This is a genomic window from Colwellia sp. RE-S-Sl-9 (genome assembly GCF_048296855.1).
In the GTDB taxonomy this organism is placed as follows: domain Bacteria; phylum Pseudomonadota; class Gammaproteobacteria; order Enterobacterales; family Alteromonadaceae; genus Pseudocolwellia.
On record NZ_CP182631.1, the window covers coordinates 57,672 to 173,014 of the forward strand.

General features: G+C 35.8%; 90 protein-coding genes (2 of these 90 cut by a window edge). 51 read left to right on the forward strand and 39 right to left on the reverse strand.

Features of this window, described 5'->3' with window-relative positions; genetic code table 11:
* The 8 genes from ACM9HF_RS00245 to ACM9HF_RS00280 all read left to right on the forward strand — a co-directional run.
* Window positions 1-2,482, forward strand: the 3' portion of a protein-coding gene (locus ACM9HF_RS00245) for a TonB-dependent receptor (protein ID WP_473613509.1). 545 nt of this gene lie to the left of the window's left edge; only the last 2,482 of its 3,027 coding nucleotides appear in the window; its start codon lies beyond the left edge, outside the window; its stop codon occupies window positions 2,480-2,482.
* Between the two features lie 244 nt (window positions 2,483-2,726).
* Window positions 2,727-4,313: a tryptophan halogenase family protein gene (locus ACM9HF_RS00250; protein ID WP_473613510.1), complete on the forward strand. Its 1,587-nt coding sequence runs from the start codon at window positions 2,727-2,729 to the stop codon at window positions 4,311-4,313.
* A 47-nt stretch (window positions 4,314-4,360) separates the two neighbouring features.
* Window positions 4,361-5,089 (forward strand): SapC family protein, encoded by a 729-nt coding sequence (locus ACM9HF_RS00255; protein ID WP_473613511.1) that lies wholly within the window; start codon window positions 4,361-4,363, stop codon window positions 5,087-5,089.
* Between the two features lie 9 nt (window positions 5,090-5,098).
* Complete coding sequence (locus tag ACM9HF_RS00260; protein ID WP_473613512.1) at window positions 5,099-6,115, forward strand: cupin-like domain-containing protein; 1,017 nt, start codon at window positions 5,099-5,101, stop codon at window positions 6,113-6,115.
* Between the two features lie 57 nt (window positions 6,116-6,172).
* Entirely contained in the window at window positions 6,173-7,663 is a 1,491-nt protein-coding gene (locus tag ACM9HF_RS00265; protein ID WP_473613513.1) for a tryptophan halogenase family protein, read from the forward strand.
* A gap of 5 nt (window positions 7,664-7,668) precedes the next feature.
* Window positions 7,669-8,370, forward strand: coding sequence for a DUF6445 family protein (locus ACM9HF_RS00270; protein ID WP_473613514.1), 702 nt, complete (start codon window positions 7,669-7,671; stop codon window positions 8,368-8,370).
* A gap of 188 nt (window positions 8,371-8,558) precedes the next feature.
* Entirely contained in the window at window positions 8,559-9,065 is a 507-nt protein-coding gene (locus ACM9HF_RS00275; RefSeq protein WP_473613515.1) for a cytochrome P460 family protein, read from the forward strand.
* 52 nt (window positions 9,066-9,117) lie between these two features.
* Window positions 9,118-10,320: a bifunctional alpha/beta hydrolase/OsmC family protein gene (locus tag ACM9HF_RS00280; protein WP_473613516.1), complete on the forward strand. Its 1,203-nt coding sequence runs from the start codon at window positions 9,118-9,120 to the stop codon at window positions 10,318-10,320.
* 294 nt (window positions 10,321-10,614) lie between these two features.
* On the opposite strand, the gene ACM9HF_RS00285 is transcribed toward ACM9HF_RS00280, so the two are convergent.
* The gene (locus tag ACM9HF_RS00285; protein ID WP_473613517.1) at window positions 10,615-11,301 is read right to left on the reverse strand and encodes a TetR/AcrR family transcriptional regulator; all 687 of its coding nucleotides are present in this window, start codon (window positions 11,299-11,301) and stop codon (window positions 10,615-10,617) included.
* 376 nt (window positions 11,302-11,677) lie between these two features.
* On the opposite strand from ACM9HF_RS00285, the gene ACM9HF_RS00290 reads away from it, so the two are divergent.
* Both ACM9HF_RS00290 and ACM9HF_RS00295 read left to right on the forward strand, forming a co-directional pair.
* Complete coding sequence (locus tag ACM9HF_RS00290) at window positions 11,678-14,044, forward strand: TonB-dependent receptor (protein ID WP_473613518.1); 2,367 nt, start codon at window positions 11,678-11,680, stop codon at window positions 14,042-14,044.
* A 103-nt stretch (window positions 14,045-14,147) separates the two neighbouring features.
* A complete protein-coding gene (locus ACM9HF_RS00295) occupies window positions 14,148-15,554 on the forward strand; it encodes an aldehyde dehydrogenase family protein (RefSeq protein WP_473613519.1) in 1,407 nt (468 codons plus the stop codon).
* A 116-nt stretch (window positions 15,555-15,670) separates the two neighbouring features.
* Here ACM9HF_RS00295 and qhpG read toward each other — a convergent pair whose 3' ends face one another.
* From qhpG to ACM9HF_RS00355, 12 genes are all read right to left on the reverse strand, one after another.
* A complete protein-coding gene (gene qhpG / locus ACM9HF_RS00300; RefSeq protein ID WP_473613520.1) occupies window positions 15,671-16,918 on the reverse strand; it encodes a flavin-dependent monooxygenase QhpG in 1,248 nt (415 codons plus the stop codon).
* Complete coding sequence (gene qhpE, locus ACM9HF_RS00305; RefSeq protein ID WP_473613521.1) at window positions 16,908-17,579, reverse strand: subtilisin-like serine protease QhpE; 672 nt, start codon at window positions 17,577-17,579, stop codon at window positions 16,908-16,910. The genes qhpG and qhpE overlap by 11 nt, the downstream gene beginning before the upstream one ends.
* Window positions 17,572-19,314 (reverse strand): ABC transporter ATP-binding protein, encoded by a 1,743-nt coding sequence (locus ACM9HF_RS00310; RefSeq protein WP_473613522.1) that lies wholly within the window; start codon window positions 19,312-19,314, stop codon window positions 17,572-17,574. The genes qhpE and ACM9HF_RS00310 overlap by 8 nt, the downstream gene beginning before the upstream one ends.
* A gap of 9 nt (window positions 19,315-19,323) precedes the next feature.
* Complete coding sequence (gene peaD, locus ACM9HF_RS00315) at window positions 19,324-20,451, reverse strand: quinohemoprotein amine dehydrogenase subunit beta (protein WP_473613523.1); 1,128 nt, start codon at window positions 20,449-20,451, stop codon at window positions 19,324-19,326.
* Window positions 20,452-20,455: 4 nt separating this feature from the next.
* Entirely contained in the window at window positions 20,456-20,782 is a 327-nt protein-coding gene (gene qhpC, locus ACM9HF_RS00320) for a quinohemoprotein amine dehydrogenase subunit gamma (RefSeq protein ID WP_473613524.1), read from the reverse strand.
* Window positions 20,779-22,221, reverse strand: a complete 1,443-nt coding sequence (gene peaB / locus ACM9HF_RS00325) for a quinohemoprotein amine dehydrogenase maturation protein (protein ID WP_473613525.1) — start codon at window positions 22,219-22,221, stop codon at window positions 20,779-20,781. The genes qhpC and peaB overlap by 4 nt, the downstream gene beginning before the upstream one ends.
* A gap of 11 nt (window positions 22,222-22,232) precedes the next feature.
* Window positions 22,233-23,849, reverse strand: coding sequence for a quinohemoprotein amine dehydrogenase subunit alpha (gene peaA, locus ACM9HF_RS00330; RefSeq protein ID WP_473613526.1), 1,617 nt, complete (start codon window positions 23,847-23,849; stop codon window positions 22,233-22,235).
* Between the two features lie 182 nt (window positions 23,850-24,031).
* On the reverse strand, window positions 24,032-25,720 hold the full coding sequence (locus ACM9HF_RS00335) for an AMP-binding protein (protein ID WP_473613527.1): 1,689 nt from the start codon (window positions 25,718-25,720) through the stop codon (window positions 24,032-24,034).
* 420 nt (window positions 25,721-26,140) lie between these two features.
* Window positions 26,141-26,425 carry a hypothetical protein gene (locus ACM9HF_RS00340; RefSeq protein ID WP_473613528.1) on the reverse strand — a complete coding sequence of 95 codons (285 nt, stop codon included), beginning with the start codon at window positions 26,423-26,425 and terminating at the stop codon, window positions 26,141-26,143.
* A 180-nt stretch (window positions 26,426-26,605) separates the two neighbouring features.
* Window positions 26,606-27,493 (reverse strand): LysR substrate-binding domain-containing protein, encoded by an 888-nt coding sequence (locus ACM9HF_RS00345; RefSeq protein ID WP_473613529.1) that lies wholly within the window; start codon window positions 27,491-27,493, stop codon window positions 26,606-26,608.
* A gap of 106 nt (window positions 27,494-27,599) precedes the next feature.
* The gene (locus ACM9HF_RS00350; RefSeq protein ID WP_473613530.1) at window positions 27,600-27,965 is read right to left on the reverse strand and encodes a ribosome recycling factor family protein; all 366 of its coding nucleotides are present in this window, start codon (window positions 27,963-27,965) and stop codon (window positions 27,600-27,602) included.
* Window positions 27,966-28,055: 90 nt separating this feature from the next.
* On the reverse strand, window positions 28,056-28,826 hold the full coding sequence (locus ACM9HF_RS00355; protein WP_473613531.1) for a hypothetical protein: 771 nt from the start codon (window positions 28,824-28,826) through the stop codon (window positions 28,056-28,058).
* A gap of 318 nt (window positions 28,827-29,144) precedes the next feature.
* On the opposite strand from ACM9HF_RS00355, the gene cysB reads away from it, so the two are divergent.
* Complete coding sequence (gene cysB, locus ACM9HF_RS00360; RefSeq protein WP_473613532.1) at window positions 29,145-30,119, forward strand: HTH-type transcriptional regulator CysB; 975 nt, start codon at window positions 29,145-29,147, stop codon at window positions 30,117-30,119.
* Between the two features lie 57 nt (window positions 30,120-30,176).
* Here cysB and ACM9HF_RS00365 read toward each other — a convergent pair whose 3' ends face one another.
* The 3 genes from ACM9HF_RS00365 to pabB form a co-directional block, all read right to left on the reverse strand.
* Window positions 30,177-31,556 (reverse strand): L-serine ammonia-lyase, encoded by a 1,380-nt coding sequence (locus tag ACM9HF_RS00365; RefSeq protein ID WP_473613533.1) that lies wholly within the window; start codon window positions 31,554-31,556, stop codon window positions 30,177-30,179.
* 182 nt (window positions 31,557-31,738) lie between these two features.
* Window positions 31,739-32,308, reverse strand: coding sequence for a CoA pyrophosphatase (locus tag ACM9HF_RS00370; protein ID WP_473613534.1), 570 nt, complete (start codon window positions 32,306-32,308; stop codon window positions 31,739-31,741).
* 92 nt (window positions 32,309-32,400) lie between these two features.
* Complete coding sequence (pabB, locus tag ACM9HF_RS00375; protein WP_473613535.1) at window positions 32,401-33,849, reverse strand: aminodeoxychorismate synthase component I; 1,449 nt, start codon at window positions 33,847-33,849, stop codon at window positions 32,401-32,403.
* Window positions 33,850-34,061: 212 nt separating this feature from the next.
* Here pabB and ACM9HF_RS00380 point away from each other — a divergent pair, with 212 nt between their 5' ends.
* Window positions 34,062-35,585, forward strand: coding sequence for a fumarate hydratase (locus ACM9HF_RS00380; protein WP_473613536.1), 1,524 nt, complete (start codon window positions 34,062-34,064; stop codon window positions 35,583-35,585).
* Between the two features lie 166 nt (window positions 35,586-35,751).
* Here the strand turns inward: ACM9HF_RS00380 and ACM9HF_RS00385 are convergent, their stop codons facing one another.
* The 4 genes from ACM9HF_RS00385 to ACM9HF_RS00400 form a co-directional block, all read right to left on the reverse strand.
* Window positions 35,752-38,658, reverse strand: coding sequence for a TonB-dependent receptor plug domain-containing protein (locus tag ACM9HF_RS00385; RefSeq protein ID WP_473613537.1), 2,907 nt, complete (start codon window positions 38,656-38,658; stop codon window positions 35,752-35,754).
* Between the two features lie 988 nt (window positions 38,659-39,646).
* On the reverse strand, window positions 39,647-42,271 hold the full coding sequence (locus ACM9HF_RS00390; RefSeq protein WP_473618346.1) for a TonB-dependent receptor plug domain-containing protein: 2,625 nt from the start codon (window positions 42,269-42,271) through the stop codon (window positions 39,647-39,649).
* Window positions 42,272-42,711: 440 nt separating this feature from the next.
* Window positions 42,712-43,755: a FecR family protein gene (locus tag ACM9HF_RS00395; protein WP_473613538.1), complete on the reverse strand. Its 1,044-nt coding sequence runs from the start codon at window positions 43,753-43,755 to the stop codon at window positions 42,712-42,714.
* The gene (locus tag ACM9HF_RS00400) at window positions 43,752-44,327 is read right to left on the reverse strand and encodes an RNA polymerase sigma factor (RefSeq protein WP_473613539.1); all 576 of its coding nucleotides are present in this window, start codon (window positions 44,325-44,327) and stop codon (window positions 43,752-43,754) included. Before ACM9HF_RS00400 ends, ACM9HF_RS00395 begins: the two co-directional genes overlap by 4 nt.
* A 364-nt stretch (window positions 44,328-44,691) precedes the next feature.
* Here ACM9HF_RS00400 and putP point away from each other — a divergent pair, with 364 nt between their 5' ends.
* From putP to ACM9HF_RS00415, 3 genes are all read left to right on the forward strand, one after another.
* A complete protein-coding gene (gene putP / locus ACM9HF_RS00405) occupies window positions 44,692-46,179 on the forward strand; it encodes a sodium/proline symporter PutP (protein WP_473613540.1) in 1,488 nt (495 codons plus the stop codon).
* Between the two features lie 353 nt (window positions 46,180-46,532).
* Entirely contained in the window at window positions 46,533-47,915 is a 1,383-nt protein-coding gene (locus ACM9HF_RS00410; protein WP_473613541.1) for a DNA recombination protein RmuC, read from the forward strand.
* Between the two features lie 55 nt (window positions 47,916-47,970).
* The gene (locus tag ACM9HF_RS00415; protein ID WP_473613542.1) at window positions 47,971-48,822 is read left to right on the forward strand and encodes a hypothetical protein; all 852 of its coding nucleotides are present in this window, start codon (window positions 47,971-47,973) and stop codon (window positions 48,820-48,822) included.
* A gap of 63 nt (window positions 48,823-48,885) precedes the next feature.
* Here the strand turns inward: ACM9HF_RS00415 and ACM9HF_RS00420 are convergent, their stop codons facing one another.
* Window positions 48,886-49,434, reverse strand: coding sequence for a DUF2141 domain-containing protein (locus tag ACM9HF_RS00420; protein ID WP_473613543.1), 549 nt, complete (start codon window positions 49,432-49,434; stop codon window positions 48,886-48,888).
* A 15-nt stretch (window positions 49,435-49,449) separates the two neighbouring features.
* On the opposite strand from ACM9HF_RS00420, the gene ACM9HF_RS00425 reads away from it, so the two are divergent.
* The 9 genes from ACM9HF_RS00425 (at window position 49,450) to ACM9HF_RS00465 (ending at window position 56,635) form a co-directional block, all read left to right on the forward strand.
* Entirely contained in the window at window positions 49,450-50,373 is a 924-nt protein-coding gene (locus ACM9HF_RS00425) for a dialkylrecorsinol condensing enzyme (protein ID WP_473613544.1), read from the forward strand.
* 7 nt (window positions 50,374-50,380) lie between these two features.
* Window positions 50,381-51,526, forward strand: coding sequence for a beta-ketoacyl-ACP synthase III (locus tag ACM9HF_RS00430; RefSeq protein WP_473613545.1), 1,146 nt, complete (start codon window positions 50,381-50,383; stop codon window positions 51,524-51,526).
* Window position 51,527: 1 nt separating this feature from the next.
* Entirely contained in the window at window positions 51,528-51,932 is a 405-nt protein-coding gene (locus tag ACM9HF_RS00435) for a DarG family dialkylresorcinol biosynthesis protein (RefSeq protein ID WP_473613546.1), read from the forward strand.
* On the forward strand, window positions 51,929-52,933 hold the full coding sequence (gene darH, locus ACM9HF_RS00440; protein WP_473613547.1) for a BtrH-related acyltransferase DarH: 1,005 nt from the start codon (window positions 51,929-51,931) through the stop codon (window positions 52,931-52,933). Before ACM9HF_RS00435 ends, darH begins: the two co-directional genes overlap by 4 nt.
* A gap of 3 nt (window positions 52,934-52,936) precedes the next feature.
* Window positions 52,937-53,662: a 3-oxoacyl-ACP reductase FabG gene (gene fabG, locus ACM9HF_RS00445; RefSeq protein WP_473613548.1), complete on the forward strand. Its 726-nt coding sequence runs from the start codon at window positions 52,937-52,939 to the stop codon at window positions 53,660-53,662.
* Between the two features lie 5 nt (window positions 53,663-53,667).
* Complete coding sequence (locus ACM9HF_RS00450) at window positions 53,668-54,507, forward strand: MipA/OmpV family protein (RefSeq protein ID WP_473613549.1); 840 nt, start codon at window positions 53,668-53,670, stop codon at window positions 54,505-54,507.
* A gap of 13 nt (window positions 54,508-54,520) precedes the next feature.
* Window positions 54,521-54,961 carry an excinuclease ABC subunit A gene (locus ACM9HF_RS00455; RefSeq protein ID WP_473613550.1) on the forward strand — a complete coding sequence of 147 codons (441 nt, stop codon included), beginning with the start codon at window positions 54,521-54,523 and terminating at the stop codon, window positions 54,959-54,961.
* Window positions 54,962-55,148: 187 nt separating this feature from the next.
* Window positions 55,149-55,592 carry a GYF domain-containing protein gene (locus ACM9HF_RS00460; RefSeq protein ID WP_473613551.1) on the forward strand — a complete coding sequence of 148 codons (444 nt, stop codon included), beginning with the start codon at window positions 55,149-55,151 and terminating at the stop codon, window positions 55,590-55,592.
* Between the two features lie 50 nt (window positions 55,593-55,642).
* A complete protein-coding gene (locus ACM9HF_RS00465; protein WP_473613552.1) occupies window positions 55,643-56,635 on the forward strand; it encodes a DUF4339 domain-containing protein in 993 nt (330 codons plus the stop codon).
* A gap of 77 nt (window positions 56,636-56,712) precedes the next feature.
* On the opposite strand, the gene ACM9HF_RS00470 is transcribed toward ACM9HF_RS00465, so the two are convergent.
* Both ACM9HF_RS00470 and ACM9HF_RS00475 read right to left on the reverse strand, forming a co-directional pair.
* On the reverse strand, window positions 56,713-57,348 hold the full coding sequence (locus ACM9HF_RS00470) for an alpha-ketoglutarate-dependent dioxygenase AlkB family protein (protein WP_473613553.1): 636 nt from the start codon (window positions 57,346-57,348) through the stop codon (window positions 56,713-56,715).
* Between the two features lie 48 nt (window positions 57,349-57,396).
* Window positions 57,397-58,290, reverse strand: a complete 894-nt coding sequence (locus ACM9HF_RS00475; RefSeq protein ID WP_473613554.1) for a LysR family transcriptional regulator ArgP — start codon at window positions 58,288-58,290, stop codon at window positions 57,397-57,399.
* 128 nt (window positions 58,291-58,418) lie between these two features.
* On the opposite strand from ACM9HF_RS00475, the gene ACM9HF_RS00480 reads away from it, so the two are divergent.
* Together ACM9HF_RS00480 and ACM9HF_RS00485 are read left to right on the forward strand one after the other, a co-directional pair.
* Window positions 58,419-59,036: a LysE/ArgO family amino acid transporter gene (locus ACM9HF_RS00480; RefSeq protein ID WP_473613555.1), complete on the forward strand. Its 618-nt coding sequence runs from the start codon at window positions 58,419-58,421 to the stop codon at window positions 59,034-59,036.
* Between the two features lie 86 nt (window positions 59,037-59,122).
* Window positions 59,123-59,716, forward strand: a complete 594-nt coding sequence (locus ACM9HF_RS00485; protein ID WP_473613556.1) for a DJ-1/PfpI family protein — start codon at window positions 59,123-59,125, stop codon at window positions 59,714-59,716.
* Here ACM9HF_RS00485 and ACM9HF_RS00490 read toward each other — a convergent pair.
* A complete protein-coding gene (locus tag ACM9HF_RS00490) occupies window positions 59,713-60,549 on the reverse strand; it encodes an AraC family transcriptional regulator (protein WP_473613557.1) in 837 nt (278 codons plus the stop codon). The genes ACM9HF_RS00485 and ACM9HF_RS00490 overlap by 4 nt on opposite strands.
* Before the next feature lie 129 nt (window positions 60,550-60,678).
* Here ACM9HF_RS00490 and ACM9HF_RS00495 point away from each other — a divergent pair, with 129 nt between their 5' ends.
* The 5 genes from ACM9HF_RS00495 to ACM9HF_RS00515 all read left to right on the forward strand — a co-directional run bounded on the left by ACM9HF_RS00495 (window position 60,679) and on the right by ACM9HF_RS00515 (window position 63,826).
* The gene (locus tag ACM9HF_RS00495; protein ID WP_473613558.1) at window positions 60,679-61,146 is read left to right on the forward strand and encodes a YHS domain-containing (seleno)protein; all 468 of its coding nucleotides are present in this window, start codon (window positions 60,679-60,681) and stop codon (window positions 61,144-61,146) included.
* A gap of 93 nt (window positions 61,147-61,239) precedes the next feature.
* Window positions 61,240-61,527 (forward strand): BufA1 family periplasmic bufferin-type metallophore, encoded by a 288-nt coding sequence (locus ACM9HF_RS00500; protein ID WP_473613559.1) that lies wholly within the window; start codon window positions 61,240-61,242, stop codon window positions 61,525-61,527.
* A gap of 29 nt (window positions 61,528-61,556) precedes the next feature.
* Window positions 61,557-62,528 carry an MbnB/TglH/ChrH family RiPP precursor modification enzyme gene (locus ACM9HF_RS00505; protein WP_473613560.1) on the forward strand — a complete coding sequence of 324 codons (972 nt, stop codon included), beginning with the start codon at window positions 61,557-61,559 and terminating at the stop codon, window positions 62,526-62,528.
* The gene (locus ACM9HF_RS00510) at window positions 62,521-63,342 is read left to right on the forward strand and encodes an HvfC/BufC N-terminal domain-containing protein (protein WP_473613561.1); all 822 of its coding nucleotides are present in this window, start codon (window positions 62,521-62,523) and stop codon (window positions 63,340-63,342) included. Before ACM9HF_RS00505 ends, ACM9HF_RS00510 begins: the two co-directional genes overlap by 8 nt.
* A 46-nt stretch (window positions 63,343-63,388) precedes the next feature.
* A complete protein-coding gene (locus tag ACM9HF_RS00515) occupies window positions 63,389-63,826 on the forward strand; it encodes a DoxX family protein (RefSeq protein WP_473613562.1) in 438 nt (145 codons plus the stop codon).
* Between the two features lie 159 nt (window positions 63,827-63,985).
* On the opposite strand, the gene ACM9HF_RS00520 is transcribed toward ACM9HF_RS00515, so the two are convergent.
* Together ACM9HF_RS00520 and ACM9HF_RS00525 are read right to left on the reverse strand one after the other, a co-directional pair.
* The gene (locus ACM9HF_RS00520; protein WP_473613563.1) at window positions 63,986-64,582 is read right to left on the reverse strand and encodes a class GN sortase; all 597 of its coding nucleotides are present in this window, start codon (window positions 64,580-64,582) and stop codon (window positions 63,986-63,988) included.
* Entirely contained in the window at window positions 64,569-66,845 is a 2,277-nt protein-coding gene (locus ACM9HF_RS00525) for a marine proteobacterial sortase target protein (RefSeq protein WP_473613564.1), read from the reverse strand. The genes ACM9HF_RS00520 and ACM9HF_RS00525 overlap by 14 nt, the downstream gene beginning before the upstream one ends.
* A gap of 463 nt (window positions 66,846-67,308) precedes the next feature.
* Between ACM9HF_RS00525 and ACM9HF_RS00530 the strand changes: the two genes are divergently transcribed.
* From ACM9HF_RS00530 to ACM9HF_RS00545, 4 genes are all read left to right on the forward strand, one after another.
* Entirely contained in the window at window positions 67,309-69,618 is a 2,310-nt protein-coding gene (locus tag ACM9HF_RS00530) for a beta-galactosidase (protein ID WP_473613565.1), read from the forward strand.
* Between the two features lie 133 nt (window positions 69,619-69,751).
* On the forward strand, window positions 69,752-72,160 hold the full coding sequence (locus ACM9HF_RS00535) for an agarase (protein ID WP_473613566.1): 2,409 nt from the start codon (window positions 69,752-69,754) through the stop codon (window positions 72,158-72,160).
* A 563-nt stretch (window positions 72,161-72,723) separates the two neighbouring features.
* Complete coding sequence (locus tag ACM9HF_RS00540) at window positions 72,724-73,806, forward strand: 2Fe-2S iron-sulfur cluster-binding protein (protein WP_473613567.1); 1,083 nt, start codon at window positions 72,724-72,726, stop codon at window positions 73,804-73,806.
* Between the two features lie 55 nt (window positions 73,807-73,861).
* A complete protein-coding gene (locus tag ACM9HF_RS00545; RefSeq protein ID WP_473613568.1) occupies window positions 73,862-75,277 on the forward strand; it encodes a fatty acid desaturase in 1,416 nt (471 codons plus the stop codon).
* A 217-nt stretch (window positions 75,278-75,494) separates the two neighbouring features.
* Here ACM9HF_RS00545 and ACM9HF_RS00550 read toward each other — a convergent pair whose 3' ends face one another.
* From ACM9HF_RS00550 to ACM9HF_RS00560, 3 genes are all read right to left on the reverse strand, one after another.
* A complete protein-coding gene (locus ACM9HF_RS00550) occupies window positions 75,495-77,963 on the reverse strand; it encodes a hypothetical protein (protein WP_473613569.1) in 2,469 nt (822 codons plus the stop codon).
* Window positions 77,964-78,053: 90 nt separating this feature from the next.
* On the reverse strand, window positions 78,054-78,854 hold the full coding sequence (locus tag ACM9HF_RS00555; RefSeq protein ID WP_473613570.1) for an alpha/beta hydrolase: 801 nt from the start codon (window positions 78,852-78,854) through the stop codon (window positions 78,054-78,056).
* Between the two features lie 59 nt (window positions 78,855-78,913).
* The gene (locus ACM9HF_RS00560) at window positions 78,914-80,026 is read right to left on the reverse strand and encodes a Zn-dependent alcohol dehydrogenase (protein ID WP_077338432.1); all 1,113 of its coding nucleotides are present in this window, start codon (window positions 80,024-80,026) and stop codon (window positions 78,914-78,916) included.
* Window positions 80,027-80,183: 157 nt separating this feature from the next.
* Here ACM9HF_RS00560 and ACM9HF_RS00565 point away from each other — a divergent pair, with 157 nt between their 5' ends.
* On the forward strand, window positions 80,184-81,044 hold the full coding sequence (locus tag ACM9HF_RS00565) for a helix-turn-helix domain-containing protein (RefSeq protein ID WP_077338431.1): 861 nt from the start codon (window positions 80,184-80,186) through the stop codon (window positions 81,042-81,044).
* A gap of 13 nt (window positions 81,045-81,057) precedes the next feature.
* Here the strand turns inward: ACM9HF_RS00565 and ACM9HF_RS00570 are convergent, their stop codons facing one another.
* The 3 genes from ACM9HF_RS00570 to ACM9HF_RS00580 all read right to left on the reverse strand — a co-directional run bounded on the left by ACM9HF_RS00570 (window position 81,058) and on the right by ACM9HF_RS00580 (window position 84,935).
* The gene (locus tag ACM9HF_RS00570) at window positions 81,058-81,429 is read right to left on the reverse strand and encodes a cupin domain-containing protein (RefSeq protein ID WP_473613571.1); all 372 of its coding nucleotides are present in this window, start codon (window positions 81,427-81,429) and stop codon (window positions 81,058-81,060) included.
* 129 nt (window positions 81,430-81,558) lie between these two features.
* Complete coding sequence (locus tag ACM9HF_RS00575; protein WP_473613572.1) at window positions 81,559-83,958, reverse strand: glycoside hydrolase family 2 protein; 2,400 nt, start codon at window positions 83,956-83,958, stop codon at window positions 81,559-81,561.
* Window positions 83,959-84,164: 206 nt separating this feature from the next.
* On the reverse strand, window positions 84,165-84,935 hold the full coding sequence (locus ACM9HF_RS00580; RefSeq protein WP_473613573.1) for an IclR family transcriptional regulator: 771 nt from the start codon (window positions 84,933-84,935) through the stop codon (window positions 84,165-84,167).
* 726 nt (window positions 84,936-85,661) lie between these two features.
* On the opposite strand from ACM9HF_RS00580, the gene ACM9HF_RS00585 reads away from it, so the two are divergent.
* Complete coding sequence (locus tag ACM9HF_RS00585) at window positions 85,662-88,526, forward strand: TonB-dependent receptor (protein ID WP_473613574.1); 2,865 nt, start codon at window positions 85,662-85,664, stop codon at window positions 88,524-88,526.
* A gap of 126 nt (window positions 88,527-88,652) precedes the next feature.
* Entirely contained in the window at window positions 88,653-90,197 is a 1,545-nt protein-coding gene (locus tag ACM9HF_RS00590; protein ID WP_473613575.1) for a tryptophan halogenase family protein, read from the forward strand.
* 67 nt (window positions 90,198-90,264) lie between these two features.
* Here the strand turns inward: ACM9HF_RS00590 and ACM9HF_RS00595 are convergent, their stop codons facing one another.
* The 4 genes from ACM9HF_RS00595 to ACM9HF_RS00610 are packed head-to-tail and all read right to left on the reverse strand — an operon-like array spanning window position 90,265 to window position 94,502.
* Window positions 90,265-91,296: an SMP-30/gluconolactonase/LRE family protein gene (locus ACM9HF_RS00595; protein ID WP_473613576.1), complete on the reverse strand. Its 1,032-nt coding sequence runs from the start codon at window positions 91,294-91,296 to the stop codon at window positions 90,265-90,267.
* Window positions 91,289-91,957, reverse strand: a complete 669-nt coding sequence (locus ACM9HF_RS00600) for a bifunctional 4-hydroxy-2-oxoglutarate aldolase/2-dehydro-3-deoxy-phosphogluconate aldolase (protein WP_473613577.1) — start codon at window positions 91,955-91,957, stop codon at window positions 91,289-91,291. The genes ACM9HF_RS00595 and ACM9HF_RS00600 overlap by 8 nt, the downstream gene beginning before the upstream one ends.
* Before the next feature lie 27 nt (window positions 91,958-91,984).
* Window positions 91,985-93,295: an MFS transporter gene (locus tag ACM9HF_RS00605; protein WP_473613578.1), complete on the reverse strand. Its 1,311-nt coding sequence runs from the start codon at window positions 93,293-93,295 to the stop codon at window positions 91,985-91,987.
* Between the two features lie 52 nt (window positions 93,296-93,347).
* Entirely contained in the window at window positions 93,348-94,502 is a 1,155-nt protein-coding gene (locus tag ACM9HF_RS00610; RefSeq protein ID WP_473613579.1) for a mandelate racemase/muconate lactonizing enzyme family protein, read from the reverse strand.
* Between the two features lie 450 nt (window positions 94,503-94,952).
* Between ACM9HF_RS00610 and ACM9HF_RS00615 the strand changes: the two genes are divergently transcribed.
* The 13 genes from ACM9HF_RS00615 (at window position 94,953) to ACM9HF_RS00675 (ending at window position 112,047) form a co-directional block, all read left to right on the forward strand.
* Entirely contained in the window at window positions 94,953-96,116 is a 1,164-nt protein-coding gene (locus ACM9HF_RS00615; RefSeq protein WP_473613580.1) for an extracellular solute-binding protein, read from the forward strand.
* Window positions 96,113-97,291, forward strand: a complete 1,179-nt coding sequence (locus tag ACM9HF_RS00620) for a CaiB/BaiF CoA transferase family protein (protein WP_473613581.1) — start codon at window positions 96,113-96,115, stop codon at window positions 97,289-97,291. The genes ACM9HF_RS00615 and ACM9HF_RS00620 overlap by 4 nt, the downstream gene beginning before the upstream one ends.
* Window positions 97,288-98,424: a CaiB/BaiF CoA transferase family protein gene (locus ACM9HF_RS00625; RefSeq protein ID WP_473613582.1), complete on the forward strand. Its 1,137-nt coding sequence runs from the start codon at window positions 97,288-97,290 to the stop codon at window positions 98,422-98,424. Before ACM9HF_RS00620 ends, ACM9HF_RS00625 begins: the two co-directional genes overlap by 4 nt.
* Before the next feature lie 10 nt (window positions 98,425-98,434).
* Window positions 98,435-99,214 (forward strand): enoyl-CoA hydratase/isomerase family protein, encoded by a 780-nt coding sequence (locus ACM9HF_RS00630; RefSeq protein ID WP_473613583.1) that lies wholly within the window; start codon window positions 98,435-98,437, stop codon window positions 99,212-99,214.
* 191 nt (window positions 99,215-99,405) lie between these two features.
* A complete protein-coding gene (locus tag ACM9HF_RS00635; protein ID WP_473613584.1) occupies window positions 99,406-100,857 on the forward strand; it encodes an aldehyde dehydrogenase family protein in 1,452 nt (483 codons plus the stop codon).
* A gap of 87 nt (window positions 100,858-100,944) precedes the next feature.
* Window positions 100,945-101,706, forward strand: a complete 762-nt coding sequence (locus tag ACM9HF_RS00640) for a phytanoyl-CoA dioxygenase family protein (protein ID WP_473613585.1) — start codon at window positions 100,945-100,947, stop codon at window positions 101,704-101,706.
* A gap of 305 nt (window positions 101,707-102,011) precedes the next feature.
* Window positions 102,012-103,124 carry a mandelate racemase/muconate lactonizing enzyme family protein gene (locus ACM9HF_RS00645; protein WP_473613586.1) on the forward strand — a complete coding sequence of 371 codons (1,113 nt, stop codon included), beginning with the start codon at window positions 102,012-102,014 and terminating at the stop codon, window positions 103,122-103,124.
* Between the two features lie 11 nt (window positions 103,125-103,135).
* Entirely contained in the window at window positions 103,136-104,158 is a 1,023-nt protein-coding gene (locus ACM9HF_RS00650; RefSeq protein ID WP_473613587.1) for a zinc-dependent alcohol dehydrogenase, read from the forward strand.
* Window positions 104,159-104,194: 36 nt separating this feature from the next.
* Complete coding sequence (locus ACM9HF_RS00655) at window positions 104,195-104,959, forward strand: 2,5-didehydro-3-deoxy-L-galactonate 5-reductase (protein ID WP_473618347.1); 765 nt, start codon at window positions 104,195-104,197, stop codon at window positions 104,957-104,959.
* Window positions 104,960-104,963: 4 nt separating this feature from the next.
* Entirely contained in the window at window positions 104,964-106,427 is a 1,464-nt protein-coding gene (aldA, locus tag ACM9HF_RS00660; RefSeq protein ID WP_473613588.1) for an aldehyde dehydrogenase, read from the forward strand.
* Window positions 106,428-106,803: 376 nt separating this feature from the next.
* A complete protein-coding gene (locus ACM9HF_RS00665) occupies window positions 106,804-109,584 on the forward strand; it encodes a TonB-dependent receptor (RefSeq protein WP_473613589.1) in 2,781 nt (926 codons plus the stop codon).
* A gap of 159 nt (window positions 109,585-109,743) precedes the next feature.
* Complete coding sequence (locus tag ACM9HF_RS00670) at window positions 109,744-111,297, forward strand: tryptophan halogenase family protein (protein ID WP_473613590.1); 1,554 nt, start codon at window positions 109,744-109,746, stop codon at window positions 111,295-111,297.
* Between the two features lie 15 nt (window positions 111,298-111,312).
* Window positions 111,313-112,047: a SapC family protein gene (locus tag ACM9HF_RS00675; RefSeq protein WP_473613591.1), complete on the forward strand. Its 735-nt coding sequence runs from the start codon at window positions 111,313-111,315 to the stop codon at window positions 112,045-112,047.
* A 66-nt stretch (window positions 112,048-112,113) separates the two neighbouring features.
* On the opposite strand, the gene ACM9HF_RS00680 is transcribed toward ACM9HF_RS00675, so the two are convergent.
* The 3 genes from ACM9HF_RS00680 to ACM9HF_RS00690 form a co-directional block, all read right to left on the reverse strand.
* Window positions 112,114-113,142: an NHL repeat-containing protein gene (locus tag ACM9HF_RS00680; protein WP_473618348.1), complete on the reverse strand. Its 1,029-nt coding sequence runs from the start codon at window positions 113,140-113,142 to the stop codon at window positions 112,114-112,116.
* Between the two features lie 400 nt (window positions 113,143-113,542).
* Window positions 113,543-114,157 carry a GntR family transcriptional regulator gene (locus ACM9HF_RS00685; RefSeq protein ID WP_473613592.1) on the reverse strand — a complete coding sequence of 205 codons (615 nt, stop codon included), beginning with the start codon at window positions 114,155-114,157 and terminating at the stop codon, window positions 113,543-113,545.
* Between the two features lie 200 nt (window positions 114,158-114,357).
* A protein-coding gene (locus ACM9HF_RS00690) for a beta-galactosidase (protein WP_473613593.1) crosses the window boundary here: on the reverse strand, window positions 114,358-115,343 show its 3' end. The gene runs 1,348 nt beyond the window's last position; 986 of the gene's 2,334 nt are visible here — the last part of the coding sequence; the start codon falls outside the window, past its right edge; it ends in the stop codon at window positions 114,358-114,360.

Genomic DNA, 115,343 nt, shown 5'->3' on the forward strand with positions numbered 1-115,343 from the left:
TTCTTCAACTGACCAAGGTAGTACAACACCAGAAATTAGCGGTTTATACTCACAAACGTTTGCCGATGAAATGTTTGGTATTTCAATTTCAGGTAGTTACCAAGAACGTGAAAGTGGCATGCAACAGTTTTTACAAGACCAAGGCTACAGAGCAAGTGATTACACTAACACAGGTTGGGGTGGTGTACCTGCTGGTGCTGACGGCGGTACAAACAGACCAACAAGTGGTAATTATTCAAACCCACAACAACCTCGTTATGTGTTTGAAGAGCGTCAACGTAAACGTTTAAATGGCCAATTAGTATTGCAATATAAGCCTATTGAAACTTTAACAATTACTGTAGATCAGACAATAATTCGTAATGAAATTGAAGAGCAACATACTGATGCTTCTGTATGGTTTAACTATGCCGGCGATCGTAGCGAAACAGTATGGGACGGTTCTCCAAATGCAGTGCCACTAATTTATTCTGAAATTTATGAAATTAATAGTGATGCTGATCTTGCCGATACTTCTTTAACTGTTGGTGCTTGGGGTAATGAACAAAAAACTGACTCAACGGGTTTAAACATCGATTGGCAAGTTAGCGATAAATTAAACATTACTGTTGATCATCATAGTTCTAAAGCGAGTATGCAAGCGACAGATCCGCGCCATGGTACACGTAATAATATGCAATTACCTTCTTACACTCGTACTCGTACAGGTTTAGATTTAACGGGGGATTTACCAGGTATAGCAACAGGTAATATTGAAGCATTTACTCCACAAACTATGCGTTTATCCGGTAGTTGGTTCTCAAATGATAAATACTCTTCAGAAGTCGATCAAACTCAAGTAAAAGGTGAGTACATCTTAAACGACGAAATAAGTATCGATTTTGGTGTATCAGTTAATACGGTTAATAACCATTACCGTCATACACAAGTTCAACGTGCCGATTGGGGAGGAGTTGGTGAAGTAGGTGATTTTGCTGACGTTGATTGGCGTGAAGATACTATTTTAGATAAGTTTGATGCTAAAGCAGGTAACTTTGAAGGCACAGCAACACAAGGTGATTACGATTTATTTAACAAAATTTTCTTTGCTGATTTTGATGAAATTGTTCGCGCTGCAGAGTTTGCAGATCCAGTAGCTAATGTTGATAGTTTATGGGGTGACTGTAAAGCGCCTGCGGGTGCATCAGCAGGACCTAACGGTGAAGGCCATTTCTGTGCATCAACTAACTGGGATGCAGATACCAACCGTTTTACTGAAGAAAAAACCACAGCGTATTTCGTACAACTGAGTTACGAAGGTGAATTAGGAAGTATGCCGTTTAGTGCCTATTTAGGTGTTCGTCATGAATCAACTGATGTTGACTCAATAGCTTCAGCTCCGGGATATAGCAGTGTTGAATGGAACGAAGATACGTCTACATCAGTAACAGGTGTAACAGGCATTGAAACATTAAGTCAATCGGCTGACTACAGTAAAGTGCTACCAAGTTTAAATGTTAATTTAGAACTTACTGACGATATAACCTTAAGAGCAGCAGCGGGTAAAACAATTTCTCGTGCTTCTTATGGCCAATTGCAAGGTGGTACAACGGTTAATACAGGTGGTAGTTTAAGTGGTTACTCAGGTAACTCAGGTAATCCAGGGTTAAAACCATTAGAGTCAGTAAACTTTGACATTTCTGCTGAGTGGTATTACGACGAAGGTAGTTATGTTTCATTAGGTTACTTTAGAAAAGATGTAACTAATTGGATAACTACAGGTACTGTTGATTCAGATATTTTCAGTCTACCTAATCCACTTGATGGCGCTAAATTTAACGCTGCTGTTGCTGCATTAGGTGCAAATGCTTCAAATCAAGATATTAGAAACTATATCTTTGAAAACTACGTTGATGATCCAAATGTTCAACCAAAATTTGACGAAAATGGTGACTTAGACGGCGGAAAAATTATTGGTGACCCGGCAACAGATAACATTGTTAACTTTAGATTAAATGTGCCTGTAAACGGCGATAATGAAGAAACAATTGATGGGTTAGAATTTAATATTCAGCACATTTTTGGTGATTCAGGATTTGGTGGTGTATTCAACTATACTATGGTTGATTCAGGTCTTGCTTATGATAATAACTCTTTACAAGATACTGCTGCATTAACAGGGTTAAGTGATACAGCTAACGTGGTTGCTTTTTATGATAAAAATGGATTGCAAGTACGTATAGCCTACAATTGGCGTGATGAGTTCTTAAATGAACGCCGTGTAAATGGTGATTTAACAGCACCAATTTATACTGAAGCATACGACCAAATAGATTTTAACGTAAGTTATGAAGTGCCAGCCCTAGAAGGTTTAACGGTATTTTTTGAAGGTATTAACATTACCAACGAATATACCAATGAGTATGGTCGTGATGATCGCCTTACTTATAAATTAACCCAAACGGGTGCACGTTATGCTTTAGGTGCAAGGTATAGCTTTTAAAACGTTGTTTTAATTGTTTAAAAAGCTACTTTTTAGTAGCTTTTTTTATGCCTATTATTCGTTAATCTAAGTTAGATTAACCTTATTACGTTTTACATGAGGCTTTAGTTACCTTAGCTAGTAATTCGATTACTTGTTTGTTATAGTCAAATAAACCTTAAGTTGTCTAGTAGTAGATTAAGGTACTAAAGTTATTGATTACAGGGACAGAAACTTAAATTTATTGAATGGTTAAGTGGTGCATATGCAATCAGAAATAAAAAATATTGTTATTGTAGGTGGTGGTACTGCGGGTTGGATCACTGCGGGATTAATTGCAGCTAAACACACTAAACATCAATCTTCTTGCTCTACAGTTTCAGTTACCGTTATCGAGTCTCCAAATGTTCCTACTATTGGAGTGGGTGAGGGAACGTGGCCCTCAATGCGCGAAACCCTAAAAAAAATAGGTATTAACGAAGCTGATTTATTTACTTGTTGTGATGCGAGTTTTAAACAAGCCTCAAAATTTATTGATTGGCAAAAATCACCTTTAAATCATAACAACACTAGCCATTCTTATTTTCATCCCTTTTCTTTACCCCAAGGCACTTCTCAGTTTAATTTAGGTACAGTGATGGGATCTTTAACTGTTGCCGAAACTAGTACATTGTCTTTTGCTCAGCAAGTTTGTTATCAGTCTGTATTATGTGAAGAAAATTTAGCGCCTAAACAAATAACACTAAAAGCATACGACTATATTGCTAATTATGGCTATCACCTTGATGCGACAAAGTTTTCATTATTACTTAAAGATCATTGTATAAAAAAGCTGAACGTAAAACATATTTCAGCCCATATTGTTGCGGTAAATAATGATGACAGCGGTGATATTTCTTCAGTATCAACTCAATGCGCTGGTGATATTCAAGGTGATTTATTTATAGATTGTTCTGGTGCGCAGTCTTTATTGTTAGGTAAACATTTCGGTATTCCTTTTTGTTCAAAAAAATCAATATTGTTTAACGACTCTGCATTAGCGGTTCAAGTACCTTACGTTAATGAAAACTCTCCTATTGCGTCATGTACCTTGTCTACCGCACAAGCATCTGGCTGGATTTGGAACATAGGCCTACAATCTCGTTGTGGTGTTGGTTATGTTTATTCAAGTCAACACACGAGCGATACACTGGCTGAAAGTACACTTGAACAATACCTTAACTCATTAAGTACAAGCCATAAAAAGTCAGAACCTTCAGTAAGAAAATTGTCGTTTAACCCTGGTTATTATGAAAAATTTTGGCACAAAAACTGTGTTGCGGTAGGTATGTCTGCTGGTTTTATTGAACCACTCGAAGCTTCAGCATTAGCAATGGTCGAGCAAGCGGCTCAAATGATCAGTGATCAACTTCCTGTAACTAAACGTAGTATGGCGATAACCGCTAAACGTTTTAATGAAAAATTTATTAAGCATTGGCAACAAATTATCGAGTTTTTAAAACTACATTACGTGTTATCTAAACGAGATGATTCAAACTATTGGTTAGATAATAGAGATCCATCAAGTATGCCTGAATCTTTACAAGAAATGCTTGAGTTGTGGCAGCATCAAGCGCCGTCGTCTTACGATATTCCACATAATAATCCTTTGTTTCCTGCAGCAAGTTATCAATATGTTTTATACGGTATGCAATTTAATACGGTTTCAGCACGAGAAAATAATGAACATGCTGATCTTATTCAACGAACATTAGCTGATGTACAACATAAACGACAGCAGTTATCAAAAGTGATGGAATCAAACAGAATGCTAATTAATAAAATAAAACAATATGGGCTAGCCACCATTTAACAAACAGTAAACAACAATATAATGATAACTATAAAGTGAGGCACCTCATGGCAAACCATGTACTACTTAACAACATTGAACATAAAGATTTAAAAATTAATGCTGAACGTTCAGCAGTTATGGGTGACAACGTGTGGTATGCACAAACGTTCCCTATGGAGTTTAGAAGTGCTCAAGCCCACTATCCTATCTTATTTCATAAAGACAGTAACACAGGGCAGTTTATGCCAATTACTCTGTTCGGTTTTGAAAATGACGATAACTTATTTTTAAAAGAAGGTAAGTGGGATGCAACGTATATACCGTTAGCAGTGCAACGATTACCTTTTTATATAGGGCAACAAAACGTAGTAAAAGACGGTGTAACCGCGCAAGAACGTGTTATTACCATTGATTTAGATTCTCCTAAAGTAAATACAGAACACGGTATCGATTTATTTTTGGAGTATGGCGGTAACAGTGATTATTTAGAACATATGGCGAATGTTTTAGAGTCGTTGCATGTTGGTTTACAAGAAAATAATGATTTTATAGAAGCTATGGTCACCTGCGAGTTATTGGAATCAGTAACCTTAGATATTGAGTTAAATGATGGTAGTAAAAACCAGTTAATGGGCTTTTATACGATTAATGAAGATAATTTAAATGCTCTCTCACAAGACAAGTTAATAAGGTTACACAATGCAGGGTTTCTTCAAGCGATATATATGGTGATTGCATCACAAGTGCATATCCATGATTTAGTCGCACGAAAAAATGCCCAACTAGCGTCTTAATCATCATTTATGTTATCTATAAAAAATACAGTAAAAACGCTTTTTGACGTAACGCCTAATAATATTAGCGAAGCGATATTAACTTCTGACGAGCCTTTAATTCTTAAAGGTTTTGGGAGTAGCTGGCCAATTGTTAAAGCAGCGAAACAGTCTAACGAACATGCTGTTGAATACCTTAAACAAATGGAAAAAGGTATTACTGTTAATACATGTTATTTAGCGCCTAAAGAGCAAGGACGTATTTTTTATAATGATGATATGAGCGGTTTTAATTTTCAGACTAAACCGCAAATATTAAGTGATGTGTTAACTGAAATACTTGAACAAGCTAACTGTAAAATACCTAAAACGATTTATATTGGTTCAACCAGTATTAAACAAATATTGCCTAGCCTTGTAGAAGAAACATTAGCATCGCCATTGTTGTCTAACGCCATTTATAACATCTGGTTAGGTAATAAAAGTAAGGTTGCCGCACATTTCGATTTTTTACAAAACTTAGCTTGTTGCGTGGTGGGTAAAAGGCGTTTTACCTTATTTCCTCCTGAGCAAATTAAAAACCTTTATTGTGGGCCATTAGATAAAGCACCGGGTGGTCAGCCTATTAGTCTGGTTGATTTTGAGCAACCTGACTTTGAGCAATTTCCTAAGTTTAAAGACGCTATCGATAACGCTATGGTTGCAGAGCTTGAAGCAGGTGATGCTATTTTACTGCCAAGTATGTGGTTTCATCATGTAGATGGGCTGGGTGATCTTAACGTATTACTCAACCATTGGTGGAGAACAAGTCCAAATTATTTGGGAAATCCTACTGATGCACTTCATCACGCAATATTAAGTATTAGAGATTTACCTAAAGCACAGCGTAATGCATGGAAACATTTATTTGACCATTATGTTTTTGAGTATGAAAAAGATAATTTTAATCATATTACAAACAGTGCAAAAAGCATTCTCAATAGTCCGTTAGACGAATTACAAGCTCGAATCTTAAGAGCAAACTTACAAAACAAATTAAGACGTTAGTGCTACTTTTTAGAGGCTCTTACTTTTTAATATTATTAACACAGTAGGAATTACATCATGAATTCATCAGCAATTAAAAATGTGGTTATTGCCGGCGGTGGTACTGCAGGTTGGATGGCAGCTGCAGCATTAGGAAAGTTATTAGGCAAAAATCTAAACATTACTTTAGTCGAGTCAGATCTTATTCCTACGGTTGGTGTGGGTGAAGCTACCATTCCTACATTACATATCTTTCATGATCTTTTAAAAATAAAAGAAGCTGATGTTATGAAGGCAACTAACGCTACTTTTAAGTTAGGTATTTCTTTTGAAAATTGGCGTGATGTCAATCAAGACTACATTCATTCATTTGGGTATTTAGGTCAGGGCTGTTGGGCTGCAGGTTTTCAACATTTTTGGGTTAAAGGAAACCAGCAAGGCATCGTTAGCGAAATTGGTGATTATTGTCCTGAACATGTAGCAAGCAGACGCGGTAAATTTGCTGTTGTACCCAATCAAGACCGTAATTATGCTTATCATCTTGATGCCGGATTATATGCTAAGTTTTTAAGAGGTATGGCTGAAGAACATGGCGTTAAACGAGTTGAAGGTAAAATTAATCAAGTTAACGTTAATGAAGAAAACGGCTTTATTCAATCAATAGCATTAGATAACGGTAAGGTAATTGAAGGCGATTTATTTATCGATTGTACTGGTTTTAAAGGCTTGTTGATTGAACAAGCCTTACATACCGGTTACGAAGATTGGAGCCATTGGTTACCGTGTGATAGTGCTATTGCAGTGCAAACCAAAATACATAATAAAACCGTACCGTACACTCGCTCTATTGCGCATAAAGCGGGGTGGCAATGGCAAATACCGCTACAAAATAGAATGGGTAACGGTGTTGTATTTTGTAGTAAGCATTTATCAGACGAAGACGCTAAAGACTCACTTCTAAATAATATAGAAGGAGAGTTGCTTAACGAACCTCGTGTTATTAAGTTTAAAACGGGCACACGTCGTAAACATTGGAATAAAAACTGTGTTGCTGTTGGGCTTTCTAGTGGATTTATTGAGCCACTCGAGTCAACGAGTATTCATTTAATTCAACAGAGTATTATTCGCTTAATGCAAAACTTGCCGTCAAAAAATATGGAGCAAGCAAATATTGACGATTTTAATAACAAAATGCGTTTTGAAATAGATAACATTAGAGATTTTATTGTGCTGCATTATCATGTAACACAGCGAACAGACAGCGCATTTTGGCGTTACTGCAAAAATATGGAAATTCCGGAAAGCTTACAACAACGCATCAATTTATTTATAGAAAACGGCAACGCCTATAAAACAGAACGCGAGTTGTTTGGCGAAACATCGTGGATACAAGTGATGATAGGGCAAGGCCTAATGCCTAAGTATTACCACCAAATAGTCGACATGATGTCTGATACCGAATTAAAAGGTTTTTTAGATAACATAAAAATGACAATTGAACGCCGTGTAAATAGTTTTCCGGATCATAACGAATTTATTAAAAACTACTGCCAATCAAGTGTCATGTAATTATTGTGATTAAGATCAATCGCCAAGCAACGCTTAATGTTGAGTACATAGGACAAGATAAAATACCTGTTATTATTATTGATAACTATGCGGAAAACCTTGATGAATTAGCAGACAATGTTGTTGCAAACGGACAATTTAAACCTGACGAAATAAGCAATTATCCGGGCATTCGTTCGGCAATTCCCAAGGCGCTTGTAGTGGGGTATTTAAAGCCATTAATAGAAGTGTTATATCGTGTATATAAATTTTCAAATCATTTACAACCCGCCCCCAAAGACAATTATTTTTCACTTATAACAAAGCAACCTGAAGATATTTCGGCCATGCAATCGTGGCCGCATTTTGATACGCCTAACCCTAACCTTATCGCTGTTATTCATTATTTAAACAAAGGCGACCACGGTGGAACTGGATTTTTCAAAAATAATAAAAGTGGCTTAGAACGTATAGATGCCAGTACGAAAGATTATTTTTATCAATGTGCAGATGACTATTTTAATTCATTAAATACAAATACTTTTCACTACTGCGGTGAACAGCACAGTGAATTTACTTGTTATAAAAAAATAGCCTACAAAGCAAATCGTTTAATTATTTTTCCGGGACAATTATTGCATTCAACTTTAGTAAATACCGCTACAGATATTAATGGCGAACCTGCAACAGGTAGATTAACCGCTAACTTTTTTGTTGAGTTTAAATAAACCTTTACGATCTCCTAACTATTCACATCTATGGTTTTACTTCATGCTTTCCCCTTTTTATTCAATGTTTTTTGCCATATGTTGTAAGCATTATTCATAAAGTAATGTTGATTTTTTAAATAATTGAAATTTTTTTTATTGGGTGTCTTTCTATATACAGCATGTATGCAAAACTCAAGGAGCCAAACATGAAACCCTTTCATTTATTTATTCTTTTATCATCACTTCTTTCTACAACATCATTTGCTGTCGATACCAAAGTAAAACCAAATTTAGATGGGCTAACATTACCTGAAAATTATAAAGACTGGAGAGTGATTTCTGCCTCACACAGAACAGATAACAAGAGTATGAGAATTATTCTAGGTAATGATATTGCCATTAAAGCATCACGTTCAAATCAAACCAATCCTTGGCCAGACGGTGCTATTTTAGCTAAACTTGTTTGGAAACAAAAAACTGAAAAAAATTGGCCTACCGCAATAGCACCAGAAGCTTTTATTCATGCCGAATTTATGTATAAAGATTCTAAAAAATTTAAATCTAATGGAACAGGGTGGGGATGGGCACGTTGGTTAGGAAAAGATCAAGTTCCTTATGGTAATAAAGATGATTTGAACCAATCATGTATTTCTTGTCATACGCCTGTTAAAGGAAACGATTGGGTATACACTACACCTGTGCAACTACCTTAATTGGTAACGGGTATATAAACTTAATAAAATTACCGAATAAGAGGAATCGTTTATGCGTCAAAAAGTAGAGTTTACCAGTGGTGACCACAAGCTTAGTGGATTACTTGAAACACCTGAAACGAATATTAAATTTTATGCATTGTTTGCTCATTGTTTTACATGTGGTAAAGACGTTGCCGCTGCATCTCGTATCAGTAGAGCATTAACCGCTAAAGGCATTGCCGTGTTACGTTTTGACTTTACTGGCTTAGGTAATAGTGATGGCGACTTTGCGAACACGAACTTTTCTTCAAATATTCAAGATTTAGTGGCTGCTGCTGACTTTTTACGTAAGGAATATAGCGCACCCAAATTACTTATTGGTCATAGTTTAGGTGGCGCTGCAGTATTAGGTGTTGCTGAAAAAGTTGAAGAGTCGGTTGCCGTAGTCACCATTGGTTCTCCGTCCGATGCGGCGCATGTAGCACATAATTTTGCTGCTCATATTGATGATATTGAAGCAAACGGAGAAGCTGAAGTTAGCCTTGCAGGTCGTAATTTTAAAATACAAAAACAGTTTTTAGACGATATTAACAGTTATGGAAATAGCCATATTAGTAAGCTAAAAAAAGCCTTGTTAGTTATGCATTCTCCTGTGGATAGTACGGTTAATATTTCAGAAGCTGAAAAAATTTATCAAGCAGCACTTCATCCTAAAAGCTTTGTTAGCTTAGACAATGCCGATCACCTATTAAGTCATAAGAAAGATTCTGAATACGTAGCAGAAGTTATTGCCGCATGGGCAAGTAGATACGTACCAAGCGACACTAAAACGTATCAAAGCAGTGTTGCTCAAGGACATGTGTTAGTTGAAGAAAAAGATCACAAGTTTGCTCAGCATGTGAGTACAGCAAGTCATTATTGGTTGGCCGATGAGCCTGTTAAAGTTGGAGGTAAAAATTCAGGCCCAGATCCTTACGATCATTTACTAGCTGGTTTAGGTGCGTGTACATCAATGACATTAAGAATGTATGCTCAGCGTAAAAATCTCCCCGTAGATCATATTAAAGTTGAACTAACGCATACGCGTAATTATCAGGAAGACTGTGAAAATTGTGAACAACAAAGTGGAATAGAAGCTATTGTGCGTAATATTAGTTTTGTTGGAAGTTTAAACGAGCAAGAAACTGCACGCTTTTTAGAAATTGCTGATAAATGCCCAGTACATAAAACATTGCACAGTAAAGTGGCTGTGGTCACTCGTCTTGCTGAGTAGCTAAGACTAGGGGCTGTTGAGCTTTGCTGATTATTTTTGAAGTAGTTTATTAGCCTTTAATATAAGGCAGAGTATATGTTTTGTTATTCTACTCTTAATAGGCGGTAACGTAGTAGAAATGGCGAATAAGTGCCGTTTAAATGTTTCTTGCTCATTGTAGCAAGGAATTTATATAGAACAACTAGGCTACACTTCTTGCGCTGCGAGCAACTAGCATTTAATTAGAACAAAATTTAAATATGAAAGTTCAACAGACCTTAATAGCGCTTATGATTAAGCGCTATTTTAAAGGACTTATACGTCAATATTAGCTAATACCATTTCTTTGTCGGTTGTGGAAATGTTTTTCTGATTTGAGCATTCTTCAACAGGTATTTGACCATGTTCAATTAACCAAAAGAAACTTTGCATCGCTATATTTAACATATTCTCTGTTTCTTTTGCCCATGGTTTTTTGTAACCGATAAAAATGGTATGGCCTTCAAGAGATGAAGTTATAAATAAACTTAAACGCTGCGCCTGCAAGTCGGTAAGTTTAGGGTTAATATCTTTAATAATATCGGCAACTATTGCACGGTACTTACCATACATATTATCCATGATCTTACTGACGTGTTTTTCATGATTTGCCATACTCCAAAGCTCAGGAAAAAATACGGTGGTGTGCTTTGTTTTAAGATCTTTTACAACGGCTTTTATTATTTTTATGAACTGTTCCTTAGGCGATAAATTATCTCTAAACTTTTCAAATGTGTCTAAATAATTTTGAATAACCTGATCAAGTAAAGATTCTAATAAGCTATCTTTTGACGGAAAATAATACTGTAAATTGCCAACACTTACACCAGCTTTAGTGGCAACTTTTCGCATTGAAAAATTATGATAGCCACTATCAATCAATAATTGCTCTGCAGCTTCTAAAATAATTTTTATTCGCCTTTCACCTTTGGTGTAGCCCTTGGAAACCGCTTTGTAAGTCACATCAACCCTTTTCTGATAACACTAATATTAGAATGTATACGTTGCTTTATGATAAATCAATTATGGTAATAGTGAAAATATATTTAAGACTATTTTCATATTACTTAATGTTTTGAAATATAAGATTAAAAATTAAATTTAACTACATAAAAATATAAATACGATTGTACTAATAAAAAATACGCTTGACCTAAAATTGGGTTTGTTCTACAGTTGATTTATGCGTAATGATGCTTAAAAAACACACTACTCATGCCGCTTTGAAAAATCATTAATAAAAAATGCAGAGCAAAGGGGGTTAGCACTTTGAAAAAAATAATAAAAGTTAACGCTCTGTTAGTTGTTAATAAATTTAATTTATTATGGGGAATTAAAGATGTTTAAAAAATCAAAATTGGTTATGTCTATGGCTGCTTGTTTAGGCGTTCTCTCCGCCGGTACATCAGCATCAGTTATTGAAAAAATAGAAGTCACGGCTCAAAAACGAGTTCAACCATTACAGTCCGTAGGTATTGCAGTAACAGCGTTAAGTGGGGACCAAATGGATGCATTAGGTTTAGACAATGCGCAGCAAGTTACTGCAATGGCTCCAGGAGTTACAACCATTCAACCCAATGGTCCATCATCATTTTTTGTAAGTATTCGTGGTGTGGGCCAAAACGATTTCTCAGGTGACCATCAAGAATCACCTGTAGCTATTTACCTTGATGAAGCTTATATCAGTGCAGCATCAGGAGCAGGGTTCCAATTATTTGATATGGAACGAGCTGAAGTATTACGCGGCCCACAAGGTACTTTGTTTGGCCGTAATGCAACGGGTGGTCTTGTTCATTACATTACTAAAAAACCAACCAGTGATGTTGAAGGTTATGTAGATTTAACGTTAGGTGCTTACAACCAACGCAGGTTTGAAGGTGCTATAGGTGGTGGACTTACCGAAGACATTTCAGGACGTTTATCTTTTGTTAAAAACAAGCATGATGGTTATATTGAAAACCGTATTGGTACAGACCTAAATAACGGTAACGATTGGGGGGTAAGAGGTCAGTTACTGATTGAAAGTTTTGAAGATATTGAGTGGCTGATTAGCTTAAGAGCTGGCGAACAAGACATTAACTCAGGTTTTTTTGAACACAGTTCGGCACGTTTAAACCCTGTAACAGGTTTAGGTGAACATTTTGATGGTCCTGATTTACAGGCAACGGGCGATTCTTTAGCTCCTTCTTATCAAGACACTGATAATGATGTTCACGCGGGGGCTTATAACGTTATTGGTTACAACCGGCTAGAAACCGCAGGCGCTACCAACAATATTACAATGGATTTTGGTGAGTACGACGTTACCTTTATCACCGATTATTCAACCTTAAAAAAAGATTACCTAGAAGATTCCGACGCATCACCTAATGACTTTTTTGCATTCTTTTTAAAGAGTGATTTAGAGCAGTTTTCTCAAGAAATTCGTGTAGGTGGATTTACCGACACGGTTGATTGGGTAGTGGGCGCTTTTTACCTTGATATTGAAGGTGAATTTTCCAATGGTGGTGCAGCACAAAACTTTTTCTCAGCTCAATTTCCTGGATTTGGTCTTAACGATACCTCATTAAATCATCTTGGTTTAAACACGCCTTTTGAAACAGAAACTAAAACAACGGCATTATTTGCTCAAGCAGAAATAGACATTACCGATACGTTGTCATTTACAGCTGGCCTTCGTTGGTCAAACGAACAAAAAGATGCCAATTTAACAACTTACTTTTCACTTTTTGATTCAGCGGCTTCTTCTAATGTTGTATCAAACGATGCTTTTGGTTTGGGTGCAGATATTGATTACTTTCATTATGGTCCTGCAGGTGCTGGTGGTGGCGGTTTAGGTGCTGTGTTCGACTTAACTGAACAGGGTACTTACGAAAGCATTGATGACGATTTAATTACGGGTAAATTACAGCTTGATTGGAAAATGGACAAAAATACCTTGATGTATTTAGGCTATAACCGCGGCGTAAAAGCGGGTGGTTATAATGCTCCACTTGATCCAACTGATCTTTTTGACGGTAATCCACTCAACGGCAGTGTAGAAGACATGAGGTTTGATGAAGAAATATTAAATGCTTATGAATTAGGGCTTAAATGGTCTTCTGCTGATGACAAATTAAGAATTAACAGTGCAGCTTATTATTACGATTATCAAGACTACCAAGCCTTTAGGTTAGAGGGTTTAACCACTTTTGTTTTCAATACTGACTCAGTGGTCAAAGGTGCTGAAGTTGAAATTCAAGCAAATCCTATGGACGGTTTAGATATTATGGCAGGGCTTTCTTACATCGATAACAATGTTGAAGATGCCTTTAGACAACCTGACGGGCAGTTACTTGATCGACGCGCGATTATGACGCCTGAATGGAATGCCAACGCATTAGTTCGCTATGAGTGGGAAGTGATGGAAGGCTTTATGGCGGTGCAGTTTGACGCTACGTTCTTGTCGGATCACTATTTCCAACTTAAAAATGCGCCAGTAGGTCATCAATCTTCTTATGTTTTATCTAATGCACGGCTGTCTTATACCAATGCTGACGATACTTGGACGGTTGCTGCTTTTGTAAATAACTTAACAGATAAAGAATATCGAACCATGGCGTTAGATTTATCGGGTACGCCTGCACAAGCTGGCTTTGGTTTAACTGAAAGTTATTACGGTTCGCCTCGTTGGTGGGGAGTGTCGGTTAATTACAGATTCGAATAATAAATAATTTGTTGGAGCCCTTTATCTGATTATTCAGTTAAAGGGCTATAAATTGTAAAAATATCATTAAAAACTAGGGTACTTTTACCTAAAGGGGAGAATTATGAACCAATATAAAATGTTAGTCGCAGGGCAACTTGTTGAAGGTAAACAAACCTTAGATGTTATTAATCCTGCCACTGAAGAGGTTTTTGCTACAGTACCTCGAGCCAGTAAGGAAGATGTAATGATAGCTGTTGCTGCAGCAAAAAAAGCTCAACTATTATGGAAGCATGTACCTGAAGCAGAGCGCAGAGCCGTTGTTAATAAAATAGCCGATGCTATAGCCGAAAATGCGGAAGAACTCGCTAAAACCATCACCTTAGAGCAAGGTAAAGTACTCGATTTTTCTCGTATGGAAGTACAATTTGCTGAAGCCTTTTGTCGTTCACTCGCTTCACACGAATTTCCAGTTAAAGTATTAGAAGAAACTGAAACTAATCGAGTTGAAGAGTACCGGACGCCGCTAGGTGTTGTAGCTGGTATTATTCCTTGGAATTTTCCGTTATTAATCGCTGCTTATAAATTATCTCCTGCACTTGTAACAGGTAACGCGATTATTTTAAAACCGGCACCAACTACACCGGTTTCTACACTTATTTTAGGTCGTATTATTGCGAATATAGTGCCGGAAGGTTTGGTTAGCGTTATTGTTGATGATAATGATTTAGGACCAACACTTACCTCGCATCCAGATATTGCTAAAATTTCATTTACTGGCTCTACTCCAACAGGTAAAGCGATTATGAAAAGTGCAGCCGATACCATGAAACGTTTAACGTTAGAGCTTGGTGGTAACGATGCTGCAATTGTACTTGATGATGCTGACCCGAAAACGATTGCACCGGGTATTTTTGGTAGTGCCTTTATTAATAGTGGCCAAGTATGTATTGCCCTAAAACGTTTATATGTGCACGAATCTATTTATGATGAGTTGTGTGATGAAATTGCTACTTTAGCCAATAACGCGGTTGTAGGTAATGGTATGGATGAAGGCGTGCAATTTGGTCCTGTGCAAAACAAAGCACAGTACGAAAAAGTATTATCTTATATTGCTGCAGGTAAAGCAGAAGGTACAGTTATTGCGGGTGGTGAAGCATCAGATCAACCCGGCTATGTTATTCCGTTAACGGTTATTAAAGACTTAAAAGATGGTTGTATTTTAGTTGATGAAGAACCTTTTGGCCCAGTATTACCTATTGTTAAATACTCTAATTTAGATGATGTTATCGCCAGTGCTAATAACAGTAAAATGGGCTTAGGTGGTTCAGTGTGGTCATCTAACCTTGAAAGAGCATCACAAGTGGCGGCTCGATTAGATACAGGTACTGTGTGGATTAATCAACATTGTGCTTTTGGTCCTCAAATTCATATGGCACCGGCAAAAGAATCTGGCGTAGGAGCTGAATGGGGTAAGGAAGGTGTTAAAGAGTTTACCGCTTGTAAAATTATTAACATTAATAAGGCTTAGTACGTTAATAATGTTTAATGTAAAGAGTTTCATTTGCATAATTTTTATTTCATATTGTTTTGCCTTGTAGATTTTATTTTGAGCTGCAAGGCTTTTTTATTTGTAGGGTATTGATTTTAATTAATTAACTTTAACTGTTTTAATTGCACACTCATTACATCAACCGCATTTTGGTTATTAATTTTCCAAATCCCTAATGGTTGCTCCGCAGTAATAACCACCTCTTTCTCTTCAATAAAATGGCCATTAATAACAGGACGTTTTCTAACGCTCATAATGCGGTCTTTTTCGTGATGAGCAGGTTGTTGATCTGGCCATGCGCATCGTTCTTGCCAAAAAGGATGTTGCTGCCAACTAGATTCCATTTTGTAGAAGTCTCTACCTATTCGGCTAAAACGATAAAATAGATGCTTTAAGCGCTCTGTATAAAGTATTTCTGCTAATAGCTTGTTCTCTGGTTTATGAAATAAAGTATTAATAACCACAGGAGCAATAAGTGCTGACGACAGAGATTGAAATATACCATTACCAGAAAGAGGATCAACAGACATAGCCGCATCACCTACACATAACACACCTTCTTCTATCGGCGCTTTATTAAAAATGGGAGTACTCGAACGAGCGAGTACTTTGCCGTCGGGCTTAATGTAAGGTGTTATATGGGTTAACTCAGGTCTTGATAAAACCAGTTTATGTATGAAGGATGAAAGCTTATCGTTTGCAGCGCCTGTATTACTTTTAGCGCTAATACTGACTTGAGTGAAAATATTGCCTTTGCCGTTATTGGCTAACCACAACCAACCATTTTCAATACTAATAGCCATCGCTTCTGGCGACATTAATGATGGCTGTGTAGTTTTCCAATTTTGACAAATAGAAAGAGAGTCTGCTCCTTTAATATGAGAGCTTTTAGTCAGTGGCGCAGCTCTGCCTCTGGCTTCAACAATAAAATCAGTAATAAAGGTTTTACCTGATTTACATAAAACACACTGTTGATTGTTTTGCTTTTCTACCTTGAGAATAGTTTCATCATAAAAGGGAATATTAGCATTGGCTAAATCTTTTAATAATGCGGTATCAAAATCGACTCTTCTAATGAGCCGCTCTGTGTTTGCTGCACTATGAGAACCATTCCAACTCACACTTCGAGGAATAGGGGGACTGATTGTTTTTAATGCGTGCTGTACACCTAAATATGATAGTGATTGATACACTCGTTCAGAAATGCCTTCGGTTACATTATGTCGCCTAACATTCGCTATTACACAAACGTTGTAACCCATTTTAGCTAAACCTAATGCGGTGACTATGCCAGCAGGGCCACAGCCAAGTACGGCAATTTGGGTCTGTTGGTTATTTATCATGACGTTGCCCAACAGCTATTCTTGAACTGTCTCGTTGCGTTCCTTGATGGTTTACTCTTTGCTTTAAAGCTTTAATTATCTCGGCTTGATTATAGTGTGGATATTTCATTTTTATTTGTGCAATAGCGGCGGTTACCGACGCGCAACCAATACTTGCACCAGCAGGACCTAAATGGGGTTTACCCGAGTAACCGGCAAAATCAGCTTGTGGTGAATTTAACCAAGAAATTTCATTGGGTTTACAGCGAGCATCACCTGTCGCTCTTATAATTTCATTATAATTTGATGGATATACTGGATCGCCTTGCGAAGGTGCGGCAGCTACTAATATAATGTTTTTTCGTAAGGCCTTTTCACAAGCTTCTCGTAATATACTGCGATCGTTTCGTAGCCCAAAACTCATATTAATCATGTTAACTTTCATTGAAATTAGCCAGTGTATTGCTTCGGCTATTTGAGAGGGGGTACATACTAATTTATCGTGAAAAACACGGGCAGCAATAATGCTAGCTGGTAGGTTGTGACCAATAATATGAGTTACGGCTGTTCCATGGCCTAATTGATCTATTATAGCCTGATTACCAGTAAAATCTTTTACTTCTTCTACACAATAAGAATAAGCAGGTGGTAAGCCACTGTCGATAATTCCTACTTTAAGCATCGTATTTCTCAGTTTTAGTTACGTTAAGTGATGATGAGGCTATTTCAATTAACATATCGGCGTTGGCAATAGGTTTACCGCTATGGCTAACAATAATGCGTGTTGTGTTAGCAAATAGCTGATCAATTTGTTCAATGATATGGTTTTCAGTTACTTGATCTGTTGCTGATGTGGGTTCATCTAAAATAACAATAACAGGATCTTTTAGTAAAACTCGTGCTAACCCAATACGTTGTTTTTCTCCTCCTGAAAGGGCTGTACCGCGTTCACTTATGGTGGTATTTATTCCGTCTGGCATTTTTAAAATAAGTGATTCTAAACCTGCAGAAATAGCGGCGTTGTATACCTCAGTGTCAGAAGCTTGAGGGTGACCATAACGAATGTTATTGGCAAAACTGTCTCTAAATATCACGGGATCTTGCGGTGCGATAGCTATCCGTTCTCGCCATTCTTGCACTTTTACATTGGCGAGGTTTATCCCATCAATTTCGATGGAGCCTGAACGAGGTAATAAATGGCACTGTAGTAAATCGAGTAAAGTTGATTTACCAATACCAGTTTGCCCAACAATACCGACTTTACTGCCTGCAGGAATATGTATGTTTACATGGTTAAAAATTTCAGATTGTGGCGTATGGCCAAAGCATAAAGAGGTTAGCGTTATGTCACCTTTTAGTTGTTTGGGTAGGGTGTGGGCTTGCGCTAATTGTTCGTTGTTTTGTGCTAGTGGTTGCTGGCGTAAAAAGCTCACTCGGTCTAAGCTCACCGTAAGTCGTTGCCATGCCAAATATAAACCTAACAGCGATTGTAAAGGGCCTATGGCCATAGCAACATAAGCTGTAAAAGCAATAAGCGAACCTAAAGAAAAACTATCCTCAATAACCCAATAGCCACCGATTAAAAAAATAACCGCGCGTGACAGCGACACTAAAGTGCTGGGTATGGCTGATGTCCAAAATTCTGTTTTTTGCAGTGAAATAAGTTTACCTAAAAAGCTATGGTTTAATTGCCCCAGCTTATCAAGCTCTTGTTTTTCAGCACCAGAGGATTGAATAAACTTAATGACAGGAATTTTTTCAGCAAAGAATGACGAAATATCAGCCGCGCTTTCGCGTACTTTAATGTTTTTACGTTCAACTTTAGGTCTCATTTTAAATAAGTAAAAAAGCTCAAAGGGGATCAAAACCAAAAGAATAAGCGATAACTGCCAATGTAAATGAATCATCATTATGGTGGCTGCACTTAAGCCTAGAATAGCAGAGAAGGTTGAAAACAAAGTGTCTACAGCAAAGCGCTGTATTTCAGCCACATCGCGATCAATTCGAGAAGATATATCGCCAACACGTTGGTTATGATAAAAAGTGCTCGGTAATTTTTGTAAATGTTGAAAGACGTCTTCACGTAACGCAAACAGTATTTTTCCTGATAATTGCGTGTGTTTTATGCGGTTGTAGCCTGAGAGTAAGGTACTTAAAATACCCACAAAAAATAAGCTACAAGAAAATAAAACCAAGGCGTCAAAGTCTTTTTTTAACAAACCTTGATCAATAATTAATTTACTTAAATAAGGTACTGAAACGACGAGAGTAGTAGTGATTAAAGAAAATAACGCGAGAAAGAGTATCTCGCGCTTATGCAAGGCTAAAAAACTATATAGCCACGTTAATGCTGTCCTTCTTGCTGGAGAAGGACTGTTTGATGAGTTTTTTGCTGAAAGTAAGTCAGCTAAGCTCATTATGCTTTGTTAACCTTGGCGTTTAAATACAATACTGGTTGACATAGCACCATCACCTGTAAGGGGAATGGTCGCAATGTTTTTAAGAGTATCAGCGTCATAAACGGCTACATCAGCAAGGGCACCTGAAAGATAAATTTTAGATCCATCGTGCGAAAAATTAATACAGTAATAGGTGTACGGTAAATCAACTGAACGTATGAGTTTTTGTGTATTTGAATCGTATTCTTTCAAGTCATTCAATGTACCGTATACTCGGTTAAGATGACCTGGACGACGTATTGAAGTAAACAATACGGTTTCAATAGGCCCAAAATCTTTTGCGGACGCCTTACCTGTTTTTAAGTCAACTATTTCGTGGCCCCATATATATTCAGCGTTAGCTAAATCACCATCTTCACCGTTATATTTAGCTCGACTATACATTCGATAAAATTCATTATTAATTTTCCCCATTTGCCAAACCGTTAATACGTCTTTACCTGAATAACCCGGTTGATTGTCGTGTAAGCTTGGTAAAATCATCTCGTACTTACCTGAATGAATATCCATTAGAAAAATATCTTGTCCACCCATAATCAACTCACCAGACTCTAGTCTATCCATAGTGACTATTTGTCTGGGGGCATCATACGTGCGGTTTGCTTTTACGTTTAGCCCGTCTGCGGTGTTAAAAACGGCAATTTGTGGAGGAAGTAATTCGTAATGATCATTCATCAGTCTTACACGATTTTGATGAGTATAAATTTCTTTACCATCAGGGCTTATTGCAATAGATGCAATAGACTTTACACGAATGTTTCCGGTAGATTGCTGTGTTGAAAATACCACTTCACAGTTATCAATATTAACACCGTAAATATCACTAAAATGATCTGTTAATATATATACGATCGAATTATCTGGCGACATCACTAAAGTACCAGGGCCGGGTCCTGCTGTTAGGTCACATTGACGGATCACTTCATTTTTTTGTAAATCAATTAAATGTAGTGTGGTGTTTGGTCGTGTTACGGTAACCAAAAATTCCTTTTCTGTACTTTTTACAGAGGATTGATTTTCAAAGCTAGTGCTTTTGCAAGCACTTAACAGTAAAACTAAACTACTCAAGAATAACGTTGGGTAAAAGTTGTTCATTGTTTTATTCCTTTTCGTCGGGATACACAGAATCAAGATTACGCCAGTCTTTGGTTGCAGAGTCGGCATTTTTCGACCAGTCAGGGTAGGTGTTCATCATGTCGGGTACTTGAGCAGGCCACCAACAAGGGTCTGAACAACCGTATAAGTCAGCTTCCATAGGTTGACATAACCCTGATACGCTACCAAACATATCGACTTCCCAACCAGGATCTGTGGTAGCGGTACAACCTACTGGAGATTGCATTGCCATAACTTCATCAAGTTCACCTGTTTTTACCGCTTCATCAACTTTGCGAGCTTTGTTGTTTATTGCTTTTAAGTGTTTCATGATTGGGCCTTCCTCGGAGCTATATAAGTGTCGTAAAAAGCTGGATTGTGTTCCATTATTTGTGTGTATACCTTTATGCCAAAATCTACCCAGTCTCTCATTAGGTCACAGTAATGAAGGGTAGGTTTCGCAGGGTCGCCATAGCGAGCGTAACTTTCGTGATAACAACCACCGGCACATAAATTACGTATGTTACAGGTAGAACAAACCACACCATTTTTATCGAGTCTTTTATTTAAAAAGTCATTTAGTACGGGTTTGTCTAAGCCATTAATTACATCGCCAAGTAACGCTTGGTCTGAACCAGTAAATCGATGACAAAGGTTAAGGCCACCTTCATGATCTACGGCTACCATACCAACACCTGCGCCACAAGGAAGTGCTTTTTTAGTGCCTTCGTGAATGTCGGTGATTAGTTGATGCAAGTTTGAAAAACCAATGGTTTTGTTTTCGAGTGCAGCTGCAAGGTATTTTTCGCCAAGCTTTTTCATGTTAGTAAAAACATCAACTAGTTCTTCGGGCTTAAGGTTGTAATCACTAACATCGCCTGAAGTTACAGGAGCAAAACCAACTTCGCTAAAACCTAAAGTATTAAATAGGTGATCCCAAATAGTATCAATGTCGGTAAGGCCTGTGGTTAAGGTTACTCGCGCACCAATAGGGCGACTACGATACTTTGAAAGCAACATTTTTGCTTTTTTAGCAACGGTGTCGTAAGTGCCTTTACCGTTAACAGATATACGGTTACGGTCGTGATAGGCTTTTGGCCCGTCAATACTGATTGATAAACCTACATTGTGTTTATCAAAATACTCTACGTGTCTTTCAGTTAATAATGTTGCATTGGTTGTCATTGAAAAATCAACAATTTTACCTTTTGCTGGAAACACTTCTTCTGAGTAAGCAATAACTTCTTTAATTAAGGTGAAGTTTGATAAAGGTTCGCCACCAAAAAACACCACGTTATAACGTGATTGATCGGGCGACTCTTTCAGTAACATATCAATAGACTGTTTTGCGGTTTCAAAGTCCATTTTCTTACCGGCAGAAGGAACATCAAGATCTTCTTTATAACAGTAGGTACAGCTTAAGTTACAACCCGTATTAACACTAAGTACTACGGTTGTTAATGGCGCGCTGTCTAATGCTAAAGGAACAAACTCTTCCACGCCGTTATTTAGGCCTTTTTCACCCACTAACGATAGGCTTTTTAATTCACCTAAGGCTGACATAATGTCGGTTTCTGAATAACGGCCGCTTAATGCTTGCGTTAATGAAGTATCAGTAAAGTTCTCTTGTCCTTGTATTGAAGACAATATGTCGCCCGTTAATTCGTCGCGTTCAAATAAACTTGTCGTTGGAATATGAAAGATAAACGATTTATCTTTCACTTCTACTTGGTGAAGATTATTTTCTATGACTTCTAATGTTGAATTCATACGTTATCACCTTATTTAAGTGGTGGATTATTCCAGCGTTGCAAGGTTACTAGTAGGCGACCTATGCCACTGATCTCATTTCCGTTTTCAGTTAATTTTGCAATAACATTTAAGTTACCCGCGTTGTTTGTACTTCGGTAACGTTCTGGGTTTGGTCCTGCATTTGCTGGTGAGAATAAACCTGTGTTGGTATTCATTTTTCCGGCAAACTTAACGTCGTTATCTTTCTTAGCTGTTTCGTCGCGCGGAACAACTTGCCAAGTCACTTCTTCTATATAACCTAGGTTTAAGTCGTCTTCTGTGTTTGGAATACCGTCTTTACCGTAATCAGTACCTATAGCTCTGAAAAGGGTATCGGTTTTAGGTGTAGAGCCACCGTTGTCGCCAACACGAGAAACACCATAAGAAGGAATAACTTCTAACGCGTTAACTTGTTTATAAATAGCTAATTGTTTAGTAAGTGTTGCTTTACCTACGTTGATGTCGGCATAACCAATATCAGCATCACTTTTAGCCGTAATGTTAACCATCATACGGTTTGCACTATGACTAATGACATTATTAACAACAATGCTTGAAGGTAGCTTTAAGGCTGAGCTTAAACCTGTACCTGTAATGGTTAATGTAGTGGTTTCTCCTTTTTTAATATGATTAGGGTAAACACTTAATAGCTGTGTTTTTGGTGCATCTTTAATAGCGTTGATTCTCATGCCAACAAGCTCTTGGCCTTTTTGATAAAATCGACCTGTTAATGTTTGGCCGTCAGCACTTGCTGCAAGGGTTTGGCGTAAACTTATATCACTAAAGTTAATGTTACCTCGCCATTCGTAACCGGTATAAACCACCGAGCTACCTGTACCTTTTATCGCTTCACCGTTTGCATATTTTCCTTCAATGTTTAAAGCGTAATTATCTTTTTTGTTTTGATTTACTTGCATAATAGCGCTGAAATAGCCTTTACCTGGCATGTGACCACTAAGGATCCATTGACCTTCAAGTTGAGGTTTTTTAGCTTTAGACCAAGCCGACCATGCTTTGCTAGCAAAAGGGTATTTTTTAGAAACATGCGGTACCATTTTGTTGCGTGCAATGCCTAACCAATTACGGTCTCGGCCAAACATTGAATATTCAACAGATGGGAATTGGCCTAAATGAAAATCAATTAAGTAGTTCCATTCTTTGGGTTCTCTGCGCTGTAAAGCTACTCGAGCACCAGAATGACAACGAGCACACATAATTTGAAATTCGTCATCAAATTGTGTTTCTATTTGATTTAGGTCTTGTTCTAGCAAATATCTCACACCTTGCGTTTCACTAGGCGCTAAGCCTTGGTTGTCGGCTAGGTATTTAACAATTTCATGTAAGCCGCTGCCTTTTATGTCTAAATCACCTTTGTTAATTTTTAAACCGTGCATTAAACGCATTCTGTTGACGGTCATTTCCCATCCTTCAGGCGTTTTTCTTTGGTAACTTATACGGCTTAAGCCTTCATCAGTTGGAACATGGCAGCCTAAGCAATTAGAACGAATTAATTTAGCTCCTGCAGAATCATCTTTATTTAATGACGCAGCAAAGAGTAGTGGGGCGGTCAGTATTAATGTAATACCTAATAGTGTTTGTTTTAACAAAATGTATCCCTCTGTCTAAAATTTATTTAAAATAGTACGAATGACCTATTTTATTAAGACTATTCCTTTAATTCTTTTCTGTCAAGAAAGCCATAAAAGGAATAGTCTGCTTGTTAACTTCAGCGACAAGTTTCATTTTTATAAAATGTAGATTATCGTTTTTTGTGTTTATTTTAAGATCGTCACTTTTTTTTTACGCGATCTAGTTCTTCTTGTTTTAATTCTCTCATTTTAAATTTTTGAATTTTACCTGTTATTGTCATTGGGTATTCAGTCACAAAGTCGATATAACGAGGAATTTTAAAATGGGTTATTTTGCCTTTACAGAATGCGATAATTTCGTCGCTTGTTGCTTGTTCGCCTTCTTTTAATTGCACCCATGCACAAACTTCTTCACCCATTTTTTTATCTAGTACACCAAACACTTGCACTTCAGTGATTTTAGGATGAGTGTATAAAAACTCTTCAATTTCTCTTGGGTAAATATTTTCACCACCACGAATAATCATGTCTTTAATTCGACCTGTAATTTTTACGTAGCCTTTATCGTCCATAGTGCCAATATCGCCTGAGTGTAACCAACCAGCGTCATCAATTGTTTCACGGGTTTTTTCTTCATCACCCCAGTAACCTTTCATTACAGAGTAGCCACGTGTACATACTTCACCGGGTTCGTTTAATTCACATACTTGACCTAGTTCGTTGATTATTTTTATTTCAACATAAGGTATTGCACGACCTACAGTTTGGGTTCTGTGTTTTAAAGAATCGTCAGGCTTGGTCATATGGTTAAGGGGGCTAACTTCTGTTTGGCCGTATCCAATCAAAATGTTTCTTAAATTCATGTTTTTAATCAGGCTATTCATTAACTCAACAGGGCAAGTAGCACCAGCCATAATGCCTGTACGTAATGATGAAACGTCAAAGTTAGTAAACTCAGGGTGCTCTAATTCCATAATAAACATGGTAGGAACACCATGTAATGCAGTGCATTTTTCTTTTTCAATGGCCTGTAAGGTCGTTAAGGGGTCAAAAGCTTCAGATGGAAAGACCATAGTTGCGCCATGGCTTACACAGGCTAGTACACCTAAAACCATGCCAAAACAGTGATACAAAGGAACAGGGATACAGAGTCGGTCTTTGTCGGTAAATTTCATACCGTTAGCGCAAAGTGCACCGTTGTTTAAAATATTACAATGGGTAAGTGTAGCACCTTTTGGTTGGCCAGTAGTGCCGCTGGTAAACTGTATATTAATGGCATCGTCAGGTTGTAAGGAATCTCGTAATACTGCCAATTCGTTTTGTTCTTTGGGGCCGCCATATTTACATATAGTATTAAAGTTATACATACCAGGGGTTTTAGCATCGCCCATACGGATAACCGTGGTTAAATGTGGGAGGTTTTTAGATTTGAGTTTACCAGCTTGAGTATTTTTGAGTTCAGGAATTAGCTCATTGAGCATTAACAAATATTCGCTAGTTTTAAAAGATTCAGCACTTATAATCGCTTTACATTCAACCTTATTGAGTGCGTATTCAAGTTCATATAATCGGTAAGCAGGATTAATACATACCATGATCACGCCGATTTTAGCGGTAGCTAATTGTGTTAATACCCATTCGTAACTATTGGGCCCCCAAATGCCTAAGCGGTCGCCTTTGCTCAAACCTAAAGCAAGTAAGCCTGTTGCTAGTTCATCAACTTTTTCGTTTAGTTGTTTATACGACCATTTTATATCTTGATGACAAACCACTAGCGCATCATTACTTGAGTACAGATGAGCTATCTCTTCAAATTTGTTTCCTATTGTATTGTAAATTAGTTGCTGGCTTCCCTCACCACAGATATAGCTTTTTGTAATTTTGTTCATTTTGATTTCCACATAATTATTATAATAATTTTTATATTTACATTAGAGTAAACCTTAAAATAGGTCAACTGTATTTTTATTTTTTAAAAAAATAGGTTATAAACTCAAGTTATAATCACCTTAAAGCTTGGTAAGTATAAATATTACTTAACCTGAACTCGGTTTAATAAATGCTTCTCTAGCAGCCATTTTTCCTAACTTCTGCGTTAAATTTACTTGCAATAGAGGAGGAGTATTGACGCGAAATTTGTATAGAATTTAAGTACTAGATATATGGAGGATTGTTAGTATGACAGGAGAGTAACTATTTAATTTAGTTAAAGATTTTTATTATTAATATTATTTAGTTATATAAATTATAATATTATATTTTTAGACTCTAATAGGGGGAATATTTGTAAGTTATAAAAAACTAAACGCCTAATATAAAGAAGAGACCGACTTAGTGTGCTGCTCTCTTTTATTACTTAAATCTATGTTTTTATTTTCGTTAGTCGTTGTAATAATTAAGCTGATAGCATTTAAGATATTACGTATTTTTTCATCAAGGTAAATGGCAATAAAGGTTAAAAATAAGCACAACAATGGAATATAAATAAACGAAGTAATAATACTGCCATCAACTAAATAATTAATAACAATAGGTAAGGCAATAAACAAGCACATTAAGATACGATATACGGCGATGAAAATAATTTTTAACATGGTAACTCCATAGTTTATTTAAAACCTGAGGCTAAAGTTAAAGCAACCACAGGTAATATTTTAAAAAGTCTTAAAATATTTTTAAGTTTTCTATGTCGTTGAGTGTAAAGAGGTCGGCTATTTAAAACAAAAGGATAATATTCACCATTTAGGTGAATGATATTCATCTAAATGCATATCTTATTGTAGAGTAGGGGATTTTCTCAGCCAGCTTAAGAAGCATTGAATATCATGGCGTTTTTCGTCTTCAGCTCGATAAACCGCATAAACTGACTCAGGGTAGGAGAGGTTTTCGTTAAAGGGTCTTACAAGTAAACCATTTTCTTCGTGTACTCTTTCCATAGGGAACATAGCAAGGGCTAAGCCTAATCCTTGTATTGCAGCTCTAATAGACGAATCGTAATCGCTAAAAGTAATGGAACGTTTAAGAGGTATATCGGGGAGTTTTACTGTATTTGACCACGCTTTCCATATATCGTCCATCATGGTTATATCTATTAATGGCGCGTTGCTAACGTCTTCCAATTTGCTTAGCTTGTGCTTATTAACAAAAGCTTTAGACGCAACGGCAGCAATTTCAATATCCGTTATTTTAGTGGATATAACATTAGGCCATTTACCAGCGCCCACTCTAATGGCTAAGTCTATATCGTCGTATCTTAAATCTGCTACGTGGTTACCTGTTTCAATACGAATATCAATGTCTGGATGTGCCTCTTGGAAAGCTCCCATTTGCGGAATAATAATATTACTCGCTAAAGTACTAAAACAAGATATTTTTAAGCTAGGAGAAGAGTGACGATGCTTGACTTTTTTTGTGCCTTGTTCAAAGGCGGTTAAGCCTTGCTGAATATAATGTAGGTACATTTTCCCTGCGCTATTTACAGCAACCCCTCGGCTTTTTCGTTGAAATAATTCAAAGCCGAAATGCTCTTCAAGCGACTTAATTTGATGGCTAACGGCTGATGGTGTAATAAATAGCTCTTCACTGGCTAATTTAAAGCTCTCTAAACGTGCGGCCGCTTCAAAAATAGTGAGTAAATGAATAGGTGGTATTTTAAGTGCCATTATTTAGCCTAAGATAGAATAGATATTATAATTTAACATAAATTTTATTCATGTATAGAGGGGATGCTTTAGGTGTGTAGTTTTACGATGTTGAAGTAAGCTTTAACTAAAACTCTTCTAGCTCGTCAATTACTATACGTGCTTCGGCAATTGTACAGTCTGTTCTTGCCATTAATTGGTTTATTGATATGCCGGGTTGTTTTCTTGCTATGTTTAATAGTTCTTGATGGGTTAAGTTGTTTTTTTGTTCGCTGATATGATTCGCAACCCATTGCCAAGTGGGTTCTTCTGATGAACGAATATATTCTACAACGTGTTCTAATTGTTCAAAAGTTGCTGATAATATCCAATGTCTTGATCTACCTTTACGTTGCAATGTACAGCCTAAAGATCTTATTTCTGCTTTTAAAGCATAAGCCTTCATTACTCTTCTTAAAAAGGAAGATAAGGTGATTTCAAATAGTTTTTGCACACTAAGTTATCTGTATTTTTGTGATTAAAAAAGCCAGCATAACGCTGGCTTATCTCATTAAGCTATAGAGCTAAAATATACTTTAATATATTACCATTTTTTCTTAGGTTGAAATAGCATGTCTAAATCGTTTTCTTCATCTTTAGCTTTTTTCGCTGCATCTTTAGCATTGGTTGTTTTAAGAGCTTCAGTAATATCTTCTAATTGAGACTCTATTTCACTACGTTTTACTTTAGTGTATTCAGATTGGTTAGGGTGACTCATTAATGTTTGTAAGGCTTTTTCAAAATATTGGCGAGCAGAGCCTAACATTTCTTTAGAATAAGCTTTTTGCCCTCTACTTATTATGCTTTCTACACCTATTTTGAGCTGCATTGCGTCAAGGCGAAGATCTTGTTGGCTAAATGATTGAGCATCTAAAGCGCCTTTAGATTGCTCTGCTTTAAGCATGGCTCTTAATTTCTTAATATTTTGTAATATACCAACAAGCTGTTGTTCGTTGTCAGGTAAAATGAAAGTCTCATCACTTGCTGTTTGATTTGATGCTGAGTCTTTTGCGGAGGTTAAAGCTGCTTCAAGTTCTTGTACTTTTTGTTTTACAAGTTTTGAATCAGGAGTGAGTTGTCGCATTGCTTTTGCTGCATTTAGACTTCTTCTGATTAAAATTTCAATGAGTACAGGGCTTGGTGGAAGATTATTTAAATTAACAATGAGCTCTTCTGACTCATCAATTATGGCTTTATATTTAGCTGATTGTGCACGTCGTTCTTGTTCTTGTTTTGCTTTGTGTTGCTGCATAGCATTTACCACAACTACGCCAATCACCAATAAAACTATCAATCCGATGATAATAATAATCATATTTTTTACTCAATGTTATTTGATTAGAGGTTATTTGAAAAGATTCATCAATGAGTCTACAAAAAATGTTTAACTCTTCATAGTGTTAAATTGTTTTAACCCTCATTAATGGTAAATAAAGGGATGTTTTTGTTGTTAATAAAAACAAGAATGTTAAGAAGAGGTAAACAACTTAGTGAAAGTTTAAGTTTATTTTTCACTATTTGGTATAAATTATAAACTTTTTGAATAAAAATTGACTAATTTAAAATTTATTATGGAATAAACTTTAAATTAAGTATATATTTTTGGAATAAGAAAAATATATAGCTGCTATTTATGAAATTACAACAACTGCGTTACATTGTTGAAGTACTCAACAATAATCTCAATGTTTCCGCCACAGCGGAAAGTCTATTCACTTCTCAACCTGGTATTAGTAAGCAAGTTAGAATGCTTGAAGATGAATTAGGTATCCAAATTTTTGGTCGTAGTGGTAAGCATTTAACTCATGTAACCTCTGCGGGTAATGAAGTGATTAATATTGCTACAGAAATATTGTCTAAAGTTGAAGCTATTAAAGCGGTTGCTCGTGAGCATACTCAGCCAGACGAAGGTAAATTACGTATAGCAACAACGCATACACAAGCGCGTTATGCATTACCTGAAGTGATTAAAGGCTTTATGAAGCGTTACGATAAAGTTTCACTACATATGTACCAAGGGACTCCAGCGCAAATTAGTGAGTCTGCTTCTAAAGGTGATACCGATTTCGCCATTGCGACCGAGTCGCTACATTTATATAACGATTTAATTATGCTGCCTTGTTACCACTGGAACAGAAGCATTATTGTTAAATCTGATCATCCTTTAGCTAAAAAACGTGATATCACTATTCAAGATATTGCTAAATACTCTTTGGTTACCTACGTTTTTGGTTTTACGGGGCGTTCAGAGCTTGATACTGCCTTCTCAAATGCTGGATGCGAACCTAAAATCGCTTTTACTGCAACTGATGCTGATGTTATTAAAACCTATGTACGTATGGGCGTTGGTATTGGTGTTATTGCGTCTATGGCTTTAGATCCTAAAGTTGATGGTGATTTAGTGGCTATTGATGCAAGCCATTTATTTAAGCCAAGTACAACTAAAATAGGCTTTAGAAGAGGAACCTTTTTAAGAGGTTATATGTTTGATTTTATTGAGCGTTTTGCCCCTCATTTAAATCGTGACTTAGTCACTCGTGCGGTATTACTGAAAAACAATAACGATATAGATGAGTTGTTTTCTAATATTGAATTACCTACACGTTAATTGGGTTAACTATTCATTTATTACATGAAAAGGAAGCATTATGCTTCCTTTTTGTTTCTAGCATTCAGTAATATTTACTGCTAAACCGCCTCTAGAGGTTTCTTTGTATTTGGTTTTCATGTCGTTACCTGTTTCCCACATGGTTTTTATTACCTTGTCTAAAGTAACTTTATGAGTACCTGAGCCTCTCAATGCTAACCTAGATGCATTGATCGCTTTTATTGCTCCCATCGCATTGCGTTCAATACAAGGTACTTGAACTAAACCACCAACAGGATCACAGGTGAGTCCTAGGTTATGCTCCATGCCTATTTCTGCGGCATTCTCTACTTGGCTAGGGTTACCACCCATTATTTCAGTTAAAGCGCCTGCAGCCATTGAGCAAGCCACGCCGACTTCACCTTGACAGCCCACTTCAGCACCAGAGATTGAAGCATTGGTTTTATATAAAATACCGATAGCCGCTGCGGTTAGTAAATATTTAATACAGTCATCTTCACTTACTGGGTTTACAAATTTATTGTAGTAGCATAAAACCGCAGGAATAATTCCCGCTGCACCGTTTGTTGGTGCTGTTACAACGCGGCTACCAGCAGCATTTTCTTCATTTACAGCTAAGGCAAATAAATTCACCCAATCCATAGTAACTAACGGATCATTATTTTTTTCTACTGAGAGTGTTCTATACAAAGCAGGAGCTCTTCGAGTAACTTTTAAGCCACCAGGTAATATACCTTCTGTTTTTATGCCTCTAGCAACACAATCTTGCATTGCCTGCCATATTTCTAATAATTTACTTCTTACAATTTTTTCATCATTTAAGCACTTTTCGTTATTCATCATAATGGTGCTGATGTTTAGATGTTTATCTGCTGCTTCTTTAAATAATTCTGTTGCGTTAGAAAATAAATGAGGACGCTTAATATTATTATGTAATGAGAGTGCTTTATCTTTCTCTTTTGCAAAATCGCAGTCTTGCACAATGAAACCACCGCCAATAGAAAAATAGGTTTCTTCTAATATCAGATTATTATTTTCATCGTATGCGAATAAAGTCATACCGTTTGAATGAGCACTTAAGGTTTTTCTACGGTGATAGATAATGGCGTTGTCTTTAGGGAAAGAAACCGTATGTGTTTTGTTTAACAAAAGTGTTTGAGATTCCACTACACTATTAAGGATCGCTTCTATAGAATCAACAGGAATAGTATCAGGCTGTTCGCCACATAAACCTAAAATAACGGCTTTACCTGTTCCATGACCTATGCCTGTTTGTCCTAAAGATCCGAATAGCTCACATTTTACTCGGCTAACACTATTGAGTTGCTCATTTTCATTTAAATGCTGCACAAATAAATGGGCCGCTTTCATTGGACCAACAGTATGTGAACTAGAAGGGCCAATGCCGATTGAAAACATATCAAATACACTAATCATGATGTAATACCGAATTTAAGTTTGTTGACTTTTGTTTTGGTGAAATATTATTTTGTAATGGTATATGAAAACTCTTATTTATAACAACAAAAATATGATCATTTTTGTTAGATGTTTTTAATTTTAGCAGGGAGTTGAATAAAGGTAGTAAGTGGAGGGGATTTAACTAACCAGAGTTCAGGTTAACTAAGATGAATAGCTAAGTCTTTCAACATTGAAGCGGTTGCGCCCCATATGTTGTGCTGTTTGTATGGCATAAAATGCACATTATGGGAAAAGCTTTTACGTTGTACGTTAATTGCTATGTGGTTTGATGTATCTAAAAAATACTTTAACGGTACTTGAAATATATCACTTACTTCATTGGTATCTTTAATGAATTCATAATCGTTAGGAATAAAAGCAATATAAGGCGTTACAATAAAACCTGAAATGACCTGATAAGAATGTAAGCTCCCTACAATATTAATTAACTCAGGTGGGACGCCTATTTCTTCGAAGGTTTCTCGTGATGCGGTATCAATTAAGTTGGTATCTGTTTTTTCAACCTTTCCACCCGGGAAGCTAATTTGACCTGCATGATGCCTTAAATTTAGTGAGCGTTTAGTTAGTACTACGTTTAACTGATCACCATCGTCAACAAGAGGAATAAGTACTGCAGCTTCTTTCAGCGGTTTGTGGTGCTGGTATTTATGTAAGGAATCAGAGCGCTTATTTAATGAATACTTAAGTAAAAATTCGTCTTTTGTCATTAAGGACTCGATTAAAAAGGTGTTATTTATAAATACTTTTAGCTTAACTTAAGTTTGGCTAACAATCTAATTCAAAAGCAGTATGTTAATTATTAAGTTTTTGAATGAAAAAATGTCCCTTTAAGTACAGGTATGATTTTATTCACTTTATCGAAGGTTTCTTGGTATTCATCAGCGAGAACCGAATCTGCAACTAAACCGCCACCCGCCCAGCAATATATTTTATTGTTTTCACAAATTAAGGTTCTAATCGTTATGCTAGTGTCCATATTGCCACAGGCAGAAATATAACCGATAGAGCCGCAATATACACTTCGTCTATGAGGCTCTAATTCTTCAATAATTTCCATTGCTCTAATTTTAGGAGCGCCAGTAATTGAGCCACCGGGAAAAGCACCGCGTAATAAGTCTGTTGCGTTAAATTGCGCAGAGAGTTTTCCTTCAACTGTGCTAACCAAATGGTGTACCGCGGGAAAGCTTTCTATATCAAATAACTTAGGTACAACAACAGATCCTGCTTCGCATACTTTACTGATATCGTTACGAAGTAGGTCAACAATCATTAGGTTTTCAGCTTTGTCTTTTGCAGAAGCTTTTAGGTCTTCTGCGGCTTGTTGATCAAGCTCAGGTAAGTGATGCCTTGGGCGTGTCCCTTTTATTGGCTTACTTTGAACTTGATGTTCGTTAAGTTGTAAAAATCGTTCAGGAGATATACTTAAAATAGCCGCATCTTCAAGGCGTATGAAAGCCGAAAAAGGGGCGTTGTTTTCTTCACGCAGGGTTTTATACGCTTGAAATTCGTCGCCAGAATAACTGGCTGAAAAACGTTGTGCTAAATTTATTTGGTAACAATCCCCCGCTAATAAGTATTCATGTACTTGATTAAACTTTTGCGCGTATTCTGTTTGGGTCATATTTGATAACCAATCAGAATCTAATGTAAATTCTAATCTCTTGCTTTGATTGGCTGTTTTAATTAGAGCAAAAAGATCGATTTCAGTTTGTTTTCTTTCGTTTTCTAAACAAAGCAAATGAAAAACCTGTGTTTTGTTATCAAAAATTATTGCTTTGTTGTATATACCTACCGACATTTCGGGAATATGAATATCTTGCTCGCAAAGCTCAGGTAATACTTCAAATTCTCTTCCTAAATCGTAAGCAAAATAACCGACAGCGCCTCCTTTAAATGGAAATTTTATTGATGCTGAAATGTTAATATTTGAAAAGGTTTCTTCAATAGCTTGGTTAACCAAGAAAAGTGGATCTTCAGTACTTGTTATTGTTGAGTTATTTGCAACATTCACTATTTTGGTTGTTTTGTTTTTTGTTGCTAAAGTAACAACAGGATCCCACACTAAAATATCAAACTGACTATCAACATGATTGTTATCACAAGAATCTAGCCACATTGCCCAAGGTAAATTTGATAAGTGTGTAAAAATATCACTAGACACAATATTGTCATCAAAAATAATGACGTTAGAAGTTAATTCAACGGCTGAATTTATAGGATGAGATGAATGAGTGTGTTGTTTTAACAAAGGCTGCATACTTTTTATAAGATGAATGTTTAATTATAAGGTGAATAATTAATATTACTAAACTGAATTAAGATACTTCTATAAGTTAGTAGCAGCACCTTAGTAAGCAAGGTATCATATCGGCAAAATTATAAGTTTCAACTAATTCCTCTCATGAATTCTTTATTCATAGGGTTTATCTAAATTCAAGGTAAATGTGACAAAGGTAAATTATGGCTATTATCAAACAGCAAGACCTCATCGATAGCATTGAAGATGCACTTCAGTATATTTCTTATTATCATCCGCTTGATTTTATTCAAGCATTAGAAAAAGCATACAACAAAGAACAAAGCCAAGCCGCTAAAGATGCGATTGCACAAATTCTTATTAACTCTCGTATGTCTGCCCATGGTAAACGTCCTATCTGTCAAGATACTGGTATTGTTACGTGTTTTGTGAAAGTAGGTATGGATGTTCAGTGGGATAAAACTGATTTAACCGTTCAGCAAATGGTTGATGAGGGCACACGTCGTGCTTATATGAATCCTGATAATCCTTTACGTGCTTCTATTGTTGCAGACCCCGCGGGTAAACGTATTAATACGAAAGATAATACACCAGCGGTTGTTCATATTGATATGGTTGCTGGCGGCGGTATTGAAATTATGATCGCAGCGAAAGGCGGCGGATCAGAAAACAAATCTAAAATGGTAATGTTAAACCCAAGCGATTCAATTGCTGATTGGGTTGTTAAAACGTTACCAACTATGGGCGCAGGCTGGTGTCCTCCAGGAATGTTAGGTATAGGTATTGGTGGTACGGCTGAAAAAGCAGGTGTATTGGCTAAAGAAAGCTTAATGGACCCTGTAAACATTCAAGAACTTATTGACCGTGGCCCACAAAATGCGGAAGAAGAACTACGTTTAGAAATTTTTGAACGCGTAAATAAATTAGGTATTGGTGCTCAAGGTTTAGGGGGTTTAACAACGGTTGTTGATATTAAAATTAACTCTGTGCCAACTCATGCGGCATCTAAACCTGTAGTTATGATCCCTAACTGTGCGGCAACTCGCCATGTACACTTTCATTTAGACGGTTCAGGTCCTGCGGATCTTCAGCCACCTAAATTAGAAGATTGGCCTGAAATTACATGGGAAGTAGGTGAAAACGTACGTCGTGTTAATGTGGATGAGCTTAAGAAAGCTGATATTAGCGAATGGAAAACAGGCGAAACTGTTTTACTCTCGGGTACTATTTTAACAGGTCGTGATGCAGCTCATAAACGCATTCAAGAAATGTTAGCAGCAGGTGAGAAGTTACCCGTAGACTTTACTGACAAGTTTATTTACTACGTTGGACCAGTAGATGCTATTGGCGACGAAGCGGTTGGTCCGGCTGGCCCAACAACCGCAACACGTATGGATAAATTTACTGAAATGATGCTAGCTGAAACAGGCTTGTTAGGTACTATTGGTAAAGCTGAACGTGGTGCTGCAACGTGCGAAAGCATTAAAAACCATAAGTCAGTTTACCTAATGGCCGTTGGTGGCGCTGCATACTTAGTGTCTAAAGCAATCAAAAAAGCGAAAGTGGTTGCCTTTGAAGACATGGGTATGGAAGCAATATACGAATTTGAAGTTGAAGATATGCCTGTAACAGTTGCTGTAGATTCTACAGGTGAATCAGCACATGTTACTGGTCCTCAAATTTGGAAATTAAATATTGAAGAAGAAGACAAGAAAACTAAAGGCTAAAATCTTTAGTTAACGCTTATCTAGCTTTACTAAAACGCTATAAGGTAAAACTTATGGCGTTTTTTATTGCTTAAAAAACAGGAAGCGTAAAATAATATTGTTTTATAGCTATATTTGATCTTTATGAAAAACATAACTTTATTACTGTTGTTGTCGTTTTTTTAGATTAGAAATCCCACCCCATACTAAGGTAATAATAACCACCATTAAAGCCACTCGGAGAGTTTAAAGGGTATATAGCACCTAAAAATCCAGATTTACGCCCTTGACTATATTCATCTGGAAATACATTAAAGATATTTTTAGCGCCCAAAGCAACTTCTATATTATCTGTAATATCATATGAAATTTCCATATCAGTTATGATAACAGGATCAACTTTTTCAAGCAGAGATACATCATTAAATTGTGCATTATAAAAACTTCCATAATAATTTATACGAAACATTGTATGTAATGCTTCTTGTGAGTGTGAATATGTTAATACACCTCTAGTTTTTGGAATTCCATCTTCACGTTCTTTACGTACATTAGCATTTGATATGGGGCTTTTAGGATTAGTAACATCTAGTTCTGTGTCAGTATAATTAAACGCTAACGATAAAATATCGCTTCCCCCCATAAATTCAAATGGTAAACTGACTACTAAATCAATGCCTTGAGTTACTGAGTTGAAATCGTTAGCATAATATTGAATGTTGGTTACGTTTGAACTAATTCCTGAGATAGATAATAATGGTGTGTCACTTGCCACTATTTCACTCGTAAATAGTGATAATCTATCATCTACATCAATATAAAAATAATCCAAAGTAACATTAACAGGGCTTATTTCAGATAATATACCGAAGCTAAAACTAGTGGCTGTTTCTGGTTCAAGCTTTCCTCCTGAACGTGCCGTTGCAATAGGGCTCAAAGCACTTATTAATTGTGAGCCTTGTTGAACAACTACATTATTTTCGATCGAATTGGATGTGGATATACGTTGAAGAGTTGACTGGCCAACAGTGGGGGCACGGAAGCCAGTACTTAGCGTTGAACGTAATGCAATTTCATCGGTAAGCTGTATACGGGTAGAAAGCTTACCGTCAAAAGTATTACCTATTTTTTCTATTTTTTCATACCTTATCGCAAATGATACCGAAAGAGCTTCAGTTACGTCGGCTTCAATATCTAAATATACGGCATTTGATGTACGAACGTTAATACCAGCAGTATCTGGTGAGAAACCAGGGAAACCGTTTGAACCTATGGCTTCACCATTACTCGAAAAAGGGCCTATTTCATAAGATGCACTATCTCCAGCGACAACTTCAAATTGTTCAAAGTAGTTTTGGTAACCAAAGGCAACATTGAGTTCAGATTCAAAACCAACATCAATAGGATAGGTAAAGTCAGTATTGAATACACGCTCTGTTTGAATTTGAGAACCTAATTTAAAATCTTTTGGTGAATTTTCACCTAACGAGGCATTAGCACTGTTAAATAATTCATAATCAATATGATTTCTACCTACGGCCATACTTATGTCATAAGTTAGTTCAGCGTCATTGTTATTTAACGAGCCCCGTATACCCGCCACTATACTACCATCAGTTACTTTACCGCCAAATATAGGGGTGAAGCCACCTGGAAAACGTTCATTAAAAGAAAAACAATTAGGATTGGCTATAACTGCTGCTAAGGCTTCAGCATCGCCACTACTGCCAGGGATAGTCGGTACTGGACAGTTCCCTGTTTGATTATTAGTCATGTCAAAGAATAGGCGAGTACCATTGTCTGGGTTAGTAAATATACTTGCTCTTGTATTAGGGTTACGATAAAAAAAACTGCCATTTACATCACGTTGCGCCCAGTTACCAAAAAGATAAAGTTGCTTATAATTGTTGTTATCCCCAACATCTATTTCTACATTGCCAAACAGTTTTAGGTTATTAGCAATATCCGGGGCTCCCCAGGGTACTACAGGATCTTGTATATCATTTTCGCTAATACCACTATCAATTAAGCTTTGAACCGCAGGATCTTGAACCCCACGAGATGTGGGATTACTTTCTGAAAACTCGAATGATAAATTGGCTGTACCACTATCATTAATAGTGGTTCCTAAAATACCAGATAGCTTATATTGAGCACCATCCCCTTTATAATATTGACCCGTATGCACTTCAATACGATTGACCTCGGCACTGTTTTCTAATCGAAAGTTAATCACACCAGCTATAGCATCTGATCCATATTGCGCAGCAGCGCCATCTCTTAAAACTTCTACACTTTTAAGAGCAATACTAGGTATAGGCTCTAAATCCACTCCGTGGGCCCCTACATTTAATCCTGAAATGTATTCATAAATAGCACCACTACGATGACGTCGTTTACCATTAACTAATATTAAAATACTATCAGTAGGTAACCCTCGAATATTTGCGGGTCTTACTATAGTACCTGCATCGCTAATGGCTTCCTGATTTACGTTATACGAAGGCATAACAGTGGAGAGTGTCGATATAATATCGAGACTACCTCGTGTTTTTAAATCTTGTTTATTAATAATATCTAATGGTGCTAGTGCTTCATTAGGTGAACGATTTATTCGACGTGAACCTGTAATTTGAATACGTTCATCTTCGATTTCTATTGTAGAATTTTTAGAAGGGGATTCAGGGAACGAAGCTGAGTTAGTAGTGGGTAAGGTGGGGGTTGTTTTAATTACCTTGTTTTTTAAATCTTCGAAATTATTTAAAACAGATGATACAGCAATGACTCTTTTTTTAGTCGCAATGGCATTGATAGGAGTATTTAAAAGAATCTTTGTGAGAGCATCTTCCAGTGAATAAGTACCTATAATAGGGTTAGTCATGACAACAATTGAGTCATCAAAGGGGTATAAAAGAGAATAGCCAGAGATATCAGCTAATTTATTGAGAGCGGTAGCCGCATCCATTGCTGGTAATTTAAAGTGGTAACGTTCAGCAGCTTGACACACTAGAGTATTGCCTAACCATAATAAGAAAAACATAATATGAAACTGAATATTTTTTTCTTTATTATGTTTTAATCGGCGACTTAACACTTAATACTTATCTCGCTGTTTGAGTGAATGTTTTGATTATTTTTCTTTGTTGTATATGGTAACTATTGGCATCTTCAATCAACTGTTTCAGTGTGACAACAACATCATGCTAGCCAGTATTACTGTTATCTTATCATCATGAAAGAATTTCGACTATTGGCTATAGCTTTAATTAACCTCAACTCGGGTTAATGAATGTTAGATAATAAATTAAAACTATTATTTATCAAAGGCTTAATCTGTATCGTTGTTTTCCTAAGTTATATTAGTCTCTCAACATTGATATTTTTGTGTATAACAAGGCGAATTTTTCTATCTAATAGCTAGCTATTAGTAATAAATTCAACGAAGTTAGGCATAAAAATAGCTTGTTGAGTAACTTTGCTTATCCCGAGCTGAGGTTAATTAGGGTCTATTGAACTTTTATGTTTAAATTTTGTTCGAATTAAATGCTTGTTGATCGCGGTGCAAGAAATGTTGCCTAGTTGTGCTATGTAAATTTCTGCAACAATGAGCAAGAAATAGATCCGTAGGATAGCGTTTATTAGCCATTTCTACTACGTTATCGCCTATTAGAGTAGATAACCTGAGCTTGGCTTAACAAATGCTTCTCTAGCAGCTAGTTTTCCTAACTTCTGCGTTAAATTTACTTGTAATAGGGGAGTATTGACGCGAAATTTTCCTTGAATTAAGAAAAATTAGCAAACTAGAGGAACAATGAAATTGTTTTTTATTATATTTCAATGTGTTAAGTGTATCTTAAACCGAGTTCAGGTTAGATAACGACAAACATATGCTCTGCCTTGTATAAAAGGCTAATAAACTGCTGTAAAAAAATCAGCAAAGAGCAGCAGACCCTAGCTGAGTTGTTTTATTAAAGTTGAGTTGTTTTATTAATTAAATGTGATGGTATTAGTCAGTGCCTTAAATATAAAAATCTCAGCCGAAGCTGAGATTTTTATAAGAACAAATTTACTTTATTTATTGATTAAAAGTTATAAGATGCTTTTACGTAGTAGAAACCACCGTTAAAGCCAAATGGAGAGGTTTCATAATATTTGCCCCCCCAATTGTTGTTATCACCAGACCAATCAATTTTTTCTGCTTCTTGGTCAAAAATGTTTTGAGCCCCTAAAGAAACAGTAATATCGTCATTTACAAAGTAACTCACTTCAACATCAACAGTTACTGCAGCATCACCTTCTTTGATAGTGGCATCATAATCAACATGAACACCTTGATATTTGCCGTAGTAGTTTACACGAGTAAACATACTAATCATTTCCCAACCTTGAGACCATGTAAATGTTCCTCTATGGTTCGGTAAATCATTTTCTAAACGAGATACTTTGAAATCACCCGTAATTTCAGGAGAAAACTTATCAACTTCAGTTTCATTCCAGTTATAAGCTAATGCAAACGTTGTATCACCATCGAGCAATGAAGTTGAGTAGTTCGCTACAAAATCAACCCCTTGAGTGGTTGTATCAAAATCATTAGTAAAGAAACTCACTTGTTGAATAGAGTCAACATTGGGTACACCTGCCGCTTTTAATACGTCTTTATCATTATCGTCTAAATTATATTTAGCTGATTGAGAAATACGATCTTCAACTTGGATGTTATAGTAATCTAATGTGAAATAGAAACCATTAATATCCCATACAGCACCAAAAGCATAACTTTCAGACTCTTCAGGTGTGAGCTCTGTTGCGCCTAATTGGATCGCTACTGGGTTTGTCGGTGGTAGTAGGGCTGAGTCGCTTAACACACCATCACTTAAGTTTGTTTGTACATTTGAATAGTTAGCTTGACCAACTGTAGGCGCTCGGAAACCTGTACTTAATGAGCCTCGAAGTGAGAACTCATCAGTAATATTGTACTGAGCTGTTAACTTGTAATTTGTTGTATCACCAAATGAGCTGTAATCTTCATAGCGTAAAGCTGCGCCCATTAAGAAATTTTCAGTAAATTGTGCTTCTACATCGACATATAAAGCATAGTTTTGACGAGAGAATTTACCGGCGGCAGAAGGTTTAAAACCAGGGAAACCATTTGAACCAATACCAAAACCTTGAGAAGTTAATGGACCCGCTTCAAAAGCCGCGACATCACCTGAAGTCACTTCAAATGACTCTGAATGCCATTCGTAACCCCCAGCAACAATTAATGGAGACTCCATACCTGCTTCAAATTCTTTCACTAAATCAATGTTAAATGATTTTTCTAATTGAGTATGTTTACCCGGACTAAAGTCACGCGGAGTGACAGGACCTAAAGAAGCATTAAGCGTATCATAGATAACATAAGTGGATTCGTTGAAACCAACTGAGCCGCTTACATCATATTTAAGTGTATCGCTTATCTCACCACGAGTCCCCATAGTAATAGCTGTATCAACGATGTTACCACCGAAGTTAGGTGTAAAACCACCCGGTAACATTTCATTAAATGCGAAACAGTTTTGACCAACGGCTGTATTATCATCCGCAATTAAAGCGTAATCACTTTGTGTTAACACATTACTACTGGTGACATTAACTGTAGGACAAGCAATACCATTATCAAGCCCATCTAAATCAGCAATAAGAATGTTAGGTTGATAGTTTTCATCTTGAACGCCATTAACTATATCACCATTGATTTTACCATCACCATTTGTATCTACGCCGTCTGTATCACCATTACTATATACACCACTACGAGTATGTGGGTTACGGTAGTAAAAACCACCTTTAATGTTACGTTCAGAGAAGTTACCAAACATGTAAGCTTCTTTACCATTTCCTAAATCTAGACCAAAGTTACCAAAAACAGTCAGATCATCTTCTACTTCAGGAGAGCCCCAAACTTGAGCTAAACTATCAACATCCGTGTTACCGGCTTCGATTAAAGCGGCGGCATCAGCACGCTGTACACTTCGGCTTGTAGCATCAGCTGTTTTATATTGAAAACTTAAATTAGCAAAGCCATTGGCAGATAATGGTAAGCCTATGTTACCGGACACTTCTGTAGTATCGCCATCTCCTTCGTAGTATGAACCATGACGCACCGTAAGGTTTCCACCCTCATCATCATCTTTTAAAACAAAGTTCATTACACCCGCAATAGCATCTGAGCCGTATTGTGCCGCAGCACCATCTCGTAATACTTCAACTTGCTTTAACGCAGCACTTGGAATAACAGAAATATCTGGACCTTGTGCACCATCATTAATACCACCACCTAATAAGGCAATAACAGAGGCACGATGACGACGTTTGCCGTTAACTAGGATTAATGTACTGTCAGATGAAAGACCACGTAAGTTAGCGGGTTTTACTAAACTAGCCGCATCTGAGATAGGATTTTCATGAACGTTAAAAGAAGGAACGGTTCCTTTAATAAGGTCTAGCATATTAGTGTTACCTGCTTTACCTAATTCGTCAGCTCCAATTAAATCAACGGGAACGGGTGAATCATTTACTGAGCGAGGCGCACCACGTGAGCCTACTACAGCGATACGTTCAACTTTTTCTTCTTTTGCGCCGGCTTCATTCTCAGCAGCAGAAACAGCGGTTGTTCCTAGAGCAACACTCACAGCAAGCGCTAACGTAGTATTACGAAATTTTATAGACATATTTTTCCCTTATTAAATTTGAAGACTAATTCTTATTATTGATTTTTTAATTATTTAGTTCAGTTGCTATTTATTTAACATTTGCAACTTAGTTCTAAAGAGCCAATATGTATGGGAATCCGTAAAAAAACTTATTTATTTTTTGTTTTTTTTATTTTTAATTTTTTTGTTGTTGATTTTATTGTTTATTTTTTTGTACTTGTTATTGCTAGTTAACCCGGATTTGGGTTAATTATTCAAATTGGTATGAATGTCTTGTATCGATAGGGTTAGGTAGATAATGTAATAAAACGGGTATAAAAGATTTTTCTTAAATATTTAGAATGTTTCTGTAACCATTAATCTGACAAAATAATAGGGGCTTTTAGGCTTTATCACTTTTATTATAAAGCCTAAGGTACTGATAATTTATGTTATTTTATTTTTTAAGGTGGTTATGTTTTTTTAGTAAGCAATATTTTATTTGAATCAAGGCGCTGAGACTTCATATTAAAAGAAAGTTCTATAGCTTCAATTAGCGCTTCACTATCTTCTAAGTCAAAACGGCCACTTATTCGTATGTTATGCAGTGAGGGATCTTTTAGTACAATCTCTATGTTTACATAACGGTTAATTTCTTTAATGACATCTGCAAACTCTTTATTATCAAATACTAATTTTCCATCAATCCATGAAAGTTCACGTTTGATATTTTCAGGGTTAATACGTGTTAATTTTGGAGATTGATCACTGGCTACTATAACTTTTTCACCCTTAGCAATATAAACGTCATCTTTATTAATTGTTGTATTATTTAACTCTTCAATATCGGTTAATTTAGTATTAAGTGCTACTTTTGACATTTTAACTTTACCGTCAGTAACCGTGACTTGAATATTCTCAGGTTCCAAATGAATGACAAACTTTGTTCCTATAGCTTGAACTAGACGATCTCCAGCATACACAATAAATGGGCGATTAGGATCATGTGCAACTTCAAATAAAGCTTCTCCTTTTATTAATTTAATTATACGTTTATCATCAGAAAATTCAGTTTCAATTCGGCTATTAGTATTTAAGTGTATGATTGAACCGTCATCAAATGTTGCATTCATTTGTTGTCCTACTAAAGTAGCATATGAATTTTTTTGCACATTATTAGGTATCGCTAACCAAATAAAAACAGCTAAAAAACTCATGCTTGCGGCTAAAACATAAGGTGCAAAAATAGGCTTTAAGACTGACCATAAATATGTGTTTTTTGACGAGCTTTCATTATCATTATCAATATTAATAAGTACTTCATCTATATCATCCCAAATGTTAGCCATAGCTTTTAATGCTATAGGATGTCTTTTATCTGCTGCTAACCAGATCTTTAACTCTTTTCTTGATTGATCAGATAAATTACCATTATCTAGTCGTACTAACCAAATAGACGCTTCGTCATCAATCGTATTCTCTGAATGAAGTGGAATTACTTTATTGCTTGGATTCATTTTATACGCTCTTTGTTTGATTGATGTAGCTGTGTTGGAAGTTCAAGTTCATTGATTTCATATCCTTGTGCATAAAGTGATTGTTTGCACTGTTTTAAGCCTGTAGCAATATATTTCTCAACTGAACTAACTGATACATCCATTTTTTTTGCTATTTCTTTATGGCTTAAGCAGTATAATTTTCTTAACAATATCGCCCGACGGTTTTTTTCAGGTAATGAACTTAATACTTTACTAAAACGCTCAAACTTACGTTTTTGGTATAGCTCTTTTTCAACTTTATTATCAACATCGTCTTCTAGTAAAGCCTCATCTAATTCTGTATGTATTTCTTTTGATTGTTGTATTAATTTTTTTAGAACTAAATTTCTTGAAACAACAAATAGGTAATCTTTAGGGGATTTTATTTGTTGTTTAGCATTAGAGTTTAAAACCCTAATAAATGTTTCCTGTAAAATATCATCAACATCTTGTTGTTTTACACTCATCTTCATAATCGAACGCACTAAACCATCTCTACATGATTGAAAAGCGGCTAAAACTTGATTGTTCGACTGCTTATTTGTTGGCATTTAATGTTTCCAATAATACGCTATTTTATTAAAGAGTTTAGTTACGGCTTAATCCGTAATTATTTTAGTAAAAACGATAAAAAAATATTACATAGAAATGAATATTCAAGTCACATTCAAGGTGACAAAATGTTCATCTTGATAGGGGATGAATGTATTTAAATATAGCGTATAACAAAAATAGATTATAATCGAAAATTTCTTAAGCTATATTTTATAGAAGGTTATGTTTGTTGATAAAAGCTGATGATTATAAATATTTTGATAAATATGTATGGATTAGTTGTTAGATAGACTCTTTAACTGTATTGATAAATAAATTTACGTACACAATTAAAATATAATTATAACGGTGGAAATTATTTTGGAATTTGAAACACTTTTTTCTTTAGGTCTTTATTTTAGTGCAATGCTTGGTATAGGGCTTTATTCGTATTATAAATCAACAAATGATGTTTCCGGATATATGCTTGGCGGGAGAAGCTTAAGCCCAAGTGTTGCTGCGCTTTCTGCTGGAGCATCTGATATGAGTGGTTGGATGTTAATGGGCTTACCTGGCGCTATGTATATTTCAGGTCTGAGTAGTTTATGGATTGCAATAGGCTTAGTTATAGGCGCATTTTTAAATTATATTATCGTTGCGCCTCGCTTGAGAACTTATACTGAAGTGGCTAATGATTCAATTACATTACCCGATTTTTTTGAAAATCGCTTTAATGATAAGTCACGCATGTTAAGGATAGTTTCTTCGATTGTTATTGTTGTTTTTTTCACGCTTTATACCTCAAGTGGTATTGTTGCTGGTGGCAAGTTATTTGAAAGTTCTTTTGGTTTAAATTATGAAGTTGGCTTATATGTTACAGCGGGTGTTGTTGTAGCGTACACATTATTTGGTGGTTTTTTAGCTGTGAGCCTAACTGATTTTGTTCAAGGCTGTATAATGTTTGTTGCATTGGTCTTAGTGCCCATAGTAGCGATTAGTGAAGTAGGGGGCTTATCAGAAATGCATTCAAGCATTAATACCATAAATCCTGCCTTGTTAGATGTTTTTAGTGGGGTGAGCTTAATTGGTATTCTTTCAGCGATGGCTTGGGGGTTAGGTTATTTTGGTCAACCTCATATCATTGTTCGCTTTATGGCTATTCGTAGTGTTAAAGATATGCCTACAGCTCGTCGTATTGGCATGAGTTGGATGATTGTTTCTATTATTGGAGCTATGGCTACAGGCTTTTCTGGTATTGCTTATGTGGCCAAAACCGGCATAGAGCTTGATGACCCTGAAACTATTTTTATTCTCTTGTCTCAAATTCTATTTAGTCCATTAATTGCTGGGTTTTTATTAGCAGCAATTTTAGCTGCCATTATGAGTACCATTTCTTCCCAACTATTGGTTACATCAAGCTCTTTAACTGAAGATTTTTATAAAACATTTTTACACCGCGATGCTACAGATAAGCAACAAGTATTCGTAGGACGTATATCTGTGTGTTTAGTGGCGTTAGTTGCAATTTACTTAGCTTACGATCGAGACTCATCTATTTTATCATTAGTGAGTAACGCTTGGGCAGGTTTTGGTGCCGCTTTTGGGCCTGTTGTTATTGGTAGTTTATATTGGAAAAAAATGACCAAAAATGCTGCTTTAGCTGGAATGATAACAGGAGCGATAACTGTATTATTATGGGTCTATGTTCCTATCACTATTAATGGTGAGTCATTAAGTTCAGTAATGTATGAAATCGTTCCTGGGTTTATTTTATGTTCTTTAGTTATTTATGTGGTAAGTAAATTGGCACCTCAAGATGATACTGAGGTTTTAGCTAAGCATGATGAAATGTTAACGCATCACATTTAATTTTATAGCGTATTTGAAATATCGCTGGATATTGAGATTTTGGTATCTAGCGAAGTTTTATACCCGTAAGCATTCAAGTGCTCTGAAATAGTCCCTTGATTGGTAACGGGTATAAGACCATTCTAGTCAGCCTAATGGTTAATTACTTGTAAAGCTATCTCACAGCCTTTAGTACTAGCAGCGTTACAGCCAATCATAAAACTATTTTTAATCAAAGTCGTCATAGTTGTTTTAAACTATGACCAAGCTTTTGGCTTATTTAAATAAACTTCACATTATTAACGAATTAAACTTAATCTTAGAAAGAAAATATGCTCTAATTAAACTGGTTATTTATACAGTTTTGGACAGGTATGCAAATAGACGAGTTATTTAGGTTGTTAAACGAGTATTCAACAGTAGGAATTTTTATATTACTTGTTGTGATCTTTGTTATTAATATCGTTCAGTATTTTAGTCAGCGATCGAAAGTGTCTTTAATTAACGAACATTTATTTCAGTTAATAAATGATCAAACCTTAGCCAAACAAAATAGTATTGAACGAGGTGTTGAATTAAGCCAATTAAGTCAAATTACGCATTCATTTAAACCTTACATGGAACAACAAATTGCTGATCTGAAAATGAAACTCATGCGTCAGCAATTAGAGCAAAGCCAGCAGCAACAACAGCAACAAAATACATTCAGTGAACAAATTCTTAAAGCGCTACATGAACACCAACAGCAGTTTAGTCAAAATCAACATAAAGCCGTTGACCAACTTGTTGAACATTTATCTAAAGCAAGTCAATCTAATCGCCAAGAACTCGCTAAATCTCTTGAATCGTCTGCTGTACAATTAAGCCAAGGTATTGAAAAACTCACTGAGTCAACCGATAAAAGACTGAAAGAAATTAACGCGCAAGTTGAGCAACGCTTAGCGGAAGGCTTTGAAAAAACCACTAAAACCTTTAATGATATTTTGAAAAGACTCGCGCTTATTGATGATGCTCAAAAGAAAATAACCGAGTTATCAACCAATGTTGTGAGCCTACAAGAAGTACTTGCAGACAAACGTTCAAGAGGGGCTTTCGGTGAAGTACAACTTACCGCGTTAATCAGAAACGTGTTACCAGAACAACATTTTTCATTGCAGCATACTTTATCAAACGGAAAAATAGCAGACTGTTTATTAATGTTGCCCAAACCTACGGGTAATGTAGTTATCGATTCCAAGTTCCCATTAGAAAGTTATAAAAAAATGGCAGATAATCAGTTAGGTGATTACGATCGAAAAGCCGCTGAACGTCAATTTAAAGTGGATATTAAAAAACATATAAATGACATTAGCGATAAATACTTAATAGATAAAGAAACCTCAGACGGCGCTATTATGTTTATTCCTGCTGAAGCTATTTTTGCCGAGATACATGCTCATCAAAGTGACTTGGTTGATTACGCTAATAAAAAACGCGTTTGGTTAGCGTCGCCAACAACGTTAATGGCTATATTAACTACGTCTAGATCAGTACTGAAAGACGAAGAAACACGTAAACAAATTCATGTAATACAAGCTCATTTATCAGGTTTGTCGGATGATTTTGGGCGCTTTAGAAGTCGATTTAATAACTTAGCCAAACATATAGATCAAGCGGCAAATGATGTTAAGCAGATTCATACCTCAGCAGATAAAATATCAAACCGTTTTGAAAAAATAGAAAGTGTTGATTTAGATTTAATTGAAGAAAAGAAGTAAAATAAATTTTTAAGCCTATTTACATTCGGTACATCGTATTTTTAAAGGACTATTTGTGAAAAAATTATTAACGTCAGCTTTAGTATTATTTATTATTTCGTTTAGCTTCATAGCCAAAGCTGATGTTTATCAGCAACTTATTTCGGGTAACTTATCTCAAATAAAAATAGCTTCTCAAACAATGGCTGCAGGTCGTGAAAACACTCGAAATAATGCTGATATATTAGCTGAAATATTATTATCTAAATATGAAAATGCGCTATCTATTGAAGTAGATACTTTATCTTGGGCATGTAAAGCGTTAGCGGCGACAAACGATGGACGTTATAGAAATTTACTTATAAATATAGCGAATAGTAAAACTCATAAAAAATTAAGAAAATACGCCAAAAGTTCTTTTAAAAAACTCCCTAAAAGCCAAGATGAATATAAAAGAGGGAGTATAGATTTAACTGCAGTAAATAAATCTTCAGTAAATAAACCTGAAGTAAACAAGCCGCTAAAAATTAAATCTGTTGTACCTAAAGCGAGCTTAAACAAAAAAGAACGTACCTTGTTTGCTATTGCAAAAGGAGACTTACGTTCAATAAAAGCCATTGCTCAAAGAGTTCAAGCTAATGGCGAGGTTGATAGTGATATTGCCGATGCTTTAAGCGAGTTTATTCTCAATAACCATACCAAAGCCGCAGCATACGAAGTTGATCCACTGGCTTGGATTTGCCGAGCATTAGGTGCTCTTAATAATGGACGTTACACTCAAGTTATGGAAATTGTCTCTGAAAAATCGAATGTAGCTAAAATAAGAGATTATGCTCATGATGCTTATAACGACTTACCAAAAGTTGAAAACTCTTATGTTAAAGGTACGGTAGATTTCAACGCTATTATTCAAAAATATAAGGCCTAACTTAAAACGCTAAAGCTTTTGTTTAATTGTCGATTTTATAAAAGCTTTGTGGGGAGAGTTGTATCACTTGTGTTTCTTCTTTTTCTTCTTTTTAGGATGCTTAAAATTAAGTGGTATCGTCATATCCGATTGAACCAAAAACATTGTATCTTCAATTGTAGGCTCACCGCTAAATAAACTGGGGTTTTGTGAAAAAGCTACAGGCTCTTTAGGAATTGAAGATATAGACGTATCTAATATATTGTTTTTATTTATATCTTGAAAAGCTCTGATTGAATATTTCCCTTGCGTTACCCCATCAAAATAAACAATAAGCTGATTATCATTTAAGGTAATAGTTTTTGTTTTTAGTGGCTTGAGTAACGTCCATTGTGCTGACTTTTCATTAACGATCTTAAATAATTCAAATGTTATTGGCGCATCAAGTGTTTTTAATTTTTTGATGGTGATGGCTAACTTAAATGCTTTATCTTGTGGTGTAGCGAGTGAGATAAAACTAAAAAAAAAGAATGTAAATATAAATAAGTATATGAGAGGCTTGAAGTTCACGAGTAGGGCATTTTTATTTACAAAAGGTTTTGCTATGATACGCCACTTAATTTTATCGGGCAATAAAAGGACTATTTAGTGCGAAATGTATTAGTTATTGGTTATTCGCAAACAGGGCAATTAACTCAAATAACAAACGCTATTACAGGGCCTTTAAAAGCAGCTAAAGACATTAATATTGATTACCATCAAGTTGTTCCTAAAGCAGCCTATTCTTTCCCTTGGTCTTTTTTTGATTTTTTTCAAATAATGCCTGAATCGGTTTATATGAAGCCGATCGAATTATCATCGCGTGCACCTATCCATAAAAAATACGATTTAATTATTTTGTCTTATCAAGTGTGGTTTTTGTCGCCTTCTTTACCTATATCAAGCTTCTTACAAACAGAAGACGCCAAAATACTTTTTAAAAACACGCCAACTATTACCGTACTGGGTTGCCGTGGTATGTGGTTAACTGCGCAAGAGAAAATGAAAGGTTTATTGAATAATTTAGGCGCGAAGTTAATTGACAATATCGTTCTGGCAGATGAATGTGGCGCTGGTTTTAGCTTTTTAGCTACACCTCTATGGATGTTTACTGGCAAGAAAAAATCATGGTCTTGGGTGCCAAAAGCAGGCGTTTCAGATAAAGATATTACGGATGCAAAACGTTTTGGTGATGCGATTATTGAACGATTTGAAGACGTTGAACTAAATAAAAAAGATTTGTCTGAACCGATAATGCAAGGGTTGCAAGCGGTAAAAGTAAATGAAAAATTTATTTTTAGTGAAAAAATAGGGCATCGCAGTTTTAAAGTTTGGGGCAAGTTATTAATGCTTTTAGGTCCTCAAAATACGATACGTCGAAAATTAGGGTTATGTTTTTATACCACTTTTTTATTAGCTTTAATTATTACTGTTGTACCTATTACCGCATTAATTATTAAATTACTTTCTTCAATTTTTAAAGATAAAATATCTAAACAAAAACAGTATTATGCTCAACCTTCAGGAGAGTAAACGAGCTATGGTAAAACGTGTATTTATTAATAACATTTCAGCAGTACTTCCTAATGAGAAAGTTTCAAACTCAGATATGGAAGAAGTTATTGGTAAAATAGCAGGTAAAAAATCTCGTGCTAAACCTGTAATTTTAAGAAGTAACGGTATTAAATCTCGCTACTATGGTATAGATCCTCAAACAGGTGAATTTAATTATACTAATGCGTCTTTAGCCGCAGCTGCCGTACGTAAACTTTTTAATTCTGAAGCTGAACTAAACGCTATTGATAGCTTAGTTGCTAGTACTTCTATGGCAGATCAAGTTATGCCAAATCATGCAGTTATGGTGCATGGTGAATTAAAGAACCCTCCTTGTGAAGCTGTTTCAACGTCAGGTATTTGCTTATGTGGTATAACTGCATTGAAATATGCTTTTTTAAATATTAAAGCCGGTGAAAGTAATAAAAGTGTTGTGGTAGCAAGTGAACTTGCGTCAGGTATTATGAAATCTGAGAACTTTGAAGCTGAATGCGAACATAAACTTTCACAGCTTAATACAACACCTGAAATCGCTTTCGAGAAAGACTTTTTACGCTGGATGTTAAGTGACGGCGCAGGTTCTGTTTTAGTGTCAAATGAACCTAACGCCAAAGGAATCTCGTTAGAAATTGATTGGATTGATGTATCTTCTTTTGCTAATGAAATGGAAGCTTGCATGTATTCTGGAGCTGACAAAAAAGATGGGCAACTCGTTGGTTGGATGAATTACAGTGCTCAACAAAGAGAACAGCTCTCGATAATGTCGGTGAAGCAAGACGTTAAATTGTTAAATGAAAATATTGTAAGAACCACTGTTGAAAAAGCTTTGTCTCAAATTATCAGTAAAAGAGGCATAGTAGCGCAAGATTACGATTACTTCCTTCCTCATTATTCTTCCCATTACTTCAGAGAAAGATTGTTTGAAGGTTTAGTGAATATTGATTTTTCTATTCCGTATGAAAAGTGGTTTACTAATTTGACTGAAAAAGGGAATACAGGATCAGCCTCTATTTTTATTATGTTAGAAGAACTATTTAAAACTAAAGCGCTTAAACCAGGACAAAAAATATTGTGTTATATTCCTGAAAGTGGACGCTTTTCAAGCGCCTTTATGCAATTAACCGTGGTGTAATATGAAAAAAGAAGAAGTTCCTCAAGACTCATGTAAATCATACAGTGGCCATAAAAAGCTGATATATGCAGTAGGTGACGAAGGTCATTATGAAGGCGTAAAATCTTCTGGCTGGGAAGTAGAAGGCTTTGCAACCGAAATGGCAGTAAAAGCTTTAGATGAACAATTAGCCCAAGCGACAATCGATTACCAACAAGGAAAAGTATCGCCTTTAGGTTATTACATTCCATTATTTCGTTTCGACTTAATGTCTTTAGCTCATGCAACTGGCTTTTTTCAATGGCAAATTAAGCGTCATATCACAGTGAAAACATTCAATAAATTATCAGACAAAAAATTAATGAAATACTGCACTGTGTTTAATATTTCATTAGAAGAACTTAAAAAACCGGTAATAAAATCATGAATGCGCCTTTAAATCATATTGTTCATCGTCAATCCTCTCATTGTGAATCAGGCGTAGTGGCTAACATGCTCAATAGTCAAGGGTATGAGTTATCAGAACCTATGGTATTTGGTTTAGCTTCAGCATTAATGTTTGTGTATTTACCTATGGTTAAAGTGGGCGGACTACCGCTTATTGCTTATCGTATGCCGCCTAAGTCAATTATCTCTTCAGTGTGTAAAAAGCTTAATGTGAAATTAACTTCGCAAAAATTTTCAAATGAAGACGAAGGAATGAAAGCATTAGATGAAGCTTTAGCAAATGGAAAGTTAGTGGGCCTACAAACTTCAGTTTATTGGTTACCTTATTTTCCTGAAGATATGAGGTTCCAATTTAACGCACATAACTTAATGGTATATGGAAAAAATGAAGCAGGTGATTATCTGATCAGTGATCCTGTGTTTGAAGACGTTGTTACTTGTCCTGCAGAAAACTTAAAACAAGCGCGTTTTGCTAAAGGTATGCTGGCGGCAAAAGGTTTAATGTATGTTATGGATAAACCCGAAGTAACAGGAGATCTAGCTATACAAATTAGAAAAAGTATTAAAAAAACAGCCAAAATGATGAATGGTCTTATACTGCCTTTTTTTGGTATCAAAGGCATTTATCACTTAGCTAAAAAAATAGATAAACTCAAAAACGCGCCAGAACAAGAAGTTGGCATGTTTTTAAGTAATATCGTTAGAATGCAAGAAGAAATAGGCACCGGCGGTGCAGGCTTTAGGTTTATGTATGCAAGCTTTTTAGATGAAGCTTCGCAATTATTAAAAGACGATGAACTACATCAAATCTCTCAATTTACCACCGAAGTAGGTGATTTATGGCGAGAGTTTGCGATGAAAGCCGTACTGTTTTGTAAAAAACGTAAAAATATCACTTTAGAAGAAGTATCTGCAAGTTTAAGAGTATGTGCTGAACATGAAACTCTTTTACGAGAAAAGCTATTAGCGTGGAGCAAATAAATAATGAATCGTAGAGTTTTAGTCACAGGATCAGGTAAAGGGATTGGTAAAGCTATAGCATTGAAGCTTGCTGATATGGGATTTGATATTTGTTTACATTGTCGCTCAGACATAAACAGTGCAAAAGCGGTTGCAACATTAGTTGAAGAAAAAGGCGTAAAAGCAAATGTTGTTCAGTTTGATGTTGCTGATAGACAGTTAGCGAAGCAAGTGCTTGATGCGCAAATTGAATCATTTGGAAGCTTTTATGGCGTTGTATGTAACGCTGGTATTTCAGCTGATACGGCATTTCCAGCAATGACAGAACAAGAGTGGGACAGTGTTATTCATACAAATTTAGATGGTTTTTATAATGTATTACACCCCCTTGTTATGCCAATGGTTAGTGCACGCAAAGGTGGTCGAATTATTACTATTTCTTCTTTATCTGGAGAAATTGGTAACCGTGGACAAGTGAATTACAGTGCATCAAAGGCAGGGGTTATTGGCGCAACAAAAGCCTTAGCGCTTGAATTAGCTAAACGTAAAATCACCGTTAATTGTGTAGCTCCAGGCTTAATTGAAACTGAAATGACAGATGATTTAGCGATTGGTGATATTAAAAACATGATCCCATTAAGAAGAATGGGTAAACCTGAAGAAGTTGCTAGTGCTGTCGGTTTTCTTATTTCGGATGATGCCGGTTACGTTACACGACAAGTGATTTCTGTAAACGGCGGGATTTCATAAAACTTATGTTCCTCGTTAATCAAAGGGTTATTACTTTTGTTTTTTTTGTATTTACATACATTCATAATGTAAATGCAAACGAATCCTCATTTTTAAAAAATGCTCAATACTCTATTGGAATGGGAGCTGGTGTTACTTACCTTAATGATTATATAGGTTCAGATGAGTCTACTGCTTATTTGTTTCCATTTCCTTTTATCTATTTTAAAAATGATTATTTGAAAATTGATAGAAATGCCTTTGAAGGAAATATCTTTACTAATAAAAAATGGCATTTAGCGTTTGATGCGGCAGGAAATTTACCTGTTGATAGCGAAAATAACAAAGCTCGAATGGGAATGCCTGATTTAGATTGGGTGGGTGAAATTGGCCCTTCTATTGAGTATTATATTCAAGGTGATACCCAAAGCAAAAATAAGCTCTATATTGATTGGTCTGTTCGAAAAGCGATAGCAACAGACTTTAAACATATCGATAATATTGGCTGGGTTTCACAACTGAGTTTAACTCAAAAATATGTTGTACAACAAAAAGTACAGGGTGGTGATGTGGTTATCGACTCATCGATTTCAGCACTGTACAATTCTTCACAATACTCAGGTTATTATTATGATGTACTGGTTGAGTATGAAACTGATGTAAGGCAGCAGTATACAGCGAGTTCAGGATATGCAGGATTTAGGCTTGCAATTGGTGGCACTTGGCGTAAAAATAACTATTGGGTAGGTATTTTTACTCGGTACAGCAATATTGATAAAACAGCGTTTGAACACAGTCCCCTTGTTAAAAAAAATCATAACTTATTAGCTGGGATTGCTGTTTCATATATATTTTTAGACAACTAAAGGGAATAAAAAAATGAATATAAGTAAATTGGTAATTGCTTCAATTGTAACTCTGGTCATGACATCATCAGCGCAAGCTCGAGATGATCGTAATAGATATGACATTCAATCTTTATTGGAAAGTGAAAAAGCTAAAAACGCACTATTAGATGTGCCATTGCATTTTGCTGAAAATAGTCCAACAAAATTTGAATCAAAGTATGGTGAAGTGTCTACGAATAAAAAAACCAATGCTTTTATGAAAAGTGATCAAGAAGCATGTGAGTGGGCAATGTTGTCAGCATTAAAAGCGTTACAAGAACGTGCAGTAAGAGAAGGAATGACAGATGTAATTAACATTACATCTAATTATAAAAACCAACCTTTTTCATCAGCAACTGAATTTGAATGTGGTTCTGGTGCCGTTATGGCGGGTGTTGCATTAAAAGGCACACTAGTAAAAATAGCTAAATAATTTTACACCTACGCTGTGATGTTTAATTGCCATGGCGTAGGTATTTGAAAAAATTATTAAAATAATAGGTGCATAATTTAATGTAACTTGATAAGTTTACGTTTAAAAAAAGGACACATACCAAAAAAGGACACATACCTCGTTGGTATGTAATTTCTGTTAAAAATAAAATAAAGAAGAAATTAAAATGAAGAAATGGCTTTTTTCAAATAATGGTGAGATCACCAACCCCTTCACTTTTGCTGAAGCGCAAGCATATATTTCAGAAAACTCAAATCTAGATTTATATGTTTGGCATCCGTCTTTTACCCATTGGATGCCACTGAATAGTATTGATGATTTTGATGTTGAAATATCTATCCCTATTCCCCCTGTAGCTCTACCAAAAGAGCTTATAGAAGAATATAAAAACCAAGAGCAAGGATTGTTTAAAACATTAGTCCGAATAGACAATACGCTAGGCAATACTCGAGCGGCACTGTCTGAACTTGATAATGATATTGATACATATCAAAGCTTTACAGAAAAGCTAAATACTGAAGTTGAAATCACACTCAAGAATGTACGTAAACAATATGCTGCTTTACAAAAAAGTATTGATGACTTTAAAAAGGATGAACTTGTTTTTTGATTATAAATAAGTTTTAACATTTAGTTTATAATAACAAGAAGATAATAATTATGAAAAAATGGTATTTTTCAGATAATGGCAAAGTAACAGGGCCATATAGTCTAAATGATGCAAGTTCTTTACTTGCTAAAAATAATGAGTTGTATGGATGGACTTCTTCTTTTAGTCAGTGGTTACCCGTTGCACTCATTCCAGAATTAAGTGAATTTATTTCTGACGCTAAACCTGCAGTTCAGGTCTCAAAAGAGTTAATAGATAAATTTGTCACTAAAAAACGTGATTTGAATAAAAAAGTTGTATTAATTGATGAAAAGATTAAAAAAACTCAAGCGCATATTAATACTTTTGAAAAAGAAATAAATAACTACAAAAATTTAACGGAAAGTTTATCTTCAGACGTGCAAGATAATATTTTACCTTTAGAAAAAAAATATCAGTTGGTAACTAAACAGCTTAAAGAGCTAATTAAAGCATCTGAAATATCTAAACATGAAATAATTGATGTTGTAGAAGAGTTTGGCGATTTAGTTTTAAGTAAATCTAATGAAGATTCGGCAGTATTATCAGAACTTAAAGAATTGCCTGAGCTTAACAATACAGCAGATAAAGTTGTTCAAATAAAAGAAACAGTTAAAAAAACGCCTGTAAAGGTTAGTCCTCCAGAGGTTGTAAAAACTGAAGCGCATAAAACTGTTGGCAAATCAGCTGTTGTTGATAAAACGACCGTAGAGAAAGTTGTTCATTTAAAAGAAAGTGCTGAGCCAAATACACAAACATCACCTTCAAGCCATACTGATGAGCCTATAGAAGAAAAATTAGCTGATGGCGAAAATAAAGCTTTTATGGGTGTTAAAAATAAGTTCAAGTCTGTTTTTAAACCTAAAACTGAAGAACCTGTAATGAGGTTATCGGATCAACTAAAACAATTAGACAAAGTACCTAAAGAAGAACCAGTATTTATTGATTCTGATATAAATATGGATGATGATTTACTTGAAGATAATGACGATAAGAAAAAACGTAGAAGACGTAGACGTTTTTAATTGCTCTGAGTAAAAAGGAAACAACGATGTTTCCTTTTTACTATCTAGAGGGAGGAAATACTTAGACTTTAATTAACCTAAAGAATAATTGTTCTAAAAGTTAAATTTATTCTAGGTGAATGAGTTTGAGTTGTTGTCGGCAGTTTGTGTAACCAATAACGCTGAACCTCATCTTTCATCACCAAAATACTTCCATGCTGTAACAATAAGTTGATCGTTTCTTGTGATTCTTTATGCTTAAAAGAAAATTTCCGTTCAGCACCAAAGGTTAAAGAAGCAATAGCGCCATGAGGCTTTAAATCTTTTTCATTGTCGCTGTGCCAGCCCAAGCCTTCAGAGCCATCATGATATAAATTTAGTAAACATGAGTTATAGCTTTCGCCTGTAACTAACTCGACTTTTTCTTTTAATTTACATAGTAATGGTGTCCAAGGTAATGCTATTTTACTCGCATTAGAATAAGTATAACTAAAGGGCTGAGAGCCATACCAAGCCACTTTTCGTTTTGTAATGATGTGTTTCCCATACATAGCGGCTTCGTCATTTCGAAACGGAGTATTATTTAATAGTTGCTGATAACAAGCATTTGCAGTTCGAAGAGAAAATACAACACCGTAATAGTTAACTGTACCATCTCGGTGTAGCCAGTTTTTTAATGATTGATCTGATCCTTCAAATAAATCCATTGATAAATTATCGCTAATTTTATTCATTTTTTACGACTTTTTAAGCTATTGGCTGTTGAATTAACTAAAAGATAATTACCTTAAAACTTTATTACCTTCTTTTATTATTGTATCAGACACTTTTTTAAATAACCCTTTCAGTAGCGACCATCTGTGCCAGTATAGTGTTCGAATAACTTGTTTTTCAGGTAATAAATTGACTAATTCACCTGACTTTAGCTCGTTTTTTATTTGTAATTCAGCTATTAAGCAATAGGCTAACCCTTGTTTGGCAAAATTGACAAAAGCTTCTGACGAGTGCACCACATGACAAGGGTAGCTATCAGATAATAAACCAAATTCTGACTTAATAAATTCAGCATGCATTCTATCTTTGTGATCAAATAATAAGCCAGGAGCTTTTATTAAAGTATTTTTATTAATTCCTTGCTTGAAGAACTTGTTTTTGAAGCTAGGCGAGGCAACAAGGGTATAATTCATAACTCCTAATTTATCCACAACACAGCCGGATAATGGTGTTTCTTGTGTACTAATAGCACCAAAAACCTCACCGTCTTTTAACTTGTAAATAGTATTGGTTTCATTCGCAACCTCTAAATTTAGCTCGATAGGGTGCTTGTTAATTAAAGGTGTTAATACAGGCACTAACCAAGTGGCTAAGCTATCGGCATTTGTTGCTAACGAGATTCTAATAGGCGATATAGGATCTTCAGGAAATATTTGAGGCAATAAATCAGCTTCTAATTGTTGAACTTGGTAGTAATGATTTAGTAATTTCTTACCTACCTCCGTAGCTACTATAGGAGTTGAACGAATAAGAATAGGTTGAGAAATTAATTGCTCTAACTGCTTTATACGTAGTGATACCGCAGGTTGAGTCAAAAATAAAAACTCGGCGGCTTTTTCAAAACTTTGTAGTTTAATAACCGCACTAAAAGCATGTAATAGTTTATAGTCAATATTTTTCATAAAGAATGTATTAATAAATTTTATGTCTTATAAATATTATTAATTATATTTATGATTAGTTAAAGGGTAATCTTCTTTTAATTCTATACACACAACGTTTATTTAAGAAATAGAGAGGTTAAATACACATGATATTGTCAGCTATGTTTCAAGGGATTTTTCTTGGTGCGGGAATGATCATTCCAATAGGTGCTCAAAATGCTTATATTTTAGGGCAAGGTATTAATCGTAATCATCACCTCTTGGCAGCAACTTTATGCATTATTTGTGATATTACCCTCATTTTGGTTGGAATATTTGGCGCCAGCGTATTAATTAGCAGTAGCGAATTACTGATGAAAATAATTACATGGGGAGGTGTTCTATTTTTATCTTTTTATGGGCTTATATCTTTTAAAAGTTTTTTTAAAAATGCTTATGAACAATCGACTAAAAAATCCAGTTTTAAAAGTAAAAAAGTTGTTATTGCTACAACCATTGCCGTTACTTTGTTAAACCCCCACGTTTATTTGGATACTGTTATGATTTTAGGTAGTGTTGGAGGTCAATTTGAAGGTGATGCGCGACTTGCTTTTGCCGTTGGCACTATTATAGCGTCAATCATGTGGTTTTATGGTTTAGCCACTGGTGCAGCTAAAATGGGACCTCTTTTATCAAAACCTAGCGTGATAAGAGGTATTGATTTTGCCGTAGGGTGTATTATGTGGTTTATCGCTTTTACTTTGTATATGAATACACTGAATTAAATCAGGGGCTGTTGATCTTTGTTGATTGTTTCGAACAAAATTTAAACATGAAAATCAACAGTTCCTAATCTTAATAAGGAAAATTAATGACAAATATTGGAATTTACATTTACGATAATGCTGAAGTTTTAGATTTTTCAGGACCGTTTGAGGTGTTTACAACAGCAGAAAGAATTTCTCAACAACCATTATTTAATACATTTTTAATTAATCAGGCTAATCAAATAGTTAATGCTAGAGCAAATTATAAACTTGTACCCGATTATCAAATTAATAATCATCCAGAAATTGATTTATTAATCATCGTGGGTGGCGATCATACAAACGAAGTGCACAAAAAACAGGTAATCAACTGGATTAAAGCGCAGAGTGAGAAAGCCAAGTTAGTCGCCTCTGTATGCACGGGGGCATTCTTATTAGCTAAAGCGGGCGTTATTCATAATCATAAAGTAACAACCCATTGGGAAGATATCGACGATCTACAAACGCAATACCCAAACCTAAAAGTTAAACGTAATGTACGTTGGGTCGAACAAGGAAATATCACCACATCTGGTGGCATTTCAGCGGGTATAGATATGAGCTTATATCTTGTAAGTAAGTTAGCATCTGAAGAACTTGCTATAGCTACAGCTAAACAAATGGAGTTTAGCTGGATAAAAAACAAGCAGGAAGATTAAGCCGGAGTTTGTAAACTATCTAACCATTCTTTTGGTGATAAACCACAGGTTTTTCTAAATACTCTAGCAAGGGCTGAAGCTGTTTCATAGCCTACGCTGTTGGCAACAATACTGACACTTTTTCCTTGTTTTAATAAGGTTTGCGCAACACCCACTCGCCAGTTGACTAAATACTCATTGGGTGTTTGTCCAATAACTTTCTTAAATTCTTCTGCAAATTTAGAACGAGACATAGCGGCATTTTCTGCCATTATTTCTAAAGTCCAACTTTCTTCAGGAGCATTATGTAATTTCTGTAATACCTTTTTTAATTGCGGATGCATCAGTCCAGACAACATACCTTGTGCTAACTCGCCTTTGTTTATTAAAGAACGGATCATGTTAATAATAAATATTTCCATAAGGCGATTCATCACGGCTTGTCTACCTTGTTGCTCTTCTTCTCCCGCTTCTTGAATAATCCAATCAATATTGGTTTGTAAAAAAGGGGATTGCTCTAAAGGAAGAATTAATAAGTCAGGTAATGTGTCAGCCAATAAACTAGAAGTGCTACTACCATAACTTAAGGTTGCACAAATCAGCTCGGCATTATCTATTTCTCTTGCTTGTAGGCCGTGCTTAAGAGGTCTAGGAAGAAAAATAAGTGAAGGTTTATCTAATACTATTTTTTGTTTATTTAACCCAACAATTGACAAAGTACCACTACGCAGTAAATGTATATGTCCCTCTAACGCATCATTATCGTTAAAGTTTGATAAGCCACAAAGCTTACCTGTGTAAAATACTCCAGCTTGTAATGTAAAGCGATCTATTATCTGAGAAAGGTGATCCATAGCAGTATCGGACGATATGATTCAAAGTGTGGACGATTGTATCCCACAGCAGTACCGATCAACACTATTATTTCATTCGTACTAAACACTAACTAATTATTTATTAAATAACGAATGAGGAAATACATTATGTATAAAACGACGTTAAAAACGCTTTTAGCTGGTTCAATTTTAGTGGTAAGCAGCTTATCTTTTGCTGCTGATGTAGACATGAATGCAGATGTTAATGATTTAGCTATTCAAGGCTACGATCCGGTAAGTTACTTTGAAAATTCTCAACCAACAATCGGTAATGCGAACTATACTGCAACTTATAAAGGTGGCATATATCGTTTTAGTTCAGAAGAAAATCGCGACACGTTTAAAAGCAGCCCAGAAAAGTATGCACCTCAATATGGTGGATATTGTGCATTTGGTGTATCAATGGAGAAAAAATTTGATACAGATCCATTAGCTTGGAAAATTGTTGATAACAAGTTATATCTTAACTTAAACAAAAGTGTTCAAAAGAAATGGTTAACAGATGTATCAGGATATTTAAACACAGCAAACGAAAATTGGCCTGAAATTAAAAGTGTTGAAGCAACAAAACTTTAATTAATTACCAATTAAATGAAATTTAGAATCTATTTGTTCGTTCTTATAGATTCTAAACAATAATATTTTATTTTAAAAAAAGAGGAAATAACTATGAGTCATAAAGTAGCATTATCAAGCGCATTAGCAGCAGCTCTTACTTTGGGTGTTGTTACAGATACAGTAGCTGGTGAAGAAAGAGTTAAGAAAGAAAAATGTTACGGCGTATCGTTAGCTGGGCAAAATGATTGTAGTAATATTGCTGGTACGCATTCTTGTGCTGGTCAATCAACTGTAGACAACGACCCAGGGGAGTGGCGTTTGGTAACTAAAGGTCAATGTAAAATTAAAGGCGGCTTAACGAGTAAAGAAGCTCGTGCAAAAATTAAGCAACAGTCTTAACTTTTTTCGATGTTTCTGGAGTAAAATTTATGATTTCTGAGAATCTAACAACATTAAATAAACTCCCTTTAATTGGTGTTGGTTTAAGGTATGAGCATTACGATGACGCCTTAAACACTCCAGCAAACATCGACTTTATTGAAGTTCATGCAGAAAACTTTTCTGCAGAGGGCGGTGCAAGTTATCAGCTAATGAATGATATTAGCCAACACTATGCTGTAAGTTTGCATGCAACATCTTTAGGATTAGGATCGGTAGTACAAAGCCCTCTTAAGCAAATTGAGCAGTTAAATACTTTAATAAAACGTTGTAAGCCTATTTTAGTATCAGATCATGCGTGTTTTAGTTGGGCAGATATTAATGATCATAATGTACATGGTGGCGATTTATTACCAGTCCCTTTTAATGATGAAAGCCTCAATGTGATGGCGGCCAATGTTTTACGTGTACAACGAATTTTAGGTCGAACCATACTGGTGGAAAATTTATCCGCTTATATCAAATTACCTGGCTCTACGTATACTGAAAGTGAATTTTTAACTAAGTTGTGCGAGCTTACAGAGTGTAAATTGCTCATAGATTTAAATAACTTGGTAGTTAACGCAACAAATTATGCTTTGTTAAATGAATCTCACGAAAAAATTAACGTTGTTGAATATGCTAAACAATGGTTAGCTGATATTCCAACGCATATCGTGGGAGAATTTCATTTAGCGGGTTGCACGCCTGTATCGGCTAATAATTTAATGATAGATGATCACAGTAAACCTGTATCTATTGATACATGGTCAATTTATCATTTTGCCCTTACACGATTTGGCGCTATACCTACATTGGTTGAATGGGATGAAAACCTTCCGTCATGGGAAACATTAATAGCAGAAGCGAACAAAGCTCGAGACATCGCAAAACTCGTTCTTGGCGACAATAAAGCACTTGATTTTGAAAAGATAGTTAATCAAGACGATAGTATTGAATGTGAGAGTTTTCAGCATGCTTAGCCAACAGCAATCAGTACTATTAAAGGCTATATTTTGGGGTGGAAACCAAGCAGGTACAGGAAGTAAAAATAAAGGTCTTGAAATATATCAACACAGTTTAATTGCTAATGCCGCACGAGCGTTATCAATAACATTTGCAACGGTTCATTCATACCTGGGTAAAAAAAAATTTGATGCAATAGTTGAAGCGTATTTAAAAACAGAGTTAAAACAAGAATACGATTGGGGCGAGTTTGGTTGTACATTTCCTCAATTTATTGAAGCACAGAGTGTAGATAATGCCTATTTACTTTCTCAAATTGCTAAGCTCGATTTTATTTGCCATCAATCAGAGCGTAGCCAAGATGTTGATGTTGACTTAACCACACTTAACTTATTAAGTGAGCGTGATGCATACGAGCTCTATATAACCTTTTGTGCAGGTATAAAGTTGATGCAATCATCTATACCATTAGACGAAGTAAATAATACTATTACTCAACTAACACAAGAGCAAAAAATTAATCAACTTGATGATGTTACTCAGCAACTTACTGAGTTTTCAACAAGGTATAAAAACGGCAATATTCAAAATAGCACACCCTACTGTTTTGTTATTTGGCGACCAGATTTTCAAGCGCAATACACCCGTATTACGACTGAAGAATACCAATGGTTTCATATTCTGTTGGACAAAAGTAGAAAACAAAAAGCTTCTATAGGGCAAGCACTTGATGAAATGCAAGATACAGAATTTTCATTAATTGAATGGTTACCTAAAGCGATAAAAGAACAGCTTATTAATGGTATTTATATAAATTCATTAACAAGTTAATAATTATAACAACCCCTATATTTATTCAAACACAAGGAACCTTAATATGACTTTTCAAAAAGTTAGGGATTTTCACAATCAAATTTTAGATTTTACGCAGATATTAGTTGCACCTGCATTTTTATTAACACGACTTTATATTGCGAATGTTTTCTTTAAATCAGGCTTAACTAAGCTACGTGATTGGGAATCAACATTAATGTTATTTGAATATGAATACGAAGTGCCTGTATTGTCGTTTGAAGTCGCGGCTTGGCTTGCAACCGCAGGTGAATTAATACTGCCTGTTTTACTGGTATTAGGCTTATTTACACGACTTTCAGCGGTCGGTTTATTTATTGTAAACGCTGTTGCTGTTATCAGCCTTGTTGAAATTGCACCTGCAGCATTTAATGAGCATGTGTTATGGGGCAGTTTAATCGTCATGTTAATATTAATGGGTGCTCAACGATTCTCGTTAGATAGAAAATTAAATATCATTTAATTTATTTTAATGATGTTTGAAGTTCCCCCCGCGATATAAAAAGGGGTATAAGTAAAAGCAAAGTGTGTTTTTAGCACTTTGCTTTTTTTGATCTAGGGTTTGCTGATCTTTAAGGGATAAGTTTGTAAGAGTGATATTGAAATAGTAACTGAACTTAAGCTAACTTACTTTATCGCTAAGCCTTTTAGCTCGTACTACATATCGAAGGCTTCCTCCTGCACGAAGTGCGTTAAAAGGGTAACAGGTAATTAACAGTAAATTAGGATCCTCAACATCTAACAATAAAGGGGTTTCATCACTGTCTACAATATCAATATTTTCTACTTCGTATAATTGTGTATTTCCATGAATATCATTAATGGCAATAACGTCTTTCATTTTTATGTCCTGTAAAAAGCTAAAATGCGTATCTCTATGGCCAGCTACAACAAATGGATTGTTACTTTTTAAACGGGAATATTGGTGCATTACCCCAGCAGAAAAAGCGAGTGTTGTAGGATCTGTTCCTTGCAGTAAAACCAACGACTTGTTTAATCTAGGTATACTCATTTTTGCAATAGCGGTTGTGTCGGCCCAAGGCCAAGGAGGCGATGGCTTTTTAGTTATTTGGCTCGCTTCCCAGCTATACGCAATTAATTGTTGTGATAACCATGCTTTAGCGGGAAGGTACATGCTATGTGCAATAACCAAAATGGCGATCACACAAAGCACTAGCGAGCTTTTTTGTATTGATGAATATTTATTAAACTGAAACATGAGTCGCTTTTTTATTAGAGATAACAAGCCAAATAAGAGAGAAAATCAGTAATAACAAACCTAATAACAATTGTGCTTGCCAACCTACAGCGGTTTTAGGAAATACCGAAGCATGTAACGTACTGTTTTGTGCGAGTTGCTTGTTAGCCATTTTATGTTGAGGCGCTTTTTTATCTGATCTCTTCAATTCTTTTAATGCTGCTTGTTTACGCTCTTCGAGTTCGTGAGCGCTTAATACTTCTTTTTCTACCGCGATAAAACTTGTGTAAGGCGACATAATTTGATGTTTTAGTGATGTTTGAATCACTTCTTTTTTTACTATCTCTGGTTGTTTTCCTATCACTAATCCATCTAGCAAATCTTCTATCTTGGCTCTAGCCCAAACCGAACTAATACCGCTGTTTTTATTTTTAATATTTGCGTTAGAAAAATCGATTTCTTGTTGCCATCCATCATTAACTAAATCGCCAAATAATTGAATGCTGGTAGGTTTTTGAGCAGTTTTAAAAGCAATAATCAAAGGTTCATTATGGTATAAGTCAGGAATTTTTTTCGGGTATTGTTCTATGTTACCTACGTGAAGCGGATGAAATTGCACGTTAATATTTGTTAAGGCAGGGCGGCTAATTTTATCGAGTAAAACCGACATGTTTTTTTCTACTTCGTTCACATTACCAATAAAGGTATAACTGCCTTGGCCAAACTGTGCGGCTTTGCGCATAAAAAAGCCATTAGGTGCGCTGCCTATTCCTACAGTAAAAAGCCTAGGTAAGTTATGTGTATTTTTAATCAATTTAAAAAGTGATAACTCGTTACTTACGGCGCCATCAGTAATAAACAATATTTGTTTAATGGCTTCTGAATGTTGTAACTCAGTTTGCGGCATAGTTAAGGCACTAGCTAACGGTTTGTACATCTCCGTTCCCCCGTTAGCAGAAAGCTGTGTAATAAATTTAAGTGCTTTTACTATGTTTTCAGGTGTTGCCATTTGAGTTTGGTTAAATAAGTTATGTGAGTTTGATTCAAAAGCAATAATGTTAAAACTGTCTTGAGGGCTTAACGTGTTAATAGCAAAGCGTAAACTTTGTTTAGCTTGTTTAATTGACTCACCTTGCATAGAGCCTGAAGTATCAATAATAAAAGTGATGTCGCGAGCAAATGAAGAGAGCGTTTTAGGGCTAACTGTCGTGTTAGATACTTCATTGGTAATAGCGTTAATTGAAGGAGGAAGCAACATAGCCAGCGTGTATTCTTCACCATCAAGGGTTTGATTAAATAAACTCAATTGTGGAGTGTTAGAAGGAGTAGGACGCCACTGCAGTATAAAGTCTTTATCCATAGGTACTTGTACATTACCCACGCTAATTTTTACAGGTTCACCATTTAAATGTTTATTGCTTAATTTTAGCGAATGAGAAGGGCTTGTTATTTCATCTAAAGTAACGCCTGCATTTAAATTTACACGTAAATTAATGTTGTTTTTATTTAAACTTTCGAATTGTGTAAGTGCAGATATTGCTTTGTTTTCATCTATATTTGCATTATGTTCTGGGTTTATAGGCGTATATCTAGGTGTAATACTCATTGGAAACCGTAAGCTAAATTCTCCATTGTTGTAGTCAACATGCTGCACATATTTTAAGGTAACGGTTATTTGCTCGTTAGGTGCAATATTCGCTATTTTATTGGTAAATAGGTTAGGGCGATGCTGTTCAATTAAACTCGCTTTTCGTCCAGTTGCTTTTGCGTGATTAAAAATTCTTTTTGCTTCATTTTTTTCTAAAATTTTCCCTTCTATTTCTCTGTTACCTATTTGGATCTTTAAATAATTTACCGCTGAATTTTCAGGTAATGGAAAGGTATATAAACCATTAGCTATACTGTTTCCTGCATTGAGAAATGACTGTGTAACGGTAACTGTAGCGAGTATGCCATTAATATCAAATGAGGCAGCAGAGTTAAGTAATATGGCTGATTGGTACAGACGCTTTTCTTTGTGGTTAGTTTTTACCGTTTCAGACGATTCAAATAATAACTGTCCGCTACCGACTTCATCTAAAGTTGAATAATTGTTATGAGTTGTCGCAAATAAGGGCACTGCATAAAAAGCCGACACAGCGAGTAAACCCAAAATCGATACCCATTTAATAAAAGATAAAAAAGTTGAATATTTTCGTCTGCGGTATCTTCTGTCGTAGTCTGGTGCGTAATCAATTAATACTCTGTTTCTACGTGCTTTTGACAGTAAGGTTTGTTTAAACATGTTGTTGTCTTCAAATATATGGAATGTAAATGTATTAAAACAAGCAACTTAGGCGTTTATCCGACAACAAAAAGGCAATATAGCGCTGAAATAAGGCGAAAATATGGCAACGTTTAAAATAACTAAAACTTAAGCCTAAAAATTTTAATAAATTAAAAAATCTGATCTTTTTATTTTGATAATTTTTCCTTCCTGTGTATCTCTTTGAAAACATAGCATAGAGCTAATTTTAAAAAATTATATAGATAAAGTTATACGTGATAATTGATTGTTTATTGTTGACAATTACGTGGTGTTGGTAGATTGTATATTAATGAAATTAAGTAAGCTGATGGTTTATTGGTCGTTGGCTTTTCTGTTTTTATTCTAATTGCAATGAAATAGTCGACAGAGCAGATGCTTTAGACATGTGCTTATTTTTGGCTCGCACATGTATTTAAATATAAATCGAATAGGGTAAATAATGAAATTTAGCTTTAAAAAAATAGGCTTTATAGTAAGTGGGCTAAGCCTTGCTGTCCTAATGGGATGTAATAGCACCACAATAAATAACACAAAAGTAGATAAGGAAAGTACTTTGTGGGATTTTGAAGCTGGCGAATTAAGTAGTGAAATAAAACTGTATGGAGCTGATGCGTCTATTATTACAGAAGACAATAATAAAAAATTATCAGTTAAGCTTAATTCTACCAATAACTATAAATCAAGTTTTGTATTTCAGCCTGAAACTCCTTGGGATTGGAGTCAGCAAGGGCCGTTTGCTTTCGCACTTGATATTGAAAACCCGCTAGATTCATCTATACATTTTTATGTAACCGCAACAGATGCAAGTGGTAAAACCCATAACCGCAGCCTTTCTATCCCTGAAAACAGTAGCGATACCTATTACCTTGAATTAGCTGGATCTGATTTAGATATTGAAACAGGTATACGCTCTAATCCTAAAAGTTGGATCTCTGATTACACACCTATTATTTGGCGTTGGGGTGTAAAAAAGATCGATCTTAAAAACATTAAAAGTATTGAATTTAAAATACTGGGTGTTTTAGAAGATAAACAAGTTGTTATAGACAATGTACGTTTAATTAAACCTGAAAAAATAGATGAAAATTATCTTGTCGGTTTAGTTGATGAGTTTGGACAAAATGCCAAAATGGATTTTATCGGTAAAGTACATAGTGTAGAAGAACTTAGGCAAGCTTCAGCTAAAGAGCAAAGCCAGCTTAGTACTAAACCACCTGTAGGTAGATCAAAGTTTAATGGCTGGGCTGATGGTCCTAAGCTTAAAGGTACAGGATATTTTAGAACCGAAAAAGTAAAAGGAAAGTGGTCTTTAGTTGATCCTGAAGGATATTTATTCTTTTCTAATGGTATTGCTAATGTACGTATGGCAAACACTTCAACTATTACAGGCTACGACTTTGATAGCAAATATATTGAGCAACGAGATCCTAATGATAAAACGCCTGAAGATTCTTTAGGGTTAAATCAAGCGCCTAAAGCCGCATGGTCATCTAGAGCCGTTAGCTCTGAACTTAGGGCAAATATGTTTTCTTGGCTACCTAATTACGAAGATGAATTAGGTGTACATTTTGGCTACCGACGCGAAGTCTTTATGGGGGCTATAGAAAAAGGTGAAACGTATAGTTTTTATCAAGCAAACTTAGCACGTAAATATGGTAGTAACGATACCAATGTATTTATGGATAAGTGGCGTGATACTACAGTAGACAGAATGCTAAGTTGGGGATTTACCTCATTTGGTAACTGGGTTGACCCATCATTTTATCAATTAAACCGTATTCCTTATTTTGCTAATGGCTGGATTATTGGTGATTTTAAAACATTGAGTAGTGGTAACGACTTATGGAGTGCATTACCTGATGTATTTGATCCTGTTTTTAAAGAAAGAGCACTTGCTACGGCTAAGCACATAGGTGAAGAAGTACAAAATAATCCTTGGTGTGTTGGTGTATTTATTGATAATGAGAAAAGTTGGGGAATGGAAGGTTCAACAGCAACCGTTTATGGTATACCCATTAACACTTTATCTCTAAATGCTGCTAAGAGCCCAACTAAATCTGAATTTGTAAAAGTATTACGTAAAAAATATCAAACTATTGAACAACTTAATTCAAGTTGGAATATTGAAGTAAGTTCGTGGGATGAATTTGCAAAAGGCATTAAGGTGACTGAATTTAATGAGGCATTAACGGCTGACTTATCTACATTATTAACGGTTTACTCTGAGCAGTATTTTAAAGTGGTTAAAGGTGCGGTTAAGCAGTATTTGCCTAATCATTTATATATGGGCGCACGTTTTGCTGATTGGGGGATGACCAGCGAAGTTAGAGCCGCTGCTGCCAAATATGCCGATGTAGTGAGTTATAACTATTATAAAGAAGGTATCAGCAATAATCATTGGAGCTTTTTAGCTGAAATAGACAAGCCTAGTATTATTGGCGAGTTTCATAATGGCGCTGTTGATTCTGGGTTATTAAACCCAGGGTTAATTCATGCATCTTCACAAGCCGACCGCGGTAAAAAATATCAAGAATATATGTACGGTGTTATCGACAATCCATACTTAGTGGGCGCTCATTGGTTTCAGTACATCGACTCGCCATTAACAGGGCGCGCATACGATGGCGAAAACTACAACGTAGGTTTTGTTAGTGTAGCCGATATTCCTTATCAGCCTTTGGTTGATGCAGCTAAAGAAGTAAATAGTCATATTTATTCTAGGCGTTTTGGACACTTAAAAACTAAATAAACTCCATGCTAATAAATGGTTAATTAACAATGACCTTTGTGTTTGTTAAAGCAAACATAAAGTGTGTTGTTAGTCATTATTGTATTTTTTAAAAATTTATTTAAATCAATATTATTAATTAAAAGGACTCTTTATGAGTATCAATAAAGCGTTAAGTGTTATTAAACCTAAAAATATTAAATATAAATATTTAGCCACATTGATCAGTGTAGCCTTAAGTACGGTTATTACTGGTTGTGGTAATGACTCTGTTCAAAATATTGAGTCAGCTTCAAGTTCTGACGCGACTAAAACAGCTTCAGCTGTTGATGTGTTTGCCAATGAAAAAGTGCTCACCTCTTTAATTAACTTCGACGGTGAAGAAAGAAATCAATGGGTAAATAGCAACAAAACGCAATTTACTTATGTTTCAGATAACAACAATCAAAAGTTAGCGATAGAATTTTTAAACACTGAAAATATCTCAGAGCTGGTTATTGAACCAACTACTCCATGGGATTTATCAGGCTTAAAAAACTACAATTTGGCCTTTGATGTTAAAAATACAGGTAAAGAGTCTGTTCATCTTTATTTGAATATTGAAACGCCAGAAGGAAAATATCAAAAGCGTTCAATTAGTTTACCAACTCATTATAGCGGTACCGTCTATTTTCCACTTGAAGGTAAAGAAGGTAAAACCGATACAGGAATGTGGGGAGACGCAAGACCATGGCAAACTAACAATAGTTTAATGGTATGGCGTTCATGGAAAAGTGATTCAGACGACTTCAGTGTTATTAAGTCGCTAACCTTTTCTACCATTGGAATACTTGAAAATAAATCGGTTGTTATAGATGACATAAGAATACGTGAAAACCCTGAAAGCGATCCTAAATGGATGGTGGGCGTTATAGATAAATATGGCCAAAATGCCAAACGTAGTACAGCTTTAGATATTAAATCTGACGAACAATTAAAAGAAATTGCTAACAAAGAGTTAGCCGAGCTAGCCAAATCAAAAGGTATGCCTGATCGTTCTAAATTTGGTGGTTATACCAAAGGCCCTAAACTTGAAGCTACTGGATTCTTTAGAACTGAAAAAGTCAATGGTAAATGGTGGATGGTAGACCCAGAAGGTAATATCTTCTTCTCTCATGGGCCTGCTAACGTGCGCATGGCGAATATGACCACTATCACAGGTATCGACTATAACGACAGTTCTATCCGAGAAAAATCAAGTGATGAAATAACACCTGAAGATTCAATGGGGATTATTAAAATACCTAACAGCATACGCAAAGATAATTATGTAATATCTGAGTTACGCAACAATATGTTCGAGTGGTTACCTAGTTACGACGACCCTTTAGCTGAACACTATAGCTACCGTCGTTCAACCCATAAAGGGCCAGTACCTTATGGTGAAACATTCAGTTTTTACCGTGCTAATTTAGAGCGGAGATACGGTGAAACAACGCCAGAATCTTATGTTAAAAAATGGCATCAAGTCACTGCAGATCGCATGCATGATTGGGGCTTTACCTCTTTTGGTAATTGGGTAGATCCTGCTTTTTATCAATCAGAGCAAGTACCTTATTTTGCAAATGGTTGGATTATTGGTGACTTTAAAACCTTATCGGGCAAGAAAAACCATTGGGGTTTAATGCCTGACCCATACGACCCAGTTTTTGCTGAGCGCGCTAAAATTACCATTGACGCTATTGCTAAAAATATACAAAGCTCACCGTGGTGTGCAGGTATATTTATTGATAATGAAAAAAGTTGGGGCGAGCGTGAAGGTTCAGTACATGCGCGTTACGGCGTTATTTTAGATGCTTTATCTAAAAGTGTTGAAGAAAGTCCTGCTAAAAAAGCTTATTCAGCTCACTTAAAAGCAAAATATAAAAATATTGCTACATTAAATAGTGCATGGAATACAGAAATAGCTAACTGGAATAGTTTCGATAAAGGGGCTGATTTTTTTGAACGCGTATCTTATTCAGATCAACATGTTAGCGACCTATCAAAAATGTTAGAAATGCTAGGCGAGCAATACTTTATTGTTGTGCACAACACACTTGAAAAAGCATTACCTAACCATTTATACATGGGCGCACGTATGGCTAACTGGGGAATGCCTGACGAAATTATAAAAGCGTCTTTAAAGTATTCAGACGTACTTAGCTTTAATATTTATGAAGAAGGTATGCAAGACCATTTCTGGAAGTTTCTTGAAGAGGTTGACTTACCTGTAGTTGTGGGCGAATTTCATATAGGAACGGCAACGGACTCTGGCATGTATAACCCCGGTATTGTACACGCAGCTAACCAAGAAAACAGAGCTCAAATGTACAAAAACTATATGGAAAGCGTGTTAAATAAACCGTATATGGTAGGTGCGCATTGGTTCCAATATATTGATGAACCAATATCAGGTAGAGCATTTGATGGTGAAAACGCTAATATAGGTTTTGTAACAGTAACCGATATTCCGTACCCAGAAATGATCAAAGCAGTAAAAGAAGTTACCTCAAATATGTATCAACAAAGATACGAGAACTAAGCTCCCGTTGGTTTTAATTAACTAATTTACCCCTAACCATTCAATATGCTCTGAAATACGCATCTTGAGTGGTAACGGGTATAGATAGTTGCCCTTATATCATTTGTATTTAGGGGCAACAAAACTTTTTCCCTCAATTAATTTCCTTTCTTATGTAACCTCAACTCGGGATAAGCAAAGTTACTCAACAAGTTATTTTTATGCCTAACTTCGTTGAATTTGTTACTAATAGCCAGCTATTAGATAGAAAAATCCGCCTTGTTATACACAAAAATATCAATGTTGAGATATTAATATAGCTTAGGAAAATAACGATACAGATTAAGTTTTGATAAAGAAGGGGTTTAATTCATTCTCTAACATTCATTAACCCGAGTTGAGGTTATGTAGACCGATAGAAAAACAACCAAATAACAAAATTACGATACATTTGGCGCTTATTTTTCATCTATTATGCTATATGAACATATTAATGATATTTTAAGCAGGGCCTTGACACTTTTTTTATACATTTTTTGATATAAATTAACTTATGTATTAATAGACGATGTATGAGTGTTGTTATGGCGAATAAAATTTTAACGGTTTCTAAAGTTGAAGAGCTCACAAAAGATAGTAAAGCTTTCTACTTTGAAGACGACTCAACAATTGATCCTGCACTAGCTGGGCAGTTTTTAACTTTAATCACTCAGCAAAACGACAAAGAGTATAGACGTTCGTATTCTATATTTACCCCAGCAGGTGGCGGGCTTGCTGTAGGTGTTAAAAGAGTACCCGGTGGCATTGTTTCAAATTACTTAAATACCTATATAAAGGCGGGCAGTAAAATTGAAGTGCAAGGGCCAGCAGGCAAGTTTTCGTTTGATCCAAGTATTGAGAACCCCTCTCATATTTTACTTATTGCTGGCGGTAGTGGCGTTACGCCTATGATGTCGATTTTAAAAACGGCATTAGCGCAATGTAGCGATACTAAAATTTCTATGTTGTTTGTTAATAAAACAAAAACCGACATTATGTTTGCTAACGAGTTAAAACAGCTTGAAGCAGAGTTTGCTGATCGTTTTACCTTAATTCATTACCTAGATGAAGAAAATAAGCAAACAAAACAGATCAAAAAGAAAGGTTTATCTGGCTTATTTGGGGGGAAAGAATTAATAGAAATTCCTGGTTTTATAACCGCTGATAAAATTAACGATATTTTTAATACCTTACAAATAAATGCCAATGTTAATGCTTATATTTGTGGGCCAGCAGGTTTTATGAACATAGCGGAAGACGCTTTATATTCGCTAGGTTTACCGAAAGCACAGGTTAAAAAAGAAAACTTTGTTCCTTCTGTAGAAGTTAGGCCTGAACCTAACTTTACACCAACACCTTGTACTGCCGTTATAGATATTAACAATACCACGCATGAGTTTGAAATTCCTGCAGGTAAAAGTGTTTTACAAGCTGCAGTAGAAGCCAATATTGATATTCCGTTTTCATGTCGTGAAGGTACGTGTACTTCTTGTTATGGCAAATGTTCATCAGGAGAAGTAGGTATGTTAACAGATGAAGCATTAACAGATGAAGAGCTAGCAGAAGGGGGCTTTTTACCTTGTGTAGCTTATCCTAAAAGTAAAAAATTAGTTATAAATATGAATTAATACAAAGTATTAAATAAAAAGTTCCTGTAAATTTAGAATTATATTGAGTACACACATGATAGAACCAAAAAATTATATTGTTGAAGAAGAGTGGTTTAAAGCTGAACTACCAAGGCAAGAATTTAGAGCCTTTATGCAAAAAAACAACTATAGAGGCATTATTGATACGCTAATATGGTTTACCTGTTTAGGGCTAACCGGTTATTTAGCTTTTTTAAGTTTAGGTACGGCTTGGGCTATTCCTGCCTTTTTTCTGTATGGTGTATTTTATTGTGCTGCCGATGCTCGCTGGCATGAAAGCTCGCACGGTACGGTTTTTAAAACACCTTGGCTAAACACCGCCTTGTGTTTTATTGCTACATCAATGCAACAACGCGACATTATTTTTACTAACTGGTCGCATGTACGTCATCATTCATACACGGTAATTAACGATATAGATCCTGAAATTACCGTAACGCGACCTCCTACATTTTGGGAACATTTCTTAAATTTTTGGAGCTTAGGCGAAACCAAATATTACGTACCTATTTTGTTTCAACACGCTTTTGGTATTGTATCCAAAGATGCGAAAAAATTTGTACCTGAAGAAGAATACACCAAAATGTTTTGGTGGGCTCGTGCTAGTTTACTTGTTAACTTACTACCAATCGCTTTAGCGGTTTATTTTCAAACGTGGTTACCTGTACTGTATTTTGGTTTACCTAAGTTATACGGTAACTTAATACAAAGAGCATTTGTATTAGCGCAACATGCAGGCTTAGACGACGACACATGGGACCACCGTAAGAACTCTAGAACCATTTACGTAAACCCATTTTTAGGTTTCTTATATATGAATATGCAATACCACATTGAGCATCATATGAATCCACTTATGCCGTTTCATCAGCTGCCTAAATTTTCACGCAGAGTAGCGGATCAAATGCCAGTACCTTACAAAGGCATGATTGAAGTGTATAAAGAAATGATACCTGCGTTAATTAAACAAGTAGACGATCCAACTTACTTTGTAGACCGTAAAGTACCTACAAAACCAGAAGTAAGAAAAGTAAAACGTATTAAAGCCTTAGCTCCTGAAGAAGCCATGATCCCACAAGCGGCTTCGTCTAAAAAGTACAACACAAACGATTCAGACGTTATTGTTACAGACAAACCTGATGTGGCATGGCACAAAGCGGTTGAAGCAAAAGAATTAGGCGAAAACGATGCGGTAAGCGTTTGTATTGAAGGTAGCTATTACGCTGTTTACCAATTAAAAGCGGGCGAGTATTACGCAACCGACGGTATTTGTAGTCATGAGTATGCCTACCTAGCCGACGGCTTAGTGGAAGACGGTAAAGTACTTTGCCCTAAACATAACTCTAAGTTTTGTATTAAAACAGGTAAAGCTATAAACCGCCCAGCAAAAACACCCGTAGCAACTTTTCCAATTAAAGATATTGACGGCGTTTTACATATAGGAATTTAACTAAGTACTCAATTAAATGCTCCTAAAATGATAAAAACGGACTGTTGAAAAGCAGTCCGTTTTTTGTTTGATAAATGTGATTAACAGATAAGTAGCTAAAATATAAATGTGTTATATCAATATATACCCGTTATCATTCAAGATGCAGGTTCCCGTGGGAATTTAAAAAAATTTAAGCACAGATTTCATGTTTCAGACGAAATATAAGTGACTATATTTAATGTTTAATTAATTTAACAAAGCCGATTAGCAGCTCACCTTTTTTTGTTTTACCTAGCATTTTACCGACAAAGTTATCTGCAGTAAAACCATGCGATTCACCATCAAATTCAATAACTAAGTGATTATCTTGCTTAATAGTTTTTAATACTTTGCTACCATTACCAAAGTCGACTTGTTCAGGTGCGCCAAAACGTAGTGAGGTTATATCAATATCGTTATGTGCGTTAAAGCCAGCCTCTGACATGACTAAAACTCTAATAACTGTAGTCTTATCATTAATAATATTATCATCTAATAGTTTTAGTCTGCGATGAACAGTTAGAGGTAAAATAATGTTTTTGGAATTATGTTTATCTCTAGCTAAATCATCTCTTTTGGGGACATCAATCGCGGCTAAAGAAAGGTGTGTAGCTCGACCATATTGATCGGTTAAAACATGTGGACGCTCTAACTTATACCAATAAGTACGTGTACCATCTTCATAGCCAGTACTATTAGGTGTATAAGCTGTACCTGAATTAAATTTCCAGTGTATACCGTCAATAGATCGTAGGTAAATAGCACGATAATCTAAAAATGCATTGATGATCATATGGTATTGCACTTCATCTTTCCAAAGTACAGGATCTTCATAATTTGAATTACGGTATTTTTGAGGAATAATTTTGTTATTTTGTAATGGACTTGTTAATACTTTATAAGGGCCTAATGGATTAGTATTCTTACTTATCATCATAGCACCTGCTTTCGTTACAAAGAGAAAGCGACCGTCATCTAATTGTACTCCTGATAAATTACGTTCAAAACGATAAAAGGCTTTTGGGCTTTCTGGTGCGTCAGTTGTATCAATGTCCATAACTCCTAAATACTGCCAAGGACCTTGAATGGTATCGGAAACCAATAGTATTGGCTGAAAGTTAATTAATGAATACAGCATGTAACGGCCATCGTTCAATAATATAATGTCTGGATTATGCCCTAGACCATTCATATATTTGTAACTTAGATCTTTTTTTACTAAATAAGGCCCTGTTGGTTTGTCTGATACCGTATAACTTACTGTTGAGTGAGGCCATTCCCAGTGGCCTTTAGTCGCATTTGCTGGCCAACGTGTAACATGCATATGGTACTTTCCATCTTTGCCTTGTATTGGTCGTCCACCCCAATACGACCAATTGGCATCTTCAATACCATTATCAGCGTCGCGTGGTAAAACACCATCAGCTCCCCAAAGATCTGTTCTTAAAGATTTATGTATTGGCATAGGCAAGATCAAATCATTAAACGAGGCACCTTTAATCATTTTAACTTTACCAAAAACAGACTTTGATGCTTTGCTTGTATTACCACTATAATCATGGGCATAAACCACATAACGGTTATTCGTGCTTTTTTTGGGCGTGAAATCAACAAAGCTAGTTTTGTTTATGTTATGAGCAATTACTTGCATGTTTTGGCTTGAAGCATCACCTCTATAAAGCGAATAGCTAGCAACATCAACATCTTGACTTTTTTTCCAGCTAATATTAATTTCAGCTTCATGCTCTGTTACGGTTAAGTTTGTTGGTGCTTTGGGGGCAATAAGATCTTGTTTAATTAAAGTAACTTTTTTAGAAACTGTATTACGAGTATTTTGAGAAGGAGTTATAACGTAGGTATATTCTATTCCATTAATGAGTTTGTTATCTAAAAAATGTGTAGCTTGGGTTGTTGCAATTTTAGTGTATTGAATACCTTTTTTATTTTTCTTACCACGATATACATTAACGCTATTTCCTGCTTTTAATGTTTTCGATTGCCAGTTTAAATATACTCCATTAGGTGTTACTTCGCCTTGTAAATTCAGTTCGTCTTTTACTGTGTCTTCAATACTAATATTTACATAATTAAGAAAGATTTTAATGCCGTGTGATGTGTAAAACGTTACTCTTACAAAAGGTAAACTTGCTTGAACATCTTCTTGTAATAGTTGATATTTACCTGAAAAATGTTCTACTAATTTATCTGAGCCAGTTAATGTAATATTTTTAGCTAAGATTCGTTCATGTTCACCAAATACTAAACTAAATGTTATTTTACCATCGCTGATATATTCCAAATCAGCGCCAAACTCCCAACGTATAATATCTCCAGCTTTCATTTGCTGATAATTAGGATGAGTATTTAGTATATTAGATTCAGCAATACCTACAGAAGCATTTGAATATAAACTTCCTAAATGCAATCCCATTTTACTGTCTTTTTCAGCAGAAACAATTCGAGTAGTCCAAAAAGGTGATTGTTTAGCCGCTCGCCAAGAAGACCAAACAGTAGTGAAGTTACCATCATTAACATTGGCGTAAGGAGTATTCTCTCCCATTAAAACAACACGCGCGTAGCTTGGAGAAATAAATATGTTAGCAATTATAGTAACTAAAAATATGTCTTTTATTTTTTTAACTAATCTCCACTTAAACTTTTGCATATCTTTATCCCTTCAAAAAGAATGGCTTTATTCGTGTTTTTAATATGCTATCCGATGTAAATCAATGCTAAATATAATAATTAGATAGCACTAATTATTCTTTTCTAGTGAATCAAAAAAGTGTAATGTTTTTGCTACGTTTTTATGCCAGTAAGGCCATTCGTGACAACCGCTTAATGATTCGAAGTGATGCTCAATATTGTTACTTTTAAGCTGTTCAACAAAGTTGAGGTTACTTTCAAATAATGTGTCTTCTGCGCCACAGTCTAAACGTAACGGGGGTAAGTTATTTTTGTTATTGTTAAGCCAATAAATAATGTCGCTTTCGTTGCTGTTGTCGCATTGGTATTGGTTAAGTGGTGTTTCGGTAAAGTGCTTTAAATCATCTAACTTGGTAATGGCTGAATGAGCTGAAATACCGTTAAATAATTCTGGGTATTTAGCGCCTAATCTTAATGCGCCATAACCACCCATTGAAAGCCCCGAGATATAAACATTGCTTGATTCAGACACTGCATTTACCGTTTGTTTTACCGCGGTTATTACGTCGTCTACTATCCATTGTTCATAGTTGCCATGATCTTTTAAAGGTAAATATGACGAGCCATCCCATAATCCACCGTCAGAAGGCATTACTAAAACAAACTCAGATAAGCCTTCTTGTTTGAGTTGTTCGTATACCTTATGTACGCCGCCTAAATCCATCCATACCCAGTTATTACCATATACACCGTGCAATAAAATCACTACAGGTACGTTTTTCCCCATGTTTTGTGCGTTGTAAATGGTAACGTCTGCGCGGCGTTTTAGGTGAGACGAATACACGGTAAGTGTTTGTGTATTCGCTCTTGAGTAATCAGGGTTAGAGACTTCTAATCGAAGAATGGTCATTTACACCTCAGTATTTTTACGGCTTGGTTCTTTACGGTATTGTTTTTGATCGTATTATTTTAAATATCGTCCATAACAATAACGCCTTTAGCGATACGGCCGTTAAGTAAATCGTCAAAACCTTGTGCTACGTCTTCTAATTTATAGGTTTTGGTCACTAATTCATCTAACTTTAAGTCACCTTTTGTATAAAGGTCGAGTACTTTAGTGAAGTCGCGTTCTGGGTTACACATGCCGTATAGCGGGTTGATGTAAATTTTGTCCCATTCAAACAATTCGCAATCAAAATCTATGCGTTGCTCAATACCACTTACTTGTACGGCGGTGCCTGCATTTCTTATTAAGGCTAAAGGAGCAGAGCCTAACGCCGGAATTGCTGTACATTCAAAAGCGTAATCAGCGCCACGTCCTGCGGTAAGGGCTTTTACTTTTTCTTTTACGTTAATAAAATCAGTATCATCTTTTTCAGCAATTATGCCGTGTGTAGCTCCAAATTCTTTCGCTTGGTCGATGCGTTCTTGGCTTATGTCTATCGCGATGATTTTAGCTGCACCTGAATTTTTAGCACCTTGAATTGCATTTAAGCCAACACCACCACACCCGATAACACAAACGGATGAACCCGCGTCTACTTTAGCGGCATTAACTACCGAACCCCAGCCTGTCATAACACCACAGCCAATAATTGATGCAGTAGCCAATGAAATGTCATGATTAATTTTTACTACGGCTGCTTGTTTTACTACCGCATATTCGCTCATGGCGCCTAAATGAAAAGAGCGTTCGATAGGTGTGTTTTCGTGTGTAGTGCTTTCAATATGGGCATGGCCCGATAAACCACAACCGCAAACAGGCGAGTTTTTTTCACAAATATGTAAGTTACCTTCGTTACACTGAAAACATTCGCCACAAGGGATCGCCCAGTTAAGTATGACTTTATCGCCAATGCTGACTTTAGTTACTTTGTCGCCAACCGCTTGAACAATACCCGCACCTTCGTGGCCTACAATAAAGTTTTTATTCCACGTTTGAATTGAATCCCAATCTGTATGACAAATGCCAGCAGCCGCAATTTTAACTAATACTTCGTCGTCTTTAGGTTGGTCTACGTCTACAGTGGTAACTTGATAGCTACCTTGTCCATTTGATACAACAGCTTTAGATTTTATCATTTTTAAATATCACATTTTATAATTACCTTTGGGTGATTTGACCATTGTTTTGAGAGTATTACTATTAATTAACTTTCAATAAATATCATAATTATGCTTTTTATTTTGTTTTTATCGTGGTATTTATTACGTAAGTGTAGAATATTTGTTGTTGATTATGCCTGATAAAAATAAAGTATATTGCGAACCTTTTTGTATAAAAGAGGGGTATCAGTTTGAAATTCATAAAGTGGAATATGGTGAAAACGACTCTTATTCATGTTTTATGCATTTTCATGAGGTGCATGAGTTTATTATTTTTGAACAGATAGAAGGGGACTATTACTATAATCAAGGTGAGTCAAAACTACTTGATAATGACATTGTTTATACACCCGCATTAGAAACTCATAACTTTGAATTAAGCGAGCGACCAAAGTCTTGGTATATTATTCAGTTTATTCCTGAAGTACTTAACCAGCCTGAACTGCAAAAAGTGAGTTTTTTATTACAGCAAGGCCAACAACTTAGGTTGAAAAAAGAAGATATTGCGATTGTTCAAATGCAAGTTAAATGGTTACACCAATGTTATTTAGAAAACCCATTAGATGGCAAAAGCTTGTTGTTACTAAGGCTGTTAATTTTATGGATTTCAGATAAAGCACAAGCCATAAAAATGCCGAATACTATTTCGCTAACATCTAGCCAAAATTACGAGAAGTTGTCTCCGGTTATCGACTTATTTAGACAAAGTCCTTATGTTGATATTTCTTTAACTGAAGCAGCAGAAATGTGCTTTGTATCGCCTTCGCATTTTTCACGTATGTTTAAGCGAATATTTAGGTGTAATTATTCTGAATACAGTTTAAATCACAAATTATATAGTGCGGCTCGATTGTTAAGCCAAACAGAAAGGTCGATAACTGATATTAGTTACGAGCTTGATTTTTCAAGCCCGTCTCATTTTATTGCTCAATTTAAAAAGCATTTTAATACAACACCTTATAAATATCGCATAGGCGTTAAAAGCCGTAGTTAAACTCCATGAAGCTTTAACAAGTTTTAGTAAATAGTATTTTACTGAGCTGCTTGTTGTTTTTCCAACCGTGGGGCGTGTCTGCTTCAAAGCTAATAAAATCACCTGCTTTGTATTCCATACTTTGTGTTTGCTCATTTTGACTATTACCCGCAATTAATGTTCCTGATCCACTAATCACATAGGCAAGCCATTTGTCTTGTGAGGAATGTATTGGAAACTCTGCAGCATCAGGTTGTATCGTAAAAATAAACATAAATACATCTGCATATTCAATTGATACGCCGTCCCATCCCTCGGGAAATTCATCAATGGATATATCGGGAGCATTTTTTCGAACAAGTTTACTGTTGCCAGAGTTGGCGAGCATTTCAATAACTGAAGCCATAAATCACCTATTTGTTGTGTCTGTTTGTTGTAATATAGGTGCTCTACTTAACCTGAAACGTTAAGTAGAGCACCTGTCTTTTGCTTTTGATTTTTTGTTGTTTTTATTCGTTTAATTGTGAGATGAGTGTTATAGCTCGTCTTGATCTTCCCACATTTCTGGCCAATACCTGTAGATACTATGACCATATTTTTCTAAACGTGCATCAGCCTCTGCTAAGTAAGCTAAACTTTTGGCCTTTGCTGTTTGTTGATCGCCAATAAGTAAGGTGTAGTTGTTGTCAGACAAAACGCTACCCTCATCATCTTTAATCACTAAAGCAACATCAAAGGTGCCTTCAGCATTGTCCGGTAGTTGCCAATCTATATCGATAAATGCAGTAGAGCTATCGCGATCAACATTGACTTTTTGACTGCCTGAAACATTCGTGTTTTTGCCTTCATATAATACTTTCCATTCAAGTGTTAAGTCGTTAAATGCTTTTTGGTAGTCGTTTACTATCCATAGCTGCCCAGTAAACGTACTGCCAGCATTCCAACGGCGTTTTTTAAATTGTAAACTTGGCAGTAAAGGGGCGTAAGAGCGTTTTAGCCAATCAAACGCTATTTTTTTCTTACCGTAATAATCAACCACTCCCCATTTTATATCAGGTACATGAGTAATAAAGTGGCATAAAGCGACACCACTCATTTTTGGTTTACGACGACGATAGGTCTCTAAAGCAAATTGAATAACTGTACCTTGTGCTATTTGTGTGGCTTCAACAAATTCAGCTAAAGACCCCATTTTGTAATCATTAAATACTTCAAAATTTAGGTTGATTAACATGTCGATATCGGCCCAATGATATGCCCAGCTTGGGCCCATTGGCCAAAGTTCATCTTCAGGAATAAACTTTTTGAGGCTTTCAATATTTGGTGCTGAAGCGGCTGTTAGCTCAGGAATAATGGCGCAATCAAGTGCAGGATAATATTCTTCCATATATTCTTTGCCACCCTGATAGTAATGCTCATTAGCATGCATTGATTCATTTGCTCTAAAGCCCATGTTTTGTGCAGACTCTGAACTTAATGGTGATGCCAATCCATAGGGAATATTGGTATTTTCTTTAACTTTTTCGCCTATAATCTCCATTAAGGCTTTATTGCCACTTTCTTCATGAGCACCAGAGAAAAATACTTCTTCTCCACCCATCCAGAATATTTGAGAAGGATGATTACGACGCTCTTTTACCGTAGCAATACACTCGTGTAGTACGCCATCAATAAATGATTGTTCTTTAGGGTAGGCTTGAGTCGCTAAGGTAAAGTTAGTCCATACGGTTATGCCTAGTTCATCACATATTCTATAAAAGTCAGGAATTTCAGGTGGATGCCAGCCAAAAATACGTAAGTTGTTAATGTTAGCTTCTTTAACCATGGCTAAGCGATCTTCGTATTTTTTAAGGCTATTTTTGCCATAGAAGAATGAAGGTTGTCCACCCCAGCAAGCAGAGCGTAAAAAGTGTTTGTTGCCATTAATAATAAATGTCCATGGGAATTCGTTATCGTAACCAGGATTAAAGTCCATAGTTACTTCACGTAGCCCAATGGTTTCTGAAGTACTGTCTAATGATAATATTGGTGCATCAGAGGTAGCGTTTTGAATAACGAGACCTAAGGTGTATAAGTTTTGATCACCCATATCCCAAGGCCACCAAAGCTTGGCGTTTTCAATAGAAATTGTTGTGTTGATTTTGCTTGCGCCTTTAGCAACTGTGACTTCTAGTGAAAACTCAGTAGTGCTTGTTTCGCAATTTTTACCTGTTAACGTACCGGAAAGTTTGATGTTTTGATCTGTATTGGTGTGGTTTTCAATATCAACAATTAGATTAACATTAGCATGGCCGCAACCATCGATAATAGAGTCGTTTTGCACAGTAATATCGGTGCGGACACTATCAATACGAACTTGTTCAGTTGCTTCTATTCGTACCGGACGCCAAATACCAAAAGGCACTAAACCTGAAAAGTAATCGCCAGAGAAGTTAACTTTTTTACCACCACAGTTACGATAGTTTTTAGGTGGTGGATCTAATTTTACCATCAACATATTTGCACCACCGCGCCAATCCGCCCAGCTAACACAATCGGTAATATCAAACTCAAACGATGAAAACATGCCTTCATGACGGCCTAGATAAGTGCCGTTAAGCCATACTTCACAACTATAATCGACACCTTCAAAAACAATTCTTATTTTTTTATTTTTCATTGTTTCTGTTACTGCAAAACGGTGACAGTACCACCATTCATATTCTGCAGCCCATTTGGCTTTATGCATGTTTCTACCAAATAAAGGATCATCTATTTCATTGGCGCGATGTAGATCTGAATAAACATCGCCAGGCACTGTGGCAAAATTCCAGCTGAAATGAGTACCTTGATACTCAGCGGGTAATAAGTGCAATCCTTCAATTTGACCTTGGCCAGGACGCATTCTTTCCATTTGCCATTTACAGCCACTTAAATCAATGATTTCTCTAGACATATTTATTCTCTATTTTGAATTTTAGGAAAATTAATTTATTTATGTATTAAACATTGAATGAATAATACACTTATTTTTATATGAATTTATTATTTAAATATGAATATGTCAACAAAAAACAGCAAAAAAAAATCCAAGCATTGGCTTGGATTAATCGTTAATATTTTTGAAATCATCAGTTAATAAGGAGGATCAGCATAAGCATTTTAACAGCCAACACGTGAACTTATTTTGTTTGCAGTTTCTTTTACTCTTTGAATTAATGATTGAATATTATCTTCGTCGCCTAGCGATGAAGTAAAGGTGGATACCGCTAATACCGCGATTACCGCACCTTCTGGGTGACCTATAATAGAAGCACAATCGGTAACTCCGTCAGTAAGTAAACTTTTTCTAAAACAATGTCCGTTAACTAAAATATCTTGTAGTTCTTGCTCAAGCTGTTTTTTATCGTTACTACTCATTTTTTGATAAGTGTCGTCGCGTTCATAAATTAAGTTTTTAACGGCCTCATTACTGTTTGCTAATAATACTCGTCCAGAGGTCGTGTCAACGGTATTAAACAATGTACCTTCGGCAATAGAAAGCGATATAGGTGCATGGCTGCGAGAATGAATAACAACCATGACTTTACTTTGATACAAAATACTCAAGTGAGCGGCATGGCCTGATTGGGCGGAAAAATCGTCCATAATAGGAATAGCGGTTTCACGCAATTGATCAATTGGCGATATTTTTCTCGATAAACTGTAAAGCTTTAGCGATACGCTGTATTTACCGGAAATTTCATCTCTAACTAAGTAACCACGGTTCTCTAAGCCGATTAAAACACGGTATATTTCATTGGCAGAACGGTTAATGCCGTGGGCTATTTCTGTTTGTGAAAGTGGCATTGCTTTTGATGCTAAAAACTCTAAAACATCCATGCCTTTATCAAGTGCGGGCACTGCATATTTATTACTTTTTTCTTCGCTCATGTTTTCCCTACGGATTGATTATTAATTATCTGAAAGGTACAAGGTAATGTACGTTTTTTGATTAAGTCTATTAAATCATAGCTTGAGGTAAGTATAAATGGATTTATATCCGTATTACAAAATTCATATGAGAATAAAAGTAAGCTAAAAGCTATTAATAAACCTGAACTCGGCTTAACAAATGCTTCTCTAGCAGCTATTTTTCCTGATTTCTGCGTTAAATTTACTTGCAATAGACTAGCTATTGACGCGAAATTTGCCTTGAATTAAGAAAAACTATGAAGCTAGAGGCTCAATGAATCTATTTTTTTATATTTCAATTTATTAAACATCTCTTAAACCGAGTTCAGGTTAGTAAGGTTTTTTTGGAGTCATCTGCTACTACTTTATGAATTAAATAGCTGAGTACCATTAATAAATGAAGACCCGTACTGATATGACTTTATTTGAATAAAAAAACCTTTAAAAGCAGACTCTGAGGTTATAGCGCTATTGTTATTATTCTATGTTTATAAGAAATGTACTTCTTTATTGTTAGATACTTAATCTTAAAATACACAATATCTATATTTTAGAATGTTAAAATATGTCAATTGATGATTGATATGTTAGTAATTGTGTGTAATATTATTTGTGGTTGGTTGATTAACGAACAATATAGCGTTAAAAATTAATTAAGGAATAGGCTTTAAATCTAATTATAAAAAATATTATTGAAGGGGAATCATGAAAAATATTAATCGGGAATTCACGCGTAGCAAGGTGGCAACAGCAGTTGCATTAGTGACATTAAATATGGCTCCAAATGCTTTTGCATTTGAAGATGAAAAACAAGAAACTGAAGTTATTGAAGTTGTTGGTATACGAAGCTCCCTTGCAAGCTCTGCTAATATTAAAAGAGAGTCTAGCGGTGTAGTAGATGCTATTACCGCGGAAGATATTGGTAAGTTTCCCGATACTAACTTGGCTGAATCTTTACAAAGGATCACTGGGGTTTCTATTGACCGTTCAAACAATGAAGGTAATCAGGTTTCTGTTCGTGGTTTTGGCCCTACCTTTAATATGGTTACGTTAAATGGCCGTGCGATGCCTACTTCTTCAACATTATCCACTGACGGTGCTATTAATCGTGCCTTTAATTTTCAGCATATTGCTGCTGAAGTTGTTTCAGGGGTAAATGTTTATAAAACAGGTAAAGCGCATATAAACAGTGGGGGTATCGGTGCAACTATCGATTTACAAACCGCGAAACCTTTAACTTATGGAGAGCAAAAAGTATCTTTGTCTGCTAAAGGAATTATGGATACAAGTAATGTAAATGGCGATGATATTACTCCGGAAATTTCAGGTTTGTATAGTAATGTATTCCTAGATGGTAAATTAGGTTTGTTAGTCGCTTATTCACGTTCTGAGCGTGATAGTCGTAAGGAAGCCGTGGTAAATGACGGTTGGTTAGCTGATGATGGCTCTACTTATACTGGAATTGATTCATCAGGTATAACTAACCCAGATAATCCTGACGGTATTTTTTGGGTGCCTCGTAACTTTGCTGTTGAATATGGCGATCATGAACGTAAACGAGATAATATGCAGTTTGTTGCCCAATATGCAGCAACGGATAATCTAACCCTTACGTTAGATTATACTGGCTCGCGCTTTGATGAATCTATTGATCGTATTTTAACTGGATTTTGGTTTGACTCTGATGTAAATACCACGGGTACGGTAGACAGTAACGGTACCGTTATTAATCCTCGCCATAAAAATCACCGTTTAAATTATACAAGTACTCATCAAGTTGTTGAAACTGAAAATGATTCAATGGGATTAAATATTGTTTGGCAAGCAACTGACAGTTTACAACTTAGCTTTGATGCCCACGATTCAACGTCGCAAACTCAACCGGGTGGAGAAATTAGTGAATTTACTACCGTTATTAGTACACCTGCAGATGCCAGATATGTTGATATTGGTTTAGATTTCACGGGCGCTGAAGTTCCCGCTGTTTTTGCTCAACCAACGTTAACAACGGAAGATCCTAGTGCTCCTGCACCTATTCCTGCTAACTATGACCCCTATTCACTTAATAACGTTGATGGAGATGTTGTGGTTGTTCGTGGTCATGAAATTAAAAATAATATTCAGCAGTGGGGATTAAGTGGGGAATGGGAAAACTTAAGTGATGGATCTTTAGCTAATATTAATTTTGGTATTGGTGGTCTTAAATACAAGTTTGACACGAATAAACGTTTTGGTTTTAGCGTTATTTATGACGTACTTGATATTGATAGTTTAGGTTTATCGTTTACACCGTCAAATGTTGGTAATAATTTTAGTGGCTCTGAACATTTATTTGATATGCAGTTTAATTCAGACCCTGGTATTGTTAATCAAGCGATAACTGATGGCGGTTATATTAATGAAGATCCAGTATCAATTGATAATATTACTGAAGATACTTTTTCAGCGTATATATCATTTGATTTGATCAATGAATTTAATGGCCTTCCTATCACTATGAACGTTGGTTTACGTTATGAAGATACCGACGTAACAGCTTCGTCAACGGCGACGTTACCTACGAGCTTGGTATATTTGCATGAAGAGGAAATTCGTGGGTATTTTCCACCAGGTAGTGAAGTAAGCCTTGATACATTACATGGCGGTTATACTGAATTTTTACCTAACCTCGATATCAGTTTAGAATTTAATGAAGATGTAGTAGGTCGTTTTTCTTATAGCAGAACGTTAACGCGTAGTGATGTTACGGCTATTGCACCCGCAACTAAAATTACCAATATGAGACCAGGTGGCCCTTTTAATGCAACACAAGGCGATCCTAATTTATTACCTTATACTTCAAATAATATCGATCTTTCTTTAGAGTGGTATTACGACGAGGGTAGTTATGTATCGTTGGGCTACTTCCATAAATTTGTTGATAACTTTATTGGTACCACTGTAGAGAATAGAACAATCAATGGTGCTGATGGTACACCCCTTACCGATCCTTCTGTCAATCCAAGGGCAGGTTGTCCAGATGCATCAACAGAGCCTTATAATACCAATTGTCTTTCTCAGCCAAGTGATCCTGATGTTAATTTTGCCGTGATTACCCCTAAAAACCTTGAAGATGCAGAGGTAAGTGGTTGGGAATTTGCTTTACAACATATGTTTGGTGAATCAGGTTTTGGTGGACAGTTTAACTTTACGTTAGTTGATGGCGATGTTGAGTTTGATCCTTCGTCATTTGAGCAAAGTGTTTCTTTAACTGGCTTAAGTGATTCAGCTAACCTTGTGGCTTTTTATGACAAAAACGGCTTTCAAGCACGTATCGCTTATAATTGGCGCGATGACTTTCTGTTGAATACTAATCAGTTTCATAGTCCAAATGAACCCGTATTTACAAAAGCTTATGGTCAAATAGATTTTAATATGAGTTACGATATTAATGAATCAATTACCATTGTTTTTGAAGGATTAAATATACTGGAAGAAACGGCTCATCGTTATGGTCGCTATGAAAATCAGTTTTTAGCAGCCGAAGACTTTGGTAGTAGATACGTTGTTGGTATTCGAGCGAATTTTTAAATACTTTTATACTAGGGTTATTTAAAAGCTGCAATTGTTTGCATGCATACGTATCTCCCACAGGAACTATGCATTTTGAGACTGCTTCTTTTCAGGGGGCAGTCTCTTTTTTTATGGAGTAGGGTTATGACTAAACTCATTAAAAATATCATTATTGTTGGAGGTGGTACAGCGGGGTGGCTAACCGCAGGTGTTTTAGCTTCAACCATTAAGAGTATGTATGGCGCTGACTCAATTAATATTACGTTAATCGAGTCGCCATCTATTGAACCTGTTGGTGTTGGCGAAGGAACGTGGCCAACCATGCGTAATACGCTAAGAAAAATGGGTGTGAGCGAGCTAGATTTTATACGTTCATGCGATGTTTCATTTAAGCAGGGATCTAAGTTTTGTCAGTGGAATAATGATAATTATTCAAACAGCTATTATCACCCATTTTCTTTACCCCAAGATTTTAATGAAAGTAATTTAGCTTGGCATTGGATGGCGAAAGATTATGAAATATCCTTTTCTGAATTGGTATCACCACAAGAAGTTATTTGCGAACATCATATGGCACCCAAGCAAATATCTACACCTGAATATGCCTTTGTTTGTAATTATGGCTATCACTTAGACGCGGGATTATTTGCTAAATTTTTGAAAGATTATTGCTTAAATAAGCTTAAAATTAATTACATAAGTGATGATGTGCTATCTGTGTTGTCGGACTTAAAAAATAATGACATAAAAGCACTTAACACTAGTAAAAATGGCGTAGTTAATGGCGACTTGTTTGTTGATTGTACGGGAAGAAGTGCGCTGTTAATTGGTAAGCATTATCAAGTCCCCTTTATTTCTAAAAAAGACACGTTATTTATTGATTCAGCACTTGCTGTACAAGTTCCTTATATAGACGATGAAAGCCCTATCGCCTCAGTAACATTATCTACAGCACAAGAGGCGGGGTGGATTTGGGATATAGGTTTATATAGCCGTAGGGGCGTAGGGCATGTATATGCAAGTGAATATATAAGTGAAGAAAAAGCTAAACAGCAATTACTTGATTATATTAAAAAAACGAATAAAAACAGCAAAAAAATAGATGAGCAATCTATTAAAAAAATTGTTTTTGAACCTGGATATAGAGAAGTTTTTTGGAAAAATAACTGCGTTGCTGTTGGATTGTCTGCGGGGTTTGTTGAGCCACTCGAAGCCTCATCTTTAGCGCTTGTAGAAATTTCGGCAAATATGATCGCGCAACAGCTGCCTCAAACACGACAGGGGATGGACGTGATTGCTCAACGGTTTAATGAACGTTTATTACATCATTGGCAATCAACGATAGACTTTTTAAAATTGCATTATGTACTGAGTCAACGTGATACGGGAATGTTTTGGAGAGATAATCGCGAGCTATCGAGTATTCCTGAAAGCCTAACTCGTTTGCTTAATATATGGCAGGAACAGGTTCCATGGCATTATGATTTTGATCGAATACAAATGTTTCCTTCAGCGAGTTATCAATATGTTTTATGTGGCATGGGGTTTAAAAGTCAACTTCACATCCGTCCTTCTATTATTCAAGAAACCAGTGCAGTTTCTCATTTTAATCTGGTTCAGCAACAAACAGCGCAATGCTTATCAAGGTTAAAGCAGAATCGTACTTTTTTGAAGGAAATTAGAGAGTAGCTTTTATATAAGGCCTAATTTTTATTGTGTTATAAAAATTAGGCCTTTATTTTTGATTAAATTGAAGTTACTTAAGCGCTACACTCATTAACGTGTTATGAGCGGTTAAATAAAGGGTCTTTTCATCGGCAGATAAGGTGCAATTAGCGGTAAGTTTACCGGTTTTAATTTTTGCTAATACTTTCCCTTTAGGTGTAATTAACCAAACTCCACCAGGGCCTGTAGCAAAAATAAGTCCGCTTGAATGAACCGCCATGCCATCTGGCATGCCTTGCTCTCCTGCTACACCTATAAATTCGCTTGCGTCTATCAGTACTCGTTTGTTACTTACTTTACCATCAGACGATAAATCGTAAGCTAACCAATGAGGGAATGATTGATCGGAAACTGCCACATATAAGGTTTTTTCGTCTGCTGATATAGCAATACCATTCGGGAAGCTAATTTTGTCGTCAAGTAGTTGTAAGTTACCATCTGGTGCTAAACGGTATATGCCTTGAAAAGTAAGCTCTTTTCGTTTGTCATCCATTATGTCTTTTAAGCCATAAGGAGGATCCGTAAAAAATAAGCTACCGTCAGAATGTAATACTGCATCATTAGGGCTATTAAGACGTTTGCCATTATAGTAACCCGCCAGAGTTTTAAAGTTATTGCTTGGTGATGAGGTAGGCGCATTCATTACTGCTATTCGTCTATCACCTTGTTGTAAAAGTATTAAATTATCATGTTGGTCAAGCAACAATCCGTTAGAACCTTGCGTGTGGTCACCTTTGTGTAATCCTGTTGAGCCAGAATTCTCTAAATAAACACTAACGCCTTCAAGAGGGTGATATTTCATGATCTTGTTATTAGGAATATCTGAAAAAATTAAGTAGCCTTCTTTTGTTAACCAAAGTGGTCCTTCGGTCCATGCAAAGTCAGACGCTAAGGTTTTAATAACAGCAGATTTATCTAAAATAGCATTGGCTTCTTGCGAGATAATTTCAATTGACGGCTTAATTTCGCTTGTGACTAAATGACCATCATTACTGTTAGCTGTGTTTGAAATAGCGCATGAAGTAAGCGCTAATATCATTAACGCAAACGTTAATTTATACATGTGTAGTCCCTTTGTTTTTGGGTAGTTTTGCAAGATAAGCTTGCACTAACGTTATTAATTTATTTTGTTGTTCCGGTGTTGTTACCGCACGGGTTAAGTCGTTACCCACTCCAACACCAATAGCCCCAGCTGAAAACCATTCTTCTATGTTATCTATATTTACGCCACCAACAGGCATTAAAGGTGTATTTGAAAAAGGTCCTTGAAGGCCTTTAAAATAGTTTACTCCTAAAGCTCCTGCTGGAAATACTTTAATTAAGTCAGCATTAAAGTGTATAGCTTGTGCAATATCGGTTGGTGTTAATGCCCCCATTAAAACAGGAATACCTTTAGAATGAGCCAGTTGAACAATAGTGCTTTCTGTATTAGGTGTCACTAAAAATTGTGCGCCTGCTTCAATAGCAAGGTTAGCTCTTTCGGTATTTATTACAGTACCAGCTCCTACGAGTATTTCAGGATAATTAGCGCGTGCTTTGCTGATTTCCTCACAATACCCTGGGGTGTTTGCCGTAATTTCTAATGTTGTAACACCACCTTCCACTAAGCACTTTATTACCGATTCAATCTCTGATTGCTGCGCAAGGCGTATTATAGCAACTAACTGACTTTCAATAATTTTATTAAGGGTGTTAGTACGTTGCTGGTTTAAATATAAACTCATTTTTTTACCTAAATGTTATGTGTTAATCTATTTTTCGGGTAATGGCTCATCAATACGCTGTATTTTTCCAACAAGAAATAAATAGGATAAGCAACCAATAGCAGCCAAGGCTGAAATGAATAATAGGGCAGGTTTAAAGTCGCCATCTTGAACTAAGTAACCAATAATAATTGGAACCGCTACAGCTGAAAGGCCACCAATAGAATTAAAGCATCCACCAACTAACCCAACTAAATGTTTTGGTGCAAGCAATGAAACAAACACCCAAGCAATTGACGATAAGCCATTACCAAAAAAGGCGATAGATAAGAAGGTGATTACCCAAAAGGTATCGTCTGTATAGTTTGCGCCTATAATACAGGTTGTTAATAGTAGCCCTACAATAATAGGAGCTTTACGTGAAAATTCTTTAGATACACCTTTTCTCACTAAATAGTCTGAACTGAACCCAGAAATTAATACGCCAAAAAAAGCAGCTAAAAAAGGAACCGATGCTAAAAACCCCGATTGAATAAAGTCTAAACCTCTATACTCAACTAAATAAGTAGGGAACCATGTAAGAAAGAACATTAATGTTCCACCTAAACAAAATTGACCTATATAAATTCCCCATAGCTTTTTACTTGAAAAAACAGAAATAAAGTCTGCACGGGTAAACTTGCTTTTTTCTTCTTTTTTTTCTTTGTTTTCTGCTGGTGCGGTGTCAGAAATTAACGTGAGTTCTTGCTTATTAATACTTGGATGATCTTGTGGATCTCGATAGAAGATATACCAGATTATGGCCCATACAATACCGATAAGACCTGAAATAATAAACAAACCTCTCCAACCAAAGTTGTCTTGAATAATCGCTAAAAATGGCATTAAAAACGCTAAACCAATAAATTGCCCTGACGTATACACTGCAATAGCAGAAGCACGTTCGTTTTCTGGAAACCAAGTAGTGATAATTTTGTTGTTACATGGGTAAGAAGGGGCTTCAAAAGCACCAATAGCCATTCTACAACCAATTAAAGCAGCAAATGAACTCACCATACCTTGTACTAAAGTAGCTAATGACCACATGACCAGTATAAAAGGATATAAAATACGTGTTTTAACTAAGTCTACGGTGATCCCTCCAGGTATTTGCAAAATAGAATAAGTCCAGCCAAAGGCTGAAAATATTAAGCCCATTTGAACCGAAGTCAGACTTAGTTCTTCAGTTAATGCCGCTGCTGCGACAGAAATGTTTGTTCTGTCCATGTAGTTAATAACAACACTCAAAAAAACAAGTGTTAATACGTGAAACCGTTTTTTAGTTGGTTTCTCTTTAGCAATCAATTCGGTGTTTTCCATATTTATTTCCGTTATTTTTATATTGTTATTTATATCGTTTTTTAATAGTGAATTACCAATTAGTGTACGAGCCATCACTTTTGTATAAGCGAGGAGCTTCCCAGTATTTAAAGGTTAAATCTTTAATTTCATCTTCATTAACGTCTATACCTAAACCTGGGGAGTCAGATACATTAAAGGCGTTATTTATAACTTCAGGACGATTGACAAAATAACGGTCGTAGTCAGTTAAATCACCATCGTAAGGTGGTAGCTCAAGCCATGCAACGTTTGGAATTGCAGCACAGTAATGAATTGAAGCGGCTGCGCATATTGGGCTTAACGGGTTGTGTGGCATCATGTCTATGTAATGTAATTCACACAATGCGGCAATTTTCATTGATTCGGTAAAGCCGCCCGCATTGCATATATCCACACGACCAAAATTAGTTAAGCCTGTTTCTGTATAGGGAGCAAAGTCCCATTTACTTGTTAGTTCTTCGCCTATTGCTAAAGGAATATCACACATTTGACGAAGTGCTTGGTAAGCCGTAGGAGATTCATTTCTAATAGGCTCCTCAATAAAGTCTATGGTGCCAACGGGCATTCGTTGAATAAAGGAGGCTGTTTCGGGTACCGACAATCTGTGATGATAATCAATTCCTAGCGTTATTTCAGGGCCAAGCGCTTCTCTTGCTTTAGTTAGCCATATCGCGGCTTGACTAATTGATTTTCTTGGATCAAAAAGCTCAGCTTTTTCGGCATCGCCTGCTTGGCCTGTTGTTGTTCTTATAACTTGCCAGCCTTCATTTTTGAGTCGTAATACATCATCAACTAATTCAGGGCCCATGGGAGCCACTGTTGTAGCAAATAAGGGGATCCTGTCTCGTTGTTTTCCGCCAAGCAATTGATATACAGGAATGTTTAAACTTTTTGCAACTAAATCATGTAAAGCAATATCAATGGCTGCAATGGCTGCTGATAAAACTCGTCCACCTTCAAAATATTGGCTGCGGTACATCTCTTGCCAAAGGGCACTTATATTAGTGGGATCTTTACCAATCAAAAATTCTCTAAAGTGTTCTACAGCGCCCATAACCGCTTTTTCACGACCAGATAACCCTGATTCTCCCCAGCCGTAAAAACCTTCATCTGTTTCAACTTTTACTAAACAAACGTTTCTGAAACCTGCCCAAAAACCATATGCTTTTATGTTTGTAATTTTCATGTAAATTCTCCGAAACTTAGATTTTTCGTGTAATTATCAGAGTTTCTATTTATGTAAAATGTAGTTAGTATGCTCAATATACAATAAATTACACATAATTTAACAGGGTTTAATGATTTATTTTGTTATACTTGAGCAGAAAAAGTCTTATTGTTTGTAGTTTATAGTACTTATATCTATAAACGTTATTTTTTTGTTTTTACTAAGTTTAATACGGATTATTAATCTTTTGTTGTTGTTTTTATTGTTTTTTTTGTTTTGTTTGTTGTTGATGTTATCTATTTTTTTAGCTGAAAAACAATAAAATAAGCGATTAAATCTAAGGATGTTTTATCAAAAATTAAAATTTTTTAAATAGAGTATTAAATCATCACTTGACACTAGCTTATCTGTATTTATACTCGTATATGGAATTTATATATAAATAATTAACCGTAATAGAAGATACTCATGACTCAAACAAAAAATATAGAATTACGCGGGATCACTTGGTGTCATACCCGAGGTTTTACACCGATGGCCGCAACCGCCCAACGCTTTGAAGAACTAAATCCACATGTACGCATTTCATGGGAGAAGCGCTCTTTACAAGCTTTTGCTGATGAACCTATTGATAAATTAGCTAAACGTTATGATCTTTTAGTTATTGATCATCCTTGGGCTGGGTTTGCGGCGCAGACAGGTGTTATTGTGCCGTTAAACGATTGGCTCCCTGAAGATTTTTTAGCAGACCAAGCTAATAATTCAGTAGGGCATTCACACGAAAGTTACTGTTTTCAAAATAAACAAGTCGCCTTAGCAATAGATGCCGCAACACCTGTTGCGTCTGCACGTTTAGATCTTTTACAAGAACTCGGTTTAGAAATCCCCAATACGTGGGAAGAATTAATGCATCTTGCTAAGCTAGGTAAAGTTGCTGTGCCATCTATTCCGCAAGATACCTTAATGAATTTTTATATGCTTTGTTCAACGCTAGGCGAAGATGTTTGCGTATCAGACACGCACGTTGTAAGCGAAGAAATAGGTATAAAATCGTTAAAGTTATTACGAGAATTGTCAATGAATTTAGACAAAGATTGTTTTGATTGGAATCCTATTCAAGTTTATGAAGCCATGACACAAACTGATAAATTTGCTTATTGTCCGTTTGCTTATGGTTATTCAAATTATGCAAAACCAAACTATGCTCGAAAGCTTCTTAAGTTCGCTGATACAGTTAGTTTACCTAATACTGATAGATTATGTACAACCTTAGGTGGTACGGGATTAGCTATTTCTGCTAACTCTGAGCATAAAGAAATTGCTGCGCAATACGCCCAATTTGTTGCTAATGAGAAAATGCAGCAGTCGTTTTATATAGATTTTGGCGGGCAGCCAGGACATAGAAAAGCATGGTTGTCTGATTACGCTAATGAAAATTGTGATAACTATTTTAAAGATACTTTACCAACGTTAGACCGCGCTTATTTACGTCCTAGATATCATGGTCATATGTTTTTTCAAGACAATAGTGGTAAACCTATCCGTGAATATTTAATGAATGGCGGCGATGAAAAAGCATTATTAGCTAAACTTAACGCTTTGTATTTAGAGTCAAAAGGTATCGTACTATGAAACTGCCCCTTGAAGGTATTACTGTATTAGAGTTTAGCCAATATTTGGCTGGTCCTTATGCAGGATTACGCCTTGCAGATCTAGGGGCACGCGTAATAAAAATAGAACGTCCAGGTACAGGTGATGCTTGTAGACAACTCGCAACTAAAAATATGTGGGTAGATGGAGACAGCGTTTTATTTCATACCATTAATCGAAATAAAGAATCTTTCAGTGCTGATTTAAAGAACCCTGATGACTTAGAGAAAGTTAAAGCGTTAATAAAAGAAGCTGACGTGATGACGCATAATTTTCGTCCTGGCATTATGGAGAAAATAGGCTTAGATCATAAAGCTGTTCAGGCGATTAACCCAAGCATCATTTATGGTGAAGTCAGTGGTTACGGTAAAACAGGGCCATGGCAACACAAGCCAGGACAAGATTTGCTTGCGCAGTCACTTTCAGGGCTTGCTTGGCAGTCAGGCAATAAAGATTCTGATCCTGTACCTTTTGGCTTAGCAGTAGCTGATATGATGTGTGGTACTCATTTTGCTCAAGCAATATTAGCTGGTTTGGTAAGGAGAAAGCGTAAGGGAATTGGTGCGCATATTGAAGTAAGTTTGATGGAATCTATTATCGACTTTCAGTTTGAAGGGCTAACAACATACCTTAATAATGGCTTCGATTTACCGATACGCAGTAAACAAGCTAATGCTCATTCATTACTTGCAGCGCCTTATGGTATTTATCAAACAAGTGATGGCTATCTTGCTATTGCGATGACAGATCTACAACAACTCATACAATTAATTGACTGTAAACCTATACCAGAAAATTATTTGGCAGACGCCTTTACTTATCGAGATGAAATAAAAAATACTTTACAAAAAGTACTAATAGAAAAAAGCACAGAGTACTGGTTAAATATCTTAGAAGCTCAAGATATTTGGTGTTCAGACGTTTATACCTATGCTCAATTATTACAGCACCCCGCGTATAAACAATTATCAATGGAACTACCTCTTGTTCGTGGTGAGAATCATAAGGTGATCACTACACGTTGTCCTATTCAATTAAATGGTGAAAAACTAGCTTCTTCAATAGCTGCCCCACGATTAGGTAACGCAAATGAAAGTTTAACTAAGCAGTTTTCATTAGACCTTATTGATCGCTCTGCAAGGGAGACTAAATCATGATAAAACCATTAGAAGGTGTTGTTGTTTTAGATTTTACTCAATTTTTATCTGGGCCATCGGCTAGTTTACGCTTAGCGGATTTAGGGGCTGAGGTGATTAAAATTGAACAGCCAGAACAAGGTGATTTGTGTCGCCGTTTGTATGTGTCCAATTGTGATATTTTAGGAGAGTCTTCTCTATTTCAAGCCATTAATCGCAATAAAAAAAGTGTAACCTTAAATTTAAAAAATGCAGAAGACAAAAAAATTATAGAAGCACTTATTACCCGTGCAGACGTAGTGATAAATAATTTTAGGCCCACAGTAATGAAAAAACTAGGGTTAGATTATGCCAAAGTACAAGTTTTGAATCCTCGCGTAATTTACGGTGAAATCACCGGTTATGGCTGCGATGGTCCGTGGAGTCATAAACCTGGACAAGATTTATTGCTGCAAGCGTTGTCGGGGTTAACTTGGTTGTCTGGTAACGATTCAGATGGACCTGTTCCTATGGGGGTTGCTGTAGCTGATATTTTAGCTGGTGCTCAGTTGGTACAAGGAATACTTGCTGCGTTAATTAACCAAGATAGCAATAACAGTTCAACCTTAGTACAAGTCAGTATGCTTGAAGCTATTTTAGACTTTCAATTTGAACCGTTAACTTTGTATTACCAAGATCAAGAACAACCGCGTCGAAATAAAATCAACGGGGCGCATGCTTTGGTTGGCGGTGCTTATGGTTTATACAAAACACTTGATGGCTATATTTGTATTTCAATGGGGGGGATTCCTCAGTTAGGCCAAATTTTAGGATGTGAGCCGTTACTTGCGTTTACTGATGCTAGCCAATGGTTTGCTCAACGAGATGACATTAAATTACTTTTAAAAACTCACTTAGTTAATCAAACAACTCAATATTGGTTATCGTTACTAGAACCTGCCGATATCTGGTGTTCAGATGTACTTAATTGGGAGGATTTATTAGCTCATGATGGCTTTAAAGCTTTGGATATGTTGCAAACAGTGTCTATGAGTGATGGTAGTCAATATGAAACTACACGCTGTCCTATCCGAATAGATGGTGAATTTTTATTAGCTGAACAAGGCGCACCAAAGCTTGGTGAACATAACGCAATTTATAAAAGCAATCGTTAAGGTAACACAAATGAATAATGAGATTTTATACCAAGTTATTGGATCTGTTGCGGTACTTTCATTAAACCGAGGGCCAGCTAATGCTTACCATCAAGGGATGTTAGCTTTGTTGGAAGAAAAACTGCTGTTAGCTGAAAACGATAAAAATGTTAATGCCATTATTATCAATAGCACCTCAGCGAAATTTTTCTGTGCTGGCGCAGACATTAAAATGTTTCAGCAAAACAGCAACGCAGAAAATCAACTTATGGTTGATCAAGCTCGTAAGAATTTAGCGTTAATTGAAAACAGTAACAAAATTTATATTGCAGCACTTAACGGTCATTGTTTAGGGGGCGGCTTAGAGCTTGCGCTTGCTTGTGATTTTCGACTAGGTATTGATGGTAATTACTTATTAGGGTTACCAGAAATAAAGTTAGGGCTAATCCCTGGCAATGGAGGAAGTCAACGATTAACCAAACTTATTGGTTTACCGCTTGCGTTAGAAATGCTTACCACTGGTGATCCTATTTCACCTCAACAGGCAATAAGCTATCACTTAATTAATCGGTTGATTGATAGTGAAACCTTTGAACAAGAAGTACTCGCTTATGCAACTAAAATAGCTCAGGGGCCCGCAAAAGCAATTGCGGCTACTAAAAAAGCAGTATATGGCGGTGCATTGTTACCTATTAATGAAGCGCTGGCATTAGAGCAAACATTAGTTTCACAGCTTTACGATACAGATGATGCAAAGGAAGGTTTTAACGCTTTTGTTGAAAAACGTTTACCAGTATTTACTGGTCGCTAATCTACTTTATACCCATTGAAGAAGCGCTTGATAAAAATCACTTACTCGTTAATGCTTCTTATAAAGGAATGACTCATTATGACAAAGCATTGCCTTGAATTGATATCGCTCAAGTGCTCTGAAATACGGACCTTGAATGGTAACGGGTATATATTAAATATTAAGAAAGAACACTTTTAAAGGAGTCAGTTATGACCAGTAATTCAATTAAACAATATGCATGCTATATCGATGGAGAGTTTGTTAATGCTTCATCAGGTGCAACATTTGCAGTTGAGAATCCTGCAGATGAAACCATTTGGGCAAGTGTTCCTGATTGTACAATTGAAGATGTGCAACGAGCGGTAGAATCATCAGAAAAAGCACAAAAGTCATGGCAATTACTACCTGCTATAGAACGTGGTAATTGGATACGAAAAATAGCTGATGCTTTACAAGAAAAGCGAGATCACTTTGCTGAGTTATTAGTTAAAGAACAGGGTAAAACATTAGCTGAAGCCTATGGCGAATTTGACGACACTATCAACTACTTAACTTATTCTGCTGAAGCGGCTCGACGTATTGAGGGGAATATTTACCCAAGCGAAAATGCTAACGAGCAATTGTGGATACAAAAAGTTCCTTACGGCGTTACATTAGGTTTATGTGCTTATAATTATCCGCTTGCTTTAATTGGCCGAAAAATTGGTCCTGCACTTGTTACTGGAAACTCCATGATTTTAAAAGCTCATGAAGCAACGCCTGTTACAGCGGTTGAGTTTTGTAAAGTGGTAGATGAAATAGGATTACCTAAAGGCGTTATTAACTTAGTGAGTGGTCAAGGCATTGAAGTAAGTTCTGCTTTGGTAACGCATAAAAGTACGCGCTTAGTTTCTTTAACGGGAAGTACTCGTGCAGGGCAGGCAATCTACAAAGCGTCGGGCGAAAATGTTTCTGGTTTAGTGTTAGAACTTGGCGGTAAAGCATCATTTGTAGTACTTAACGATGCTGATTTAGATAAAGCTGTAGAAGCCGCAGTTATTTCTCGTTATGCCAATTCAGGACAGGTGTGCATTTGTAATGAATTAGTTCTTGTGGAAAAAGGAATTGCAGAAGAATTTACTAAACGAGTTGTTGAACGCGTTAAAGAGATCACTTTTGGTGATCCTATGAGTAATGTAAACATGGGCCCTAGTGTAACAGGCGCGAGTATTGAGCGTATTGATGGCTTATTAAAAGACAGTGTTGCCATGGGGGCAAAAGTTGAAGTCGGCGGTAGACCTCAAGGTGAAGAATATAAAAAAGGTCATTGGTACATGCCAACGGTAGTGAGTGATGTAAAACGAGATATGCCGTTAGCAACCAGCGAAATTTTCGGACCTATTATGCCAATTGTTGTTGTTGACAATTATCAAGAAGCCCTTGAAATTTGTAACGATCGTGAAGATGCCTTATCAGCTTATATTTTTACACAAAGTATGAAAACAGCTTTCCATGCTATTAATCATATGCAAGTTGGTACTGTTTTTGTCAATAAAATGATATGTGGATACATACAAGGGTATCATTCAGGACACAAACGAAGCGGTACTGGTGGAGAAGATGGTATCTACGGTATTGAAGGGTATTTACAAAAAAGAGCTGTCTATTTCAATTATGATTAATTCATTTTTGTTGACAATTAATATTTTACGTTTATTATTCTTATATAAATCCAATGTTCTTATATGAATAATTTAAAGGGGCAGAACATGTCTAAAATTGCGTTAACAGCAGATCAAATAAACGAGTTTCATAAAAATGGTTATGTCATTGCTAAAAACTATTACAGTAATGATGAAATATCTCTTATTCAAAATAAAGCGTTTAGCGATGACTCTTTATATGAAAGAGCATGGGATAAAAAAGATAGTTCAGGTACCGTGAGTAAAGTGTGTATTTGGCAAGAGTTGGATGACGGGCTTTATAGCATGTTCTCTCGAGGTAGACGTTTAGTTGACTCAGTAGAAGCTATTTTGAATGAAGAAGCTTACCACACAAGTACAAAAATAATGATGAAAGAACCTTACGTAGGTGGCGCTTGGGAATGGCATCAAGATTTTGGTTATTGGCATAACGATAATTATTATTTATACCCTAAACAAATTAGCTGCATGGTAGCTATTAATAAAGCGACTATTGAGAATGGCTGTTTACAAGTGTTAAAAGGTTCGCATCATATTGGTCGTCTCAACCATACTAAAACAGGTGATCAAAAGGGAGCTGAGCTTGAGTTTGTTGAGGAAGCATTAAAGCATCATGAATTGATTGATGTTGAACTTGAGCCTGGCGATGTATTATTTTTCCATGCAAATTTATTGCATAAATCGAATCAAAATAAATCATCAGAGCCTAGGTGGTCAATGATTTGTGCTTATAACGCATTAAGTAATAAATCTTTCAAAGAGAATGAAGCTATTTATTATCCACTTAATAGAGTTGAAGACGACGCTATTATTAATTGGAAGGCATAAACCTACTATCTATTGATCTTTCTAAGAAGAATAATTTAGAAAGATCAATAGATTAATTGAACACTACAAATTTAAATCCTTTCTTTTTTATATCTATTTAACGATTATTAATGGTGAAGCTTTTAGTAAGTATTGGTTTTCATTGTGATTTATAATGTCTTCTTGATGTTTCGGGGTTTTATATATAAAGTAATGCTTGTATATATGAGATATCTTCATGTTGGCTTTATTTATTTTCTTTACAAAACCTTCGTCAAGGTGTAAATTGTTAACAATAAACTGTTTTTGTAGTGTTAGGTAGAACTATGGATTTAAATGTGAATAAAATTAGCTCCGTAAAAGTTGAATATTATCAAGTACCTCTAGCGGAAGTTTTATCTGATGCTAAACATGGTGATCATACGCATTTCGAATTAATTCTTTTAAGAGTTATTTGTGAAGATGGATTAGAAGGTGTTGGTTACACATACACTGGAGGTAAAGGTGGTCGTGCCATTTATTCTCTTTTGAATGATGAATTAAAACCTTTGTTGTTGGATCAAGACGCTTCTCAAATTGAAAAAATTTGGGATGAAATGGAATGGCATCTACATTATGTAGGTCGTGGCGGTTTAGTCAGTTTTGCTATGTCTGCTGTCGATATCGCGTTATGGGATGTGCATTGTAAACGTTTAGATAAACCGCTTTGGCAAGTTGCTGGTGGGGCAAGTAATACAACTGCTTGTTACGCAGGTGGTATTGATTTGAACTTTTCACAAGAAAAATTATTAAGTAACATTCAAGGTTACCTTAACAAAGGCTTTAAAGCCGTAAAGATTAAGGTAGGTAAAGAAAATTACCTTGAAGACGTTGCACGTGTTGCAGCGGTTAGAGAGCTTATTGGTTCTGATATTGTATTTATGGTAGATGCAAACTACTCACTATCGGTAGATCAAGCCATTGTATTTGGTAAAGCGATAGAAAAATACGATATTTCTTGGTTTGAAGAGCCAACAATACCTGACGATTATTTAGGGTTTGCAAAAATTGCAAACAATATCAATATCCCACTTGCTATGGGTGAAAACTTGCATACAACTCATGAATTTGGTTATGCCATCGCACAAGCTAAGTTGAGCTTTTTACAGCCAGATGCTTCAAATATTGGTGGTATTACTGGGTTTTTGAGAGTGGCAAAAATGGCTAAAGACAATAACTTGCCTCTTTGTAGCCATGGTATGCATGAATTACATGTGTCTTTGTTAGCTTCTCAAGCTCACTCAGGCTACTTAGAAGTACATTCGTTTCCAATCGATCAATACACAAAACATCCTCTTCAGTTAGATGAAAATGGAAGAGCTATTGCTCCAGAAGTTGCAGGAACAGGCGTTGTATTCGACGACGCGCTACTTAGTCAATATTTAATTAAACATTCTTAAGGGTAAAAAAAATGGTTGCTGCTCGTTATATAGGTAATAAAGGTTTTGATTTAGTTGCTGGTGAAGAACTAGCGCCTCAAGCTGGTGAAGTACGTTTAAACGTAGGTTATGTAGGTATCTGTGGTACAGATATGCATATTTATCACGGTGTAATGGATCAACGTGTTTCTATCCCACAAACGATAGGTCACGAAATTTCAGGTGTTGTTGCTGAAATTGGAGCTGGTGTTACTGGTTTTGCTGTGGGTGAAAAAGTAGTTGTTCGTCCACTTGATTGGTGTGGCGAATGTCCTACGTGTAATGCAGGACACACCCATATTTGTCAAAACCTTAAATTTATGGGTATAGATACCCCTGGTGCTTTCCAATCAAGCTGGACAGTTAAAGCACGTACATTACATAAATTACCTGCTGGTGTTGATTTAAAACAAGGTGCATTAGTTGAACCTTTATCTGTAGCTTGTCATGACGTACGTCGTTCACGTTTAAAAGCGGGCGAAAAAGTTGTTGTTCTAGGTGGTGGTCCAATTGGTCAATTAGTTGCTGCTGTTGCGAAAAGTGTTGGCGCAGAAGTATTAGTGTCTGAACCTAATGAAAGCCGTCGTGCATTTGCTGACGAATTAGGTGTTAAATCAGTTAACCCTATTGATCAAGATTTAGCTGCTTACGTTGACGAATGGACAGCAACTAAAGGTGCTGATGTAGTATTTGAAGTATCAGGCGTTAAACCAGCAATTGATGCAATGACTCAAATAGCAGGGCGTCGTGGTCGTATCGTTATGGTGGCGATTCATAGTACTAAACCTGAAATTGATTTGTTTCAATTTTTCTGGAAAGAACTTGAGTTACTTGGCGCTCGTGTATACGAAGCCGCAGACTTTGATTGGGCAATTGAATTAATTGCTTCAGGTCAAATTGATCTCAAGCCATTTATTAGCTCAGTAAGTCCGTTAGCTGAAATTGGTACAGCATTCGCTAGCATGGATGGTAATCCAGAAGGCATGAAAGCACTTGTTGAATGTAACGCAGAATAGTTTGATATTAGATACAGGGTTTTAGAAATGAATAACATGTTTGAGAAGTTTAGTTTAGAAGGCAAAGTAGCCTTAGTTACCGGTTGTAAACGTGGTATTGGTAAAGGTATCGCATTAGGTTTGGCTGAAGCTGGCGCTGACATTATTGGTGTTTCAGCATCGTTAGAACTTGAAGGTTCTGACGTTGAAAAAGAAGTAAAAGCACTAGGGAAAAACTTTAAAGGTTACCAATGTGATTTTTCTGATCGTGATTCTTTATATGCTTTCATCAAAGAAGTAAAAGCTGACTTCCCTAAAATTGATATTTTAGTGAACAACGCGGGTACTATTTTACGTGCTCCTGCAGCTGAACATGGCGATGACTTATGGGATAAAGTGATTGACGTTAATTTAAACTCACAATTTATTCTTAGCCGTGAAATTGGTAAAGAAATGGTTAATCGTGGTGCAGGTAAAATTATATTTACGGCTTCTTTATTAACATTCCAAGGCGGTATTACTGTTCCTGGCTATGCAGCAAGTAAAGGCGCTATTGGCCAATTGGTTATGGCTTTGTCTAACGAATGGGCTGGTAAAGGCGTAAACGTTAATGCTATTGCACCGGGTTATATCAATACAGATAACACGGAAGCACTTCGTGCTGATGCAGAACGTAATGCGGCTATTTTAGGTCGTATTCCACAAGGTCGTTGGGGTAATCCTGAAGACTTTAAAGGACCAGCAGTATTTTTAGCTTCTGAAGCTGCTAGTTATGTTAACGGCGCTATCTTATTGGTAGACGGCGGCTGGATGGGGAGATAATTCCATGGCTACGCAAAATTTTAAATTTCAAAACAATGTAAACTTTATTAATGGTGAATATATTTCATCGAAAGTAGACGGTAAAATTGATATTTTAAGTCCGTCTACAGGTGAAGTGATTGGCGCTATTCCAAAAGGTTGTGCTGAAGATGCACAACACGCGCTAGAATTAGCTGATGCTGCTCAAAAAAAATGGGCTAAATTAACTGCACGCACACGTCAAAGTATTCTTCGTAACTTTGCGAATAAAATTCGTGAAAATAAAGATATTCTTGCGCCGATGTTAGTGGCTGAACAAGGTAAATTATTATCTGTTGCTCAAATGGAAGTAGACGTTACGGCTACATTCATTGATTACGCTTGTGATCATGCGTTAACCATTGAAGGTGATATTCTTCCTTCAGACAACGAAGATGAAAAAATTTACATTCACAAAGTACCACGTGGTGTTGTAGTAGGTATTACAGCTTGGAATTTCCCGTTAGCATTGGCTGGCCGTAAAATTGGTCCTGCGTTAATAACAGGTAATACTATTGTATTAAAACCAACTCAAGAAACGCCTTTAGCAACAACCGAATTAGGTCGTATTGCTAACGAAGCAGGTATTCCTGCTGGTGTACTTAACGTGATTAATGGTTCTGGTTCAGTTGTTGGTCAAGCATTGTGTGAAAGCCCAATCACTAAAATGATCACTATGACAGGGTCTACTGCTGCAGGTAAGCAAATCTACAAAACATCAGCTGAATATATGACTCCGGTTATGTTAGAGCTAGGTGGTAAAGCGCCTATGGTTGTAATGGAAGATGCTGATTTAGATGCAGCGGTTGAAGGTGCTCTTTGGGGACGTTTTGCTAACTGTGGTCAGGTTTGTACTTGTGTTGAACGCTTATATGTTCAAGAAAGTGTGTATGAAAAATTCATGGATAAATTTTTACCGGCTGTTAAAGCGTTAAGAGTTGGTGACCCTATGAACCCTGATACACAAATGGGACCAAAATGTAACCAACGTGAAATTGAAAACATTGATCATATTGTACAAGAAAGTATCAAACAAGGTGCTACTGTTGCGACCGGTGGTAAAACTGCAACGGTAACTGGCTATGAAGGTGGTTGTTGGTATGAACCTACCTTGTTAGTTGATGTGGCACAAGACAATATTGCTGTGCACGAAGAAACCTTTGGCCCTGTTTTACCTATTATTAAAGTAAAAGATATGGACCAAGCAATCGAATTCTGTAACGACAGTATTTATGGTTTAAGTGCTTATATTTATACGAAAAATTTCTTCGATATTAACAAAGCAATCAACGAATTAGAAGTTGGTGAAGTATATGTTAATCGCGGAATGGGTGAACAACATCAAGGCTTCCACAATGGTTGGAAACAAAGTGGTTTTGGTGGCGAAGACGGTAAATTTGGTCTTGAGCAATACCTAGAGAAGAAAACAGTATACATGGTAGAAAAATAGTTAAGTTTTTACATTTTTATATTTTTACATAACTCCCCCCTGTGTGAAAATTGACCCTTAATAGTTTTTATTAAGGGTTTTTTTTATCCAAAAAACAATGTTTTTTATCCGTGAATTAGAGGTTTTATATACTGAAATAAAATATGTTTTTTAATTAAAATTTTTAATAAATAATTTATAAAAAAATATTGTTAATCTTCTTTATATTCAATTATTTACGTATTTTTATATAGCAAGTTTTTATTGTTGGTAATCTTTATTTTACTTTGGTTTTATAACAAGTTGACCAGTACCAATTCTAATGATAGATTGTTAACAATTAAATAATTATTGTGTATTATTTGATTACAAAAAAACAAACTAAAGGGGAAGTCAAATGAAACAAAGTCAATTTAAATTAAATTCGATTTTTGCAGCAATGTTAGTTGCTAGCAGTGGTCAAGTCTTTGCTGAAGAGGCAAAAACGGATACAAGCGAAGTTGAAGTTATTCAAGTTACTGGTATTTTTAGTTCTTTAAGTAAATCTACAGCACTTAAACGAGATGCGTCAGGTGTTGTTGATGGTATTTCAGCGGAAGATATCGGCAAGTTTCCAGATACTAACTTAGCTGAATCGTTACAACGCATTACAGGTGTTTCAATAGACCGCTCAAATAATGAAGGTAACCAAGTTACGGTTCGTGGTTTTGGACCTAGCTTTAACCTAGTTACCTTAAATGGTCGTCAAATGCCTAATTCATCTGCACTGGCATCAGAAGGCATTACACGTAGCTTTAACTTCAAAGAAATTGGTGCAGAAACCGTTTCTGCTGTTGAAGTTTATAAAACAGGTCGTGCCGATCTCAATTCGGGTGGTATTGGTGCTACGATTAATATTAAATCAGCTAAGCCTTTCGATTATGACGGCTTTAAAGCAATAGCTAGTGCAAAAGGTATTATTGATACTAGTGTTGATACAGGGAGTACCGTCACACCAGAAGTTTCAGGGATGATTAGTAATACATTTATGGATGACACTTTTGGTGTTTTATTAGCTCTTTCTCATTCTGCTCGTGATAGCCATTCTGATCGTATAGGGACACAAGGCGGATGGGCTACTGGATACCCAGGGCAAGCAAACCCAGGTACTGCTAATATTGATACATCAAAAAATCCTGATTTAAATACTTGGAGAGTGCCAACAGTTGATGTTGATGATCGAGATACAGAACGTGAACGCCAAAATGCTCAATTAGTATTACAATTTGCACCTACTGATAATCTTATTATTAGTACTGATTATGTACTTTCTCGTTTAGATGATAAAAGTACTATGAATCGTACAAGTTTTTGGTTTGATAATGTTGAAACGGGTAATGCTGATGCCAATGGTACAATTATTAATCCAAGTAGACAAAACGATGAGTTAAACTTCTGGGCATGGGAATATCAATATGAAACTGAAAATGATTCTGTTGGAATTAATATAGATTGGCAAGCAACTGACTCTCTTTCATTTACAATTGATGCTCATAATTCTACATCGCATGCAAATCCAGGTGCGCTTCCTGCAGAAAGAATCGCTAATTTGAAAAACCCATTTGGTGCTGCTGCGCCTGTAACTATAAGTGCTGATTTTTCTGGAGATATTCCAACGGTGTCTTATGATGACTCAGGGTTTGCTGCGGCAGGTCTAACAGGTGGAGCATTTGATAAGGCTAATATTGAAGGTGATTTATATCAAGAACGTGGTTTTGAAATTGAAAATAATATTAAACAAATTCAAATTGATGGCCGTTGGGAAAACATGGGCGACGGTGATTTAACCGCGATTAATTTTGGTATTTCAAATACGGTTTATAAAGTAGATACAATTGATATTTACGGTGCTAACTTTGGTTTAGGTGGCGGTGCATTGGATATTAGTGATTTAGATCTAACATTCGTACCTGGTGAAATTGGTTTTGATCAACTTTCACGATATAGCGCCGATCAATTCTTAGATTTAGTTGAAGCGCAAGGTTTACTTAATGAAGAATCAAAAGATATTAATGGTATAGAAGAAGATACTGATGCTATTTATATTTCATTTGATATTGCGACAGAATTTAATGATATGCCATTTAATGCGAATTTAGGTTTGCGTCATGAAACAACAAATGTAAGTTCATATTCTGTTATTCAACCTGTAGTAGGATTGAATTGGATAACACCACTTGAAATGTCGAAAATTTTATCTCCTACGACAGAGGCTAGTGAATTAAAAGGTAAGTATAGTCACTATTTACCTAGTTTAAACTTAAGTTTAGAAATTCAAAAAGATCTTGTAGCGCGTGTTTCATACAGTAATACAATTTCTCGAAGCAGTATTGATGCTATGTTTCCTGCAACTTCTTTGGATAATCATTTTTCTACAGGACCATTTAGAGCAAGCCAAGGTAATCCTAACTTATTGCCTTACGAAGCTAAAAACTTAGATCTTTCGTTAGAGTGGTATTATGGAGAAGGTAGTTATGTTTCTATTGGGCATTTCCGTAAAGAAGTAGATAACTTCATTGCTAATGGTGAAGAAGAACGTATCATTGAAGGACCAGATGGTCCTATTACTAATCCAAGTATAAATCCAAGAGGTATTTGTCCATCAGGAAGTGTAGCTTTGCCTAACCCTGATTGTGTATCTCAACCTACAGATCCAGCAATTATTTGGACTGTAACAACGCCTGTGAATCAAGATGAAACAGAAGTGAATGGTTGGGAATTTAACATTCAACATATGTTTGGAGATTCAGGTTTTGGTGGTATTGTTAACTATACAGTAGTAAATAGTAGTGATGAATACAACCCTTACAGTTTAAGTAATGATTTTGCATTAACAGGGCTGAGTGATTCAGCGAATGTCGTTGCATTTTATGAAAAAGATGCTATTTCATTCCGAGTTGCTTATAACTGGCGTGATGACTTCTTGCTTCAAGGTGGTACTTCTCCAACGTTTACTGAAGCTTATTCGCAAGTTGATATTAATGCTAGCTACGATATTAATGATACGGTTTCTGTATTTGTTGAAGGTATCAATATTACTGAAGAAACAACACGACGTTATAGCCGTTTTTCTCGTCAACTTGTTGATTTTGAAGAATATGGTGCACGTTATAATGTAGGCGTTAGAGCTAAATTTTAACGAATACACTGATTGTTCATATGTACTCGTTATTATATGAAGTACTAATCAGTATTAGTATGTATTTTATTTAATTGAGTATAATGGGAGGGGAACACCATATTTTGGGGTTCCCCTTTTTTGCTTTATAAATATCCTTTAAATGTAGAGGTCTTTAATATGACTAAACATATAAAAAATATCGTAATTGTTGGAGGAGGCACTGCAGGTTGGATAACTGCAGGTATTTTAGCTTCAACACTCAAAAAAGAAGTAGATTCGGGCTTTTCTATTACATTAATTGAATCTCCTGATATCCCTATTGTTGGTGTTGGTGAAGGTACTTGGCCAACGATGCGTAATACTTTAAAAAATATGGGAATACGAGAAACTGATTTTATTAAAGAATGTAATGTGTCATTCAAACAAGGTGCTAAGTTTTCTCAATGGGTTACGGGAGCTAAAGATGACTTTTATTATCATCCGCTTGTGTTACCCCAAGGTTACGATTCAATTAACTTAGCTAAACATTGGAAAAATAATAATGACGAACAATCATTTTCAAATACAGTTTGTTATCAAGAAGCTATCTGTGAGTTAGGATTAGCCCCCAAACAAATGATAACGGCTGAATATGCAGCAGTTGCCAATTATGCTTATCATTTAGATGCTGGTGTTTTTTCTGAATTTTTGAAAAAGCATTGTATTAATACCTTAGGTGTTAACTATGTTTCAGCGAATGTTGTTAAGGTTAATTCAGATAATAACGGCGATATTTCCTCATTAACAACGTCTTTAGATACAGAGTTAGTAGGCGATTTTTTTATTGATTGTACGGGGTTTAAATCCCTCCTTTTAGGTGAACACTTTAACGTTCCTTTTGTTTCTTGTCGTGATACTTTATTTGCTGATACGGCACTTGCAGTGCAAGTACCTTATGAAGATCAAAATAGTCCAATAGTTTCACATACACTTTCTACAGCACAATCAGCAGGTTGGATATGGGATATAGGTTTATCTACTCGTCGTGGTGTTGGCCATGTTTATTCAAGTCGTTATATTAGTGATGATAAAGCTCATCAAGAATTACTCAATTATCTTAACCTTTCTTCGGTAGAAGCTGAAAAACTATCTTTTAGAAAAATAGCTTTTAATCCTGGCCATAGAGAAAAATTTTGGGAAAAAAACTGTGTCGCTATCGGTTTATCTGCAGGCTTTTTAGAGCCGCTTGAAGCGTCTGCTTTGTTATTAGTAGAAATATCTGCGCAAATGATTGCTGATAAGTTTCCAACGAATAGAACTACAATGGATATAGCCGCTAAGCGTTTTAATACAACTTTTAGTTACCGTTGGGAGCGCATCATAGATTTTTTAAAACTACATTATTGTTTAAATAAAAGAACGGATAGCCAGTTTTGGATTGATCACCGAGACCCAAATACACTTTCTGATTATTTAAAAGAACAGTTATTATTATGGCAATATCAAGAACCTAGCGATACTGATTTTGAACAATCGTTAGAGGTTTTCCCTGCCGCAAGTTATCAATATATTTTATACGGTATGGGATTTAATACAGAACCGAACCCTTTCGGTATTTCAGAGCAAAGCCAGCAAGTTGCAGCAGAACATTTTCAACAAGTTGCTATGCAAACTAAAGAATATACAAGCACATTGAAAACAAATCGCGAATTGCTAAATAAAATATACCAATATGGCTTACAGCGCGTATAAAAATAGGATAGATATATGACAAATTTTACAGTTTTAGATACAAATAAGCATAAAAATACACGTGTAATAAAGGGACGAGGCGCTAAATTTGGAGAGAATATTCATTTAGTTCCTGTTGTTGCTGCTGAATTAAATAAACTGATACTTGAATACCCTGTGTGTTTAATTAAAGACAATGAAACAGGTCAATTTGGTTTAAGTGCTTTATTAGGTTTTGAGGCAGGCGAAAATTTATTTTTAAATGAAGAACAGTGGGATGCTAATTATATTCCGCTTCATATACGCCGTCAGCCATTTATGGTGGCAGTTAATAGCCCTGCAGGCGCCAATCCTACGCCAGAGAATACCGTAATTACTATTAATATGGATAATACCCGTGTTCAAGAAGCCGAAGGTGAACGGATCTTTGATGACGAAGGTAATACAACCGCTTATATGAATGAGGTTAATAATCAGCTAGCAACACTGATTAACGGCATGATTCAAACGGAAGCTTTTATTAAAATACTTTCTAAACATGATTTAATTGAAGCGGTACAACTCACGGTTTCTTTTAATAATGAAGATAAGCGTTTTGATGGTATATACACAATAAACGAAGATAAGCTAAAAAAACTATCAACCGAAGTATTAACTGAACTCCATCAAAAAGGTTATTTACAAGCATGTTATTTACTTATGGCATCAATAGGACATGTACAAAAACTGATAGTTCTTAAACGTAAGCGTTTAACAAGTAATAAGAAGTAATTGAACTTTCAAATTCAAATAAAAAGCGTTGAATTAATTTAACTGTACTCAACGCTTTTAAATGTTTTAGAGACGTTCTAGTTTATAGGGAAGGGCGTGATGAGAGTTCCATTGGCCAACGTATAAATTTTCTTCATCATCTATACAAATACCATGGCAATGTTGGAACACATCCCATGAGCTTTGCATCGGTTGAAGTTGACCATTTATATATTCTGGTTGCGTACCACCTAAGTTAGCAATAACTTTATTTTCTTTATTAAATATAGAAATAAAACCAGACTCTTGAGCATTAGTGTTATCAATATGTGACCAACATACAGGAGCGAAAAAGTTTTCACCGCTAAATTTAGGTCCACCTATATAGGCTCCAGCTACATCAATTGTTGAACGATAGTCACCATTCATTTCAAATAATTTAAGAGATTGTTCTGCACGCGAACTTATAATAAGGTGAGGATCGTTTGGTGTGCGTAAATCTATTGCAATGCCATGGGTATTTTTTAAATTTAGTTTGTCATTTTTATTTTCATGACCGCCCCAACAACGAATAAAGCGTCCTTGAGAGTCATATTGCAATACAAAGTCAGAACCATAGCCATCAGTAACATATAAGTCACCATTAGGTGCTATGGCTATGTCTGTTGGCCTAAATGGCATGTCAGGTGTATATACATCAATTGTTTGTGGGTGACCTAGGGTAAAGATCAGTTTGCCATCGAGCGTTAACTTTGAAATAAAACCTGATTGAGCAATAACTTTATTGAAAGGTGACTCCCAAGCGTCAGTTGATTTTCCATCCCAGTTTTTATTTAATATCCAGCCGCTGTCTACAACATAGATAAAATCTTCACCGTTTTCGTTTACTATTTTTATAGCATGCGCTCCAGGATATTCTGTTCCCCATGCGTCAATAAATTCACCGTCTTTGTTGAATATAATGAAATTATTAGCGATATTATCGGTCACTAAAATAATGCGACCTTGTGAGTCTATTGCTAAGTCATGACAGTTTTCTACAGGTGTTTTTGAAGTATCTAGTTTTGCCCATTGTGTATTTACCCGGTAGGTAAAGTCGCCTTGTCCAACAACCATACCGTGAGGATCAACTGAAGATTTTGGAAATGTAGCGGCTTGATTATGAGTTATCACGTTTGTATACCTTGAGGTTGAATTAATATTTTAAAATAGAACAAGTATGCATTTATCTACCTTACTAATAAATCAATCATTCCTAGTCTAAATACTAGCTAGGTTATTTTTAATAAAAATAGATCAACTTAGTAATGAAATAGATATTATTGTATCAACTTTAATCTTATTGTGAAATTTAAATTGTTAACAATGTTGTTTGAGGGAATATAACAGAAATCAACAACGTTTTAGCTGGGGATTGGTATCCATTTAAAAGCGTTTTATTTGATGTTTTTATGAAAACGCTTTTAAATTGAATAGATTAGGCGATTAAATGAATTTATGCCACTGAATAAATGTTTTATTTAATGTTAGCTTTAACAGCTTTAGAGGCTTTGTTTATATCGCCACTTTTTAATGCATCTAGAATAAGTCTATGTTCGTTAACACAAGCAGAACTTGTAGTTAAGCGTTTGTAATTTAAGCGCATTCTCATTACGTAGGGATACCAAATGTTAACAAGTTCGTCACCACCTGCTTTGTATATAAGGTAGTTATGAAAAGATATGTCTACTTTCGTTACTTCGGTATAGTCTTGATTATCAAAGGCTGCTTGCAGTTCAGTCAAAATATTTTCAAGCTCTTGGAAATCTTCTTCGGTAAGAGAGTCTTTTAATTGATCAATAGCAAATAACTCAATGTTTCGTCGTAAGTTGATCATGAGTTTTTGTAATTTAGGATCTAATAAACTGTTAACTGAAGCGCCACAGTTATTTTTAGATATGAGTAAACCTTCTTTGGTTAACTGTAATATTACATCGCGAATAGGACCACGTGATAAACCAAAACGTTCAGCTAACTCTTTTTCGTTCAATTTGGTATTAGGAGCTAACTCTCCTGAAATTATATCTGAGCGAAGCTGCTCTGCAATTTGATCTTTAACGGATAAAATTTTTGTTGGTCTTTTCGCAACCATATCTTTGCCTTAGTGATTATTTATAGGTTATATCTTATGTAAAAATGATTTTTTTTACAATTGCTTTATGTTTTATTGTTTACAAAAAACAGGTCTTTTGCTTTTAAAACATAATATTAATGATAGAAACAATAAATTAAAGTTTACTTTGTAGAAAATAACGGAATTTTGTTAACAAAATTCCGTTATTTAAAACAGTATTACTTACCAAATCGCTGTTGATACATTTGTGAATGAAGCTCTTTAGCAGCTTTAATCATAGGAGGATAAGGTGAATCGGTTACTGAAATAAAGCCAACGTTATAGTTTTCACCATCATAAGCTCTACCTGTAATAGGTGAGTCAATGTATTGAAACCAATGAGCACCTATAAAGTAAGGATTATTAATTACTGAGTTCATGTAATCTTTATACATTTTTGCTCTATCTTCTTGATCTGATGCTTGGATCAAACCAGGATGGAATAATCCAGTATCTCGAGCGCCAACATGAAATTCTCCAATAATACTTGGCATATCAATTTCTTCTAAAAATTTCCAAGATTCAGGATGAATACCTTCTTTATAGATGTTGTAACTGACTACATCTACATATTTAGCTGATGCTTTTACTACTTCCATAGGTTTACCCCAATCAGGGAATCTAGCGCCTAAATACATATGATTTGGTACATAAGTATTTAAAGCTGAGTCAACAACACTAAAGTATTTATCAGCATAGGCACTCAATAATAGAGAGTAGTCTTCAACTTGTTTTTCCGTTTTAAACGTTGAGTCAATGCCTGTGTTAAACTCGTCCCAAGAAGCAATTTTTTTGTTCCATGCGGTATTTAATTGCTGAATATCTTTGTACTTGTTCTTCATTAAGCGTGTAAATTCAGCTTTAGTTGGTACTGTTTTACCGTCGCGAGTTAAGGTGTTAATCACTATACCGTATAAAGATTCTTTAGATTCACTTCGGCCGAAGCTTTTTTCATTATCAATAAAGATACCGACACACCAAGGGTTTGCTTTAATTTGTTCCGATATAGTTTTAGCGGTAACTAATGCTCTTTCTTTAAATACGGGATCAAAAACATCTGGTAAAGGTGCCCAAAAGTCATTGCCACTTGATACGGTTTTAAAGTCACCAATAATCCATCCATTAGCAAAATAAGGAACTTGGTTATTGTCGTAGTAGCTTGGAT

Bases quoted from the DNA above. Each gene is read 5' to 3' on its own strand.
- ACM9HF_RS00250 (WP_473613510.1), top strand. From the start codon at position 2,727: ATGCAATCAGAAATAAAAAATATTGTTATTGTAGGTGGTGGTACTGCG.
- ACM9HF_RS00255 (WP_473613511.1), top strand. From the start codon at position 4,361: ATGGCAAACCATGTACTACTTAACAACATTGAACATAAAGATTTAAAA.
- ACM9HF_RS00260 (WP_473613512.1), top strand. From the start codon at position 5,099: ATGTTATCTATAAAAAATACAGTAAAAACGCTTTTTGACGTAACGCCT.
- ACM9HF_RS00265 (WP_473613513.1), top strand. From the start codon at position 6,173: ATGAATTCATCAGCAATTAAAAATGTGGTTATTGCCGGCGGTGGTACT.
- ACM9HF_RS00275 (WP_473613515.1), top strand. From the start codon at position 8,559: ATGAAACCCTTTCATTTATTTATTCTTTTATCATCACTTCTTTCTACA.
- ACM9HF_RS00280 (WP_473613516.1), top strand. From the start codon at position 9,118: ATGCGTCAAAAAGTAGAGTTTACCAGTGGTGACCACAAGCTTAGTGGA.
- ACM9HF_RS00290 (WP_473613518.1), top strand. From the start codon at position 11,678: ATGTTTAAAAAATCAAAATTGGTTATGTCTATGGCTGCTTGTTTAGGC.
- ACM9HF_RS00295 (WP_473613519.1), top strand. From the start codon at position 14,148: ATGAACCAATATAAAATGTTAGTCGCAGGGCAACTTGTTGAAGGTAAA.
- qhpG (WP_473613520.1), bottom strand. From the start codon at position 16,918: ATGATAAATAACCAACAGACCCAAATTGCCGTACTTGGCTGTGGCCCT.
- qhpE (WP_473613521.1), bottom strand. From the start codon at position 17,579: ATGCTTAAAGTAGGAATTATCGACAGTGGCTTACCACCTGCTTATTCT.
- ACM9HF_RS00310 (WP_473613522.1), bottom strand. From the start codon at position 19,314: ATGAGCTTAGCTGACTTACTTTCAGCAAAAAACTCATCAAACAGTCCT.
- peaD (WP_473613523.1), bottom strand. From the start codon at position 20,451: ATGAACAACTTTTACCCAACGTTATTCTTGAGTAGTTTAGTTTTACTG.
- qhpC (WP_473613524.1), bottom strand. From the start codon at position 20,782: ATGAAACACTTAAAAGCAATAAACAACAAAGCTCGCAAAGTTGATGAA.
- peaB (WP_473613525.1), bottom strand. From the start codon at position 22,221: ATGAATTCAACATTAGAAGTCATAGAAAATAATCTTCACCAAGTAGAA.
- ACM9HF_RS00335 (WP_473613527.1), bottom strand. From the start codon at position 25,720: ATGAACAAAATTACAAAAAGCTATATCTGTGGTGAGGGAAGCCAGCAA.
- ACM9HF_RS00340 (WP_473613528.1), bottom strand. From the start codon at position 26,425: ATGTTAAAAATTATTTTCATCGCCGTATATCGTATCTTAATGTGCTTG.
- ACM9HF_RS00345 (WP_473613529.1), bottom strand. From the start codon at position 27,493: ATGGCACTTAAAATACCACCTATTCATTTACTCACTATTTTTGAAGCG.
- ACM9HF_RS00355 (WP_473613531.1), bottom strand. From the start codon at position 28,826: ATGATTATTATTATCATCGGATTGATAGTTTTATTGGTGATTGGCGTA.
- cysB (WP_473613532.1), top strand. From the start codon at position 29,145: ATGAAATTACAACAACTGCGTTACATTGTTGAAGTACTCAACAATAAT.
- ACM9HF_RS00365 (WP_473613533.1), bottom strand. From the start codon at position 31,556: ATGATTAGTGTATTTGATATGTTTTCAATCGGCATTGGCCCTTCTAGT.
- ACM9HF_RS00370 (WP_473613534.1), bottom strand. From the start codon at position 32,308: ATGACAAAAGACGAATTTTTACTTAAGTATTCATTAAATAAGCGCTCT.
- ACM9HF_RS00380 (WP_473613536.1), top strand. From the start codon at position 34,062: ATGGCTATTATCAAACAGCAAGACCTCATCGATAGCATTGAAGATGCA.
- ACM9HF_RS00395 (WP_473613538.1), bottom strand. From the start codon at position 43,755: ATGAATCCAAGCAATAAAGTAATTCCACTTCATTCAGAGAATACGATT.
- ACM9HF_RS00400 (WP_473613539.1), bottom strand. From the start codon at position 44,327: ATGCCAACAAATAAGCAGTCGAACAATCAAGTTTTAGCCGCTTTTCAA.
- ACM9HF_RS00410 (WP_473613541.1), top strand. From the start codon at position 46,533: ATGCAAATAGACGAGTTATTTAGGTTGTTAAACGAGTATTCAACAGTA.
- ACM9HF_RS00430 (WP_473613545.1), top strand. From the start codon at position 50,381: ATGGTAAAACGTGTATTTATTAATAACATTTCAGCAGTACTTCCTAAT.
- ACM9HF_RS00435 (WP_473613546.1), top strand. From the start codon at position 51,528: ATGAAAAAAGAAGAAGTTCCTCAAGACTCATGTAAATCATACAGTGGC.
- darH (WP_473613547.1), top strand. From the start codon at position 51,929: ATGAATGCGCCTTTAAATCATATTGTTCATCGTCAATCCTCTCATTGT.
- fabG (WP_473613548.1), top strand. From the start codon at position 52,937: ATGAATCGTAGAGTTTTAGTCACAGGATCAGGTAAAGGGATTGGTAAA.
- ACM9HF_RS00450 (WP_473613549.1), top strand. From the start codon at position 53,668: ATGTTCCTCGTTAATCAAAGGGTTATTACTTTTGTTTTTTTTGTATTT.
- ACM9HF_RS00455 (WP_473613550.1), top strand. From the start codon at position 54,521: ATGAATATAAGTAAATTGGTAATTGCTTCAATTGTAACTCTGGTCATG.
- ACM9HF_RS00460 (WP_473613551.1), top strand. From the start codon at position 55,149: ATGAAGAAATGGCTTTTTTCAAATAATGGTGAGATCACCAACCCCTTC.
- ACM9HF_RS00465 (WP_473613552.1), top strand. From the start codon at position 55,643: ATGAAAAAATGGTATTTTTCAGATAATGGCAAAGTAACAGGGCCATAT.
- ACM9HF_RS00470 (WP_473613553.1), bottom strand. From the start codon at position 57,348: ATGAATAAAATTAGCGATAATTTATCAATGGATTTATTTGAAGGATCA.
- ACM9HF_RS00475 (WP_473613554.1), bottom strand. From the start codon at position 58,290: ATGAAAAATATTGACTATAAACTATTACATGCTTTTAGTGCGGTTATT.
- ACM9HF_RS00480 (WP_473613555.1), top strand. From the start codon at position 58,419: ATGATATTGTCAGCTATGTTTCAAGGGATTTTTCTTGGTGCGGGAATG.
- ACM9HF_RS00485 (WP_473613556.1), top strand. From the start codon at position 59,123: ATGACAAATATTGGAATTTACATTTACGATAATGCTGAAGTTTTAGAT.
- ACM9HF_RS00490 (WP_473613557.1), bottom strand. From the start codon at position 60,549: ATGGATCACCTTTCTCAGATAATAGATCGCTTTACATTACAAGCTGGA.
- ACM9HF_RS00495 (WP_473613558.1), top strand. From the start codon at position 60,679: ATGTATAAAACGACGTTAAAAACGCTTTTAGCTGGTTCAATTTTAGTG.
- ACM9HF_RS00500 (WP_473613559.1), top strand. From the start codon at position 61,240: ATGAGTCATAAAGTAGCATTATCAAGCGCATTAGCAGCAGCTCTTACT.
- ACM9HF_RS00505 (WP_473613560.1), top strand. From the start codon at position 61,557: ATGATTTCTGAGAATCTAACAACATTAAATAAACTCCCTTTAATTGGT.
- ACM9HF_RS00510 (WP_473613561.1), top strand. From the start codon at position 62,521: ATGCTTAGCCAACAGCAATCAGTACTATTAAAGGCTATATTTTGGGGT.
- ACM9HF_RS00515 (WP_473613562.1), top strand. From the start codon at position 63,389: ATGACTTTTCAAAAAGTTAGGGATTTTCACAATCAAATTTTAGATTTT.
- ACM9HF_RS00520 (WP_473613563.1), bottom strand. From the start codon at position 64,582: ATGTTTCAGTTTAATAAATATTCATCAATACAAAAAAGCTCGCTAGTG.
- ACM9HF_RS00525 (WP_473613564.1), bottom strand. From the start codon at position 66,845: ATGTTTAAACAAACCTTACTGTCAAAAGCACGTAGAAACAGAGTATTA.
- ACM9HF_RS00530 (WP_473613565.1), top strand. From the start codon at position 67,309: ATGAAATTTAGCTTTAAAAAAATAGGCTTTATAGTAAGTGGGCTAAGC.
- ACM9HF_RS00535 (WP_473613566.1), top strand. From the start codon at position 69,752: ATGAGTATCAATAAAGCGTTAAGTGTTATTAAACCTAAAAATATTAAA.
- ACM9HF_RS00540 (WP_473613567.1), top strand. From the start codon at position 72,724: ATGGCGAATAAAATTTTAACGGTTTCTAAAGTTGAAGAGCTCACAAAA.
- ACM9HF_RS00545 (WP_473613568.1), top strand. From the start codon at position 73,862: ATGATAGAACCAAAAAATTATATTGTTGAAGAAGAGTGGTTTAAAGCT.
- ACM9HF_RS00550 (WP_473613569.1), bottom strand. From the start codon at position 77,963: ATGCAAAAGTTTAAGTGGAGATTAGTTAAAAAAATAAAAGACATATTT.
- ACM9HF_RS00555 (WP_473613570.1), bottom strand. From the start codon at position 78,854: ATGACCATTCTTCGATTAGAAGTCTCTAACCCTGATTACTCAAGAGCG.
- ACM9HF_RS00560 (WP_077338432.1), bottom strand. From the start codon at position 80,026: ATGATAAAATCTAAAGCTGTTGTATCAAATGGACAAGGTAGCTATCAA.
- ACM9HF_RS00565 (WP_077338431.1), top strand. From the start codon at position 80,184: ATGCCTGATAAAAATAAAGTATATTGCGAACCTTTTTGTATAAAAGAG.
- ACM9HF_RS00570 (WP_473613571.1), bottom strand. From the start codon at position 81,429: ATGGCTTCAGTTATTGAAATGCTCGCCAACTCTGGCAACAGTAAACTT.
- ACM9HF_RS00575 (WP_473613572.1), bottom strand. From the start codon at position 83,958: ATGTCTAGAGAAATCATTGATTTAAGTGGCTGTAAATGGCAAATGGAA.
- ACM9HF_RS00580 (WP_473613573.1), bottom strand. From the start codon at position 84,935: ATGAGCGAAGAAAAAAGTAATAAATATGCAGTGCCCGCACTTGATAAA.
- ACM9HF_RS00585 (WP_473613574.1), top strand. From the start codon at position 85,662: ATGAAAAATATTAATCGGGAATTCACGCGTAGCAAGGTGGCAACAGCA.
- ACM9HF_RS00590 (WP_473613575.1), top strand. From the start codon at position 88,653: ATGACTAAACTCATTAAAAATATCATTATTGTTGGAGGTGGTACAGCG.
- ACM9HF_RS00595 (WP_473613576.1), bottom strand. From the start codon at position 91,296: ATGTATAAATTAACGTTTGCGTTAATGATATTAGCGCTTACTTCATGC.
- ACM9HF_RS00600 (WP_473613577.1), bottom strand. From the start codon at position 91,957: ATGAGTTTATATTTAAACCAGCAACGTACTAACACCCTTAATAAAATT.
- ACM9HF_RS00605 (WP_473613578.1), bottom strand. From the start codon at position 93,295: ATGGAAAACACCGAATTGATTGCTAAAGAGAAACCAACTAAAAAACGG.
- ACM9HF_RS00610 (WP_473613579.1), bottom strand. From the start codon at position 94,502: ATGAAAATTACAAACATAAAAGCATATGGTTTTTGGGCAGGTTTCAGA.
- ACM9HF_RS00615 (WP_473613580.1), top strand. From the start codon at position 94,953: ATGACTCAAACAAAAAATATAGAATTACGCGGGATCACTTGGTGTCAT.
- ACM9HF_RS00620 (WP_473613581.1), top strand. From the start codon at position 96,113: ATGAAACTGCCCCTTGAAGGTATTACTGTATTAGAGTTTAGCCAATAT.
- ACM9HF_RS00625 (WP_473613582.1), top strand. From the start codon at position 97,288: ATGATAAAACCATTAGAAGGTGTTGTTGTTTTAGATTTTACTCAATTT.
- ACM9HF_RS00630 (WP_473613583.1), top strand. From the start codon at position 98,435: ATGAATAATGAGATTTTATACCAAGTTATTGGATCTGTTGCGGTACTT.
- ACM9HF_RS00635 (WP_473613584.1), top strand. From the start codon at position 99,406: ATGACCAGTAATTCAATTAAACAATATGCATGCTATATCGATGGAGAG.
- ACM9HF_RS00640 (WP_473613585.1), top strand. From the start codon at position 100,945: ATGTCTAAAATTGCGTTAACAGCAGATCAAATAAACGAGTTTCATAAA.
- ACM9HF_RS00645 (WP_473613586.1), top strand. From the start codon at position 102,012: ATGGATTTAAATGTGAATAAAATTAGCTCCGTAAAAGTTGAATATTAT.
- ACM9HF_RS00650 (WP_473613587.1), top strand. From the start codon at position 103,136: ATGGTTGCTGCTCGTTATATAGGTAATAAAGGTTTTGATTTAGTTGCT.
- ACM9HF_RS00655 (WP_473618347.1), top strand. From the start codon at position 104,195: ATGTTTGAGAAGTTTAGTTTAGAAGGCAAAGTAGCCTTAGTTACCGGT.
- aldA (WP_473613588.1), top strand. From the start codon at position 104,964: ATGGCTACGCAAAATTTTAAATTTCAAAACAATGTAAACTTTATTAAT.
- ACM9HF_RS00665 (WP_473613589.1), top strand. From the start codon at position 106,804: ATGAAACAAAGTCAATTTAAATTAAATTCGATTTTTGCAGCAATGTTA.
- ACM9HF_RS00670 (WP_473613590.1), top strand. From the start codon at position 109,744: ATGACTAAACATATAAAAAATATCGTAATTGTTGGAGGAGGCACTGCA.
- ACM9HF_RS00675 (WP_473613591.1), top strand. From the start codon at position 111,313: ATGACAAATTTTACAGTTTTAGATACAAATAAGCATAAAAATACACGT.
- ACM9HF_RS00680 (WP_473618348.1), bottom strand. From the start codon at position 113,142: ATGGTTGTTGGACAAGGCGACTTTACCTACCGGGTAAATACACAATGG.
- ACM9HF_RS00685 (WP_473613592.1), bottom strand. From the start codon at position 114,157: ATGGTTGCGAAAAGACCAACAAAAATTTTATCCGTTAAAGATCAAATT.